Below are 111,795 nucleotides of genomic sequence, written 5' to 3' on the forward strand. Positions count from 1 at the left end.
TGATCGAGATCCGCAAACAGAACCCCGCCTTCGGACTCGGCTCCTACACCGAGCTGCCCTCCTCCAACCCGGCCGTCCTCGCCTTCCTCCGGGAGGCCTCCTCGGAGGACGGGGGGGACGACCTGGTGCTCTGCGTCCACAACTTCTCGCGCTTCGCCCAGCCCACCGAGCTGGACCTGCGCCGCTTCAAGGGCCGCCACCCCGTCGAGCTGTTCGGCGGCGTCCGCTTCCCCGCCGTCGGCGAGCTGCCCTACCTGCTCACCCTCGCCGGCCACGGCTTCTACTGGTTCCGGCTCGCCCGAGCCGCCTCCCGCGTCGGCCGGCGTCGGTGAGCGTGCGTCGAGGAAAGGACGCGTCACCATGCAGAAGACCGCATCTCTGAGCCCGGGCAGTGCCACCGGCGTCCGCTCCACGGGGACGCTCAGCGCTCTGCTGCGCGAGTGGCTGCCGCGGCAGCGCTGGTTCGCGGGCAAGGACCGGCCGCTCCACGACCTGCGTCTGCTGTCCATGACGGAGCTGTATCCGGGATGTCTGCATCTGCTGGTGCAGACCGGCCAGTCGGGTGTGCCCTCGCCCGGCGGCACTCCCCCGCCCGGGGACTGCTACCAACTGCTCCTCGGCATCCAGCGGCACCAGTCCCCGCGGCTGGGGCGGGCCCTGATCGGCAGGGTGGAGGAGGGGGCGCTGGCGGGCCTCACGGTGCACGACGCGTTGCAGGACCCCCGGTCGGCGCAGCTGCTGCTGGAGCGTATGCGGCACCCCGGATCCCTCGGGCCGCTGTGCTTCGAGTCCGACCCGTCGAAGCCGGTGCCGGCGGGGCTCGCGCCGCGGCTGATGGAGGCGGAGCAGTCGAACACGTCCGTGGTGTACGGCGACGCCTTCATCCTGAAGGTGTTCCGGCGCGTCCAGCCCGGGGTGAACCCCGACCTGGAGGTGCCGGTCGCGCTGACCGGGCAGGGGTGCGGCCGGGTCCCGGCGCCGGTGGCGTGGTTCCGGACGACGCATCCTCTGGAGGCGACGCTCGGCGTGCTCCAGCCGTTCCTGCCCGACGCGTCGGACGGCTGGACGCTGGCGCTGGACGCCCTCGCCCACGGCGACGACTTCACCGCCGCGGCGGAGGCGCTGGGCCGCGCCACGGCGGAGGTGCACACCTCCCTCGCGGCGGCGTTCCCGGGCGGTCCGCACGCCGACAACGCGCGGACGGCGGCGGGGATGACCGAGCGCCTGGAGGCCGCGGCGCACCATGTGGCGGCGCTGCGCCCGTACGTCCCCGGTCTGACCACCGCGTTCGAGGCGCTCGCCGTGTGCGATCCGGGCCCGCCCGCCCAGCGCATCCACGGCGACCTGCACCTCGGGCAGGTGCTGCGCGCCGGACGGGACTGGTTCGTCATCGACTTCGAGGGCGAGCCGTCCCGTCCGCTGGCCGAGCGGTGCAGCCCGCACTCCCCGGTGCGGGACATCGCCGGCATGCTGCGGTCCTTCGACTACGCCGCCCGGCAGCGCCGGCCCTGGCGGCCGGAGTGGGCGCGCGGCTGCCGGGAGGCGTTCTGCGCCGGTTACGCGGCGCGGGCCGGCTGGGACCCCCGCAAGAAGCACGCGCTGCTGCGTGCCTACGAGACCGACCGGGCCGTGTACGAGGTGCTGTACGAGGCGCGGCACCGTCCGGACTGGCTACCCGTACCCATGGCGGCGATCGAACGACTCGCCGTCCGAGGAGGCTGACCCATGGCTCTGCGCGACACTTCTCTGCCCGAGTCGGCCGGCCCCCGCCCGGGTGCGGCCCCCGCGCTGGACGCGGCCGACCGCGGCCGTCTGCTGGCGGGGGCGCACCACGACCCGCACTCCCTGCTCGGCGCGCATCCGGTGCCGGGCGGGATCGCCTTCCGGGCGCTGAGGCCGTACGCCCGGTCGGTGGCCGTGGTGGTGGACGGCGTGCGCACGCCGCTGGTGTCGGAGGGGGACGGTCTCTTCTCGGCGCTGCTGCCGCTCGACGCGATCCCCGCGTACACGCTGGCGGTGTCGTACGAGCAGGACGGGGCGGACGAGGCCGAGGTGCACGATCCGTACCGTTTCCTGCCCGCGCTGGGCGAACTCGATCTGCATCTCGTCCGGGAGGGCCGTCACGAGCAGTTGTGGAAGGCGCTGGGCGCGGAGCCGATGGTCCATGAGGGGGTGGCGGGGACCCGGTTCACGGTGTGGGCGCCGAACGCCCAGGGCGTGCGCCTGGCCGCCGACTTCACGTTCTGGGACGGGACGGCGTTCCCGATGCGCTCGCTCGGCGCGTCCGGGGTGTGGGAGCTGTTCCTGCCCGGGGTGGGCGAGGGCGTGAAGTACAAGTTCGAGATCACCTCCCGCCACGGTCACCGTTTCCTGAAGGCCGACCCGATGGCGCGGTGCGCGGAGGTCCCGCCGGACACGGCGTCGATCGTGCACGCCTCGCACTACGAGTGGGGCGACGAGGAGTGGATGGCGCACCGGGGCGACGTCCCCGTGCACGAGGCGCCGTTCTCGGTGTACGAGGTGCACCTGCCTTCATGGCGGCCGGGCTCGGACTACCGCAAGCTGGCCGAGGAGCTCCCGGCGTATGTGAACGAACTCGGCTTCACACATGTGGAGTTCATGCCGGTCGCGCAGCACCCGTTCTCGGGTTCCTGGGGCTACCAGGTCACCGGGTTCTACGCGCCGGCCGCCCGGCTCGGTTCGCCGGACGATCTCAAATACCTGGTGGACAGTCTGCACCGGGCGGGCATCGGCGTGATCATGGACTGGGTGCCGGCCCATTTCCCCAAGGACGACTGGGCGCTGGCGCGCTTCGACGGGGATCCGCTGTACGAGCCCGGGGACTCGCGGCGGGCCGAGCACCCCGACTGGGGCACGTTCGAGTTCGACTTCGGGCGTACCGAGGTGCGCAACTTCCTGGTGGCCAACGCCACTTACTGGTGCGAGGAGTTCCATATCGACGGGCTGCGGGTGGACGCCGTCGCCTCGATGCTGTACCTCGACTACTCGCGGGACTCCGGGCAGTGGACGCCGAACGTGTACGGCGGGCGGGAGGACCTGGACGCGATGGCGTTCCTGCAGGAGATGAACGCCACGGTGTACCGGCGCAACCCGGGGGTGGTGACGATCGCCGAGGAGTCGACGGCCTGGGGCGGGGTGACCCGGCCGACGGACAGCGGCGGTCTGGGCTTCGGGCTGAAGTGGAACATGGGGTGGATGCACGACTCGCTGGAGTACATCGCCAAGGAGCCGGTGCACCGCAAGTACCACCACCACGAGATGACGTTCTCGATGATCTACGCCTACAGCGAGAACTACGTCCTGCCCATCTCGCACGACGAGGTGGTCCACGGCAAGCAGGCGCTGGTGTCGAAGATGCCGGGCGACTGGTGGCAGCGGCGGGCGAACCACCGCGCCTACCTGGGCTTCATGTGGGCCCATCCGGGGAAGCAACTGCTGTTCATGGGACAGGAGTTCGCGCAGGGCGCGGAGTGGTCCGAGGAGCACGGGCCGGAGTGGTGGCTGTTGGACCCCGGGTACGCCTCCGCGGGTGACCACCGGGGCGTGCAGCACCTCGTGCGCGATCTGAACACGCTCTACCGCGCGACGCCGGCCCTGTGGCAGCGCGACACCGAACCGGCGGGCTTCCGCTGGGTGTTGTGCGACGCCGCCGACGACAACGTCTTCGCCTTCCTGCGCCACGCCGCTGACGGCACGCCGCTGCTGTCGGTGAGCAACTTCTCGCCGGTGGTCCGCGACGACTACCGGCTCGGCGTGCCCGACGGGGTGTGGCGGGAGGTGCTCAACACCGACGCGGCGTGCTACGGAGGCGGTGACGTCCGTGTCGCCGGCCCGAAGGGGGACGTGCGGGCGCGGAACGGGGAGATCCGGCTGACGCTGCCGCCGCTCGCCACCGTGTGGCTGGCGCCGACGGGCGTGTGAAGGAGGCCCTGCGGGGCATTCGGGTGCGTACCCCCTGCAGAGAGGCTGTGAAGACGTGCGCACCGTCGGAGTGGAGGAGGAACTCCTCCTGGTCGACCCGGAGACCGGTGAACCGCGAGCCATGTCGGCCGCGGTTCTCGCCCGCGCCGAGCGGGACGAAGCCGAGGAAGGCGTCTTCGAGAAGGAACTGCACGATCAGATGCTGGAGTTCGCCACCCACCCGCAGTCGGGCATGGCGGAACTCAGCGAGGAGATCGTGCGCATCCGTGCGGAGGCGGCCCGGCACGCCGGGGAGATCGGCTGCGCCGTGGCGGCACTGGCGAGCTCGCCGCTGCCGGTGCTGCCCTCGGTCGGCATGAACCGCCGCTACCAGTGGATGACGGAGCACTACGGCATCGCCACGCGTGAGCAACTGGTGTGCGGATGCCACGTCCATGTGTCGGTGGACTCCGACGACGAGGGCGTCGCCGTCGTCGACCGCATCCGGCCGTGGCTGTCGGTGCTGCTGGCGCTGAGCGCCAACTCGCCCTTCTGGCAGGGGAACGAGTCGGGGTACAGCAGTTACCGCAGCCGGGTGTGGGAGCGCTGGCCCTCGGCCGGGCCGACGGAGCTGTTCGGTTCGGCGGAGCGCTACCACCGGCGGGTGGCGGACATGGTCGCCACGGGCACGATCCTCGACGACGGGATGATCTACTTCGACGCCCGGCTGTCGGCGCGCTATCCGACGGTGGAGATCCGGGTGGCGGATGTGTGTCTGCACGCTGGGACCGCGGTTCTGCTCGCCACCCTCGCCCGGGGTCTCGTGGAGACGGCGGCCCGTTCCTGGAAGGCCGGGGAGGAGCCCGTCGACCACAGTGTGAGCCTGCTGCGGCTGGCCGGCTGGCAGGCTTCGCGTTCCGGGCTCACCGGTGAGCTGCTGCATCCGGCGACCATGCGGCGGGCGCCCGCCGAGACGGTGGTGAACGCCCTGCTGGACCACGTCTCGGACGCGTTGGCCGACAGCGGGGACCTGGAGCGGGCCCGCGAGGGCTGTGCGGCGCTGCTGCGCGACGGCAACGGCGCTCGGGTCCAGCGCGAGGTGTGGGAGCGCACGGGTAGCCTGCGCGAGGTCGTCACGGCCTGCGTCCGCCACACCCAGGTCGGCGGGGCACGCTAGGACGTGTTTCGAAAGTCCCTCCCCCACTGCCTTGAGCGGGAGGTACTCCCAGGCTCGCGGCGTCTGGCGCGGCGCCTCGCCGCGTTGCCGGGAGCGGCGTTCAGAGGATCAGGGCCAGGGCGTAGGCCAGGAAGAAGGCCGCGACCAGTACGGTCAGGACGATGATCAGGGTGAGCGGGGCCTTGGCCCAGCCCTTGGTCGGGTTGTGCGTCTCGCGTGGGCCGGCCTCGGGCAGGCTGCTCTCCGCGGGCGGCGTCTCGCCGGGCGGAACGCCGCCTCCCGGTTCGAGACCGGTGCTGCGTTCGGGTTCGGGGTCGGGACTGATGTGGGTCATGTCCCCCGAGTCCCCCGACCTTCGAGATCATCAACGCGGATTACTAATCCGTTCGCGGCCACAAACGGTCCCGCCTGGGCTACATTCGACCACCGTCGATGACTGTCCTCATCGGCTGAGTCACACCCCGTACATGTCAGGAGCAGCGCATGCGCAACGTGGCCCTCGCTCCCCCAGCCGCCCCGCCCCTGACCGGAGGGCTCGCCGACAGCGTCTTCGAGACGGCGGCCCGCACCCCCGCGCTTCCCGTGCTCGCCCGTCGCTCCGCCTCCATGGGAGAAGGGGGGTGGGTGGAGGTGACGGCCCTCGAGCTGCGGGACCAGGTGGTCGACCTCGCCAAGGGGCTGGTCGCCTCCGGGATCTCGCCGGGCCACCGCGTGGCGATCATGGCGCGCACCCGTTACGAGTGGTCGGTGCTGTGCCACGCCCTGTGGGCGCTGGGCGCCGAGGTGGTCCCCATCTATCCGACGTCCTCCCGCGACCAGGTGGAGTACATCCTGCGGGACGCGGGCTGCGTCGGTGTGGTCGTCGAGGACGAGCAGAGCGTGATGACGGTGGGCTCGGTGTGCGCGAGCCTGCCCGCCCTGCGCCATGTCTGGCAGTTGGACACCGGGGCCATGGACGAACTCGCGCACCTGGGCCGGACGGTGTCGATCACCTCGGTGGACTCGCTGCGCCGGATCGTGCTGCCGGACTCCACCGCGGTGGTCGCCTACACCTCCGGCACCTCGGGCCGCCCGCTGGGCTGCGCCCTGAGCCACCGCAGTCTGGCCGCGCCCTGCGACACACTGCTGGCCGGCTGGGGGCGGACGGCGGCGCCGGCCGGGAAGCAGGCTTCCGTGCTCGCCTTCCTTCCCTTCTCCCATGTGTACGGGTTGATGATCCAGGGGCTGTGTCTGCGCGGCGGCATCCTCATGGGTCACGAGCCCGACCTGAGCGCCACCGCGCTCGCCGAGGCGCTGCGCACCTTCCGGCCGACGTATCTGTACGCCGTCCCCTCCGTGTTCGAGAAGATCTACAAGAACTTCCTGCGCACCGCCCAGCAGGCGGGCCGGGGCGCGGTGTTCGAGCGGGCCGCGGAGACGGCCCGGGACTTCGCGGCCGCCGTCGAACGGCAGCGGCTCGGCCGGGGTTCGGGGCCGGGCTTCGACCTGCGGCTCCAGCACGCCGTGTTCGAGCGCACGGTGTACCGCAGACTGCGTGCCGCCCTCGGCGGGCGCGTGCACCGCGCCACGTCGGGCGGCTCGCCGCTCCACCGCGACCTGTCCCTGTTCTACGAGGGCATCGGCATCTACGTGCACGACGGGTACGGGCTGACCGAGACCGCCGGCGGGATCACCATGCAGCCGCTCGGCCGGGAGAAGACGGGCACCGTGGGACAGGCCCTGCCGGGCACCGAGATCCGCGTCGCGGACGACGGGGAGATCCTGGTGCACGGCCCGTCCGTGTTCCAGGGCTACATCAACGACGAGGGCGCGACCCGGGCCGCGCTGCGGGACGGCTGGCTGGCCACCGGCGACCTCGGAACGCTGGACGACGAGGGGTACCTCAGCATCACCGGCCGCAAGAAGGACGTCATCATCACCAGCAGCGGCAAGAGCGTGGCGCCGGCCGCGCTGGAGCAGCGGCTGCGGATGCATCCCCTGGTGCACCAGGCGGTGGTCGTGGGCGACAACCGGCCCTGCGTGGGCGCGTTGATCACGCTGGACCCCGACTTCCTGGCGCACTGGCGCGGCGGGCTGGCGCTGCACAGCGACGCCTTCAGCCGGGAGGACCGGGAGGAGAACGCCCTGCGGGACGAGATCGGCCGGGCGGTGGCCGCGGCCAACAGCGCGGTGTCCCGCTCCGAGTCCATCCGCTGCTTCCGGATCCTCCCCCAGCCGTTCGACCAGTCCAACGGTCTGCTCACCCCGTCGATGAAGCTGCGCCGGGACTCGATCGTGCGGCACTACGCGGCCGAGATCGAGGCGATGTACCAGGCGCGCGCCCGGCCGCCCCGGCAGAGCCCGGTGGAAGAGGTGCTCAGCTGGGACGACGCCGACGACGTGTTCCGCTGACGGACGCACCCGGCGTGGCTGCGCGGTGGCCCGGCGTAACTCACATGCCGCCGTGGGGAGCCGGACGCGTAGCCTGCGCCACCTCGGGAACCCTGTTGAGTGCGACGAGCAAGCTGCGGAAGAAAGGACGACGGCCCCGGCCACAGCGGGCCGCAACTACGACATGGCAACCGAGCCCCGTGGTAACGACTCCCTGACCTCCTGGGCGATCCCGGGCCGCACCGCCCGCTTCACGGGCGAACCGCACGACGTGACGGGCGCGCGACTGGCAGCCGAGGAGTTCCTCCGTGATCTGTCACGGGTGTCCCGACCCTCGGCACCCGAGTACTGGCACGACATCGTGCTGATCGTCACGGAGCTGTCCTCGAACGCGGTCCAGTACGCGCCGGGCCCCTTCGAGCTGCGTCTGCGTCCCACGTTCGACGGCGTGCATGTCACGCTGCACGACACGAACCCCACTCCGCCGGCGCCCCGGCCGTTCCACCCCGACAGCGGGGGCGGCGGCATCGGCTGGCACCTGATCCACACCCTGTGCAGCCAGGTCAGTGTGGTCGCGGACGACAGGGGCAAGGACGTGCACGTCTTCCTGCCGTGGTGATTCCCGCCGTGCCGAAGGACCCGGGTGAGGACTCGGCTGAGGATCGGGTGAGCGGCGCGCGGGCGGCTCCCTGACGACATGCCCGTGACGGCATGCGAGCATCCGGGGCCGCCCACGCGGCCGTTGGCGGTCAGCCCGTGGTCGTCCCGTGCGGGGCCAGCCGGTGGTAGTACTCGGCCACGGCCGCCAGATACGCGGGGTCCATGGTCTCGCTGTCCGTCGTGAACCGGGGGGCCTCCTTGACCTGGTCTCCGGTGCAGGACAGCACGATGGAGCGGGCCTGCGTGTCGACGGACTGCACGACCCCCACCGGGACCACGGCGCTGCGCCCGAAGAGCCAGACACCCGTGTCGACGACCAGGTGCCACATGCCGTGGTGGCCGTCCTCCCGTTCGACGTGGCCTATGGAGCGGTCGGCCGCCACCACGTCATACCCCGTCAGGTCCTCTCCCGCCGCATGCCCGCTGCCTGCCGGGTAGGACCAGATTCCGTCCATGGTCACGCTGCTCCCTTCTCGATTCCACACCCCGGATACCCGCGCCCCGCGCGGGCATTCGGCGGATTCGGCCGACGCCGGCGGCGGGTGCGTCCACAGCGGTGTGGGGTGGGGAAGGAAGGGCACACGGAGTGCGTCCTTGATCAAGTCCGACGGTCCACGGCGGGCATTCACGAACGGAGTGAGCGGCATGAATGCCGTGACGGCACAGGCGAGAGAGACCACGGCGGAGCCGGAGGCCGCGGACGGCCTCCCTGAGGGGGTCCCGGTCGTCGAATCGCCCACCCAGGTCAGCCCGAGAGACGCGCGACAGCTCTCGCGACGGTTCTTCGACCGGCTGGCCGTGCTGGAGGAGGGCACGCGCGAGCACCAGTACGTGCGCAACACGTTGATCGAGATGAACCTGTCGCTGGTGCGGTACGCGGCCTCCCGGTTCCGCGGCCGGGGCGACTCGATGGAGGACATCGTCCAGGTCGGGACGATCGGCCTGATCAAGGCGATCGACCGGTTCGAGCTGTCCCGCGAGGTCGAGTTCACCTCGTTCGCCGTGCCCTACATCGTCGGGGAGATCAAGCGCTTCTTCCGCGACACCAGCTGGGCGGTCCATGTGCCGCGCCGGCTCCAGGAGGCGCGGGTCGAACTGGCCCGGGCGACGGACGAGTTGCAGACCAGGCTGGGCCGGATGCCCACCACGCGCGAGCTGTCGCAGCTGATGTCGCTGTCCGAAGAGGAGGTCATCGAGGCCCGCAAGGCCGCCAACTGCTACACCTCCGCCTCGCTCGACGCCGCCCTCGTCGCCGACAGCGGCACGGACGGCGAGTCGGTGCTGGCCGACTTCATCGGCGTGGAGGAGCCGGCACTGGCGCTGGTGGAGGACTTCCACTCGCTGGCGCCCCTGATCGCCGAACTCGGCCCGCGGGAGCGGCAGATCCTGCATCTGCGCTTCGTCGAGGAGCGCACGCAGGCCGAGATCGGTCAGGAACTGGGCATCTCGCAGATGCACGTCTCACGGCTCATCAGCCGACTGGTGAGCCGGCTGCGCACGGGGCTGCTGGGCTCCGAACTCGCCTGACTCCCGCGACCTCTCCACCGGGACGGGGGCCGGTACGGGCCCGCGAACCGAACCCTTCCCGGTACCCCCTATCGGGCCGTGCATGCCTGATGGGCGCCCGGTGGAAATCCTGTGTGGGCAAATCACGCGACGCTTTGTTCCGCCCCCGGCTCGTGGGTTAGCCTTCGGCGTATTTCTCTCGTCAGCGCACATCCGTGAACTGCGGAAATACACGCACGACGTGCGGTGCCGTCCACCCGGGCGGCCCGCGTTCCGAGCCCCCGCCGGGGGCTCCTGGGGAGCGGAACGAGGGGACGCATGACCAGCAACGCGACCGAGGTCGTCGACACGGTCCCCGGCGAGGAGCTCAGGCGGCTCCTCGCCGGGCTCACCGCCGTACGCGACGGCGACTTCGGCACCCGGCTGCCCGCCGACGGCGACGGGCTGATGGGCGACATCGCCACCGTGTTCAACGGCATGGTCGACCAGCTGTCCGTGTTCACCTCCGAGGTCACCCGGGTGGCGCGGGAGGTCGGCACCGAGGGCACCCTCGGCGGTCAGGCCGAGGTGCCGGGGGTCTCCGGGACGTGGGCGGACCTGACGGACTCCGTCAACGCGATGGCGGGCAACCTGACCACGCAGGTCCGTGACATCGCCCAGGTGGCGACGGCGGTGGCCAAGGGCGACCTGTCGCAGAAGATCGACGTGCCGGCGCGCGGTGAGATCCTCCAGCTGAAGGAGACCGTCAACACGATGGTCGACCAGCTGTCCGCCTTCGCCGACGAGGTCACCCGCGTCGCCCGCGAGGTCGGCACCGAAGGACGCCTCGGCGGTCAGGCCCAGGTGCCGAGCGTCGCCGGCGTCTGGCGGGACCTCACGGATTCGGTCAACTTCATGGCCGGAAACCTCACCAACCAGGTCCGCAACATCGCCCAGGTGACGACGGCTGTCGCCCAGGGCGACCTCTCCCAGAAGATCACCGTCGACGCCCGCGGCGAGATCCTGGAGCTGAAGAACACCATCAACACGATGGTCGACCAGCTGTCCGCCTTCGCCGACGAGGTCACCCGCGTCGCCCGCGAGGTCGGCACCGAAGGACGCCTCGGCGGACAGGCCGACGTCAAGGGTGTCAAAGGCACCTGGCGGGACCTCACCGACTCGGTGAACTTCATGGCGGGCAACCTCACGTCACAGGTCCGCAAGATCGCCCAGGTGGCCACCGCGGTGGCTCAGGGCGATCTCTCCCAGAAGATCGACGTCGACGCCCGCGGCGAGATCCTGGAGCTGAAGAACACTCTCAACACGATGGTCGACCAGCTCTCCGCCTTCGCCGACGAGGTCACCCGCGTCGCCCGCGAGGTCGGCACCGCCGGAAACCTCGGCGGTCAGGCCCAGGTCCGGGGCGTCTCGGGCACCTGGAAGGACCTCACCGACAACGTCAACGTGATGGCGTCGAACCTGACGGGCCAGGTGCGCTCCATCGCCCAGGTGGCCACCGCCGTGGCCAGGGGCGACCTGTCGCAGAAGATCACCGTCGAGGCCAAGGGCGAGGTGGCCGCGCTCGCCGACGTCATCAACACCATGGTGGACACCCTGTCGGCGTTCGCCGACGAGGTCACCCGCGTGGCCCGCGAGGTCGGCACCGAGGGCCGCCTCGGCGGACAGGCGCACGTGCCGAACGTGGCCGGCACCTGGAAGGACCTCACCGACAACGTCAACTCCATGGCCAACAACCTCACCGGCCAGGTCCGCAACATCGCCCTGGTGACGACGGCGGTGGCCAAGGGCGACCTGTCGAAGAAGATCGACGTCGACGCCCGCGGCGAGATCCTGGAGCTGAAGACGACCATCAACACGATGGTCGACCAGCTGTCCGCGTTCGCCGACGAGGTCACCCGCGTCGCCCGCGAGGTCGGCACCGAGGGCCGCCTCGGCGGACAGGCCGAGGTGGAGGGTGTCTCGGGCACCTGGAAGCGGCTCACGGAGAACGTCAACGAGCTGGCCGGGAACCTGACCCGGCAGGTCCGCGCGATCGCCGAGGTGACGAGCGCGGTCGCAGAGGGCGACCTGACCCGCTCGATCACCGTGGAGGCCTCCGGCGAGGTCGCCGAGCTGAAGGACAACATCAACTCGATGGTGGGGTCCCTGCGCGAGACGACGCTCGCCAACCAGGAGCAGGACTGGCTCAAGACGAACCTGGCGCGGATCTCCGGCCTGATGCAGGGCCACCGGGACCTGCCCGTGGTCGCCGAGCTGATCATGGACGAGCTGGTGCCGCTGGTCGCCGCCCAGTACGGCGCGTTCTACCTCGCCGAGGAGGGCAGAAAGGGCCCGGAGCTGCGGCTCGTGGGCGCCTACGGCTACCCCGACGACGACTCCCGTCCGACCCGCATCCCGTTCGGCCGCTCCTTGGTCGGCCAGGCCGCCCGCAGCCGCCGTACGATCACGGTCGACGAGTTGCCCGCCGGGTACGTCGCCATCTCCTCCGGGCTCGGACAGGTCGAGCCCAGCGCGCTGGTGCTGCTTCCGATCCTGTTCGAGGGCCAGGTGCTCGGCGTGATCGAGCTGGCCTCGGTCACCGCGTTCAAGGAGATCCACCGGGACTTCCTGGAGCAGCTCAGGGAGACCATCGGCGTCAACGTCAACACCATCGTGGCGAACGCCCGCACCGACGAGCTGCTCGACGAGTCGCAGCGCCTGACGGCCGAACTCCAGGCCCGCTCGGCCGAGTTGCAGTCGCAGCAGGAGGAACTGCAGCGCTCCAACGCCGAACTGGAGGAGAAGGCCTCGCTGCTGGTGGCGCAGAACCGCGACATCGAGGCGAAGAACCTCCAGATCGAGCAGGCCCGGCAGGAACTGGAGGCGCGGGCGCAGCAGTTGTCGCTGGCGTCGAAGTACAAGTCGGAGTTCCTGGCGAACATGAGCCATGAGCTGCGCACCCCGCTCAACAGCCTGCTGATCCTCGCCCAGTTGCTGGCCCAGAACCCCTCGCGCAACCTCACCCCCAAGCAGGTGGAGTACGCGGGGATCATCCACTCGGCCGGCTCGGACCTGCTCCAGCTGATCAACGACATCCTGGACCTGTCCAAGGTCGAGGCCGGCAAGATGGACGTCTCGCCGGAGCGGGTGCCGCTGCGTCAGCTGCTGGAGTACGTCGAGGCGACGTTCCGTCCGATGACGACGCAGAAGAGCCTGGACTTCACCATCAGCACCGCGGCCGGCGCTCCGGCGGACCTGCTGACGGACGACTCGCGGCTGCGTCAGGTGCTGCGCAACCTGCTGTCCAACGCGGTGAAGTTCACCGAGCAGGGCAGTGTGGAGCTGCGCATCGAGCCGGTGGCGCCGGAGGAGGTGCCCCAGGGGGTGGTCCGGGGCGGCACGGTGGTCGCGTTCCGGGTCAAGGACACCGGCATCGGCATCCCGGAACAGCAGTTGGAGACCATCTTCGGGGCCTTCCAGCAGGCCGACGGCACCACCAGCCGCAAGTACGGCGGCACGGGTCTCGGGCTGTCCATCACCCGGGAGATCGCCCATCTGCTCGGTGGTGCGGTGACCGTGGACAGCACGCCCGGCAAGGGCAGCACGTTCACGCTGTACCTGCCGGTCGCCCGGGTCGACTTCGAGGAACTGCTCGCCGGCGGACGGCCGGTGGAGCGCGGTTCCGAGGAGCGGCCGGTGCCGCTGATGGCGTCCGCCCCGGGGCTGCCGCTGTCGCCGGGCGGGGCCGGCCGTCGTCCGCGCCGGCTGCTCGTGGTGGAGGAGCGGCCGCGAGGGCTGCTGACCCTCGTCGCGGAGAGCGTCGTGGCGGACATGGCGCGCAGCCGGGAGGACGGCACCCCGCCGCCGCCCGTGGACGTGGTGACCGCCGTGGGGGCGCAGGAGGCGGCGGGCGCGCTGGCCTCCGAGCCGTGCCACTGCGTGGTGCTGGAGCTGGGCATGCCGGACGCGGAGGCCTCCCGCTTCCTGGAGGCGCTCCAGGCCGACTCGGCGCTGACGGGCGTGCCGGTGCTCGTGCACAGCGGGCACCGGGCCGACCTGGCGCAGGAGGAGACGCTGCAGTCCCGTTCGGCGGGCCGGCCGCTGGAGTTCCTGTCCAGCCTGGACGAGCTGCGTGAGCGCATCACCCTGCACCTGTCGGCCGAGCAGCCCGGGGACGTGCTGGCGCTGGTCCGCTCGGACGAGCCGCAGCCGGTGGGTCCGCCGCCGGTCGACGACGCCGTCGTGGGCCGTACGGTCCTCGTCGTGGACGACGACGCGCGCAACCTGTTCGCGCTGAGCGGCATCCTGGAGCTGCACGGCATGCGGGTGCTGCACGCGGAGAACGGGCGCGAGGGCATCGAGACGCTGCGCAACAACCCGGACGTCGCGCTCGTGCTGATGGACGTGATGATGCCGGAGATGGACGGATACACCGCCACCGCGGAGATCCGCACCATGCCGCAGTACGCCGAGCTGCCCATCGTCGCGGTGACCGCGAAGGCGATGCCCGGGGACCGGGAGAAGAGCCTCGCCTCGGGCGCCAGCGACTACGTCACCAAGCCCGTCGACACCCATGATCTGATGTCCTGCGTACGCCGCTGGCTGACCGTCTGAGAGCGCCCGCCCGCATCCGCCCCCGGACGTTCCAGCCGAGGAGTCTTCGCACGTGAGCATTCCCGAACAACCGCACGAGAGGAACGACGCTCCGGCCGAGGCCGGCCGCGACGGCGCGGCCCGGCCGTCCGCGGACGGGAGGGCCGGGGTGTCGGCGTCCCCGGGGCGGGCCACCGCCGTCGCATCGCGCGCGGACCGCTCCCCCGAGGTCCGGTCCGGTGACGGCCGGGCCGGCGAGGACGGGGAGACGCCCACCCCGGTGGGCCGGCTCGCCGCTACCGTGGCACGGCTGCGGCGGGAGGTGCGGGCGGCGCAGGCCGAGGCCGAGGGCCGGGCCCTGGTCGAGCTCGCCAAGGGCATCCTGGTGGAGCGGCTCGGGTGCGGCCCGGCCGAGGCGGCCCGCCAGCTCACCGAGCTGGCCCGGCAGGCCGCGGTGACGCCGCTGGAGTTCGCGGTGGAGGTCATCAACCAGGCCGCCCGGGACCGCGTGTCGGAGGTGACCGACGCCTTCATGGCCACCGTCTCCGGTGTCGACGACGGTCTCGGCGAGGGCCTCGGGGAGGACTCCGCGGCCGTGCGGCTGCGGGCCGCCGAGAGCGGGGCGCTCGCCGCGCACGACACGCAGGCCGTCGCCGACTCGCTGCTCCAGCACGCCCTGGGCCCGCTCGGCGCGATGGCGGTGGCGATCTGGGCGGCCGGCCCGGACGGCTCGCTCACGCTGGCCGGCAGCGCCGGCTTCGCCCCCGCGGAGGCGGCGCGCTGGCGTTACGTCCCGCCGGACGTGGCCACGGTGGCCCGGCGGGGCCTGACCGAGCGTTCGGGGCTGTGGGTCCGGTCGCTGGCGCAGACGGGCCTGCCCACCATCGGCCGGCAGCTGCACGCCGACGGCGGCCGGGTCGCCCTGCCCGCGGGGACCGGCGGCCGGGTGCACGGCGTCCTGGAGATCGCCTGGCCCACCCCGCTGGAGCCGCAGTCGCCGCAGGTGGTGCGCCAGGTGGAGGCGCTGGCCGAGCTGTGTGCGCACACCCTGCAGACGTACACGCTCGCGGACGCCTCCGACCGGGAGCCGCGGGTGCTGCCCGACGCCGCGGAGCTGATGGACCTGGCGGACGGGCTGCACGATCCGGCGCTGGTCCTCGTGCCGCACATCGACGCGTCGGGGCAGCTGGTGGACTTCCGCATCCAGCACGTCAACGACCGCTTCCTGGACCCGGCGGGCCGGCCCCGGGCGGTGGTCAACGGCGCCCTGATGCTGGAGGCGTACCCGATGTCCGCCGGCGGGAGCGACCTGTTCCAGCGCATCGAGCGCGTCTACGCCACCGGTGAGCCGTTCCGGGCGCGGCGGATGAGTCTGACCGCGCTCGTGGACGAGGTGTCGCTGTCGGCGGTCGCGGACCTGAGCATCAGCCGCCACGGCACGTGCGTGCTGCTGATCTGGCGCATCGAGGACGAGACGGCGCGGCTGGCGAGCCTGTTGCAGCACGCGCAGCGCCTCGGCCGCATCGGCGGCTTCGAGGAGAACGTGCTGACGGGCGAGACCACCTGGAACGGACAGATGTTCGCCCTGTACGGGCGGGACCCCTCCGCTCCCCCGGTGCCGCTGGAGGAGCTGGGGGCGCACGCCCACCCCGACGACGCGGTGCCCGTCGGGCGGTTCCTGCGCACGCTGATGCACCACCGGCGGCCGTCCTCGGCAGCCTTCCGGCTCCAGCGGCCGGACGGGGTGACCCGGCACATGCGGATCGTGGCCGAGCCCGTCCTGGACACCGACGCACGGCTGGTCGCCGTACGCGGCGCCTACCAGGACATCTCGTCGCAGCACTGGACGGAGGTGGCGCTCGCCGCGACGCGTGACCAGCTGGCGCAGACCGAGCAGCAGGCGAGCGAGCGCAACCGGCTCACGCTTCAGCTCCAGCACGCGATCATGCCGCCGACGCACACCCCGCTGGAGGTTCCCGGGCTGCAGGTGGCGGTGCGCTACCGGCCGGCCGAGGAGGAGCAGCTGGTGGGCGGCGACTGGTACGACACGGTGGTGCTGCCGTCGGGGCTGGTGATGCTGTGCGTGGGCGACGTCGCCGGGCACGGCATCGAGGCGGCGACGTCCATGGTGGTGCTGCGCAACGCGCTGCGCGGACTGGCGGTGACCGGGGCGGGTCCGGGGCAGCTGCTGTCGTGGCTGAACATCGTGGCCCACCATCTGACGGGCGCCGTGACGGCGACGGCGGTGTGCGGGCTGTACGACCCGGCGCGGCGCACGCTGCGGTGGGCGAGGGCCGGCCATCTGCCGCCGGTGCTGGTGCGCGAGGCGAGCGCGGCCCCGCTGCCCCTGCTGAAGGGGATGCTGCTGGGCGCCGTGCCGGAGACGGCGTACGAGGAGGAGGAGGTCCAGCTCGCGGCCGACGACACGCTGCTGATGTACACGGACGGGCTGATCGAGCGGCGGGACCGGTCGGTGGAGGAGTCGCTGACGCATCTGCTGAGCGAGGCCCGCACGGCCGTGGCGACGCTGGACCAGCAGCTGGACCGGCTGCTCACGTACAGCAGGTCGGACACGGACGACGACACCTGCATCGTGGGCATCAGGCTGGGCTGACAAGGCCGCGCGCCGTCATGAGGGGTCCTCGCGCCGTGAGCGTCCGCATCAGGGCGCGGCGCGAGGACCCCTCAGCGGTTCCCGCGGGATCTTCGGTGCATGAGCGACGGGTTAGCGGGTATCCGCTCGTGCGCGGTGCGAGGCCGGGAGCGGAAGGCGAGGGGGGAGACGAGGCAGGGCCCGGTGTCGGCCGGAGGATCCGTCCCGACCGCGCTCGACCCGTACCGCAGTCACCCCCGGGCACGCGCCCGGACCGTCAGTTTTCGGAGGTACTCGTGTCCATCGCCCAGAACCCGTTGTCCGTCGAGGTCACCCTGCCCCGCGAGGACGTGGCCCTGGTCACGGTCGAGGGCCATCTCGACCTCGACACGGCGACCGAGTTCCAGGCCCATCTGGCGAACCAGCTCCATCACGGCAGGCGGCACTTCCTGCTGGATCTGTCCGCGGTGCCCTTCATGGACTCCTCCGGGATGAACATCATCCTGCGCGTGTACCAGGAGGCGCGGAACCTGCCGGGCAGCGTGCACGTGATCGATCCCACGCCGGCGGTGCGCCGGGTCCTGGACCTGACCGGGGTGAGCCTCACGGTGCCCGTGTCGGACAAGGTGGACGACGCGTTGGCGCTGATCGACGGCCCGCAGCCGGCCTGATCGAGGGGGAGGGTGATCGTTTGACAGCCGTGCGGGCAGGCCAAGAGAGTGGGCCGGTCGGGGACCTGGTTAGGGTTGTCGTCCGGCAAGGGTCACCCCGCGTGACCGTCGTCTGCGGCGGTGACGGGGCATTGGGACGCAGATGAGGAGTGAAGAGTGCCGGAGCGCGAAGCGGCCGCGGAACACCGTACGCCGACGGAGGAGGTAGGGGCCTTCCTGGGCCGCCGCCGGGAGCAGATCGCCCAGCGGTGGGCCGACGAGTCCTTCTTCCGCACCGTCTTCACGGTGTCCCGGGACGAGGCGGTGGACGCGGGCCGCTCCGTGGTGGACGCCCTCGCCGACGTCGTCCGCTCCGGCCGGGTGGAGAACTCCGACAGCGCCGGGTTCGCCGCGATCCGCGAGCAGCTGTCACGGATGACCGCCGCCCGCTCCCGGTTCGGCCTGAGCACGGCCCAGGTCTCCGGCGAGGTGGACGCGCTGCGGGCGCCCGTCGTGGACCTGCTGGTCGCCGACCTGGCCGACGCCTCCCCGGATCACGTGAGGGAGTGCAGCTCGACCCTGACCGTGCTGATGGGGACGATGCGGCTGGTGGTCATGGAGACCGCGCTGACCGAGATCCAGGCCCTCAGCGACCGGCAGCAGCTCCAGCTTCTGGAGGTCGCCACGCCCGTCATCCGGCTGTGGGACGGCATCGTCGCCGTGCCGCTGATCGGCACGCTGGACAGCGCCCGCAGCCAGGTCGTCATGGAGACTTTGCTGCAGGCGGTCGTCGACCAGCAGGCCAAGTACGCCATCCTGGACATCACCGGGGTGCCGACGGTGGACTCGCTCGTCGCGCAGCACCTGATGAAGACGGTGGCGGCGGTGCGGCTGATGGGCGCCGAGTGCGTCGTCTCCGGCATCCGGCCCGCGATCGCGCAGACCATGGTGCACCTCGGCCTGGATCTGGGCACCGTGGTGACGCGGGCCGGTCTGGCCGACGCCCTGTCGTACGCCCTGCACGGGCTGGGCGCGGGCATCGTGCACTCGGCGTCCGGCGGTGCGGGTCAGCGGTGAACGGACACTTCTCCCCCGCCGGCGGGGCAACCGTGCCGGTGCTCAGGCTGGGCGACGTCCTGCTGGTCACCCTCCAGGGCGATCTGCACGACAGCACGGCGGAACAGCTCCAGCACGACATCGTGGAGGCGATCGCCCGCAGCCGGGTCACCGGCGTGGTCATCGACATCTCCGGTGTGGAGATCGTCGACTCCTTCCTCGGCCGGGTGCTGGCCGAGATCGGCGCGAACGCCCGGCTGCTGGCCGCGCAGACCGTCGTGGCCGGTATGCGGCCCGCGGTCGCGATCACCCTGGTGGAACTGGGGCTGACGCTGCCGGGACTGCGTACGGCGCTGAGCACCGAGGCGGCGCTGGCGCTCCTCGGCTCGACGGGCTCCCCTGCTCCGCGCGGCCCGCGCGGGGAGCCGCGGTGAGCGGGACGGCCGCGGGCGTCGAGGCCCGCCTGCCGATCCGCTCCGACATGGATCTGGCGTGGGTACGGCAGCATGTGCGGCAGGCCGCCGCCGCGCTCGGCTTCAGTCTGGTCGAGCAGACCAAGCTGGTCACCGCGGCCAGCGAACTCGCCCGCAACACGCTCGTCTACGGCGGGGGCGGCGAGGTGGAGACCATGCGCGTCGCCGAGGGGCGGGTGCAGGGGCTGCGGCTGGTCTTCTCCGACCAGGGGCCCGGCATCGCCGACGTGGAGCGGGCGCTGAGCGACGGCTTCACCTCCGGCGGCGGCCTGGGCATGGGGCTGGGCGGGGCGAAGCGGCTGGTGCACGACTTCGCCATCGACAGCACGCCCGGCTCGGGCACGACGGTCACGGTGACCTCGTGGGCGGCCCGGCCGCCCCGCCAGCGCGAGGAGGTCTGATGCCCCGGGTGTGGGAGGTCCCCGTGCACGACTCGACGCGGGTGCGCGACGCCCGGGTGGCCGCCGAGGAGGCGACCGCCCTCGCGCGGCTCGACGAGTCGCGTGCGGCGGCCGCCGCGCTGGTGGCGACGGAGCTGGCCACCAACCTGCTCAAGCACGGCGGCGGCGGTCAGCTGCTCGTCGACGTGGTGGCGCCGCCCACCGGCCGCGCGGGCGGCGTCGTGCAGATCGCGGCCGTGGACCACGGGCCGGGCATCGCGGACGTCGGCGCCGCGTCCGGCGACGGCTTCTCCACGGCCGGCTCGCTGGGCGCGGGCCTGGGCACCTGCCGGCGGGTGGCCGACGACTTCGAGCTGCACAGCCTCCCGGGCCGCGGCACGGTCGCGCTGGCCCGGGTCGGCGCGAGCCGGCCGAATACGCACACGTGTGAGCCGGTGCCGGCCCGGGCCGGCGGGGTGAACGTCCCGTTCGCAGGGAACGACTTCTCGGGCGACGCCTGGACCTTCGTGCGCGCCGAGGACCGGCTGACGCTGATGCTGGCCGACGGCCTGGGCCACGGCCCGGGGGCCGCCCGCGCGTCGAGCGCGGCGGTCGAGGAGCTGCACCGTTCGGCCCGTCTGCGCCCGGCCGAGATGCTGGGCCGCCTGGACGCCGCGCTGCGCGGCACCCGCGGCGCGGCGGTCGCGCTGGCCCAGCTCGACCTGCGGGCCGGGCGGCTGTGGTTCGCCGGCATCGGCAACGTGGGGGCGCGGCTGCGGGAGGGCGACAACTGGCGGCATCTGCTGTCCCGGCCGGGCATAGCGGGCGTCCACCGCCCCACGTCGCTGCCCGAGACCGAGGCGGCCTGGGGGGCGGACCGGCTCCTCGTGCTGCACAGCGACGGTCTGCCCAGCCGCTGGACGCCGCCGTGCGACCCACGGCTGCCCGCCATGGACCCGGCGGTCGTCGCCGCGGTGATCGTGCGCGACGCCAGCAGCTCCGCCCGCCCGGTGCGTGACGACACCGCCGTGGCCGTCCTGTCCCCGACCCCGCCGGACCGCCCATGATGCGTACCTGGCAGATCACCACCGTCACCGACGCGGCCCGCGCGCGGATCGCCACCGCGCGCCTGGCCGCCGCGTTCGGCGTCGCCCCGCTGGAGCGCACCCGGCTGGCGAGCGAGCTCAGCGGGCGGCTGCGCCAGTGTCTGACGAAGGGCGGCGTGTGGCGGTTCACCCTGGAGACGTCGGCGGACGTGCTGCGCGCCGAGATCGACTCCTCCCCCGCCGCCGGGGAGCCGCCGTGGCACATCACCGTGCCCTGTCCCGAGCCGGCCGACGCCTCGGTCTTCCACGGGGTGGCCGCCGACCCGGCGGTCCTCGCCGAGGCCCTGCTCGGCGCGGACGAGGACACCGCCGTCGTGCTGGACAGACTCGCCGAGCAGGAGGAGCTGGTGCTCTTCCACCGGGAGGAGCTGCACCAGACCAACCAGGGCGTCCTGGCGCTGCACGCCGAGCTGGACGCGGCCGGGCGGGCGCAGCGGGAGGCCTTCGCGGCGGAGCGCGCGGCGCGCCAGGAGGCGGAGAGCGCCCGGCGCCGGCTGACCTTCCTCGCGGACGCCAGCGCGGCGCTGACGGCGTCCCTGAACCACGAGGAGATCGTGCGCCGGCTGCCCGAGCTGCTGGTCCCGGAGTACGCGCGCACGGTCGACGTGTGGCTCTTCGACGCCGAGGACGACCGGCATCCGCCGGCCCCGGGGACTTCGTCGTCCGCCGCGGCGGCGGTGATCGCGGGTCGCACCGGACGGCCCCAGTACGCGGCCGACCACCCCGGCGGGCTGCCCGGCGTGGACGATCTGCCGCCGTCGGCGACGGACCCCGGCACGCCCGTGCTGTGCATCCCGTTGCTCACCCGGCACACCCCGCTGGGCGTGCTGACGCTGACGCCGCCCGGCGAGCGCTGGGACCCGGACGACGCGGTGATGCTGATCGAGCTGACCCGGCGGGCCAGCACCGCGCTGGAGAACGCCCGGCGCTTCGAGCACAACCGGGACATCGCCGAGACCCTCCAGCACGCGCTGCTGACGCAGTTGCCGACCATCGAGGGCCTGAACCTGTCGGCGCACTACCTGCCGGCGACGTACGGGCTGAACATCGGCGGCGACTGGTACGACGCGTTCCGGCAGCCGGACGGCTCCCTGATCACCGTCATCGGCGACGTGACCGGGCACGGGCTGCACGCGGCGGTGATGATGAGCCAGCTGCGCACCGCGCTGCGCGCCTACGCCGTCGACGGCGGCAGCCCCGGCGTGCTGCTGACCCGGCTGCACACCTTCCTGCACCATCTCCAGCCCGACCTGTATGCGACGGCGGTGATCGCCCGTTTCACGCCCGGCGACCCGGTGCTGACCTGGGCAGCCGCCGGACATCCGCCGCCGGTGCTGCGGGAGCCGGACGGCCGGGTGCGCACGCTGGACGCCAAGCCGGGGGCGATGCTGGGCATCCCGCTGCGCCAGGAGATCGCCGACCACACCGAGCCCCTCGCGCCCGGCACGACGCTGGCGCTGTACACGGACGGTCTGGTCGAGCGGCGTGCGCAGGGCATAGACCCGGGCATCGAGCGGCTCGCGGCGGCGCTCGGGTCGTTCCGCACCGAGGAGCTGGACGCGGATCTGCGCGGTTCGGCGGAGCGCATCCTGCACCCGTTGCTGAGCGACTCCGAGCGCGACGACGACGTATGCCTGCTGCTGTCCCACATCGACAGCCGTACGGCGACGGCGACGGTGTCCACGGGGTCCTGACGGACGCGCCCGAGGGCCCGTGAAGGGCGCGGTCGGGATGCGGCGGTGGACCTCGGGAGGAGAATCGGCAAAACGTTCGTCTGCATGCCCCGCTCCACTGGCGCGAGCACTACGGTCGCGGTGGGATCGATCGGCGAGGTGCGAAGCGCCGTCCGGTGGGAACGCGCATGACGTCGAGGAAGACCGCCCGGAGCCGCAGAAAGGGATGGACATCGTGACACGACCCAGGATCCTGGTGGTGGGCGCGGGCTTCGCGGGAGTGGGGTGCGTTCGGCGTCTGGAACGCAAGCTCTCCCCCGGCGAGGCCGAGATCACTTTGGTGACGCCGTTCAGCTACCAGCTCTATCTGCCGCTGCTGCCGCAGGTCGCCTCCGGGGTGCTGACCCCCCAGTCGATCGCCGTGTCGCTGCGCCGCAGCAAGAAGTACCGCACCCGGATCATCCCGGGCGGCGCCATCGGCGTGGACCTGAAGTCGAAGGTCTGCGTCATCCGCACCATCACCGACGAGATCGTCGACGAGCCCTACGACTACATCGTGCTGGCTCCCGGCAGCGTCACCCGCACTTTCGACATCCCGGGGCTGACCGAGCACGCCTTCGGAATGAAGACGCTCGCGGAGGCCGCCTACATCCGCGACCACGTCATCTCCCAGCTGGACCTGGCCGACGCGAGCCACGACCCCGTCGAGCGGGCGTCGCGGCTGCAGTTCGTGGTCGTGGGCGGCGGTTACGCCGGCACCGAGACCGCGGCCTGCCTCCAGCTGCTCACCCACAACGCGGTCAAGCGCTACCCCAACCTCGACCCGAGCCTGATCAAGTGGCATCTGATCGACATCGCCCCGAAGCTGATGCCGGAGCTCGGCGACAAGCTCGGCCGCAGCGCGCAGGAGGTGCTGCGCAAGCGCGGGATCGAGGTCTCGCTCGGCGTGTCCATCGCCAAGGCGGGGCCGGAGGAGGTCACCTTCACCGACGGGCGGGTGGTGCCGACCCGCACGCTGATCTGGACGGCCGGCGTGGTGGCGAGCCCGCTCATCGCGACTCTGGGCGCGGAGACCGTTCGCGGCCGGCTCGCGGTCACCCCCGAGATGTGCCTGCCGGGTCACGACGGGGTGTTCGCGCTCGGCGACGCAGCCGCGGTGCCCGACGAGGCCAAGGGCGAGGAGGGGGCGGTGTGCCCGCCGACCGCGCAGCACGCGATGCGGCAGGGCACGGCCGTCGCCGACAACGTCATGGCGGCGCTGCGGGGCCGGGAGCTGAAGCCGTACGTGCACAAGGATCTCGGGCTGGTCGTGGACCTGGGCGGCACCGACGCCGTGTCCAAGCCGATGGGCGTGGAGCTGCGGGGGCTGCCGGCGCAGGTCGTCGCCCGCGGTTACCACTGGATGGCGCTGCGCACGGGTGTGGCCAAGGCGCGGGTGCTGACGAACTGGACGCTCAACGCGCTCGCGGGCGACGATTTCGTCCGCACGGGCTTCCAGGCCCGGCGCCCGGCCAGGCTGAAGGACTTCGAGTACACGGACAGCTACCTGACGCCGGAGCAGGTGCGGGCGCACGTGGAAGCGACGAGGTCCGAGGCCGGCTGAGGAGCGGCCTGAACGGCTGAACGGCGAGGCGGGACGAGCACGACGAGCGGGGACGGGAGAGAGTACGGCGGCGTGAGGGCAGCGGCGACGACAGCGGTGGCGGCGACGGGGCCCCGGTCCCTCGGGGTGAGATGGCGGGACCGGGTCGTGGCGTCCGACCCGGGACTGCTGCGGCTGGCCGCGGGGCTGCGGACGGTCGGCGCGATCGCCCTCACGCTGGTCGTGCTCTCCCTGTCCGGCGGGGACGTCTCGCATCTGGTCGCCGGGGCGATCTCGGCGATGGTCGCGACCTTCGCGATCCGTGAGAAGCAGCTCGGCCCTCAGGCGGTCACCCTGGCGCTGGGGCTGCCCGTCGCGCTGGCCTCCGTGACGCTGGCGGCGCTGCTGAGCTCCCGTACGGTCGTCGGCGACCTCTTCTTCGTCGCGCTGATCTTCTGCGCGGTCTACGGACGGCGGTTCGGGGACCGGGGCACGGCGCTCGGGCTGATCGGCTTCCAGGTCTACTTCATGTCGCTGTTCGTCGGCGTGACGCCGGACGCTCTGCCCGGGTTCTGGGCGACGATCGGCGTCGCCTTCGCGTGCAGCGCGACCGCCCGCTTCGCGCTGGTGCCGCAGACCCCGACGGGGATCCTCGGCCGGTTGCGCACGGCGTTCCGGGCCCGGCTCGCCCAGCTCATCGACGCCCAGGCCGAGCTGCTGGACGCCGGTCCCGGGGACGTGGAGAAGGCGCTGACGCAGGTGCGCGAGGGCACCGCCCGGCTGCACGAGACGGCCATGATGATCCAGGGCCGGCTGGAGGAGGGCACCCGCGACGAGGCGACGGCACGGCTGGTGCAGCGCCGGGTCGCCGACGCGGAGATCGCCGCCGAGCGGCTGGGGCTGCTGCTGCTGACGGCGCGCAGCGCCGAACGCGCGGACACCCTCACCCTGCACCTGCCGGGGGCGCCGGTCCCCGACAGCGGCCGTCTGCCGGTGCGGGAGGAGGCGACGGACGTGCTGCGCCGTGATCTGCGGGCGCTCAGTCTGCTCGTACGGCATCCCGTGCGGGACGGGACGGGGCTGGCGCAGGTGCGCAACCGGCTGCTCGGGTACCGCGACGAGGAGAACCTGCCGGTCGCGTCACCGCCCGTGCAGGACGTCTTCCGGGGCGTCGGCGAGGCGGCCCGCGCGGTGCTCGGGCTGCGGCTCGCGCTGGACGGACCGCAGGACGAGTCGGACGACAGCCCGGAGACGGCCCGCTCCCGGGAGGAGCTCGACGCGGAGGACGCCGCGATCGGCGGGGCGGAGGAGGCGGGGGACGCCGCCGTCGAGCCCACCGGTCTGCGCCGGCCGACGACGCGGGCGGCCGTGCAGGTCGCGCTGGGGTCGTCGCTGGCCATCCTCGCGGGCGAGGTGCTGTCCACGCAGCACTGGTACTGGGCCGTTCTGACCTGCTGGATCGTCTTCATCAACACGGCGTCGACCGGCGAGATCCTGGTCAAGGGCTACCGGCGGCTGCTGGGCACGGTGCTCGGGGTGGTCGCGGGGATCGGGCTGACCGCGCTGGTCGGACACCACACGTGGACGGCGTTCGCGGTGGTGCTGCTGTGCGTGTTCGCCATGTTCTACACGGCGCCGCTGTCGTACACGCTGATGTCGTTCTTCGTGACCGCGGCGCTGGGCGTGCTGTACATGCTGCTGCACACCTACAGTCTGTCGGTGCTGCTGCTGCGGGTGGAGGAGACGGCGGTGGGGGTGGCCTGCGGGGTGGTCGCGGCGGCGGTGGTGCTGCCGGTGCGCACGGACCGCCGTACGAACGAGCTGCTGACGACGGTGCTCGACCGGCTGACCGAGGTCACCTCGGCGGCCGTGGACCAGCTGAGCGGGGGCGCGCCCGCGGATCTGCTGGACCGGGCGCGGGACCTGGACCAGGCGCTGGCCGACCTCAGGGCGGCCACCCAGCCGCTGACGCACCCGGTCACCCCGCTGCGCACCCGGCGCGACACCGCCCGGTACGTCGTGGCGCTGCTGGAGACCTGCGCGTATCACGCGCGCTCGCTGGCCGCGACGGCCGAGCTGCTGCCCACCCATCCGTCGATCGCGGCGGACCCGCGGCTACGGGGAGCGGGGCAGCGCATCTTGCACAACGTGGGCGCGATCGCCGACCGCGTGGAGGACGACCACAGCAAGGCCGAGGTGCTGACCGGGCCGAGCATCGCCTCCCTCCTGAGGCCCACGACGTCGACACCGCCCGGATACGCCCGGGTCACCGATCGCGTGCTGCGCCACCTGCAACGCCTGGACGAAGCGGTGACCGGCCTGGCCCGTCCCCTGGGCGTGCCCGTCCGGCAGGAACAGTCCTGACGCTACGGACGGGCGGCTGGGCAAAGGGGTCCGGCGTGGGGGTCCGGAGTGAGTCCTGCCCGGGGCGGGCGGCCCGGGACCGGAGGACCACGGCCGCCAGGGCCGGGCGCCCGGGGTGAGGGCGGGCGCCGGACAGCGGGCGGGCCGCGCGGGCTCACGACGGGCGGGCCCGAGATGACGGGGTCGCGCCGGTCGGGCCGGGGCTGCCCCGGGGCGGGTCCGGGTGAGGGTGAAAGGGGCGGGGCCGGTCTAGAAGTCCGTGGGGAGGCCGCTGGCTGCGGCGATGCCGCGGAGTTCCTCGGTGTCGCTCTGCCGGCGGCGGATGCAGCCGGCGATCTCGGCCAGCCGGTCCGGGTCGGCGGCGGTCGCCGCGTCCGTGACCACCCGGACCGGTCCCGTCCCGTCGACCTGGATCTCCACCAGCTGGTTGTCGAGACGGCCGGTGACGGCCGTCGCGATGACCAGGGCGGCCTCGTCGCGGATCTCCTGGGGCAGGTCCTCGGTGTCCTGCGGATCCAGCGCGAAGTCCAGGGTCTCGGGGGATTGCTCGTCCAGTGCGCGCAGCGCGGGCGCGACGACCTTGAGCAGCATCTCGTAGTCCTCGTCGTCCATGCGGACGCGCAGGAGGTCGAGGTACATGTCCACGGGTCGTCCGTCCGGCGGGAACTCGGATTCGTTCATTCCTCCCGGGTTCCCCGGGACCGCCGGGTTCAGACCTTGCGCCAGCGGGCCATGGCGAACGAGAACAGCCCGAAGAGCACCAGCCCCGCGGCGACGCAGGCCAGCAGCCACGGGCCGGCCGGTGTGTCGGCGAAGGAACGCAGGGTGTCGTCGAGGCCCTTGGCCTGGTCGGCCCGGTAGTCGACGGCGGCACGCACGGCGAAGACGCCCGCCGCCGCGAACACCAGGCCGCGCGCCGCGCCGCCGCCCACGCCGGTCACGTCCACCGCGCGGCGCACCGCCCGTGACATCTGCTCCATGCGCATCTTGTCGCGGTACTTGCGCAGCACGGCCCGGCCGCCGATCCACAGGCCCGCCACGACGACCCCGATCCCGCCCGCGCCGACGATCCACTGACCGCCGGGCAGTTCCAGCACCCGGGCGGTGACGTCACGGGACTGCTCGTCGCTGGAACCTCCCCCGCTGCCCGACCCCGCGGCGAAGGCGAGGACGGAGTAGGCGACGAAGGAGTAGAAGGCACACCGGGCCAGTGCCAGCAGCCGCTTCTTCGGCTTGCGGCCCTCGGGGCCGACCGATCCGAAGACGACCTCGGACAGCCGCCACAGGGCCATGCCGACGAGGCCGATGCCCAGCGCCCACAGCAGAACGGACCCGAAGGGCCGCTGGGAGATCTCCGCGAGCGCGCCCTGCCGGTCCGCCTCCTGGCTCTTGTTCTCGCCGAAGGCGATCTGCAGCGCCAGCAGACCGACGAGCAGGTAGATCACACCGCGCGCCGTGAGACCGGCTCTGGCGGCCCCCTTCGTGACCGACCCCCGCGCCGCCCGCTCGGCCTGCGTCCGGCCGCCTCGTGCCATGGCACTCGCGTTCATCACTGAACCTCCCCTGAAAGACTCCGCGTTCGGATGCCCCGCCGACGGCCCGGCACACCCCGTCCGTCACCGCTCCTCCACGTCACGCACACTGAAGCGCCCCCGCCGCAGGGCCAGTGGCTGCGGCGGGGGCGCTCGAAACGACCCTCAGGGGCCGGTCACGCGTACGCGTGGGGCCCGTCCTCCGTGGTCCGGCGGGGCGCGGCGTCCGCCTCGGCCGCCGCGGCGAGCCAGCCGCGGGCCGCCTCCAGGGCGAGGGTGATGTCACGCGTCCCGGTGGAGACGCACAGCGTGTAAGCGAGGTCCTGCGCCCTGGTGTTCCCCTCGACCGGCCCTGCCGCCGTCACCGCCTCGTACTCGTCGACGAGCTTGCGCAGCACTGCGGGGTGGGGCATCAGCATGCGAGCACTCCTTGCGGATCGGTGAAGCGGATCGGTATGTGGATCGGTGCGGGACCGGTGCGGGCCGTCGAGGCGGCGTCAGTCACGGCCGTCACGGCGGCCGAGTGCCTCCTCGCGCACCATCGCGCAACTGCGGCTGATGAGGCGGGAGACGTGCATCTGGGAGATGCCCAGGCGGTCGGCGATGCGGCTCTGGGTCATGTCCTCGAAGAAACGCATGTAGAGGATGGCCCGTTCGCGTTCGGGGAGCCGCCGCAGACTCTCCTTCGCGGACTCGCGGTCCACGACGACGTCGTAGGAGGCGTCGGGGCCGCCGAGGGTGTCGACGAGGCTGTAGCCGTCGTCGCCGGCCTGGAGCTCGGCGTCCAGCGACAGGGTGCTGAAGCTCTCCAGCGCCTCCAGGCCGGCCGCGACCTCTTCCTCGGTGAGTCCGGTGTGGGCGGCGATGTCGGCGGCCGAGGGCTCGGGGGCGCCGGGCGTCTGGGCGAGTTCCCGGCGGGCGAGGCGCACCTTGTTGCGCAGTTCCTGCACCCGGCGGGGCACGCGCAGGGCCCACATCCGGTCCCTGAAGTGCCGCTTGATCTCGCCGGTGATGGTCGGGACGGCGTAGCTCTCGAAGGCCCCTCGTTCGGGGTCGAAGCGGTCGACGGCCTTCACCAGGCCGAGTGCCGCCACCTGCCGCAGGTCCTCGATCGCCTCGCCCCGGTCGCGGAACCGGCCCGCGATCCGGTGGGCCATGGGCAGCCAGGCCTTGACGAGTTCGTCGCGGACGGCGTCCCGCTCGGGCCCTTCCTCCAGGGCGGCCAGCCGGGCGAACCGGCTCGCGGTGTCGGGAGCGTCGTCATGGTTCCGGCGCGAGGGGGTGGTGGTCGCGGCGGGCGTCGGGGCGGGTGTCACGGGACGGCTTGTCGACATGTCGATGAGCATGCGGAATCGCTCCTGAACGAGGATTTCAGGGACTGACCACGGGATGGTCGCTGTCGGCCGGGGCATGCGAAGCGCCCCGAAACGGCTGTACCGCTCCCGCTGGCGCGCCTCCGGTCCGAAGCACGAACCTCCGTCTGCCCTACCCCCGGAGGAACAAACTCCGTGATTCTGAAAGGTGTTCAGAGCACCGGGCGAGCGGTCGCGGCCGTGCGGGTGAGGTGAGCCGACGGCCCGTCAGAAGACAGGTACGACGGCGGTGATGCGCTTGCCGCCGGAGGGCAGGTCGGACACCCGGACGTCCCGGGCCAGTCGGCAGACGATGGGCCAGCCGCGTCCGCCGGACCGGCGGCGGCCCTGTTCGTCGACCGGGTCGACGGCCACCGGGAGCCGGTCGCTGCGGTCGCTCACGGAGACCCGCACGGCCGGCCCGTCGACGTCGACGTCGTACTCCGTGACGCCGCCGCCGTGGAGTATGGCGTTGGTGGTGAGTTCCGAGGCGACGAGCAGCGCGTCGGAGAGGGCTTCCTCGTCGTACGGCCGGCCGGTGTCCGCGCGCCGTCCACTGACCGCGCGCCGCACGGCACTGCGGACGTCGGCCGGCCGGAACCGGCCCGCTCGGTCGTCCCGGCCGGTGCCGGCCGACGTGTCCACGCGGTCGATCGAGTACTTCGCACGCATCCTCTCGCTCCCTGAGTCCGTCCGACTGATGAGTCCTGATGAGTTCTGTTGTCCGCCACCGGCCGGTCCCGGCCACGGCCCGCACCACGGTCGGTGACGGCGGTACCGCGACGACCGGCCACGAGGTGAGCCGCCACGGCGGCCGCTGTACGCGGCGGCCGTGGGCCGGGCCCGTCGCCCGGCCGGGAGGCTCCGCGACTGACACGACTCACACGACTGACACGAGTCATCCCGCGTCGTTCGCGGCCTTCGCCCCGGGCAGTCGCCGCCGGCTTCCACGCCTGGAGGCGGCCGACCGGTCGTGGGTGCGGCCCGCAGGCCCGGGCCGCCCTGGTCGTGCCGACGGCCTCTCCCCGGGGGGCGGCGCTGCCCTCCACAGTTCGGCTGGCCGAAGCGCGGCCGCCCAAACCTGCCGGTTCCGGTGGGATCACGAGATCGATGAGGTCATCGACGCGCCGCGGCTGGGTAGGCGGAGGTCATGACGGATGTCGTGGACTCGGATGAACTGTTGCGCCGCATTCAGCGGGCGAGGGCCTGTGCGCGGGAGGAACTCAAGGGCTTGCGCACCCGGAGCGAGGATCTGGTCCGGACCGATCCGGACGCGGCACGCGATGCGTACGTGCGGGGTCTGGCCTACGAGGCGGTGGTCGACGTACTGGACGAGATCGTCACGCCGGGGCGCCACCCCGACACGCCCTGACCCGGCCCGGCGGCGAGGCATTCCGTGCCGATTGAGGGGTGGGCACGCGGGAACACCCGGTCGGCATGGCAGCCGAACACACCCGAGCACCCGTTCTGGAAGCCCTCGCCGCCTACCACCGCCAGGGGCGGCTGGCGTTCTCACCTCCCGGTCGCGAACAGGCGCGCGGCGGATGGAGGTGCCGGGCGCGGAGGGGCTGCGCATGGCGCGGGGGCTGCTGCCGCGGGACGCGTTCTTCGGCCCGGCCGAGCAGGTGCCGGGTGTCGAAGGCGGGCGGCCGGGTCGCCGCCGAGATGATCACCCCGTATCCGCCCGGCATCCCGCGGTGCTGCCCGGCGAGCGGCTGACCGAGCCGGTGCTGCGACACCTGACCAGCGGTCTTGAGGCGGGCATGAACCTGCCCGACGCGACGGACCCGAAGCTCGAGACGATCCGCGTCGTGACCCGCGAGGCGGAGTGAGACGCGCCGTCCGTGGGTAAGGGGTGTGAGACGCCGCGAAGTGAAACGGGTCACGCGACCGGGTTCGGGCTTGCGCTGACCGCCCCGAGATGGTTTACGGTTCATACATACGTGGTTCGCGAGGTCGGGCACACTCCCCCGCGGACCACCCCTTGATCGGCCCTGGCTGGCTTCCCCCGTCCAGCCAGGGCTTTTCCTTGCCCGCAGCCGGAAAGTCCGGTCCGCCGAGGTGCTCCCCGCACGTGTACGGGCTGAAATGGTCAGTAGGGAAAGCCGGTCACCCCGGTGCACCCGGTACACCCGGAAGGCCCGGAGCGGCCGGGCCCATCGCCGGCGAGGAGTCCCCCGAGATGACCAAAGCGACGAAACTGCTGTCGGCCCTGCCCCCTCCCCAGCGCCAGCGCCTGATGACCCTCGCGCGGGAGGTGTCCTTCCGAGAGGACTCCCGGATCTTCGAGGCGGGGGGCAGGGCCGACCGGTTCTGGATCATCCGCTCCGGCGCGGTCTCGCTCGACCAGCAGGTGACGACCGTGCAGCGGGTCGTCGTCGCCACCCTCGGCGCAGGCGATCTGCTCGGCTGGTCCTGGCTCTTCCCGCCGTACCACTGGGACTTCGGCGCGGAGGCCTTCAGCCGCGTGCGCGCCTACGAGTTCGAGGCGCAGCCGGTGCTCACACTGTGCGAGGAGGACCCGGCGCTCGGCCTGTCCCTGGTGCGCATCGTGGCCGAGATCCTCGCCCACCGACTGGAGACGACCCGGGTCAAGCTGCTGGAGCAGTACGGCATGCATCGGCGCCGGGTCATCTGACCGCGCTGCTCGAGGGTTTCGCCGGCTCAGGCGCCCGCGAGGAGCATGGCGCCGAGGCCGAGCATGGTGACGGCGACGAGTCCGTCCAGGACGCGCCAGGCGGCGGGCCGGGCCAGGAAGCGGCCGAGCAGCCGGGCGCCGAAGCCCAGCGCGGCGAACCAGCACAGGCTGGCCAGCGCGGCGCCGAGACCGAAGGTCCAGCGCAGCGGGCCGCGGTCGGCGGCGACGGTGCCGAGCAGGAAGACGGTGTCGAGGTAGACGTGCGGGTTGAGCCAGGTCATCGCGAGGCAGGTGAGCACGGCCCGCCGGCGTGAGCCGGCCGCGTCCCCCTCCGTATGCAGGGCGTCGCCGCCCGGCTTCAGCACCCTGCGCGCGGCGAGGACCCCGTAGCAGAGCAGGAACGCGCCGCCCGCCCAGCCGACCACCTTCAGTGCGCTCGGCCAGGCCACCACCAGCGCCCCCACCCCGGCCACGCCGAGGGTGATGAGCAGGGCGTCGGACAGGGCGCAGATGCCGACGACGGCCAGGACGGCGTCACGGCGGACGCCTTGGCGGAGGACGAAGGCGTTCTGGGCGCCGATCGCGACGATGAGGGACAGGCCGGTGCCGAAGCCGGCGGCCGCGGCGGTGAGAGCGGGGGTCATGGCGTCCACGCTAGGGATCCCCACATCACAGGTACAGCTAAAGATCCTTACGTATCATTAGCGATCGTGATGATGGATCTGCCGTTGGACCAGGTAAGGACGCTGCTCGCGGTGGTCGACGAGGGAACGTTCGACGCGGCCGCCGCCGCGCTGCACGTGACGCCGTCGGCGGTCAGTCAGCGGGTGAAGGCGCTGGAGCAGCGCACCGGCCGGGTGTTGCTGCTGCGCACCAAGCCGGTGCGGGCGACGGAGTCCGGGGAGATCGTGGTGCGGTTCGCCCGCCAGCTGGCGCGCCTGGAACGCGACACGCGCTCCGAGCTGGGCCTGAGCGGGGACGGGGAGCCGACCCGGGTGTCGATCGCGGTGAACGCGGACTCCCTGGCCACGTGGTTCCTGCCGGCCCTGGCCAAGGTCCCTCAGGAGCCGCCGCTCGCCTTCGAACTGCATCGCGAGGACGAGACGCGTACGGCGGAGCTGCTGCGCAAGGGGCTGGTGATGGCGGCTGTGACCTCCTCCCCCGACGCGGTGGCGGGCTGCTCGGTGCGGGCGCTGGGCAGGATGCGCTACATCGCGGCGGCGCGACCGGAGTTCGCCGCGCGTCACCTGGACGGCGTACCGCTGGCCGAGGGGCTGGCCCGGGCGCCCGTGGTGACCCTCGACCGCAGCGACGAGCTTCAGGACACGTTCGTACGACGGCTGCGGCGCGGCCGGGGCGGCGCGGGGCCCCTCCGGCACGCCGTGCCGACCTCGGAGGGCTTCGTGGACGCGGTGGCGGCGGGACTCGGCTGGGGACTGGTGCCCGAGGCGCAGGCGGGCTCGCTGCTGGAGTCCGGGCGGCTGACGCCGCTCGCGCCGGGGCGCTTCCTGGACGTTCCGCTGTACTGGCAGCAGTGGAAGCTGGATTCCCCCGCGCTGGCGGCGGTGGCGCAGGCGGTGACCGCGACGGCGGCGGACGCGCTGCGGAGCTGAGCGGGGCGCCGCCGGCCGGGGCGTGCGGCGGCCGGAGTTCTCGGCTCACCGGGTTGTGGAGATGTCGACTTCTCGGTAGGAGTGCTTGTCATGCGTGTACTGCTCGTGGGCGCCGGCGGTGTGGGCACGGCGATCACCCGGATCGCGGCCCGCCGTCCGTTCTTCGAGGCGATGGTGGTCGCCGACTACGACCGCGACCGCGCCACCGCCGCGGTCGCCGCGCTCGACGGCGACGCGCGCTTCTCAGCGGAACGCGTCGACGCCGGCGACGAGGACGCGGTGGCCGCGCTGCTCGCCGGTCACCGCTGCGACGTGCTGCTCAACGCCACCGACCCGAGGTTCGTGATGCCCCTGTTCCAGGCGGCGCGCACGGCAGGCGCCGCCTATGTGGACATGGCCATGTCCCTGTCGCACCCGCATCCCGAGCGCCCGTACGGGGAGTGCGGGGTCAAGCTCGGCGACGCCCAGTTCGCACGGGCCGCCGAGTGGGAGCGGGACGGCGCGCTGGCGCTGGTGGGCATGGGCGTGGAGCCCGGCCTGTCGGACGTCTTCGCCCGGTACGCCGCCGACGAACTCTTCGACGACATCGAGGAGATCGGCATCCGCGACGGCGCGAACCTCACCGTCGAGGGGTTCGACTTCGCGCCCTCGTTCAGCATCTGGACGACGATCGAGGAGTGCCTGAACCCCCCGGTGGTCTACGAGGCCGACCGCGGCTGGTTCACCACCGAACCGTTCAGCGAACCCGAGGTGTTCGACTTCCCGGAGGGCATCGGTCCCGTCGAGTGCGTGAACGTGGAGCACGAGGAGGTGCTGCTCGTGCCGCGCTGGGTGGACGCCCGCCGGGTCACCTTCAAGTACGGCTTGGGGCAGGAGTTCATCGACACGCTGAAGACCCTGCACCGGCTGGGGTTGGACCGCACCGCCCCGGTGACCGTGCCGAGCGTGCGCGGGCCGGTGCCGGTCTCCCCGCGTGACGTCGTCGCCGCGTGTCTGCCCGACCCGGCGACGCTGGGCGGGCGCATGCGCGGCAAGACGTGCGCGGGCACCTGGGTGCGGGGGACGAAGGACGGCGCGCCGCGCGAGGTGTACCTGTACCACGTGGTCGACAACCAGTGGTCGATGACGGAGTACGGCAGTCAGGCCGTGGTGTGGCAGACCGCCGTGAACCCCGTCGTCGCCCTCGAACTGCTCGCCTCCGGCGTCTGGTCGGGTGCGGGCGTCCTGGGCCCCGAGGCGTTCCCCGCCCGGCCCTTCCTGGACCTGCTGACGGCGTACGGCTCGCCGTGGGGCATGCGGGAGCAGTGACCCGCGCTTCGCGCGGATGTTGTTTCACGGCCGCCGGGCCGGTCACCCGATCCGGGAGCAACTCTTCCGGAAACGCACACGACTTTGATCGCAGGTGACTTTCCATGGACGACTGGCGACAGCACGCCGAGTGCCGCCGCGAGGACCCCGACCTCTTCTTCCCGATCGGCACCACGGGCCCGGCACTGCTGCAGACGGAACAGGCCAAGGCGGTCTGCCGACGTTGCCCGGTGCGAGAACCGTGCCTGGAATGGGCGATGGAGACCGACCAGACCCTCGGCGTCTGGGGCGGCACGAGCGAGAACGAACGACGCGCTCTCAAGCGTCGTCTCCGCGCCCGGCAACGAAGCTCCTGACCCCGCGACACGCCGGGCCCCGGGCCGACCGCGTCTTATTCGTCGCGGGGTGCCGCCGCCGCGGGCAGGCGCAGGGTGAAGACGCTGCCGTCGCCCGGTGTGCTCGCGGCTTCGGCCGATCCCCCGTGAGCGTCCGTCAGCTGGCGGACGATGGGCAGGCCGAGCCCGCTGCCGCCGGTGCGCCGGCTGCGTGACTTCTCCGCGCGCCAGAACCGCTCGAAGACGTGCGGCAGGTCCTCCGGCGCGATGCCGGCGCCGGTGTCGGCGACTTCGAGGACGACCTGGTCGCCGTCGCGCCGCCCGGTGAGGGTGACCGTGCCGTCGGGCGGAGTGTGGCGTACCGCGTTGGTGACGAGGTTGCCGAGCGCCTGCCGCAGCCGCACCGGGTCGGCGTCCAGCCACCCGGCCCCACCGCTCTCCGCCCCCGTCCGCAGGGTGACGCCCGCCGCCTCGGCGGCGACCCGGTGGGCGGCGGCGACCTGGGCGAGCAGTTCGTCGACGGCGACGGGCTCCCGGTGCAGCCGCAGGGTGCCCGCGTCGGCCGCGGCGAGGTCGCGCAGGTCGTCGATGACGCGCTGGAGGACGAGGGCCTCGTCGTGCAGCGCCCCGAGCAGTTCGGAGTCGGGCTCGACGAGGCCGTCGCGGGTGACCTCCAGCCAGCCGCGGATGTTGGTGAGCGGGCTGCGCAGTTCGTGCGCGACATCGCTGACCAGTGCCTTGCGCTGGGCTTCCAGGCGTTCGCGGCGTTCGGCGAGGTCGTTGAAGGCCTCGGCGAGGATGCCGGTCTCGTCCCGTGTGGTGACGGGGACCCGGACATGCCGGTCGGGCGGCTGCTGGGCTGCCTCGGTGAGGGCGCGCAGGGGCCGCACCAGCCGGGTGGCGACGACGGCGGTCACGGCGACGGTGACCGCGAGGACCAGCCCGGCCGCGCCCACGACCTTCGCCTTGTTCGCCGGGGACATGTTCCAGCGGGGTCCGGCGGCGCTGTCACCGCCGCCCAGGAACAGTTCGGCGACCGGGGCGACGTAGGGGTCGAGTTGGGCGCGGCGGGCCTGCCCCAGACAGCTCTGGGCCGCGCGCACCGCGGCGGCCTCGCCCTTCATGACCAGACCGGGCCCGGGCCCCGGGGTCCGGGGTGTGCCGCCGGTGAGGGCGGGGGCGAGGAACAACTGCCTGCCGAACGCGGGCTCCTCGCGGACAAGACACTGCTCGACCTGGCGCTGGAGCGCCGTCAGCGCCTTCTCCTCCGTGCGGGTCAGTGAGTCGTAGAGCCCTGCAGTGCATCGCTCGGGCACGTACTCGGGCGCGGTGCCGTCGGTCGCGGTGAGGACCGTACGGCCGGACGGGGTGCGCGTGAGGACGGTGTCGATGCCGTGGCCGGTGAAGCAGCCCTGGAGTTCGCCGGCCAGGGCGTCGACTCGCGCGCGTTCCTCGGAGGTGAGCCGGTAGGGGCCGACCACCCGCGGGTCGGTCCCGCTGAGCTGCGCGCCCGGTTCGCTGTAGGTGTCGGTGCGCAGTGGGTCGACGGTGGCGGCGGCGCGCGGCGGCAGGGAGGCGCCGGGCGGGGCGGAGTCGGCGATCGGCGTGCGGTCGGTGGTGGTCAGGGCGATCCGGCGGCCGGTGCGCGCGGAGAGGTCGCGCACGGTGGCCCGTACGCCTGTCCAGTCGGGGTGGGTGGCCGCGTAGCCGCTGAGCCGGGCGAGGATGTCCATGTCGTCGGCGAGTGCCTGGCCCTGTTCCTCGCGCAGCGCGCGGGTGGTGGTGGCCACCGCCAGCCAGGCCGTCGCCGCGACCGAGCACACGGCGATGAGCTGGGACGCGATCAGCAGCCGGACCAGCAGACGCTTGCGCAGAGGTATCCGGGCGCGGCGGGTACGGGAAGGGCCGCCGCCGCCGGCGTCGGCTGCGGCCTCGGCGCCGGACGGGTCGCGCCGCCGCTTCACGCACGGCCGCCGCTGAGTTTGTAGCCGACGCCGAAGACGGTGAGCAGCCGGACGGGTCTGCGCGGGTCGGCCTCTATCTTGCGGCGCAGGTTCATGATGTGCACGTCGACGGCCCGTTCGGTGGAGGAGCGGTCGAAGCCCCGGGTGCACTGGAGCAACTGCCGCCGGGAGAAGACCCGTTCGGGTTCGCCGGCGAGGGCGAGGAGGATCTGGAACTCGGCGGGCGTGCAGTCCACGGGTTCGCCGTCGCAGCGCACCTCGTGCCGCTCCGGGTCGACGGCGATGCCCGCGGCCCGTACGACGGGGGCCTCGCGGCGGCCGTCGGCGGTCCGTCCGCTGCGGCGCAGGACCGTGCGGATGCGGGCCATCAGTTCGCGCGGGCTGTACGGCTTGGTCATGTAGTCGTCGGCGCCGAGTTCCAGGCCGAGCAGGACGTCCTCCTCGGCGGCGCGGGCGGTGAGCATCAGCACCGGGATGTCGTCGCTCCGGCGCAGCACCCGGCAGACGCCGAAGCCGTCGATGACCGGCAGCATCAGATCCAGCACGACGAGGTCGGGGCTCTCGCGCCGCACCGCGTCCAGGGCGGCGGAGCCGTCGTGGACGACGGTGGCGGTGTGGCCCTCGGCGAGCAGGGAGCGGCGGATGAGCTCGGCCTGCATGGCGTCGTCCTCGGCGACCAGTACATGTGCGCACACGCGGCGGTGTCCCTCTCAGGTCGACGGTTCTCGGTTCAGCGGGCCGGCCGAGCCCGCCCTCGAACCGCCGGCCGGGGTGTGCGGTGCGTCGTCCTGGGGTCGAGGGTGGCCGCGAGATATGAGGAACCGGTGAGTTTCTAGCGGGAGTTCGTCCGGATGTTCGGCTTGCCGGGAGCGTACAGCCAGGTGTGCAAGATGCCGCTGAGTTCCTTGCCCGACACCCGCTCCGCGAGGCGTTCGAACTGGGCGGTGGTGCCGTGGCCGTGGCGGTGCCGGTCCGCCCAGGCACGCAGGACGCGGAAGAACGCGCGGTCGCCGACGGCGGTGCGCAGGGCGTGCAGGGCCATGGCGCCGCGCGCGTAGACGGGGGTGTCGAAGATGTTCCGGCCGTCGCCGGGGTCGCCGGGCGGGAACGTCCACAGGTCGTCGTTCGCCGGGGTGGCGTACAGGGCGTCGAAGGAGGCCTGGGCGCTCTTCCCGCCGTGCTGCTCGGCGTAGAGCCATTCCGCGTAACTGGCGAAGCCCTCGTTGAGCCAGATGTCCTTCCATGAGGTGAGGGAGACGGAGTCCCCGAACCACTGGTGGGCGCTCTCGTGGACGAGGGTGGCGATGTCGGGCGCGCGGTCGTACACGGGCCGGGTCTGGGTCTCGAGCGCGTACCCGGCCTGGGGGGCGCGGTCCACGATCGCGCCGGCGGCGCGGAACGGGTAGCGGCCGAACAGTTTGCTCTCCCAGTCCAGGACGGACGGGAGTTGCCGGAGGACCGGTGCGGAGGCGGTGGCCTCGCGGGGGTCGACGGCGTTGTAGACCTTCACGCCGTCGCGGGTGGTGAACTGCTGGACCTGGAACTTCCCGATGGTGGCGGTGGCGAGGTAGGCGGCCATGGGTTCCGTCTGCCGCCAGCGGAACGTCGTCCGGCCGTGCGCGGTGCGCTTGCCGAGGAGGACGCCGTTGGCGACCGCGGTGCGGCCCTCGGGGACGGTGAGCGTGAAGTCGTACGACGCCTTGTCCTTGGGGTGGTTGTCGGCCGGGAACCAGGTCATGGCGCCCTGGGGTTCGCCGGCGACGAACGCGCCGTCGTCGGTGGGGATCCAGCCGTCGAGGGAGCCGTCGGGGTCGGTGACCGGTCCGGGAACGCCGGAGTAGGTGACGGTGACGCGGAACCGTTCGCCGGCGCGCAGGGCGCGGCGCGGGGTGACGACGAGTTCCTGGCCGTCGCGCCGGTGCCGGGCCCTGGTCCGGTCGACGGTCAGGCCGGTGACCTTCAGCCCGCGCAGGTCGAGGTCGAAGCGGGTGAGGCGCTGGGTGGCGCGGGCGGTGAGGACGGCTCTGCCTTCGAGGCGCCGGCTGCCGGGGTCGTAGCTCAGGGTGAGGTCGTAGTGGTCGACGTGGTAGCCGCCGTTGCCGGCGAGCGGGAAGTAGGGGTCGCCGACGCCGGGCGCGCCCACGCCGCCGGCCGCGAGGGCCGGGTCGGCCGCGGCGAGCAGCGCGGTCACTGCGAGGGGTACGGCCGCCAGAAGGGCGGGGCGTCTGCGGGGGTGGATCACGTGCGCTCCTTGGGGGTGGCGTGTGAGCAAACGTGCTCAGACTAGGCACCCGTCGGGTCCGTTTCCCCCTTCAACAGGTCAAGTTCGGCCGCGTCGCCAGCCGTGCGGAGTCGTTCGCGGCAGTACGCTCCCGGCACGGTCCCCGTCGACGAAAGGCCTCGCCCGTGAGCGTCCGCGTGCGTCGCGTCTACGACCCGCCCGAGCCGGACGACGGCGTCCGCGTCCTGGTCGACCGGCTGTGGCCGCGCGGCGTCTCCAAGGACGCGGCGCGGGTGGACGAGTGGCCCAAGGGCATGACCCCGTCGACGGAGCTGCGCCGCTGGTATCACGCGGGCGAGGGCTCCTACGAGGAGTTCGCCCGCCGCTACGAGGCGGAGCTGGCCACCCCGGAGGCGGCCGGGCTCCTCTCTCACGTACGCGAGTTGGCGGGCGCGGGACCGGTGACGCTGCTGACGGCGGCGAAGGAGCCGGACCGCAGCCACGCCGCCGTCCTGGTCCGCCTTCTGGGCTGAGGCCCGCGGCCGTCGCCGCGTGGCCGGCCCGGGAGGCGCGTTCTCTCCCTGGCGTCCTCAGCCCGTCTGGGCCGCCGCCGCCCGGCCCGCCGCGCGGCCGGAGAAGAGGCAGCCTCCGAGGAAGGTGCCCTCCAGGGCGTTGTAGCCGTGCACGCCTCCGCCGCCGAAGCCGGCGACCTCGCCCGCCGCGTAGAGGCCCTCGATCGGCCGGCCGTCGGCGCCCAGGGCGCGCGAGTCCAGGTCGGTCTGGATGCCGCCGAGCGTCTTGCGGGTGAGGACGTGCAGCTTGACCGCGATGAGCGGTCCGGCCTCGGGGTCGAGAACGCGGTGCGGGGTGGCGACCCGGCCGAGGCGGTCGCCGATGTAGCGGCGGGCGTTGCGGATGCCCTGCACCTGGGCGTCCTTGGTGTAGGGATTGGCGATCTGGAGGTCGCGGGCGCGGATCTGGCGGCGCAGGTCGTCGGCGTCGATGAGCGCCTTGTCCGTGAGGGCGTTCATCTTCTCCACGAGCCGGTCCAGGGTGTCGGCGACGACGAAGTCCGCGCCCTGGTCGACGAAGGCCTGCACCGGGCCGGGCGCCCCCTTGCCGAGGACGCGGTCGCGCAGGAACGCCTTGCGGTCCTTGGCGGTGATGTCGGGGTTCTGCTCGGAGCCGGAGAGCGCGAACTCCTTCTCGATGATCTTGCGGGTGAGGACGAACCAGGAGTGGTCGTGGCCCGCGAGGTCGGCGGCGGTGCGCAGGTGCCGGAGCGTGCCGAGGGTGTCGTAGCCGGGCAGGCAGGGGTCCGGCAGCCGACGGCCGAGGGCGTCGAACCACAGGGAGGACGGGCCGGGCAGGATGCGGATGCCGTGGCCCGGCCAGATCGGGTTCCAGTTCTGCAGGCCCTCGGTGTAGTGCCACATGCGGTCGCGGTTGACCAGGCGTACGCCGGCCTCGGCGCTGATGTCGAGCATGCGGCCGTCGACGTAGGCGGGCACGCCGGTGACCATCTCGGCGGGCGGGGCGCCCAGGCGCTCGGGCCAGTGGCGGCGGACCATCTCGTGGTTGGCGCCGATGCCGCCGCTGGTGACGACGACGGCCTGGGCGGTCAGCTCGAACTCGCCGATCGCGTCCCGGTTGGAGGCGACGCCGCGTGGCGAGTCGTCGGGCGCGAGGACCGTGCCGCGCACGCCGCGGGCGGCGCCGTCGGACAGGACCAGTTCGTCGACGCGGTGGCGGTGGTGGAAGGTCAGCAGCCCGTCCCCGGCGGCCTGCCTGGCGTGGTGGACGAACGGCTCGACCACGCCGGTGCCGGTGCCCCAGGCGATGTGGAAGCGGGGCACGGAGTTGCCGTGTCCGTCGGCGCGCAGGTCGCCGCGCTCGGCCCAGCCGACGGTGGGCAGGAAGCTGATGCCGTGTCCGGCCAGCCAGGACCGCTTCTCCCCCGCCGCGAACTCGACGTAGGCGCGCGCCCAGCGCACCGCCCAGGAGTCCTCGTCGTCGGTGCGGTCGAACTGCGCGCTGCCCTGCCAGTCGTTCCAGGCGAGGTCGAGGGAGTCCTTGACGCCGAGACGCCGCTGCTCCGGCGAGTCGACGAGGAACAGGCCGCCGAAGGACCAGAACGCCTGGCCTCCGAGGTTGGCGGCGTTCTCCTGGTCGACCAGGGCGACCCGTCGGCCTCTGCTGGTGAGTTCGTGCGCCGCTACGAGGCCTGCGAGGCCCGCTCCGACGACGATGACGTCCGCGTCCATGGCGACCGTTGCCCTTCTCTGTTGGTGGGGAGCCGTTGGTGGGGAGCCGTTCTTTCCCCGGTCATCGCGGGGTGCCGCTGCCGTCGGTCAGCAGCGCGGTGAGCAGTTGCTTGAGCCAGGCGCGGGCGCCGTCGACGTCCTTGTCCAGCAGCAGTTGGGTGGTGACCCCGTCGTACGCGGCGACCACCGCGTGGGCGGCCGAGTCGGCGTCGCCGAGCACGGCGGGCAGCGCGGCGCGGCCGCGGGCCCGGGCGAGCCGGTCGGCGACGGCTTCGCGCAGCCGGGAGCGGTGTTCCAGCAGGGTCTGCGCCACGGAGGGGTCGCGGGCGGCGTGGACCAGGAAGTCGGTCTTCACCAGGAGCCAGTCGAGGTCGAGGAGGAGCACCTCGGTGACGCGGTCCACGGAGGCGGGCACGTCGAGGTCGGGTCCGTCGCCGGCGAGGGCGTCGGCGACCTGGCGGGCGATCAGGTCCGCGCGCTGCCGGTACAGCGCGAAGAACAGTTCGTCCAGGCTGGCGAAGTTGGAGTAGAAGGCGCCCCGGCTGTAGCCCGCGGCCTCGCAGACCTCCTCGATGGAGACCCGTCCGAAGCCCTTCGCGGCGAACACCCGGAAGGCCGCGTCGAGCAGGTTGGCGCGGGTGCGCACCCGGCGCCTGGTGACACGCCCGGCCGCCGGCTCCGCCGGGTGCTGCGCCGCCTGCTCCGCCGCCATGGTGTCGGACCTCCGTTCGATACGCGAATGTATCGGATACACCGGCGTATCGAAAAGACCTTCGAGCAATACGCCCGGCCGAGGGATCTCGCGATGGAACATATTTTCGATTCAGGAGTACGCTGGACGCCATGAGCAGGCACCTTCAGGGCTCCCTCTTCGACCAGACCGACGAGCTGCGCCTCGGCTCCCTGGACGGGATCCGCCGGACGGCGCTGGACACAGGCGCCTGGATCGACGTGCTGCCGGGCTGGCTCGCCGGCTCGGACGCGCTGTTCGAACAGCTGGCCGCCGACGTGCCCTGGCGGGCCGAGCGCCGGCACATGTACGACCAGGTGGTGGACGTCCCCCGGCTGCTCGCCTTCTACGGGCCGGACGACCCGCTCCCCCACCCCGTGCTGGACGAGGCCCGCGCCGCGCTGAACGCCCACTACGCCGAGGAGCTGGGCGAGCCCTTCGTCACCGCCGGCCTGTGCCACTACCGCGACGGCCGGGACAGCGTCGCCTGGCACGGCGACCGCATCGGCCGGGGGTCGCGCGAGGACACCATGGTCGCGATCCTCTCCGTCGGCTCGCCCCGCGATCTGCTGCTGCGCCCCGTGCGCGGCGGCGAGACCGTACGACGGCCGCTCGGGCACGGAGACCTGATCGTCATGGGCGGCTCCTGCCAGCGGACCTGGGAACACAGCATCCCCAAATCCACCCGCGCCACGGGCCCCCGCATCAGCATCCAGTTCCGCCCGCGCGGCGTCCGCTAGCTCCGCCGGGGTCTGCTTTGCTGTCTCCTGTCGGGTACGGACCTCACCCCACGGGACGAGCATGCGGGCAGACGTACGGCAAGTGGCGGACGGCGCCTACCTGGTGCACGGCGGCGAGACCAACTGGGTGATCCTCACCGAGGGGGACGCGGTCACCCTCATCGACACCGGCTACCCGGCCGACCGGGAGCGGCTGCTCGACTCCCTCGCGCAGGTGGGCGGTTCACCGGAGGCGATCGTGGCCGTGCTCGTCACCCACGCCCACAACGACCACCTGGGCTCCGCCGAGCACCTGCGCACGGCCCACGGCGCCCCCGTCCTCCTGCACCCGGCCGAAGTCCCCCACGCACGGCGGGAGTTCCTCCAGCAGGTGAGCGTGGGCACGGTGCTGGCCAACGGCTGGCGTCCCGGTGTCCTGCCGTGGGCGGTGCACGCGCTGCGCTCCGGCGGCACCGAGCGGCGCCCGGTCGCCGCGCCCGAGCCCTTCCCCGCCGCGTCCGGCCCGCTGGACCTGCCCGGCCGGCCCGTGCCCGTGCACACCCCCGGCCACACCGACGGCCACGCCGTGTTCCACCTCCCCGAGGCGGGCGTGGTGGTCTCGGGCGACGCCCTGGTCAGCGGTCACGCCACCTCCCGGCTGAAGGGCCCGCAACTGCTGCCCGCGATGTTCCACCACGATCGGGACCGCGCCGTCGCCTCCCTGGACGTGATCGGGGAACTCCCGGCCGACGTGCTGCTGCCCGGGCACGGCCCGGTCCACCGGGGCTCCGTGCGGGAGGCGGCCGACCGCGCCCGGGAACGCGCCGTCTAAAGTCGGGCCATGGCTTTGCAGATCAGCGCCACAAACCCGGAGCACCCGGCCCTCCTGCTGGAGTTGCCCTGGCACCTGCCGCTGGAGGAGTGGCCCGAGGACATCCTCGTGCCGCTGCCGCGCGGCATCTCGCGCCACGTGGTGCGCTACGCCCGCGCCGGCGCCGAGGTGATCGCCGTCAAGGAGCTGGCGGAGCGCCCGGCGCTGCGGGAGTACGAGTTGCTGCGCGACCTGGACCGGCTGAGCATTCCGGCCGTCGACGCGCTGGCCGTCGTCACCGGCCGCGCCGACGGCTCCGGCGGCCCGCTGGAGTCGGTGCTCGTGACCCGGCACCTGGGCGGCTCGATGCCGTACCGGTCGATGTTCGAGACGACCATGCGGCCGGCCACCATGCACCGGCTGATGGACGCCCTCGCGGTGCTGCTGGTGCGGCTGCACCTCGCCGGGTTCGCGTGGGGCGACTGCTCGCTGTCCAACACGCTCTTCCGACGCGACGCGGGCGCGTACGCCGCCTACCTGGTCGACGCCGAGACCGGTGACCTGCATCCGCAGCTGAGCAACGGGCAGCGCGACTACGACCTCGATCTCGCCCGGGTCAACATCAGCGGCGAGCTGCTCGACCTGGAGGCGTCGGGCGCGCTGCACCCGTCGGTGGACCCGGTGGAGTTCGGGATGGAGATCTGCGCCCGCTACCACCGGCTGTGGGAGGAGCTGACCCGCACCTCCGTCTACCCGGCGGGCAAGTACCACTACATCGAACGCCGCATCCGCCGCCTCAACGAACTCGGTTTCGACGTGGCCGAGATGCAGATCGAGCACTCCCAGGGCGGCGACTCGGTCACCTTCGTGCCCAAGGTCGTCGACGCCGGCCACCACCAGCGGCAGCTGCTGCGGCTGACGGGCCTGGACGCCGAGGAGAACCAGGCCCGGCGGCTGCTGAGCGACCTGGAGAGCTGGATGGCCACCCAGGACGACTACGCGCCCGGCGACCCCCTCGCCGCCCGCCCCGAGGTGCTCGCGCACCGCTGGGTGCGGGACGTGTTCCGGCCGACGGTGCGGGCCGTGCCGGTCGAGCTGCGCGGCTCCATGGACCCCGCGGAGATCTACCACGAGCTGCTGGAGCACCGCTGGTTCCTCTCGGAGCGGGCGCAGCACGACATAGGGCTCGACACGGCCGTCACCGACTACATCGAGAAGATTCTCCCCAAGGCGCGCGAGACGCTGGAGCCGACCCTCCCGCAGTGATCCCGCCCGCTCAGTCGTGCGGGACGACGGCGACCGGGCAGTCCGCATGGTGCAGGACGCCGTGGGCGACGGAGCCGATGCGGGCGCCGACGGCGGTGCGGTGGGCGCGCCGGCCGACGACCATCAGCTGGGCCCGCCCGGACACCGACAGCAGCACCTGGCCCGCGCTGCCGATCTCCACGTGCTCGACCACCGGCACGTCGGGGAAGCGTTCCCGCCAGGGGGCGAGGGCGTCGGTCAGCGCCTTGCGCTCGTACGGCTCCAGGCCGCCGGCGTCGTCGAGGAGCTTGAGGGAGGCGGGACTGTAGGAGAACAGCGGCGGCAGCGTCCAGGCGCGGACGACGCGCACGGAGGCGCCGCGGGCGGCGGCCGTCTCGAACGCGAACCGCAGGGCGGGCGCGCTGTCCTCGGGGGCGCCCTGCTGGCCGACGACGATCTCGTGCCCGGCGACCTCGTCGCTGGGCTTGTCGCCGGCGCGGACCAGGACGACCGGGCGGGTGGCCTCGGCGATCACCTGCTGGCCCACCGAGCCGAGCAGGAACCCGACGACCGGGCCGTGGCCGCGCGAGCCCAGCACCAGCGTCTCGGCCTGCGCGACGGCCTCGGTGAGCGTGTCGACCGGGTCGCCCTCCAGCACGTCGGTGGTGACATCGAGGCCCCGGTGCCGTGCGGCGACCTCGGCGGCGGCCTGCTGCACCTCGGCCCGCACCCACTGCTCCTGCGCGTCCCGGTCGGCCAACTCGGCGGCCGTGTTCGGCTGGAATCGCCAGGCGTGCACCACCCGCAGCGCCCGGTCCCGCCGGACGGCCTCCCGTGCCGCCCAGGCGAGTGCCGCGAGGCTCTCTTCCGTCCCGTCGACCCCTGCCGTGATCGGGCGCGTCATCCCGCTGCCTCCTGAGTGTCGTCGTCGATCGTGCCCGCCCAGTCTTCACCACCGCCCGGCCGGTCGGACGCCCGGAGAGGGAACGAGCGCCGCGCACCCGGCGAGACCTTGCCCGAGAGTGCCGGGACCTGAACCAGGGGCGCACCCTCTCCCCCGGTCCCGCAGCGGTCCGGGGCGATCGAACATACGATGGCTGGAGCCCGCGCGGGGCTTGCCGTGCGGCGCGTTCTGACCGTTCTCGGGGTGGAGACGTATGGCACAGGCCGCCGAACCAGCGCGGACCGTCATCCTGACCGTGGACGACGACCCGGGGGTCTCCCGCGCCGTCGCCCGTGACCTGCGGCGTCGTTACGGCGCCGGGTACCGGATCGTGCGCGCGGAGTCCGGCGAGTCCGCCCTGGAGGCGCTGCGGGAGCTGAAACTGCGCGGGGACCTGGTCGCCGTGATCCTCGCCGACTACCGGATGCCGCAGATGAACGGCATCGAGTTCCTCGAACAGGCGCTGGACGTGTACCCGGGCGCGCGGCGGGTGCTGCTGACGGCGTACGCCGACACCGACGCGGCGATCGACGCGATCAACGTAGTCGACCTCGACCACTATCTGCTCAAGCCGTGGGACCCGCCCGAGGAGAAGCTCTACCCGGTGGTGGACGACCTGTTGGCGGCGTGGCGGGCGAGCGACCACCGGCCGGTGCCCAGCACCAAGGTGGTGGGCCACCGCTGGTCGGCGCGCTCCTCCGAGGTGAGGGAGTTCCTGGCCCGCAACCAGGTGCCCTACCGCTGGTACTCCTCCGACGAGCCGGAGGGGCGGCGGCTGCTGGCCGCGGCGGGGCAGGACGGGCAGCGGCTGCCGCTGGTGATCACCGCCGAGGGCACGCCGCTGATCGAGCCGGACGCGCCCGAGCTGGCGTCGAGGGTCGGCCTGGCGACGACGCCGACGGCCGACTTCTACGACCTGGTGGTGATCGGCGGCGGCCCGGCCGGGCTCGGCGCGGCGGTGTACGGGGCCTCGGAGGGGCTGCGGACGGTGCTGGTGGAGCGTTCGGCGACGGGTGGGCAGGCCGGGCAGAGCTCGCGGATCGAGAACTACCTCGGCTTCCCCGACGGCGTCTCCGGAGCGCAACTCACCGACCGGGCGCGCCGTCAGGCGACGAAGTTCGGCGCCGAGATCCTCACCGCGCGCGAGGTCACGGGGCTCGACGTCAACGGGGCGGCGCGCGTGGTCCGGTTCTCCGACGGCTCGGCGATCGCCGCACACAGCGTGATCCTGGCGACCGGAGTGTCGTACCGGGAGCTGCGGGCGCCCGGCCTGGACGAGCTGACCGGCTGCGGGGTGTTCTACGGGTCGGCGCTCACCGAGGCGGCCTCCTGCCAGGGACAGGACGTGTACATCGTGGGCGGCGCAAACTCCGCGGGCCAGGCGGCGATGTACCTGTCCCGGGGCGCGAAGTCGGTGACGCTGCTGGTGCGCGGCCCCGACCTGACGGCGTCGATGTCGTACTACCTGATCCAGCAGCTCGGTGAGGCGCCCAACATCTCGGTGCGCTGCGGCACGGTCGTCGACGAGGCGCACGGCGACGGCCATCTGGAGCGGCTGACGCTGCGGGACGTGGAGAGCGGGGCGACCGAACTGGTCGACGCGCAGTGGATGTTCGTGTTCATCGGCGCGGCCCCGCTGACGGACTGGCTGGACGGCACGGTGCTGCGCGACGGGCGCGGGTTCATCCTCGCCGGGCCCGATCTCACGCCGGACGGGCGGCCGCCGGCGGGCTGGGAGCTGGACCGGCCGCCGTACCACCTGGAGACCAGCGTTCCGGGCGTGTTCGTGGCGGGCGACGCGCGTGCGGAGTCCGCGAAGCGGGTCGCCTCCGCCGTCGGAGAGGGAGCCATGGCCGTGATGCTCGTGCACCGGTATCTGGAGCAGTCGTGAGCGGGCGGGCGATGCCCTGCAGCCCGGGCGAGATCGGCGCGCTGTTCCTGTTCGAGAAGCTCTCCCCGGAGCAGTTGGGACGGCTGTGCGCCGAGGGGCGGGTGGAGAAGTTCGACCCGGGGCCGGTGTACGCGGAGGGCGACCCGGCGACCTGCTTCTACGTGATGATCGAGGGCACGGTGGTGCTGTCCCGCCGGGTCGGCGGCGACGACGTCGAGGTGGTGCGCTCCTCGCAGCGCGGGGTGTACTCCGGGGCCATGCAGGCCTACCTCGGGGACCGGGTGCCGCAGGTCTACACCAACTCGATGCGGGTGACGGAGCCGACGCGGTTCTTCGTGCTGCCCGCGCAGTCGTTCGCGGACGTCATGCAGGAGTGGTTCCCGATGGCCGCGCATCTGCTGGAGGGGCTGTTCTTCGGCACGAAGAACACCCAGCGGGCCATCGGGCAGCGTGAACGACTGCTCGCCCTGGGCTCGTTGTCCGCGGGGCTCACGCACGAGCTGAACAACCCGGCCGCGGCGGCGGTCCGGGCCACGGCGACGCTGCGGGAGCGGGTGGCGAAGATGCGGCACAAGCTCGCCGTCATCGCGCAGGGCTCGTACTCGCCGGAGACACTCGCGGAGCTCATCGAGATCCAGGAACGCACCGCCGAACAAGTCGCGAAGGCACCGGTGTTGAGTCCGCTGGAGGCCTCCGACCGGGAGGACGAGCTGACCGACTGGCTCGACGACCACGACATCCCGGACGGCTGGCGGATCGCGCCGACGTTCGTGCAGGCCGGTCTGGACGTGGACTGGCTGGAGCAGGTCGCCGCGGCGGTGGCCGCCGACATCCTGCCGGGCGCGATCGGGTGGCTCAACTACACCGTGGAGACCGAGCTGTTGATGGACGAGATCGACGACTCCACCACCCGCATCTCCCAACTGGTGGACGCCGCCAAGCAGTACTCGCAGCTCGACCGGGCCCCGTACCGCGTCGTCGACGTCCACGAACTCCTCGACAGCACCCTGCTGATGCTCTCGGGCAAGATCGGCCGGCGCATCGAGGTCGTCAAGGACTACGACCGCGGGGCGCCGAAGGTGCCGGCGTACCCGGCGGAGCTCAACCAGGTGTGGACGAACCTCGTCGACAACGCCGTCTTCGCCATCAACAGCGCCGGTGGCGAAGGGACGTTGACCGTGCGGACGGCGCGGGAGGCGGACCGGCTGCTGGTGGAGTTCCGCGACACGGGGCCGGGCATCCCGGCGGACGTCCGGGACCGCATCTTCGACCCGTTCTTCACCACCAAGCCGGTGGGCGAGGGCACCGGGCTGGGCCTGGACATCTCCTGGCGGATCGTCGTCAACAAGCACCACGGCGGCATCCACGTCGAGTCCGTGCCGGGCGACACCCGCTTCCAGGTCCTGCTGCCGCTGACGGCGCCGGATCCGGAAGAGGCCGGGCCCGACGACGAGAACATGATCACAGAGGACCGCGCATCAGCGGAGGAGCCCGTATGACCGACGCCCTCGCCATCGACCCGGACGTCCCGCCGAGCGGCGCCGGCTGCGTCGAGTGCGACGCCGCGGGCGGCTGGTGGTTCCATCTGCGGCGCTGCGCCTCGTGCGGGCACATCGGCTGCTGCGACTCCTCCCCCGGCCGGCACACCACCGCCCACTGGAAGGCGACCGGGCATCCCCTGGTGCGCAGCTTCGAGCCGGGCGAGGAGTGGTTCTGGGACTACGGCGCCGAGGAGCTGTTCGACTCCGGGCTCGAACTGGCCCCGCCGGTCAGCCGTCCGGAGGGCCAGCCGGCGCCGGGCCCGGCGGGCCGGGTGCCGGCGGACTGGGCGCGCTCGCTGCACAGCTGAACCTGCGGCCTCCGCGCCTGAACCGACGGCCTCCGCGCCGAACACCGGGGCGCGCACGCCCAAATGATCGCTTTCTTCCGTCCCCGCGCACATACTGGGCCGACCACGCGAGGTGACCCGTCGGTCACCGACTGCGCATCGGCCGCGGAGATGTGACGGGACAGGAAGCATGTCACTCGGGGTGTTCGGAAAGTTGAGAAGCGCGGCACTGTGTGTGTCGCTGGGGGCCGCGCTGGCCGCCCTGCCGGCGGTACCCGCGCAGGCCGCGCCGCCGAAGCCCGATCTCGCGGGGCTGCGGGGCGTCCTGCGCACGGCGGTGGGCCAGGGCGCCCCGGGGGCGGCGGCGCTGCTCGACGACGGCGGGAGTGTCCACCGGCTCGCCGTGGGCGTCTCGGACCGGAAGACGGGCCGCGCCCTGACCGCCGGCGACCGCTTCCGCATCGGCAGCGTCACCAAGGTGTTCTCGGCGGTCGTGCTGCTGCAACTCGTCGACGAGCACAGGCTCTCCCTCGACGCGCCGGTCAACCGCTATCTGCCGAGGCTCCTTCCCGACGGCCGGATCACGGTCCGGCACGTGCTGAGCCACCGCAGCGGTCTGTACGACTACAGCAACGACATGTTCGCCCGGAGCGTGGCCGGCTTCGAGGCCGTGCGCACCAAGGTGTTCACCTATCGTCAGCTCCTGGACCGCTCGCTGCGCCGGCCGCGCACGACCGCGCCCGGCGGCGCGTACTCGTACTCCAACACCAACTTCGTCGTCGCCGGGATGCTGATCGAGAAGCTCACCGGGCGCCCGGTGGGCGCGGCGTACCAGAGCCGGATCATCGGACCGCTGAAGCTGCGGGACACCTTCTACGTGCATCCGGGCACCGGCATCCCCGGCGTCCACACGCGCGGCTACCTCACCCCGGACGCGCCGGCCACCGCGCTGGTCGACGCGACGCGGCAGACGGTGTCCTGGGCGCAGAGCGCGGGCGCCCTCATCTCCAGCACCCGGGACCTCACCACGTTCCTGGCGGCCCTGCAACGCGGCCGGCTGACCTCGGCGGCGGCGCTGGCGCAGATGCGGCGGTGGACGCCCGCGGGCGCTCATCAGGCGTACGGACTGGGGCTGCGGCGGCGGGACCTGTCGTGCGGGGTGTCCGTGTACGGGCACACGGGCGCGGTGCAGGGCTACTACACGTACGCGTTCACCTCGTCGGACGGCCGCCGCAGCCTGGCCGCGCTGTCCAACGCCTCCAACAACTCCCGCGTCCACAACACGATGCTGCGCACACTGGAGTCGGCGTTCTGCGGTACGGGCAGGCGCACCCGCACAGGCAAGGACGACGCCCACCGGGGCGCCGTACCGCCGTACGAGCGACCCGAGGACATGCCGGGGAGCGCGGAGGCGGAGCCGGGCTCACAGCCGGCCACCGCCACGCCGTAGGGGTGAGGCCGGGCGGGTGATCTGCGCCTCACAGGCAACCCCGCCCGGGAGGCCCGCGTCTTGATCGACGACAGCGGAACACCACGACTCCACCCCTCCCCCCGCAGGGGCACGGGGCTGAAGTCCGCTGCACTATACACGCCATGTATACGCAGAGTGTATACATCATTGCCGAAAGGACGCGATGTACGGCAAGGCTTTCGCCCCGGAGTACCAGGGCGCCCTCACCACCCTGTCCGTGAACTCCTCCCTGGTCGACGTACTGGCCGCCGGCACCGAGCGGTTGGCGGCGGCGAAGCGGGCCGGGGAGCACGCAGAGGCCGCCCGTTCCGGCCTCGCCGTGGCCGAGGCGCACCGCCGGCTGGGGCAGGTGCGGGAGGCGGACCGGGCCTGGAAGGCGAGCTACCGGGCCGCACGGGACGCCGACGACACCGCGGCGATGGCCTGGGCGCTGTGGAGCGGCGGCACCCTGGCCCGCCAGCGGGGCTCGTTCCCGCTGGCCCGGCGACTGCTGGCGCTCGCCGCGGAGCTCGGCGAACACGCCGGGGACGTGGTCGTCCGCGGGTACTCGCTGGCCGGGCTCGCGGAGACCGGCCGGATACAGGGGGACTACGAGGCGGTCGGCAGGCTGCACGAGCAGCTGCTCGCCGAGGCCCGCAGGCGGGGCGAGGCGCGACACACGGTGTGGGCGCTGGAGGGCATCGCACAGATGCACCGCAACGCCGGCGCGTACGACACCGCCCACGCGCTGTTCGAGGAGGCCGCCGAGATAGCGGGGCGCGCGGACGACCGGCGAGGGCACGCGTGGGCGCTGCGCGGGCTGGCCGACATCGCCTCGGCGCGCGACGGCGACGTGGAGCGGGCCCTCGTCCTGCTGTCCGAGGCGGAGACGACGTGCCGGACGATGAACCTGTCCAGCGCGCTTGCCTACAACCACAAGATGCGGGGCAACGTCCTGTACCGGGCGGGCCGTTACGCCGAGGCGCGGGAGCTCTACGAGCTGGCGCTCGACGAGTTCGGCGCGATGAGCGAGCCGCGCGGGGAGGCACTGGCCCGGCTCGGCCTGGCCAAGTCGCTGGCCCGCCTGGGCCGCGACCGCGCCGAGACGGCGGCGGAACTGGCCGAGCTCGCCGGACGGTTGGAGCGGATCGGCCTGCGGCACGCGCGCGAGATGGTGGCGCGGGCGCAGAAGGAACTCGGCCTCGACGCGGAGGCCGCGCGATGACGACCTCCTCCCCGACCGCCGCCGCGCCGACCGTGCCGGCCTCGATCCTCGATCGGTGCCGCACCCTGGTGCGGCCCGCTCTGACCGAGGCCGTGGGGCGGCTGCACCCCTGGGTGGGTGAGATGGCGGCGTACTCCCTGGGCTGGTGCGAGGTCGGCGGGGCGCCCGCCGCCGCCTCCGGCGGGAAGGGGCTGCGGCAGGCCCTGGCGGTGCTGGGGGCGGAGGCGGCCGGCGCGCCCGCGCGAGCCGGGACGGCCGCGGCGGTCGCCGTGGAGCTGGTGCACACCTTCTCCCTGCTCCACGACGACATCATGGACGGTGATCCGACGCGTCGGCGGCGACCCACCGTCTGGAAGGCCTACGGCACGGGTCCGGCGGTACTCGCGGGCGACGCCCTGTTCGCCCTGGCCGTGGAGACGCTGGCCGCGGCTCCGGGCGGCGCGCCCGGCGTACGGCTGCTGTCGGCAGCGCTCACCGAACTCGTCCGCGGGCAGGCCGACGATCTGTTGTTCGCCGCCCGCCCCTTCCGGGGACCGCAGCGGGTGCTGCCGCACGAGTACCGGGCGATGGCCGAGGGCAAGACGGGCGCGCTGCTCGGCTGCGCGGCCGCGCTGGGCGCCTCCCTCGGCGGCGCGCCGGAGACGACGGTGACGGCGCTGGACCGGGCCGGCCGGCATCTGGGCGTCGCCTTCCAGATCGTCGACGACATGCTCGGCATCTGGGGCGACCCGGCCGTCACCGGCAAGCCCGTCCACGGCGACCTGCGCGAAGGCAAGAAGACCTTCCCGATTCTGGCCGCCCTGGCGTCCCCGACCCCCGAGGCGCGTCGACTGGCCCGGCTTCTGGAGTCGCGGACCGACCACGCCGAGGCGGCCGCCCTGGTGGATCTGGCAGGCGGCCGTGCGGCGGCCCTCGCCGAGGCGCGCCGCCGGACGACCGCCGCGGCTGCGGCCCTCAACGGCGTCCCGCTGCAGGCGAGGGCCGCAGCCGACCTGCGGTCGCTGTTGGACTTCCTGGCGCGGCGTGAGGTGTGAACCGCGGTTGACCGGGTCCGCCGCCACGCGAAAGGGTGCGAAGCGGGCACGCGGAGTGCGCGCCCCGGTGAGCGCGTAACAGGAAAGGTGGTCGCCTTGGCCGGCATCCCCCACGTCGACGAGGTCACAGAAGGCTCCGGCATGCTCGAGGTCTCGGCCGTCGAGGCCATGGCTGAGCGGATCGCCGGGCACGTGCTGCGCACTCCGACGCTGCCGAGCCCGGGTCTGTCCGCGCTGCTCGGCGCTCCCGTCACCGTGAAGCTGGAGTTGCTGCAGCGCACCGGCTCCTTCAAGGCGCGCGGGGCGACGGCGAAGCTGCTGTCGCTGAGCGAGGCCGAGCGGGCGGCCGGGGTGGTGGCGGTGAGCGGCGGCAACCACGGGATCGCGGTGGCGGTCATGGCCGCGGCGCTCGATGTGAAGGCCACCGTGGTGATGCCGCGGACAGCGCCGGCGCGTTCGGTGCGGATCGCCGAGGAGGCGGGCGCGTCGGTGCGGCTGACGGACGGCATGGCGGAGGCGTTCTCCCTGGTGGACCGGTTGCGGGAGGAGGGGCTGACGCTTGTCCACCCGTTCGACGATCCGGCGGTCGTCGCCGGTCAGGGCACGGTCGGCCTGGAGCTGGACGAGGACGCGGACGACGGCCTGACCGACGTCCTGGTGAGCGTCGGGGGCGGCGGGCTGATCTCCGGCGTCGCGGCGGCCCTGCGGGCCCGTCGGCCCGGGGTGCGGGTCTGGGGCGTGGAGACCGAGGGCGCGGAGGCGATGTCCCGGGCGCTGGCGGCGGGCGGCCCGGTGCCGGTCGAGCTGTCGTCGGTGGTGTCCACGCTCAGCGCTCCCGCCGTCTCGCGGTTGACGTACGACCATGTGGCCGCGCTGGTGGGCGAGGTGCTGGTGGTGCCGGACCGGGAGGCGGTGCGGGGGGCGGTGGAGTTCGCCGAGCACGGCAAGGTGTGGGCCGAGCCGGCCGCCGGGTGTCTGCTGCCGGCCGCCCGGCAGGTGCTGGAGCGGGTCGGGGGCGACGCCCGGCTCGGATTGGTGGTGTGCGGGGGCAATGCGTCGGCCGGGGACATCTCGTCCTGGGTCGAGCGGTTCGGGCTGGAGTGAGATACGAAAAACCCGCCGGAGGCCTCCGCCACGCCAATCCGCGGCAGCGCGGCGAACGTGTTTCCGAAGGCCGCCCGAGAGCGGTCCGGAGTTGTTTACCGCTGGTTACACCACTGGACGACCCCAGGTAATTTCCTTTCGTCGTACATATGCTCGGCCTTTTTTGAATGAAAGACAGGAATCATGGCGGAGTCGCGGTTCTTTTGAACGCAGCACCTCTCGGCCGCCGTACCACTGGGAAAGGAGAACTCCGGCGGTTCAGCGAAGGATGGCCATGGTCAAGGCGCATGTCTCCAGGAACGAGCTGGTCGCCGGGCGGTACCGGCTGCTCGACGTCGTCCACCGCGAGACGAACCGCGTCAGCTGGTACGGGGAGCACGAGGAGGGCCCGGCCGGCCCCCGGCCGTGTCTGGTCACCGAGATCGGACTGCCCGAGGGCCAGAATCCGGAGGACGCGCTCCGGGCCGCCGACCGTGTGCTGCGCATGTCGCAGACGATGGCAGGGCTGTGCCCCGGCAGGGTCGCCACCGTCCTCGACGCCGTCACGGAGGACGGCGCCCTGTGGACCGTCACCGAGTGGATCGACGGGCTGCCGCTCGGCCAGCTCATAGAACAGAAGGGCGCCTTCCGGACGGCCCGCGCCGCGGCCATCGGGCTGGAAGTGCTCGACGTGCTGGAGGCCGCGCACGGCGAGGGCATCACCCACGGCGAGCTCAGCCCCGGCCAGATCTACGTGCGGGCGCGCGGCCCGGTCGTCGTCACCGGGTTCGGCCTCGCCGGCGCGACCCTCGCCCCGCGCCTGGCCGCCCCGGCGTACGCCTCCCCGGAGCAGGCGCGGGACGAGCGGATCGGCCCGGCGGCCGACCTGTGGGCGCTGGGCGCGATCCTGTACACGATGGTCGAGGGACGGCCGCCGTACCGGGACCGGGACCGGCCCGAGGCCACGCTGAAGGGCGTGGACCGGCTGCCGTTGCGCACCCCGGTGCGGGCGGGAGCGCTGGCGCCGACCGTGCAGGGCCTGCTGCGCAAGGACTCCCGGGAGCGCCTGACCCGGCCGGTGGTGCGCCAGGCCCTCGACCGCGCCCTGGAGGAGGACCCGCACACGCCGGTGGCCGAGACGCGGCTGCCCCGCGCGTACCCCGCTGGACGGTTCGGCGGGAGCCGGTGGAGCGGCCGGACCGTGACCGCGGGGGCCGCGCTGGCCGTCGTCGCGGTGGCGGTGGCCGCGCTCGCGGCGACCGGACGGCTGCCCGGCACCGACGACTCGTCGTCCACCGACGCGCAGAGCCCGCCCAGCGCGACCCCGGGTGCGCCGGGCGGCGGGGGGACGAGCGCCCCGGCCCCGGCTCCGCCCGTGCCCTCGACGCCGGCGACGTCGGCCCCCGCGTCGCCTCCCGCGGCCTCGCGCGGCCCGTCGCCCAGCCCCAAGCCCTCCGCGACCCGCACCACCGACGCCCTGCCGGCCGGGTTCCGCGTCTACCGCGCCCCCGAGGGCTTCTCGGTCGCGCTGCCGGGGAACTTCAAGCGGGTGGACACCACGCGCTCCTCCGACCTCGCCTACCGCGTGACCTTCGGAGCGGCGGGCGACCCGCGCACCCTCGCGGTGACCTACAGCGAGGTGCTCGGCCCCGACCCGGTGGCCGTCTGGCGGGAGACCGTCGAGCCCGGGCTGCGCAAGACGGACGGCTTCCGCCGCATCGGCGACATCGAGGCGACGACGTACCAGGGGTACAAGGCGGCCGACATGGAGTGGGTCATGAACGTCCACGGCAAGCAGGTGCGGGTCTTCGGCCGGGGCTTCCTCATCGGCGACCACCGCGGCTTCTCCCTGCGCTGGACCACGCCCGCCGCGGACTGGGACGAGGCGGAGAACGAACAGGCCCTCGCCGCGTTCCTGAAGACCTTCCGGGGCGCGTCAGCCTGAGACGCCCGGTGCCGGGCGGGCGGGCGCGCGCATCCGGCGCAGCGGTCCGGCGTGCAGGGGCCGCGTCTCCCAGCGGGCGGTGAAGGTGCGGTCGGCGAGCGAGCAGGACACCCGCAGCCGGTGCGGGGTCTCCAGGAAGACGGCGTCCACGGTGAGAACGCCGGCGTCGGTCCAGCCGCCGCTCACCGCGACGGGCAGCGGCTCCTCGGCCACCCGCCAGCCCTCGTGCCCCGGGCGCAGGAGGGTGCGGTGGCCGTCCTCCTCCAGGGTCAGCGCCCAGCCGTCCCCGTCGGCGGTGACGACGACGCCGGTCAGGCCGGGCTGGTCGGCGCAGACACCGCCGTACGGCGTGAACCGCGCGCCCTCCCACTCCCCCGCCCGCTCGGGCGGCGCGGGCTTTCCGGCGGCCGGCGGCAGGGCGAGGTCCGCGAGCCGCTCGGCGAGGGCCGCGTCGGCGCGATCCCGGCCGGTGAGCGGGCCGGGCCGGAACGCCGGCAGGAGGTGTTCCCAGACCAGGTCCAGCAGAGCCTGCATGTCGTCGGTCGCGGCGGTCGTGGCGATCACCGCGTCCTGCTCGGGCAGCACCAGGCAGAACTGCCCGTACGCCCCGTCGCCGCGGTAGCCGTGCCGGGAGCGCCAGAACTGCAGGCCGTAGCCCCGGTCCCAGTCGGACCGGTCGCCGTCGCCCATGGCGCCCGCCGTCGGGATGTGCGCGCGGGTCGCCTCGGCGACCCACTCGGCGGGCAGCAGTCGCTCCCCCTGCCACCGGCCCTCGCGCAGGTACAGCAGGCCGAGCCGGGCGACGGCGTCGGTGGCGCCGTGCAGGCCGCTGAAGCCGAGCTCGCGACCGGAGCGGTCGCTCAGCCAGGCGACCTCGCCGATGCCGAGCGGATCGAGCAGCCGGGGCCGCAGCCAGTCGGTGAGCCGGGCGCCGGTGACGCGCTGGAGGATCGCGGCGAGGGTGAAGGTGGCGGGCTGGTTGTAGGCGAACACCGTGCCCGGCTCACGCTCCGGCGGCAGCAGCAGGAAGCCCCGGACGAGGTCGTCGGGGTCGAGCGCGCGCGCCCGGTCCAGCGTCTCGCTCTCGTGACCGCTCGCCATGGACGCCACGTGCCGCACGCGCAGGGCGCGGCTGCGAGGGTCGGTGACGTCCGCGTCGAGTTCCGGGAAGTACCGCAGCACCGGGTCGTCGAGCCCGATCAGGCCCTCGGCGACGGCGAGGCCCGCGGCCGTCGACGTGAAGCTCTTGCTGAGCGAGTACAGCAGATGGAGACGGTCCGCTGTGTACGGCGCCCACCAGCCGGCGGCCACGACGTGGTCGTGCCGCAGGATCATCAGGCTGTGCGGTTCGACGACCTCGGAGGCGTCGACGGCGTCGAGGAAGGCATGGACGCCGTCGGCTTCGACACCCTGGGCGGACGGCTGGCTCACGGGCAGGGGGCGCGCGCTCATGAACGCATCCTTTCGCACGGGCGGCTGCCTATCGACGTCTTTTTCCGCACCGCCGGCGGCCTGTTTCCACCGTCGCGGGCCGGGGACTCGGGGCGCATGGTGCGAATCGGATACACGATGATGACCGAACAGGCAGGCCCGCGGGAGCTGGTCGACCATGTGGTGCGTGCCGAGGAGGTCGGTTTCGACTTCTCGGTGACGTCGGACCACTACTTCCCGTGGCTGCGGTCCCAGGGCCACGCGCCGTACGCGTGGAGTGTGCTGGGCGCCGCCGCACAGGCCACGTCGCGCATCCCGCTGATGACGTACGTGACCTGTCCGACCTTCCGCTACCACCCGGCGGTCGTGGCGCAGAAGGCGGCGACCCTCCAGTTGCTGTCCGAGGGCCGTTTCCGGCTCGGCCTCGGCTCCGGTGAGAACCTCAACGAGCATGTGGTGGGGGGCGGTTGGCCCGCCGTTGACGTACGGCACGAGATGCTGGAAGAGGCCGTGGAGATCATCCGCGCGCTGTTCGACGGCAAACACGTCACGCGGCACGGCACCCACTTCGACGTGGAGTCGGCGAAGCTGTGGGACCTGCCCGAGCAGCCGCCGGAGATCGGCATCGCGGTCTCCGGTGAGCAGTCGTGCGAGCTGGCGGGACGGCTGGGCGACCTGGTGATCGCGACGGAGCCCAAGGCGGACCTGCTGGAGGCGTTCGACCGGCACGGCGGCAAGGGCAAGCCGCGCGTGGGCCAACTGCCGGTGTGCTACGACCGCGACCGGGAGGCGGCGGTGGAGCGGGCGCACGCGCAGTTCCGCTGGTTCGGCAGCGGCTGGAAGGTGAACGCCGAGCTGCCGCACCCCGACTCCTTCGAGGGGGCGACCCAGTTCGTCAAGCCCGACGACGTGTCCGCCGCGATCCCCTGCGGCGACGACCCCGAGGCCTTCGTCGAGGCCGTACGCCCGTACGCCGAGGCCGGGTTCACCGAAGTGGCCCTGGTGCAGATCGGCGGCGACTCGCAGCCCGCGTACCTGGACTGGTCCGAGAAGACGCTGCTGCCGGCGCTGCGCGACGCGTTCGGGTGACGTGCTCCGGCCCCCTGCCGGGGCGGGCGGGGGGCCGGTCTCGGCGCTGAGCGCTCAGCGCTCAGCGCGAGGAGTAGCGGTGGCGCGTCCACAGCGGCACGCCGAACCACATCAGCAGGTACCACACGACCACGGCGGTGACGAGGTAGGGCACGAAGCCGTCGTGGGTCGCGACCCTGAGGATCAGCAGCAGGGACGAGGTCATGGTGGCGAGCAGCAGCATCAGGCCGACGAAGGTCATCCGGGAGGCCCAGACGACGGCCTGCGGCTTGACCTGGCGGCCGGAGACGAGCCGGTGCAAGGAGACCGGGCCTATGAGGGCGCCGGTGGCGCAGGCGCCGAGGACGACCGTCACGATGTAGATCACCTGGTCGATGTCGGCCAGTTGCGTGTAGCGCGGGGTGAACACGACGGTGAGCAGGAAGCCGAAGAGGATCTGGACGCCCGTCTGGGCAACGCGGACCTCCTGGATCAGCTCCCCCCACTTCCGGTCCGCTCTCTCCTCCTCGGTCTCGTCGCGCCCTCTGCGCCGGTCGACCGCCGCTGACGTGTCCGTCACCTGTTCCTCCCCGGATGTTCCATGACCGTTCGGGTCTCCTGTCCGGCGAGTACCCCCTGATCGGCGTTTTCTTCCGCCCGGCTTCCCGGGCGGCCGGGCGGGGCGGGGTGCGGGGGACGGAACGGTCGCAGCGGGGCGGTGCGGCTACCGACGTCGCGGCTACCAGCGTCCTTCGACGTGCTGCCGGATCCGGCGCTCGTACAGTTCCCGGATCGCGGCGAGCGTCTCGCCGGGGAGGTCGGGCAGCTTGGCGGCGGCCGCGTTGGCGCGGGCCTGCTCGGGGGAGCGGGCGCCGGGGATCACGGTGGTCACGCCGGGCTGCTGGACGATCCAGCGCAGGGCAAGCTGGGCCGGGGTCCAGCCCTCGGGGGCGAGGGCGGCGAACTCGGCGGCGGCGCGCACCCCGGTGTCGTAGTCGACGCCGGAGAAGGTCTCGCCCTGGTCGAAGGCCTCGCCGTGCCGGTTGTAGGTGCGATGGTCGTTCTCCGGGAAGACGGTGGCCTCGGTGTACTTGCCGGACAGCAGCCCGGAGGCGAGCGGGACGCGCGCGATGACGGCGACGCCGGCCTCCCGGGCGGCGGGGAGCACCTCGTAGAGGGGCTTCATCCGGAACGGGTTGAGGATGATCTGGACGCTGGCCACGCCCGGGCGGGCGATCGCCGTGAGGGCCTCCGCGCAGGTCTCCACGCTGACGCCGTACGCGGCGACGCGCTCCTCCTCCACGAGGGTGTCCAGGGCGTCGAAGACCTCGTCGGACGAGTAGACGGGCGTGGGCGGGCAGTGCAGCTGCACCAGGTCGATGCGGTCGACGCCGAGGTTGCGGCGGGAACGGTCGTTCCAGGCGCGGAAGTTGTCCAGGACGTAGTTCTGGGGGATCTGTTCGACGCGGCGGCCCATCTTCGTGGCGACCAGCACATGCAGGTCGGGCCGGCCGCTCAGGAAGGCGGCGATGGTCTGCTCGCTGCGTCCGTCGCCGTAGACGTCGGCGGTGTCGAAGAAGGTCACCCCCGACTCGGCCGCCGCCTCCAGAACGGTGAGGGCCTCCTTGTCGTCGACGTCACCCCAGTCGGCGCCGAGCTGCCAGGTGCCGAGACCGACGACGGATGCGTGCTGATGAGACCTGCCGAATTCGCGCTCGTCCATGGCGCAAGTCTGTCACCCGCGCGCCCCCTGGCGCGGACCGGCCGCGGCAGGGGGCGCGTACGAGGGGTCGCGCGCGGAGAGCGCTTACGCGGTGGGTCATTCGCGTGAGGCGAGTTCCCGGGCGTGCGCGGTGCGGGCGAGCCGGGGGCCGAGCCAGCGCTTGAGGCGGCGCAGCGACTCCAGCTGTCCGGCGGCCCGGTCGAGCCGGTAGTACAACTGGGGCGGGACGTGCGGCAGCAGGGGCGAGTGGCGCTGGCCGAGCAGGGCGAACATCCGCTCCGGGGGGAGGCCGATGTAGCGGTCCAGGTTCTCGTACCACTGGGCGCTGTAGCGGGCCGCGCTCTGCGGGGAGAGCAGCTCGGACCGGCGTACCCGCTCGTACCGGGCGAGGGCCTGCGGAAGGTCGGGGCACTCGCGCAGGGCGGCGGCCAGCGCGAAGGCGTCCTCCAGGGCGAGCGTGGTGCCGGCGCCGATGGAGTAGTGGGTGGTGTGGGCGGCGTCGCCGAGGAGGACGAGGTTGCCGCGGTGCCAGGTGCGGTTGGTGAGCGTGCGGAAGTTCAGCCAGGAGGTGCTGCCGTCGGCGGCCGCCCGCCCGGTGAGGGGGTGGCCGTCGAGGATGTGCGCGAAGAGCTTCTCCAGCCGGGCGAGGGCGTCGCTCTCCGCGGTCCCGCCGGGCTCGCAGGCGCGGTCGAGGCCGAGTCCGGCGAGGGTCTCGGGGCCGCACTCGATGACGCAGGTGCTCCGCTCGTCGCTGAAGGGGTAGCCGTAGCACCAGATCCAGCCGTGGTCGGTCTCGACGAAGGCGAAGGTGAAGGAGTCGAAGACCTTTGTGGTGCCGAGCCAGACGTAGGGGTTGCGGCCGGGTGTGAGTTCGGTGCCGAAGTGCCCGGCGTGGTGGGTGCGCAGGGCGCTGTGGACGCCGTCGGCGGCCACGACGAGGTCGGCGTCGGGGACGTTCGCCGCGGTGATCTCGTGGTCGAACTCCAGGCGCACTCCGAGGGCGCGGGCCCGGTCGGCGAGGATCTCCAGCAGCTTGTGGCGGCCGATGCCGTGCCCGGCGTCGCCGGGCTGACGGGTCGACAGTCCTCTTACGTGGGCGACTCCCTGGGTCCAGCGGACGGAGTTCGCCTCGACGGCTCGGGCCGACTCGGGGTCGTGGGCGTGCAGCCGGTCCAGGAGCGCCCGCCAGTAGGTGACGCCCCAACCGTAGGTGGATCCCTCCGGGTTGCGTTCGTAGACGGTGATGTCGTGGGACGGGTCCTGCCGTTTGAGCAGGATCGAGAGATACAGGCCGGCGGGCCCGCCGCCGACACAGGCGACCTTCACGCACACCCCTAGGTATTACCGGACGCGGTCTGTTGACGACGCAGGGTAGCAACGGGCGAGGGGCGCCTTGGAGGGGCCGACTGCCGGATTCCGTCAGTTTCCCCACGTGAGCCACGCCACGGCCGGTGTCGCGCCGCGCCAAAAGTCCCCCGAAAGAGTGGTGCTGAAGGAAAGGAATTGCCCCTTCCACCCAGCACGGCATCCACTCGGCGACAAGATCATCTTCATTCAAGATTGCACGACATGTGATTACTTGTCCTGATCGCAGCCAACCGATCTTGAGGGATTACCCCGGTTCCGGGACCTGCGGATAGGCATGCGGAGTCTCCACCGCAACGCACCTCAGGAGGTCCCGCATGCCCGAACTCAGCCGTCGCCGCGCGCTCACCGCCGCGGCCGCCCTCGCCGCGACCGTCGGCGCCCAGACCGTGGCCCGCGCCGCCACCCCGGCGGCGGGCAACGCCCACGCCACAGGCGCCGATTCCCTCCCCGGCTCCCCCGCCGCCTTCGACGAGGTCTACAAGGGCCGCCGGATACAGGGCCGTCCGACGGCCGGGGGCGGTCACCACGGCGGCGGTCACCACGGCGGTCATCACGACGCGGGTTACGAGGTGTTCGTCGACGGGGTCCCTCTGCATGTGATGAGCAATGCCGACGGCAGCTGGATCAGCGTCGTCAGCCACTACGACCCGGTGGCCACCCCGCGCGCCGCGGCCCGGGCCGCCGTGGACGAGCTGCGGGGCGCCCCGCTGCTGCCTTTCCCCGCCAACTGACCGTCCGTCCCGCACCTCTGGAGCCTTCGCACATGACCGTCCGCAAGAACCAGGCGACCCTCACCGCCGACGAGAAGCGCCGCTTCGTCGCCGCCGTCCTCGAACTCAAGCGCAGCGGCCGCTACGACGCGTTCGTCACCACGCACAACGCCTTCATCGTCGGCGACACCGACAACGGCGAGCGCACCGGCCACCGTTCACCGTCGTTCCTGCCCTGGCACCGCAGATTCCTGCTGGAGTTCGAGCGGGCGCTCCAGGCGGTCGACGCCTCGGTCGCCCTGCCCTACTGGGACTGGTCCGCGGACCGCACGGCCCGCGCCTCGCTGTGGGCGCCGGACTTCCTCGGCGGCACCGGGCGCAGTGTCGACGGCCGGGTGATGGACGGGCCGTTCGCCGCGTCCACCGGCAACTGGCCGATCTCGGTGCGGGTCGACGGGCGGACGTATCTGCGGCGGGCGCTGGGGGCCGGCGGACGCGCGCTGCCCACGCGCGCCGAGGTGGACTCGGTGCTGGCGATGCCGACGTACGACATGGCCCCGTGGAACAGCGGCTCGGACGGCTTCCGCAACCATCTGGAGGGGTGGCGGGGCGTGAACCTGCACAACCGCGTCCATGTGTGGGTGGGCGGGCAGATGGCGACCGGAGTCTCCCCCAACGACCCGGTGTTCTGGCTGCACCACGCCTACATCGACAAGCTGTGGGCCCAGTGGCAGCGCCGGCATCCGGGGTCGTCGTACGTCCCGGCCGCGGGGACGCCGAACGTCGTCGACCTCCACGAGACCATGAAGCCCTGGAACGACACCTCCCCCGCCGATCTCCTCGACCACACCCGGCACTACACCTTCGACACGGACTGACCTCCGACACCAAGTGATCGCGGACGCGTGGTTTGCCGCACAGCGCACGGGTACCCGGGCGACACGTACCCGCAAGCGAGCGAAGGAGGAGACGACTGTGACGCAGGTCGAGGAATCCATCGAGGTCGGCGTGCCCGTGCACACGGCCTACAACCAGTGGACGCAGTTCGAGACGTTCCCCGAGTTCATGAGCGGGGTGGAGCGCGTCGAGCAGCGCACCGACACGCTCACGCACTGGGTGACGGATGTGAACGGCGTGCACCGCGAGTTCGACGCCGAGATCACCGAACAGATCCCCGACGAACGAGTCGCGTGGACGACGGTCGGCGGCGAGTCCCGGCAGGCCGGCGTGGTGACCTTCCACCGCCTCGACGACGAGCACACCAAGGTGATGCTCCAGCTCGACTTCGAGCCGGAGGGTCTCACCGAGACCCTCGGCGACAAGCTCGGCTTCGTCAAGCGGCAGACGAAGGGCGACCTGACGCGCTTCAAGGAGTACATCGAGGAGCACGGCCGCGAGTCGGGCGGCTGGCGCGGCGTGGTGACCTGACCGGTGCCGCGACGCCCACCCGGCGTACTCAACCCGCCGACGCGGTACGGCACTCCGGGTGGCCCCAGCCCTGATCGTTCTTGGCGATCGGCTCCCCCGCCGCGTACGAACGCCCGCACACGCAGCGGCCGGGGAACTTGGCCTTGATGGTGCGGGCGGACGAACCGCCGGGCCGCCGGGGGGACTTGCCCCCGGCGGCCTTTCGGCGTGCGCCGCCGCCGGTTGTCGGAGTGTCGGGCGAGGGCGGCGGCTCGGGCGAGCCGAGGTCGCTGCCCGCGGCCTGCTGGGCGCTCGCCGCCTGGCTGGCGGCCCGGTCGGCGAAGTCGTTCAGCGGATCGCCGTCGACCTGGTGGGCCGGCACATAGCGGAAATCGACCGAGCGGCCGTCGAGCAGTTCGTCGATCCGGACGACGAGTTCCCGGTTGGCGACGGGCTTGCCGGCGGAGGTCTTCCAGCCGTTGCGCTTCCAGCCGGGCAGCCAGGTGGTGACGGCCTTCATGGCGTACTGCGAGTCCATCCGGACCTCGAGCGGCACACCCGGGTCGGTCGACGCCAACAGGCGCTCCAGGGCCGTGAGTTCGGCGACGTTGTTGGTGGCCCTGCCGAGCGGGCCGGCCTCCCAGCGGACCGGGGTCCCCGAGTCGTCGGACACCACCCACGCCCACGCCGCCGGTCCCGGGTTCCCCTTCGAAGCCCCGTCGCACGCGGCCACCACACGTTCACGCATGCGCACGATCATGCCATGGTCCGGCGCCCGGCCGGCCCCGCGCCCGGCCCGGCCGGGGCACACCGCACGGCCGGGGCTACGACACCTCGGTGGTCCGCGGGGGCTCGCCCTCGGTGGTGGTGACGTCGATCACCGACAGGTTCGCGCCCTGCGGGTCGCTGAGGGCGGCGAACCGGCCGAACGGGGTGGTCATGGGGCCGAACCGCAGGACGCCGCCGAGCTTGGTCGCCCTGGCGACGGCGTCGTCGCAGTCGGGGACGGCGAAGTACACGTTGATGTAGGAGGGGACCTCGGGCGGGAAGTCCTCCCCCATCCGCATCCGGCCGAGCAGCGGGCGCTCGCCGAGGTCGTAGAGGCGGAAGTCCATCTCCTCGCCCTCCATGCGCTGTTGCCGGTAGCCGAAGACGGCGGAGAAGAACGCGTCCGTCTTCTCCGGCTCGCGGGTGAAGACCTCGCTCCAGGCGTACGCGCCGGGCGTGCCCATCGCCTCGAAGCCCTCGTGGGTGCCCGCCTGCCACAACCCGAAGACGGCGCCGCTGGGCTCGCGGGCCAGGCACATGCTGCCGAACTCCCCGACCCGCATCGGCTCCATCAGCAACTCCCCGCCGTTCTGACGGATCTTCGCGGCGGTGACCGTCGCGTCCTCGGCGGCGAGGTAGAGGCACCACTGCGACTGGCCCTCCTGGCCGGGCATGGGCGGGACGACGGCGGCGACCGCCTTGCCGTCGGCGTAGGCCTGCGTGTAGTTGCCGTACTCCGACGACGACTCGCCGAAGGTCCAGCCGAGGACCTCGCCGTAGAAGCTCTTGGCTCCCTCGATGTCGCTGAACATCGCGTCGGCCCAGCAGGGCGCTCCCTCAGGTTGCACGGCCATGGCAGCGCCCCTTCCGCAGAGGTGGATCGTCCGTTCCCTCACGCTATCCAGCCGCCTGCCGCCCCGCGCGCCGAACGGCCCGGCCGGGCCGGAATCCTTCGGAGGGCGGGGGCGAACCGGTGGCGCGTCGGGGGCGAACCGTGCGGCGGCGCGTCGGCTATGCGCCGGCGTAGGCCTTCTCCAGGGCTGCGATGTCGAGCTTGCCCATGGTGAACATGGCCTTCATGGCGCGGGCGGCCTTCTCGCCGGGGCCGTCGATCATCTCCAGGAGACGGCGGGGGACGACCTGCCAGGACAACCCGTATTTGTCCTTGAGCCAGCCGCAGGGGCCGGGCTCGCCGCCGCCCTCCAGCAGCCTGCTCCAGTAGTGGTCGATCTCCGCCTGGTCGGCGCAGTCGATCTGGAAGGAGACCGCCTCGTTGAACTTGAACTCCGGGCCGCCGTTGAGGGCGACGAACTTCTGGCCGTTCGCGGTGAACTCGACGGTGAGCACGCTGCCGGGGACGCCCGGACCGGCCTCGCTGTAGTGGGTGACGTGGCCCACGCCGGAGTTCTCGAAGATCGACACGTAGTGGTGGGCCGCTTCCTCGGCCTGGCCGTCGAACCAGAGGCACGTGGTGAATCCGTCGGTGGTCATGGGGGTCCTCCTGGAAGGGGGCGGGCGCGGAGCGCGGTCATCAGTGTCGACCTGTCCACGCGCCGGAACTCATCGGCCACACCACGCGCCGCCCCCGAACGGGTCAGGCGGCCAGGGCCAGCCCCCGGCACGGCGCGGTGCTCGTCGCCGAGGGGGCCGACCGCCTCGAGGGCGCGGACGCCGGGCGGGCGGGGCGGGAGCGGTGGCTGTCGAGGCGGACGGGTGCCGCGGCGGGCGGCGGCGCCAGTTCGCGCTGCGCGCGGGCCAGGAGGTCGCCGAGGCCGAGGCCCAGGGCGTGGGCGGCGGCCGCGAGGACCTCCGAGGAGGCCTCCTTGCGTCCGCGCTCCACCTCCGACAGATACGGCACGGAGACGCGGGCCGCGTCGGATACGTCCTTCAGCGTGCGGCCCTGGGCCTGGCGCTCACGGCGCAGGACCTCGCCGACGAGGTCACGCCAGAGCGGCTCGGCAGCGGGGCGCAGCGGAATCACACGGGCCGTGTTCGGCGCTTGATTGTTCACCCTCACAGCCTAGAATCGTCTCTCGCCGGGGACAGGTCCCGGCGTTCCGCCCAGAGGGGAAACGGAGCGCGGGCCACCGCCCCGGCCGGTGTTCCGGCCCGTTCCGGAACCGGTTGGGCATGGGTCGGCGAAGTCGGGGTATCCGCCCCGGAAGCAGGCCCTCGGCGTCCCGGCCCTCTCCCGGACCGGGCAAGCACACATCCGAACCGTGACTTCCTGACTTCCGTGGGAGAGGCAATGCACACCGCCGTGATCGGGTCGCAGGCACAGGTCGTCGAGGACACCGCCCAGGCCGGCGCGGGCCGTGCGCCGCTCCCGGAGGTCGAAGACCCCCGCGGTGTGGCCCCCCACGACGCTCGGGAGCTCTCCCGCCAGTTCTTCCGCCGGCTGGCGGATCTGGAGGAGGGCACGCCCGAGCACCAGTACGCGCGCAACACCCTCATCGAGATGAACATGTCGCTGGTGCGCTTCGCCGCCGGGCGCTTCCGGGGCCGGGGCGACGACATGGAGGACGTCGTCCAGACCGGCATGATCGGCCTGATCAAGGCCATCGACCGGTTCGAGCTCTCCCGTGAGGTGGAGTTCACGTCGTTCGCGTTGCCGTACATCGTCGGCGAGATCAAGCGGTTCTTCCGGGACACCACCTGGGCGGTGCACGTGCCGCGGCGGCTTCAGGAGCTGCGCGTGGAGCTGGCCAAGGCGCGCGACGAGCTCGCCGGCCGCCTGGACCGGGAGCCGACGGTCGCCGAGCTGGCCACGCTGATGAACCTCCCGGAGAAGGAGGTCGTCGAGACGCAGATCGCCTCCAACGGCTACAACTCCTCTTCCCTCGACGCGGCGCTCACCGGCGACGGCGCTGAGCACGGCGAGGCGGTCCTCGCCGACTTCATCGGCGTGGAGGAGGACGGGCTGCGGCTCGTGGAGGACTTCCAGTCGCTCGCCCCGCTGATGGCGGAGCTCAGCGAGCGGGACCGGGAGATCCTGCACATGCGGTTCGTGGAGGAGGCCACCCAGGCGGAGATCGGCGAGCGGCTCGGCTGCTCCCAGATGCACGTCTCCCGTCTGATCAAGCGGATCATCGCGCGGCTGCGCCGTGGCATGCTGGGCGAGCTGGGCTGCGCCTGAGCGAGGCGGCGGGTGCGGCTGCGTCCGGGCCGACCGTGGATGAGGCGGGTGCCATGGCGTCCGGGCCGGCCATGGGTCATGCGAGTGCGGCAGCGTCCGTACTGCGCCCGGGTGAGGCGGCCGTGGGAGCGTCGGCGGGGGTCATCCGCCGAGCGTGAGCCGGGCGCGTATCCGCTTGCCGACGGGCACCCGTTCGGCGGTGACCTCCGCCGCGACCGCGTGGACGATCTCCAGGCCGTGCCGGCCGATCCGCTGGGGGTCCTTGGGGTAGCGCAGGGGCAACGCGTCGCTGCTGTCGTAGACGGCCACCGACACGACGGCGTCCGTGCCCTCCAGCTCCAGGATGTACGGGCCGTTGCTGTGGCGTTCGGCGTTGGTGACGAGTTCGCTGACGACCAGCATCAGTTCGCCGTTGAGCCGCTCGTCGACGGCGGCGCACCACTCCGTACGGAGCTGGTCGACGAAGTGGGCGGCGAACTCGCGCGCCTCGGCGATGCAACCGGGCTCGCCGGTGTAGTGCGCCGCTCGCCGGAGGGGTTCCACGGGTACGTCGAAACCAGTCGGTATCACTGCCCCGTCCAGGTGCTCGATCATGCGTTTCTCTCTAGGAGGCCGGACTGGCCGGACGCTGCTGCACCAGTGCTCGTACCCCGTGCCGTGCGACGCAGTCCACCCGTTTGTGCGGCGCCCGCATGGAGTGGCTCACAGCGGTCGGCTCACATGGTGGGCCCGCCGGTGGCGGAGTCCGGGGGCACCCGGGGAGTCACGCCGTGTCCGGCCGAGGAGGGCGCCGAGTCGCTGGGCGCCTCGGTCTGCGGGGGCGGCTCGGACGACGGTTCCTCGGTCTCCGGTGCACTCTCGGGCTCGTGCGTGGCTTCGGACGACGGGGGCGGCTCGGAGGGCGGCGATTCGGGCTTCTCGGGCGATTCCGATCCGGGGCCGGGCGGGGAGGGGGCGGTGGACGGCGAGCCCGGGCCCTCGGACGGGGAACCGCTCGGCGACAGGGCGCTCGGGGACGGTTCCGGCGTGGTCGCCGGGGGCTTCGCCGGGCGGTCCTTGTCGCCGGTGTCGCCGCGGTCCCGGGTGAACCACGCGTGGGCGGCGGCGTCGTAGAGCACGAATGTCTCGACGACCTTCGCCGACGGTGTGATCACGACGACCTTCGAGGCGTCGTATCCCGGCCAGGGTTCGCCGGTGATGCGGGGCGTGGTCCGCTGGGCGACGGGCGGGGTGAGCGGGTTGCCGCAGGCGCAGCGCACCCGGGGCACGCCGCGCGCGTCGACGAGGACGGCAGTGCCGCTCTGCAGCACGGCCTGGTAGGGGGCGGCTCGGCCGTCGCGGTAGCCGTGGTTGGTGACGCGGGTGTCCATGCGCAGCCGTACGGGGGTGAGGGAGCGCAGGTAGGCGGGGACCGCGGCGGGTCCGACGCCGACGACGGAGGCGAACGCGCTGTTCTTGGCGGGCTCCGCCTTGAGCGCGGCGATCTGTTTCTCCACGTCGCAGGCGGCGACCTTACGGGTGCCGCCGTACAGGCCCGGGGTCGCGCCGTCGACGCCCCGCAAGGTGTTGGCGGGCGGGGAGGCCGGGCCCGACGGGGTGGCGGAGGCGGTCGGGGTGGGCGGGGCGGAGTCGTCGGTGGCGGTGGACCCGGTGAAGGGGTCCGGGCCGGTCTCCCCCGCCGGCTGGAGGAACACCTCGCCCTGGCCGGCGGGGGCGCCGCCGCCACCGCCGCCCCGGGTGAGGGTCACGGCGAGGGCGACGACCACCGCGACGACGAGGGCGGCGGCGAGCAGTGCGGTGCGGGACGCGCGCCTCCACCAGGGGCGGCGCAGTCCGGGGCCGCCGGCGGACGAGCCGCCGGGAGGGCCGCCCCCGAAGCCGCCGGGCGGGGCGGGCGGGGAGGGCGGGGGCTGGGACGGGCCGGACAGGGGGCCCGACGGCGGGCCAGTGGGGCGGGACCCTGCCGGGCCGTCCGGGGGTTCGACGCTCACGAGCACTCCCCACCTGCGCGGCTGCCCCGCGCGCTGTCTGCGGCGGCACTGTCGTCCACGACGGCGCTATCGGGCGAAATACGCCGCTTTGATCCACATCATCACCATTGTGTGCTCCGGTCGTGCGCCGCCCGCAAGCGGACGCGTCCCCGGAGGGACGCTGCGGGACGCGGACGGCTCTCCTGGGCGCGCGCGGGCCGGTGTGGGTGCTTAGCGTGGCAGCGTGAGCCGGCCCACCCCCTCCCACCAGGCAGTCGCCCGTCGTCACGGCTGGGTGCAGGCGCTCGGCGTGGCCCTGGCCGCGCTGGTGGTCATGGGCGTCGTGGCCGCGCTCGGGCTGTGGGCGGCGGGGGCGGCGGATCTGCCCGACGGGGCGTTCCCCCGGGTGGTCGCGGCGACCGTCGTGACGGCCGTCGGCGGCACGGTCGAGCTGTCCGGGGACGCGGGCGGCATCGCCGACACGGAGGCGGGGCTGACGGTGATGCCGCTGTCGGTGACGCTCGCCGGGGCGCTGGTGGCGGCCGCGGGGTTTCTGCGTCCGCTGCGTCATCGCGCGGTGGCCGGGGCGGCGGAGCTGGCGGGCTGGGCGGCACGGATCGCCGGGGTGTTCCTGCTCGGTCTGCTGGCGGCGGCCCTCGCCGCCCGCCAGACCTTCGCCGTCTCGCTGGGCGACGACACGCTGACCGACCTGGGCGAGGTGTTCGGTGTGGCCCCGCGCGTCGGCTTCACGGCGAACGTGCCGCTGACGCTCGCGGTGGGGCTGCTGTGGCTGGCCGGGGTGCTGGTGCTGGCCCTGCTGGCATCGCGCGGGGCGCCGCTGCCGGGCCGTCTGCTGCGCTGGCGGGAGTCGGTGCGGCCGGCGGCGTCCGCGATGGTGGCGCTGCTGCTCGCGTGCGTGGCGCTGGGCGTGCTGGCCGCCCTCGTCGCCGCGGTGAGTCGCGGTCATCCGGCGCGGACGGCCGCGGTGGTGCTGCTGGGGCTGCCCAACACGGTGTGGCCGGCGTTCACCGTCGGGCTGGGCGCGAGCTGGCAGGGGCGGGTGCAGGGGCCGTTCGGGCTGCCGATGCCGCCGGTGCTGGACGAGGCGCTGCGCGGTTCGGACACCGCGACGCTGAGTCTGAGCACGCTCGCCGAGCGGGACGGCCGGGTGTGGTGGCTGGTCGTGGTGGACGCGGTGCTGCTGGTGGGTGCGGCGTCCCTGATGGCGGGCCGTTCACCGGGGCGTACACCGCTGTGGCGGCACGCCGTGCGGATGGGCGTCGCGTTGACGGTGACCGTGCTGGCGATCTGCCTGCTGGGGCGGGTCTCTGCGCATTACGGCCTGTCGCTGTTCGGGATCAGCGACCTGGGCGGCGGGGGATTGTCGGGGGACGTGTACCTGCGTCCCCGACTGTGGACGGCGCTGGTGCCGGCGGTGCTGTGGGGGGTGGCCGCGGGATTTCTGGGCGGCCTGCTGGCCCGGGCGGCGCGCCGACGGGACGGGGCGACGCGGGCACGCTGACGTCTGCACGGCGCTGGGGGCGCTCAGTGGCGGGCCCCGATGACCGGGGCGGCCCACGGGGGCGGTTGGGGCGGGGGGTGGGGCTGGGTCCGGCGGTGAGGTGGGGGGTGGGAGGCTCCGGCGGTGCGCAGGGCGGCCACGAAGGTGAGGCAGGTGGGGTGGCGGTCCTCGGCCGTCTTGGCGAGGGCCCGGGCCAACACCTCGTCGACGGGTGGGGGCAGGTCGGGGCGGAGCTCGGTCAGCGGGGTCGGCTCGTCGTACTGGTGGGCCCACAGCAGGGCCATGTCGTCGTCGCGCCGGAAGGGCGGCCGGCCCGCGAGGGTCTCGTAGACGACGCAGGCGAGCCCGTAGACGTCGCAGCGGCCGTCGACCGGGCGGCCGGAGATCTGCTCGGGGGCGACGTAGTCGAGGGTGCCGACGAACTGGCCCACGCTGGTGAAGCCGGTGAGGGACAGCGACTTCTTCGTGAGGCCGAAGTCGGTGAGGTAGACGTGCTCGGGGTGGTCGCTGTCGGTGCCGCGGGCGACGAGGATGTTGCCGGGCTTGACGTCCCGGTGGACGAGCCCGTGTTCGTGCGCCGCGTCGAGCGCGGAGGCGACCTGGGCGGCGATGCGGACGGCGGACGGCAGCGGCAGCGGGCCCCGGCTGTCGATGAGGTGGCGCAGGTCGCTGCCGGGGACGTAGCGCATGGCGATGTAGAGGACGCCGTCGGTCTCGCCGGCCTCGAACACGGGCACGATGTGCGGGTGGTCGATCGCTGCGGCCACCCGGGACTCGTGGGTGAACCGTCCGCGGAAGGTGTCGTTGCGGGCCAGTTCGGGCGCGAGCAGTTTGAGGGCGACCGTGCGGTCCAGGCGCAGGTCGCGGGCGCGGTAGACGACGGCCATGCCGCCGCGCCCGATCTCGGCCTCGATGCGGTAGCTCGCCACCTCCCGTCCGACCAATGCGGACGGCCGGCCGGAGAACAGGCTGGACTGGCGGCTCATCGGGGTTCGCCCTTGGGGGTGACGACCCGGGTGGGGGCGTGCCCGAGGTCCTCGGAGGCGGTGGCGGCGTGTCCGGCGTCCTCGGGCGGGGCGGGCGGTTCGTCGGCGGCGTAGGTGCTCAGCCCGGTGCCGTCGCCGTACGCCCAGCGCTCCTCGGCCGGGTCGTACAGCCACATGGACTCGCCGTCGACGACGACCCCGATGCGCAGTCCGCTGGTGCGGCGGCGGAACGCCTCCCCGTCGAGGCCGCCGCCGGCGAGTTCCTCGACGGCGGCCCGGTAGCGCGCCAGGGCCTGTTCGGCGCGTCCGAGCAGAGGCCGGGGGTCGGCGAGGGCGGTGCGGGGGGCGTCCGTGCCCGGCGGGTCCTGGGGTACGGCGATCAGACGGCGGCCGTCCACCCAGGCCGACCAGCCGTTGGCGCACAGCACGTGCCCCCAGTCGCCGCGCCGCTCGGTGAGCCGTACGGGCAGCAGCGCGTCGAGGGAGACGGTCGGCCGGGCGGGGTCGGGGGCCTCCCAGGCGGGCATCCCGTGCGGGGGGACGACGTGCGTGGGCAGGAAGCCGGGGGTCGCCATCGCATCGCCTACTTCCGCATCACGGCGGGCTCGTGCCGGCGCAGCAGACGGGAGACGACGAACCCGAAGAGCGCCGACAGGACGAGAAGCATGCCGATGTCGAGGAGCCACACGCCCGCCGCGTGCGCGAAGAGCGGATCGCCGGTCAGGTGGCCGGGGACGATGCGGGCGAGGTCCAGGGTGCCGGCCATGGCGGCGAACGCCCAGCGCGAGGGCACCAGCCAAGCGAGCTGTTCCAAGCCCGGCACGCCGTCCAGTTCCAGCAGCGCGCCGCAGAACACCACCTGGACGATGGCGAGCAGCACCAGCAGCGGCATGGTCACCTCCTCCTTGCGCACGAGCGCGGAGACGAGGAGGCCGAGCATCATCGCCGTGAAGGACAGCAGGGCGACGGCGAGGGTGATCTCGATCAGCGGCGGCATCAGCACGCCTTCGCCGCCTGGTGCGCCGAGGTCCACGCCGAGCAGGGCGACGAGCGTCAGGACGACGGCCTGCACGATCGTGACAGCGCCCAGGACGACGATCTTCGACATCAGGTACATGGATCTGGACAGGCCCACCGCGCGTTCACGCCGGTAGATCGTGCGTTCCTTGACGAGTTCGCGCACGGCGTTGGCCGCGCCGGTGAGGACGCCGCCGACGCACAGGATGAGCAGCGCGTTCATGGCGGTGTCCCGGGTGAGCCGGCCGCCGGCGAGGGCGCGGGCCATGGCGCCCATCACGAACGGCAGGGCGATCATGATGATCAGGAAGGTGCGGTCGGCGAGCAGCGCGGCCGTGTAGCGGCGGACCAGTGTGCCGAGCTGGGCGATCCGGCTGCGGGGCCGGGGCGGCGGCAGCATGATCACGGGGCCTTCGCGGTCCAGGTGCGGCTGGGCGCTGGAGTTGGCGACGTAGTGCCGGTGGAACGCCGAGTCACGGTACTCCCCCGCCCAGTCGCGTTCCCGGTCGCGTTCGAAGGCCTCGAACGCCTCGGGCCACTGGGTGAAGCCGAAGAAGGCGAGGGCGTCCTCGGGCGGGCCGTAGTAGGCGACCTTGCCACCGGGCGCCAGGACGAGGAGCCGGTCGCACACGTCGAGGCTGAGGACGCTGTGGGTGACGACAATGACGGTGCGCCCGTCGTCGGCCAGACCGCGGAGCATGTGCATCACCGAGCGGTCCATGCCGGGGTCGAGCCCCGAGGTCGGCTCGTCGAGGAAGAGCAGCGACGGCTTGGTGAGCAGTTCGAGGGCCACGCTGACGCGTTTGCGCTGGCCGCCGGAGAGGCTGTGCACGGGCTGGTCGGCGCGCTGTTCCAGGCCCAGTTCGCGCAGGACCTCCTCGACCCGCTCCCGGCGCTCGGCCTTCGCGGTGTCCTGCGGGAAGCGCAGTTCGGCGGCGTAGACGAGGGCGCTGCGCACGGTGAGCTGGAGGTGCAGGATGTCGTCCTGGGGGACGAGGCCGATGCGCTGGCGCAGTTCGGCGTAGTCGCGGTAGAGGTCGCGGCCGTCGTAGACGACGGTGCCGTGGTCGGCGGGGCGCTGGCCGGTGAGGGCGTTGAGGAGGGTGGACTTGCCGGCGCCGCTGGGGCCGACGACGGCGAGCAGGCACTTCTCCCCGACCGGGAACGACACGTCGTCGAGGAGGACCTTGCGGCCGTGTTCGACGGCGACGGTGAGGTCCTGGACGTCGAGGGAGACCTCGCCGGTGTCGACGTACTCCTGGAGTTCGTCGCCGACCAGGCAGAACGCCCAGTGGCCGATGCCGACGATGTCGCCGGGGCCGATCGGGGCGGCGGTGACGGGCAGGCCGTTGAGGTAGGTGCCGTTGTGGCTCTCGAGGTCGGCTATCTCGTAGCCGCCGTCGGGCAGGGCGCGCAGTTCGGCGTGCCGGCGGGATACGACCAGGTCGTCGATGACGAGGTCGTTGTCGGGGGCGCGGCCGATGCGGACGGTGCGGGCGGGCAGCGGACGGACGCTGGTGGGGTGCCGGAAGGTACCGGTGAGCGCGGGCTCGGAGACCGCGGCCGGGCCGGGCGGCTCGGCGGCGGGGTGGTCGGTGAGCAGGACGCTCGGGCCGTCGTCGGGGCTGCCGAAGCGCAGGACGCTGCCGGGGCCGACGTCCGAGACGCGGACGCGCCGGCCGTCGGCGTAGGTGCCGTTGGTGCTGTCGGCGTCGCGCACCGTCCAGTGGTCGCCCTCGGGGCGCAGGACCGCGTGGTGCCAGGAGACACGGGCGTCGTCGAAGACGATGTCGTTGAGCGGGTCGCGGCCGACGTGGTAGTCGCGGCCGGGAAACATCACTGTGGAACCCGTCTCGGTGTTCAGGACGAGTTCGGGAGCCGTCGAGGCGAACGGGCGCTCCACCATGACCGGATTCTATCGATTCGCCACCAGGTGCGCCCATTCGGAGTACGAGGCGGTCGTCAGCCGACGGGGACGAACAGCGCCGGAACGGTGCGCTGCATGCGCAGGGCGTCGACCGACTCGGCGAGCAGTTCGTACTCGGTGGTCTCGTCGCTCACGGCGATCCGCACCAGCCGGCCGCCCGCCAACTCGTCGGCGACCAGTTCCTGTCGGCCCGGGTCGGCGCACCAGGCGCGCAGCAGCCGGGGCACGTCGGCGACGGTGTCGGCGACCGGGACGAGGGCGCCCGGCGGGAAGGCCTCGTCGTCCGGGCTGGGGTCGAGCCGTTCGGCGATCCAGGAGGCCCGGTCGCGCAGCCACCACAGGGCGAGGGCCAGGGTCGGGGCCCGGTAAGTGCCGAGCGGGACGCCGATGCGCCGGCCGGCGCAGACGCCGTATGCGGTGACATGGCACAGGAATTCGTCGTGCACGACCTTCTCCCCCGTCGCTCGCCTGCCGGTGCGGCCTCGCTTTCCGTGCGGCTCCTGTGGGGTGAACTGCCCCTGACCTTCGAGTATGTTCACATCTAAAACACTGTCACCACGACATTCCGGCCAGTCTCCTGGCATATTCCGTGGCGTTCATGGCCGAAAGCGTTTGCCGACCGGGGGCGGGGGGAGGTCGCCCGTACCGGGGCGCGCTGAGAGAGTTGCCCGCCGGGCTGCGCGGTCGCGGGTGCGGGGGCCGAACGGGGCCGGGGCTCGGGCCGTCGTGGGGCGGAACTTCGTCGACTTCTTACGGACCCGCGGGCTTGCCAGGACCCGCGGGTGCCGTCGGGGACACCGGTGACGTCGGCGCACATTGACGCACGTTGACGCCTTCGGGGGTTCAGCCGTTGATCACCGCGTCGATCCGGGCCAGTTCACCGGCCTCGAAGTCCAGGTTGTCCAGGGCGCCGACGCTGTCCTCGATCTGCCGGGCGCTGCTCGCGCCGACCAGGGCGGAGGTCACGCGCCCGCCTCGCAGCACCCAGGCCAGCGCCATCTGGGCGAGGGACTGGCCGCGGGACTTGGCGATCTCGTCCAGGGCGCGCAGCTTGCCGACCAGTTCGCCGGTGAGCTTGTCGGAGTTCAGGAACGGGCTGTCGCTCGCGGCCCGCGAGTCCTCCGGGATGCCGTCTAGGTAGCGGCCGGTGAGCACGCCCTGCTCCAGCGGGGAGAAGACGATGGAGCCGACCTGGAGTTCGTCCAGGGCGTCCAGCAGGCCGCCGGTCTCGGGCCGGCGGTCCAGCATCGAGTAGCGCGGCTGGTGGATGAGGAGCGGGGTGCCCAGCTCGCCGAGGATGCGGGCGGCCTCCCGGGTCTGCTCCGCCGAGTAGTTGGACACACCGACGTAGAGCGCCTTGCCCTGCTGGACGGCGGAGTGCAGCGCGCCCATCGTCTCCTCCAGCGGAGTGTCCGGGTCGGGGCGGTGCGAGTAGAAGACGTCGACGTAGTCCAGGCCCATCCGCTTCAGGCTCTGGTCCAGCGAGGACAGCACGTACTTGCGCGAACCCCACTCGCCGTACGGACCGGGCCACATCAGGTACCCGGCCTTGGTGGAGATCACCAGTTCGTCGCGGTAGGCCGCGAAGTCGGACTTCAGGAAGCCGCCGAGCGCGGTCTCGGCGGCGCCGGGCGGCGGGCCGTAGTTGTTGGCGAGGTCGAAGTGCGTCACGCCGAGGTCGAAGGCGCGCCGCAGGATCGCCCGCTGGGTCTCCGCGGGCCGGTCCGGGCCGAAGTTGTGCCACAGGCCGAGCGACAGTGCGGGGAGCATCAGGCCGCTGCGTCCGGTGCGCCGGTAGGGCATGTCCGCGTAGCGGTCGGGGTGTGCGGTGTACAACGCGACTCCAGGAGGGGTTGGCTCGGACGCCGGGCCGGCCGACGGGAGCGTCGGCGTGGTGGGGTCCGGGTGGTCGGTGCTTCTCGTGAACGCCCGGTCCACTCTGTCGCGACCTGCGGGTAGTGGTCCAACAGAAGAATCCGATGGTATTCAGCGGATACGCTTCTCAATCATGGAACTGCGCCACCTCCAGCACTTCGTCGCGGTCGCCGAGGACCAGCATTTCACCCGGGCCGCCGAACGCCTCATGGTGTCCCAGTCGGGCCTGTCGGCGTCGATCCGGGCGCTGGAGCGGGAGCTGCGCGCGCCGCTGTTCGTGCGCACGACCCGCCGGGTGACGTTGACGGAGGCGGGGCGCGCTCTGCTGGCGGAGGCGCGGCGGATCCTGGCGCAGGTGCGGGCGGCCCACGAGGCGGTGGCCGCCGTGCAGGGCGTGGTGCGGGGCACGCTCGCGGTGGGCACCGAGCAGTGCATCGCGGGCGTGCACGTGGCGGGGCTGCTGGCGGCGTTCCGGCGGCGGCATCCGGACGTGGAGATCCGGCTGCGGCAGTCCGGCTCGGGCGCGCTCGCCGAGGAGGTCGCCGCCGGGCGGCTGGACCTGGCCTTCGCCTACCGCACCCGGGCCGACAGCGACCAGCTGCGCTCCGTCCCCCTGGCCGGTGAGCCGATGTACGTGCTGTGCCATCCCGACCACCGGCTCGCCGGCGGCCCGGCGGCGCTGAGCCCGGCCGACGTCGCCGGGGAGGTGTTCGTCGACTTCCACCCGGACTGGGGGCCGCGCCGGGCCACCGACGCCGCCTTCGCCGCGGCCGACGTCCGCCGGACGGTCGCCCTGGAGGTCAACGACGTGCACAGTCTGCTGGACCTGGTGGACGAGAACCTCGGCATCGCCGTCGTACCGCGCCACTTCCGGCACAAGCGGACGGCGCTGACCGCGCTGCCGCTGAAGGGCGCGGACGAGGTGGTGTACGAGACGGTCGCCCTGCTGCCGCCCGGGGAGGCGACCAGCCCCGCGGCGCGGGCGCTGATGGCGCTGCTGGAGACGGACGGCGGCGAACGGCACGGCCTCGGGGACGGGTGAGCCGGGGCGGCTGCCGGGGCGGACGGACGGGGCCGGACCGGGGGCAGGCGCGGGCGGGGTGCGCGGCCGGATCGGGGGCGGGCGCGGGCGGGGTGCGCGGCCGGATCGGGGGCGGGCGCGGGCGGGGTGCGCGGCCGGATCGGGGGCGGGCGCGGGCGGGGTGCGCGATGGTGGACGTATGCACGCCAAGGACATCCTCATCGACGCGTACGGCCGGGTCCGGGAAGAAGTCCACGCCGCCGTCGAGGGCCTGGACGCCGACGAGCTCAACGCCCGCCCCACCACCGAGACCAACTCGGTGGCCTGGCTGGTCTGGCATCTCACCCGCGTCCAGGACGACCACGTCGCGGACGCCTTCGGGCTCGACCAGGTGTGGCCGTCCCAGGACTGGGAGAAACGGTTCGGCCTGGACCTGCCGCGCCTCGACACCGGGTACGGCCACAGCGCGGCGCAGGTCGCCCGGGTGCGGGTCGACTCACCCGGGCTGCTGACCGGGTACCACGACGCCGTCCACGCGCAGACGCTCGAGGCGCTGCGCACGATGACCGCGGCGGACCTCGAGCGGATCGTGGACGAACGCTGGGACCCGCCCGTCACGCTGGGCGTACGCCTGGTCAGCGTCCTGTCCGACGACCTCCAGCACGTCGGACAGGCCGCCTATGCGCGCGGGCTGCTTCAGAGCGCGGTGGCGTAAGCCGGCAGCACGACATCCTCGATCAGGGCGTTGCGCTCGTCGAACGGGACGAACGCGCTCTTGAGGGCGTTGACGGTGACCGTGCGCAGGTCCTCGACCGTCCAGCCCGCCTCCTCGACGAGGAGGGACATCTCGCGGGTCATCGTGGTGCCGGAGACCAGGCGGTTGTCGGTGTTGAGGGTGACGCGGAAGCCGAGGTCCTTCAGCGCGGTGATCGGGTGCTCGGCGATGGAGGACGCGGCGCCGGTCTGCAGGTTCGAGGTGGGGCACATCTCCAGCGCGATCCGGCGGTCGCGCACCCAGCCGGCCAGCCGGCCGAGCTTGCCGCCCGCGAGGTCGGGGATGTCGTCGGTGATGCGCACGCCGTGGCCGATGCGCTGGGCTCCGCACACGTGGAGCGCCTGGTGGATGCTGGGCAGGCCGTGGGCCTCGCCGGCGTGGATCGTGAACGGCACGTTCTCGCCGCGCAGGTACTCGAAGGCGTCGAGGTGGTCGGCGGGCGGGAAGCCGTCCTCGGCGCCGGCGATGTCGAAGCCGACGACGCCCGCGTCCCGGAAGGCGACGGCGAGGTCGGCGGTGGCGCGGGTGCGGTCGAACATGCGCATGCCGCAGAGCAGGGTGCCGACGCGGACCGGCGTGCCGGCGGCGGCCGCCCGGGCCATGCCGGCGGCGAGCCCCTCCTGGACGGTCTCGACGACCTCGGCGAGCGTCAGACCGCCCTTGAGCATCAGCTCGGGGGCGTAGCGGACCTCGCCGTAGACGACGCCGTCGGCGGCCAGGTCGAGGACGTACTCCTCGGCGGTGCGCAGGAGCCCCTCGCGGGTCTGCATCACGGCGAGGGTGTGTTCGAAGGTGGCGATGTAGCGGACCAGGTCGCCGGAGTTCGCGGCCTCGACGTACCAGGCGGCCAGCTCCTCCGGGTCGGTGGTGGGCAGGGTGTGGCCGACGGCCTCGGCGAGCTCGACGACGGTGGCGGGACGCAGTCCGCCGTCGAGGTGGTCGTGCAGGACGGCCTTGGGGAGCCGGCTGATCAGGTCGGCGTCTACGCGCGTAGCGGTCATGGTGTGCGGTTCCTCGGGCGTGGCTGGAGGGAGGTGGAGAGGGGCGGGAAGGGCGCGGGGGCTCAGCCGGCGGGCTGGAGCAGGTCCCAGCGGTTGCCGTACAGGTCCTGGAAGACGGCGACGGAGCCGTACGGCTCGTGGCGGGGCTCCTCCAGGAAGGTCACGCCGGCGGCGCGCATCCGGGCGTGGTCGCCGGCGAAGTCGTCGGTGTGCAGGAAGAAGCCGACGCGGCCGCCGGTCTGGTCGCCGACCCTGGCCCGCTGGGCGTCGCCCTTGGCACGGGCGAGCAGCAGCCCGGCGCCGCCCTGACGCTCACCCGGCCGCACGACGACCCACCGCGACCCGTCGGGCCGCGGCTCGTCCTCGACGAGCCGGAAGCCGAGGGCCTCGGTGTAGAAGCGGAGCGCGTCGTCATAGTCGTCGACGACGAGGGTGACCAGGGCGATGTGTGCCATCGGGACCTCTCGGAGGGGCGATTGACGGGAGAGGTTATACGTAAAACTCACCGGACGCCAGTCGTGCCCGGGGCGGGCGGGCGCGCACGGTGCGACGGCCGGTGGGGGCGGGTCCGACCCGCGCACGCGGGTCGGGGTGACGCCTCGACACCGGAGGGCGTGACCGGGGCGCCCGGAGCCGAGCACCGCCCCAAACGGGTCAGACGCGTCCCGCGGCACGGGCACCGCGACTCGGGCCCGCCGGGCAAGCACGGACCACTCGACGACCGTGAGCCCACCTCACCGCCCCACCCCGCAACGACCCGGCACACGAAGCCACTTGGGCGAGGAAAACGCAACTTCGACATGGCTCGCAGAGGCGGCTACCTTCACCTGGTCCTCGGCGATCGCCCACGGCCGCGCAGGAGTTCCTTCAGGCTGACCCGGCCGCGACGGGATGCGTCGGCCACGCATCCTCGCCCCACGCGTAAGCCACCCCACCGGGTCCACGACAGGCCCCCCATCAGGGAGAGACGCATGCCCCGTCTTGCGCTGTACACGTTCGGCGTCCTGAAGTCACCGCTCGCCGATCCCGGACGTCTCACACGGGAGTTCTACGACAGCGGTGACGCCGTCTACCGGCAGATCGGTCAGCACCCCGGGTACCTCGCGCATGCCGAAGCGGCAGACGGTGAGCGGGGCATGCTCTTCGGGGCGGACTGGGGCGCGTGGGGAGAGTTCGCCGTGCCGGCCTGGTACGGCAAGGGCCGTACGGCGCACACCACCGCCCTGGCCACGACCCTCTCACTCTGGACCGGCCTGCGCCCCGCCTTCGAGGCCGTCTACGCCGGCCCGCACCGTGAGGCGCTGAACAGGCGTCACGACTGGTTCGAGAGGACGGAACACCCGACGCACGTGCTCTGGTGGGTCTCCGACGCCGTGACACCCGCCTGGCAGGACGGGGTCGCCGGACTGGAACACCTCCACGGCCACGGCCCCGCGCCGCACGCCTTCACCTTCCGCCACCCGTTCGCCCCGGACGGAACTCCGACGGCCACGAGGTGACGCCGGCTTGCCCTGCACACGAGGACGGCCTTCCGCTGTCGCGGTGCCATGGCTTTGAGCCAGTCCTCGACGGCGACGACCTCCGCCCACTGCGGGAACAGCTTCTCGGTGAGGATCCGGTGCACTTCGGGGTCGGTGTCGAGGAGGAGCGGCAGACGCGGAGCCGGCCGGGGCAGCCACCGCCGCTCTTTGAGCTGATGCTCCGGGGTGGGGTCCATGCGCTGCATGCGCACGGCCGGCTCATCCACGAGACGCCACATCTGGTTGCCCCAGCCGCCCGCCACCTCGCGGACGGCCAGACCCGAGATCAGCTCGGGGACGGACCGGCCCTACCGGCCGGGCCGCGCGACGGGCGGTCAGCTCAGGGGCTTGTCGAGGACCGCCTTGCGGTGGCTGAAGGTCTCCAGTGAGTAGCGGCCGTGGTAGTTGCCCGTGCCGCTCTCGCCCACGCCGCCGAACGGGAGGTCGGAGACGGTGAGGTGGGCGAGGGGGAGGCCGTGGCCGAGGCCGCCGGAGGACGTCTCGGCGGCGACGCGGCGGCGGGTGTCCTCCGACTCGCTGAAGACGTACAGCGCGAGCGGCTTGTCCCGGTCGTTGATGAAGTCGATGGCCTCGTCGAGGCCGGAGACGGTCACGATCGGCAGGACGGGGCCGAAGATCTCCTCCCGCATGACGGGCGACTCGGGGTCGACGTCGGCGAGGACGGTCGGCGCGATGTACTTGGCGGTGCGGTCGCTGTCGCCGCCCACGACCGTGCGGCCCGAGTCCAGGAGGGCGGTGAGCCGGTCGAAGTGGCGCTCGTTGACGATGCGGCCGTACTCCTCGCAGGCCTGCGGGTCCTTGCCGTAGAGCGCCTCGACGGCGGCGGTGAGCGCGGGTTCGAGGGCTGCGGCGGTCTCCGGGTCGGTCAGGACGTAGTCGGGGGCGACGCAGGTCTGGCCGGCGTTGAGGAACTTGCCGCGGGCCAGCCGGTCGGCGACCACCGTCAGGTCGGTGTCGCGGTCGACGAACACCGGTGACTTGCCGCCGAGTTCGAGGGTGACCGGGGTGAGGTGCTCGGCGGCGGCGCGCATCACGACGCGGCCGACGGTGCCGTTGCCGGTGTAGAAGACGTGGTCGAAGCGCTCGGCGAGCAGTGCCGTCGTCTCGGGGACGCCGCCCTCCACTACGGCGACGGCGTCGGTGTCGAGGTAGGCGGGCAGCAGCCGGGCCAGGGCGGCGGAGGTGGCGGGCGCAAGCTCGCTGGGCTTGGCGACGACCGCGTTGCCCGCGGCCAGGGCGCCGACCATCGGGGAGAGCAGGAGCTGGGCCGGGTAGTTCCAGGGGGCGATGACGAGGACGACGCCGAGCGGGTCGTACTGCGTCCAGGCGGTGGCGTCGTCGCCGAGATGGGCGGGGACGGGGGCGGGCTCGGGGCGCAGCCAGTCGTCGAGACGGTCGAGGGTGTGGTCGATCTCGCGGACGGTGAAGTCGATCTCCGTGCGGTAGGCCTCGGTGCGGCTCTTGCCCAGGTCGGCGTGGAGGGCGGCGGCCAGTTCGGGGCCCTGTTCCGTGAGCATCTCGCGCAGCCGGCGCAGCTGCCCCGTGCGCCATTCGACGGGCTTGGTGCGGCCGGTGCGGAAGGTGGCGCGCAGTCGGGCCACGGTCGCCGCGGGCTGCTCGGGAGTGTTGCTCATGGGTGCCTCACTGGGGTGGTTCGGATCCCGGGCCCTGGGGTGGGCTCCGGCTCGTCGTACGGGTGCGCCTTATTGCATGTAATGGCCAACCATCTCCCCGTGCCCCACATTCCCGCTCTCACGCACCGGTTTCCGGGGGCGGTCCGACCTCCGCTCGAACGGCGACCCGCATCGGACGCCCCCGCGGCAGGCGCCGCGCCCCCGACCGGAAGACCCGCGGCAGGCGCCCCCCACCCCCGACCGGAAGAATCGTCCGCATGACCGACGCCCCGCACCCCCTCGTCACCGCCGCCCGGCGGCTCGCCGACGACCTCCTCGCCCCGCACGCCGAACGTGTCGACCAGGAGGGCGTGCCCCTGAGCCATCTCGCACGGATCCGGCGCTCGGGGCTGCTCGGGATCAACGCGCCCGCACGGTACGGCGGTTCGGCCGCGCCCGCGGCTGTCGTGCGGGAGACGGCGGAGATCCTCTCCGGGGCGTGCTGCTCGACGTGGTTCGTGCAGACGCAGCACCACACACCGGTGCTGACCCTGGCGAAGGGCGAAGGCCCGGCGCGCGAGCGCCTGTTGGGCCCGCTGGCCCGCGGGGAACTGCTCTCCGGGGTCGCCTACGCCCATCTGCGGGCGCATCCGACGACGCCCGTGCGGGCGACCCGGGAGCGCGGCGGCTGGCGCTTCGACGGAACCGTGCCCTGGTACACGGGGTGGGGTCTGAACGACGTGATGCTGCTGGCCGGAGTGACCGACGCCGACGAGGCGCTGTTCGTGTTCGTCGAGGCCCGCGAGCAGCCGGGCCTGACCGCCTCCGAGCCGATGCGGCTCGCCGCCCTGACCGCCGCCCGGACCGTCTCCCTGCGCCTGGACGGGCTGCGGGTGCCGGAGGAAGCGGTCGCGCTGCGGACGCCGTACGAGCGGTGGGCGGCGGCGGACCGTCCGAAGACGGTGAGCGCGAACCCGGCCGTCTTCGGTCTGGCGCAGGCCGCCCTCGCCCTGCTCGACGAGGGCACCGCCGCCCCCCTGCGCGCGCGTCTGGCCGACGTCCGCCGCCGGGCCTACGCCCTGGCCGACCGCCCCGACCCGCAGGAGCACGCGGCGGAGCGGCTGGAGCTCAGGACGCGGGCGTACGAGATCCTCCAGGCGGCCACCGTCGCCGCCGTGGTGTCGGGCGGCGGCCGCTCGATGCTGCTGACGAACCGGGCCCAACGGCTGGCGCGCGAAGGCCTGTTCCTCCTGGTCCAGGGGCAGACGCGGGAGTCACGGGCCTCCCACCTGCGGGCGCTGACGAGCTGACCCCGCAGGGAGCTCAGCTCGCGAACGGCACCTGCGCCGAGGGGGCGGTGTCGACGCGGAAGGGGTGGCGCCACACGCCCTGCTCGGCGAGGATCCGGCGACGGCCGGCGGTCGAAGGGCGGTCCGGCTCGGCTTGTTCACTCCTCTTCGCCCGCCGGCACCACGACGAGGAACGCGTCCGACTTCAGGTCCATGACGACGGTCGCGGGCTCCCCCTCGGCCCGCCGCCGCGCCGCGTACTCCTCCGCCGGCCATGATCCGCGCGGAGCTCCCGCAGGAAAACGCTCCAACACCTTCGCGCCCATAGCGGCAGACACCTCCAGTTCCGACCCCGATGGCTCACTGTCTCCTCACTTGCTGTCTCCGCGTGTGCCCGGGATCGGCGCGAGCATGTTCACGCGCCCGCGGCGAGGTCCGGGGCGCCCTCGGCGCCTGAACGAGCGGGTTCGGCGGCGCGGCTGAGCCGTCCGGGCCACCAGGCGCGCCGGCCGATGTCGCGCACCAGGGCGGGCACCAGCAGCGAGCGCACGACGAGCGTGTCGAGCAGGACGCCGAAGGCGACGATGAAGGCGATCTGGGCGAGGAAGGCCAGCGGGATCACGCCGAGCGCGGCGAAGGTCGCGGCGAGCACCACGCCGGCGGAGGTGATGACGCCGCCGGTGGTGACCAGTCCGCGCAGGACGCCTTCGCGCACCCCGTGCCGCAGCGACTCCTCGCGGACCCTCGACATCAGGAAGATGTTGTAGTCGACGCCCAGCGCCACCAGGAAGACGAAGCCGTACAGCGGCACGGAGGGGTCGGTTCCGGTGAAGCCGAGGACGTGCCGGAAGACGAGGCTCGAAACGCCCAGCGTGGCGAGGAAGTTCAGGGCCACGGTGGCGACGAGCAGGGCGGGCAGCAGCAGCGAGCGCAGCAGCGCGGTCAGGATGAGGAAGATGATCGCGAGGACGGCGGGGACGATGAGGGCGCGGTCGCGTTCCGCCGTGCGCAGGGTGTCGTACTGCTGGGCGGTGTAGCCGCCGACCAGGGCGTCCGCGTCGGGCACGGCGTGCAGGGCGGTGCGCAGGCGCGCCACGGTGTCCTTGGCCGCGTCGCTGTCGGCGGCGGCGTCGAGGGTGACGTCGACGCGGACTCGGCCGTCGACGGCCAGAGGCGTCCCGCCGGGCCGTCCGGACGCGGCGACCGGGGCGGCGGAGGCGACGCCGTCGGTGGCCTCGGCGGCGGCGACCACGCGCCCGGCGCGTGCGGCGTCGGCGATGACGATCGTGGGGTTGCCGGCGCCGCCGGGGAAGTGCCGGGCGAGGGTGCTCTGGGCGGCGACGGACGGGGCGTCGTCGACGAAGGTCTCGTCGAGGGGCACGCCCCGGGAGGCGAGGGTCGGGGAGAACGCGGCGCAGGCGAGCAGGCAGGCCAGGGACACCGCCCACACCTTGCGGGGTGACCGGTCGACGAGCGCCGCGATCCGCTGCCACACGCCGGCGCCTGCGCTCGGGCGGGCCGGACGGGGGGTCGCCGGCCAGTAGGCGGCGCGGCCGAGGAGGACCAGCACGGCGGGCAGGAAGGTCAGGGTGCTGACGACGGCTGCGGCGATGCCGATGGCGCCGACCGGTCCGAGGGCCCGGTTGTTGGTGAGGTCGCTGATCAGCAGGGCGAGCAGCCCCAGGGCGACGGTCGCGGCGCTGGCCACGATGGCGCTCCAGGAGCGTCGCAGTGCGGCCCGGGCGGCCGTGAACCGGTCCGTGCGGGCGGACGTCGTCTGCCGGGGCACCAGTTCCTCCCGGTAGCGGGCGGTGAGCAGCAGGGCGTAGTCGGTGGCGGCGCCGATCACGAGGATGGACAGGATGCCCTGGACCTGCCCGTCGACGCGCACCATGCCGTGGTCGGCCAGCGCGTAGACGACCGCGCAGGCGAGGCCGAGGGAGAACACCGCGCTGATGATGATCACCAGGGGGAGCAGCAGGCTGCGGTAGACGAGCAGCAGGATGACCAGGACGGTGACAAGGGCGACCGCGAGGAGCAGTCCGTCGATGCCGGCGAAGGCGTCGGACAGGTCGGCCTGGGTGGCGGCGGGTCCGGCGAGGTGGACGGTGGTGCCGGGGACGCGTTCGGCGGCGGCGCGGACGCGGTCGAGGGCGGGGGCGAGTGCGTCGCCGAGGTCGGGGCGCAGGGGGACGACCCCTTGGAGGGCCTTCCCGTCCTGGGAGAGCAGGGCGGGCGAGGCCCGGCCGGTCACGCCGGGGGCGTCCGCGAGGGAGGCGAGGGCCCGGTCGGCGTCCGCGCGCCGGTCGCGGACCGTGCCGCCCCCGTCCGACGTCCACACGATGATCGCGGGGAGCGCCTCGTCCTGCCGGAAGGCCCGCTGCGCGGCGATCACCTCGGTGGACTCGGCACTGCGGGGCAGGAAGGCCGCCTGGTCGTTGGTGGCGACCTCGCCCAGGCGCCCGGCGTAGGGGCCGAGGACGCCGCCGACGCCGAGCCAGACGGCGACGAGCAGCAGCGGGACGAGCCAGCGGGCGCGTCGGTGTGTGACGGACATCGTTCTCCCACGGAAGGTGTCTCGACGACTGACGATCCCTCGGCGACCGAGGGATCGCGTCGATTACTCGACTAATGACAATCTCAATGATCGAGTTACTTTGGGCAGCGATCGTAACCGGCATCTGTTCTTCCGCCGACGACCGGCCCCCGGATGCGGGAGCTCGAAGCCTTCTAGCGGACGGGCGGCGTGACGTCCGCCAGTTCCTCGCTCATCGCCGTGAGGAAGCGCAGCACCACCGACAGCTCGTCCTCGGTGAAGCGGGCGCGGGCGGCCTCGGTCGCCTGAGCCAGCGGTCTGAAGTAGGTACGGGCGGCCGACCGCGCGTCGGCCGCGTAGTGCAGATGGACCACGCGGCGGTCGGCGCTCTCGCGCACCCTGCGGATGTGTCCCGCGCGCTCCAGCCGGTCGACGCAGGCGGTGACGGCTCCCGAGGTCAGTCCGAGGTGCTCGCGCAGCCGCTTGGGCGTCATCGGCTCCTCGGAGTCGAGGATCGCGGCCAGCGCCTGGACGTCCGTCGCGTGCAGCCCGTGGTCGCCGGCGAACCCGTGGACCAGCCGGTTGATCTCGCCGTTCATCCGCCGCAGCCGTACGGCGAAGGCGTGCAGGTCGGTCGGCGCCGCGGGCGTGTCGTCGTTCGCTGTGGCCACGCGGTCAGCGTAGTCGCTGACCGCGGATCACCCGATCGTGCGCACGGCGCCGGGTGGCCGCATCCGCGGACGGCCCCCGGGTGGAAGCGATACCGAGGGGGCCCGTCGACATGTGAGGACCGACAACCCATGACCGCAGACGGCCGCGGCGCCGAGGCGCCGCTCTGCCTGGTGACCGGCGCCACGGGATACATCGGCGGCCGGCTCGTCCCGGAGCTGCTGGGGGCGGGGTACCGGGTGCGCTGCCTGGCCCGCTCGCCGGAGCGGCTGCGCGACCACGAGTGGGCCGGCCGGGCCGAGGTGGTGCGCGGGGACGTGACAGACGCGGACTCGGTCGGGGAGGCGATGCGCGGCGTGGACGTCGCGTACTACCTGGTGCACGCGCTGGGCACGGGCACGGACTTCGAGGCGACCGACCGGCGGGCCGCGCGGATCTTCGGGGAGCGGGCCCGCGCCGCCGGAGTGCGCCGGATCGTCTACCTGGGCGGGCTCACCCCGGCGGGAGTGCCCGAGCGGGAGCTGTCCCCGCATCTGCGCTCCCGCGCCGAGGTGGGCCGCATCCTGCTGGACTCCGGCGTCCCGACCACCGTGCTGCGGGCGGCGGTCGTCATCGGCTCCGGCTCGGCCTCCTTCGAGATGCTGCGCTACCTCACCGAGCGCCTCCCGGTGATGGTCACCCCGAGCTGGGTGCGCACCCGGATCCAGCCCGTCGCGGTACGGGACGTGCTGCGGGCCCTCGTCGGCAGCGCCGGGATGCCGCCGGACGTCAGCCGGGCCTTCGACATCGGCGGGCCCGACGTCCTCACCTACCGCGAGATGATGGCCCGTTACGCCGCCGTGGCGGGCCTGCCCCGGCGCGTCATCGTGCCGGTGCCGGTGCTCACGCCGCGCCTGTCCAGCCACTGGGTCGGCCTGGTGACGCCGGTGCCCGCGTCGATCGCCCGGCCGCTGACGGAGTCGCTGCGGCACGAGGTGGTCTGCCGCGAACGCGACATCGCGCGGTACGTGCCCGACCCGCCGGGCCATCCGGTCGGCTTCGACGAAGCGGTCCGACTGGCTTTGAAGAAGGTGCGCGACGCCCAGGTCACCACCCGCTGGTCCTCCGCGTCCCTGCCCGGCGCCCCCAGCGACCCGCTGCCCACCGACCCCGACTGGGCCGGCGGCAGTCTCTACACCGACGCGCGCGAACTGTCCGTGGACGCCTCCCGGGCCGCCCTGTGGCGGGTCATCGAGGGCATCGGCGGAGACAACGGCTGGTACTCCTTCCCGCTCGCGTGGGCGGTACGGGGCCGGCTGGACCGGCTGGTCGGCGGGGTGGGCCTGCGCCGGGGGCGGCGGGACGCGGCGCGGCTGCGGGTCGGCGACTCGCTCGACTTCTGGCGGGTCGAGGAGATCGAACCCGGGCGGCTGCTGCGCCTGCGCGCCGAGATGCGGCTGCCGGGCCTGGCCTGGCTGGAGATGCGCGCGGAGTCGGACGACGCCGGCCGCACCCGCTACCGGCAGCGCGCTCTGTTCCACCCGCACGGGCTGCTCGGCCAGGCGTACTGGTGGGGCGTGTCGCCGTTCCACGCGGTGGTGTTCGGCGGCATGGCCCGCAACATCGCCCGGACGGCGGCCGCCACGTCCCCCGAGAGGGCGCCGGCGCCGTGACGGCGGATCCGTACGCGGGCCCGAATCGCCGTCCCCCGTACGGGTGAGGGCATCTCTTCCTGTCCATCCCGCATCCGTGGGCCGCGCCGGGGCGGAAGCACCGAGCGGCCCGCCCGTCTCACCCGGAGTCAGCGTCATGAACGTCTCGGTCGTCCTGTTCACCTCCGATCTGCGTCTGCACGACCATCCGCCGCTGCTCGCGGCGCTCGACGGGGCCCGTCAGGTGGTGCCGCTGTTCGTGCGCGACCGGGCCGTGGACGCCACCGGGTTCGCCGTCCCCAACCGGCTGGCGTTCCTCTCGGACTGTCTGCGGGACCTGGACGCGGGGCTGCGCGAGCGGGGCGGGCGGCTCGTCGTCCGCTCGGGGGAACCGGTGGAGCAGGTGTGCCGGGTGGCCGCCGAGGCGGGCGCCGACGAGGTGCACATGTCGGCCGACGTGAGCGCGTACGCGAAGCACCGGGAGGAGCGGCTGCGGCGCGCCCTGGAGGCGGAGGGCGTGCGGTTGCACGTGCACGACGCGGTGACGACGGCCGTCGCCCCCGGCGTGCTCACCCCGTCCGGCGCCGACCACTTCGCCGTCTTCACGCCGTTCTACCGGCACTGGTCGCAGAAACGGCTGCGGGATCCGCTGGGCGCGCCCCGGAGTGTGCGCGTCCCGGAGGGCGTGGGCTCGCAGGAACTGCCCTCGGACAAGGGAACCTCGCCGGGGCTGGCGCCGGGCGGCGAGAGCGAGGCCCGCCGCCGGCTGACGGCGTGGCTGCGCGACGGGATCGCCGCGTACGCGGACCGGCACGACGACCTCGCCGGCGACGCCACCTCCCGGCTCTCGCCGCACCTGCACTTCGGCGCGCTCTCCCCCGTCGAACTCGTGCACCGGGCGCGCGCGGCGGGCGGCCCGGGCGCCGGGGCGTTCGTACGGCAGGTCGCCTGGCGCGACTTCCACCGCCAGCTGCTGGCGGCCCGCCCGGACGCGTCCACCGCCGACTACCGCACCCGGCACGACCGTTGGCGCACGGAGCGCACCGCGCGCGAGGACATCGAGGCATGGCGGGAGGGCCGTACCGGCTACCCGGTGGTGGACGCGGCGATGCGGCAGCTCCGGCACGAGGGCTGGATGCACAACCGCGGCCGGCTGCTGACCGCGAGCTTCCTCACCAAGACGCTGTACGTGGACTGGCGCATCGGCGCGCGGCACTTCCTGGAGCTGCTGGTCGACGGGGACGTGGCGAACAACCAGCTGAACTGGCAGTGGGTGGCGGGCACCGGCACCGACACCCGGCCCAACCGGGTCCTCAACCCCGTTCTGCAGGCGAAGCGTTACGACCCGGACGGCGCGTACGTACGCCGCTGGGTGCCCGAACTGGCCGGGATCGACGGCGCGTCGGTGCACGAGCCGTGGAAGCTCCCGGCGCGGGAACGGGCCGTGCTCGACTACCCGGACCCGCTGGTCGAACTGCCCGAGGGGCTGGCCCGTTTCCGCAAGGCGCGTGAACGGGGCTGACACCCAGGAGAACTGCAGCTCGACCGGGACATTCGCGGGCGGGGTTGTCACCGGCCGGGCGGGACGGCCGGTGAGCCCGGCCGTGCTCCCGTGAGCAGGTTCAGGGCCTCGTGCAAGCCCGCCGGCCGGGGCATGCCCTGGACCGGGCGTCCTGCCCAACCGGGGCCGCCCAGCACCACGGTGGGGCTGCGCCGGGCGCCGCTGACGCCCCAGCGGGTGTCCGCGAGGTGCCGGGCGAGGGCGGTGCTCGCCGTGGAGCGGGACTGCGCCCACAGCACCACCGCGGACGGGCCGAGCCTGCGGACCGCCGCCGTCAGCGCCTCCGCCGGCACCGCGGCGCCGAACATTCTCGCGGGGACGCCGAGTCGACTGAGCCCGGCGTTGAGCGCCTCCAGCGGCAGCGTGTGCTGCTCACCGGGCACGCAGGCCAGCATCACCGCGCCGGGCGCGGCGACCGGCTCCGTGAGCGGCCGGGCGGCGCGGCGCAGCACGGTGGAGACGTGCCAGGACAGCAGGTGCTCGACCTCGATGTAACGGTCGTCGGAGGACGCCCACTTGCGGCCCACGGCGTGCAGGGTCGGCACCATCACCTCCTGCCAGGCGACGGTCAGTCCGTGCCGCTCGACGGCCTCGCTCAACTGGTCCTCGACGGCGGGTGCGTCAAGGCGTACGGCGGCGCGGGCCAGCCCCCGGCACTCCTGACGCACATCCCGCCCCAGCGGGAGCGCCCCGGCCGCGCGCGAGCGGCCGACGGGCGGCTCGGGCGACCCGGGGCGTTCGGCGTGCTCGGGGTGCCCGGTGTGCTCGTCCGTCCGGGCAATGGGCTCCGTGGTGTCGTCCGCCGGGTATCCGCCCGTCTCGCCCGCCTTCTTCGCCGCCCTCGCCGCCTCCGCGGGCGGCACCCCCGCCGAGGTGAGCCGGCACATCGCCTCCAGGACGGCCACGTCGTCGGGCCGCCAGCGGCGGTGCCGGCCGTCGGCGCGGACGGCGGGGCCGATGCCGTAGCGGCGGTCCCAGGAGCGCAGCGTGGTGGGCGCGACGCCCAGCCGACGGGCCAGCGCGCCGGTCGTCAGGGCCGCGTCCTCGGAGGGGTCCGTGGTGCTCGGAGGCGTGGTGCTCATATCTCGACAATACGACGCAGGAACGACGCATGTTGAGTGATCGACGCACCGCTTCGCACGATGACGTCCACCGGGGCCGCCCCGGTGGACGTCCGCACCGGCCTCGCGGCAGGCCGCCCGATGTGTCAGGAGCCGTCGCCATGAGCCCGCTCGCCATGATCACGCAGCCGAACACCCCCACCGCTCCGCAGCCCCTCGCCGAGGAGTCGCTGCCCGACGAGGAGGTGGCCCGGCGTCTCGTCGCAGGGGAAGAGGCCTTCCTGGCTGTCGCCTACCGACGCTGGTCCGCCCTGGTGCACGCGCTGGCTCTGCGTTCCCTGGGGGACGCGAAGGAGGCCGAGGACGTCACCCAGTTGGTGTTCCTGGGCGTCTGGCGCGGCCGCGGGGGATACCGGCCTGAGCGCGGCACGTTCGGCGCCTGGATCGTCGGCATCACCCGCCGCAAGATCGCCGACGCGCTCTCGGCGCGGACCCGCCGCCGTGATCTGGTCGCCTCGGCGGGCTCCGACCTCGCCCTCGCCGACCCCGCCCTCGACCGCCCCGAGACCTCGCTCGACCGCGTCCTGCTCCACAGCGAGCTCGCCCGGCTGCCGGCGCCGCAGCGGTGCGTGCTGCGGCTGACCTTCTACGAGGACCTCACCCAGACGCAGATCGCGGCGCGCACCGGCTGGCCGCTGGGCACGGTCAAGAGCCACGCCCGGCGGGGAATCCACCAACTGCGCAGGCGTCTGGGTCCGGATGTGCGGGACTGAGTACGCACCCCGTTCCGACCTCTACACATAAAGACCGAATAAGCGCAAAATGAACCTGCGCGGCGCTCACCGCACACCGCACCAGACGCGGTCAGGCCTGCAAGTCAAAGGAGACGAGTCATGGCCAACGTCTCGCCCACAAGAGGCGACATGTCGACTCACCCGGATGTCTCCGAGATGCGGACGAGGTACGACCGCATGCTCGGCGGCCGTGATGTGGCGCTCGTCGACGGACCGGTGTTCCTGCTGGGTCTGTACTGCGCCGTGTCCCCGTGGATCGTCCACTACAGCGCCGGCCAGCCCGCGCTCATGACGCACAACCTGATCGTCGGCATAGCGATCGGCGTGCTGGCGCTCGGGTTCACGGCGGCTCCCGCCCGGATGTACGGGCTGAGCTGGGCCATGTGCGCGCTGGGCATCTGGATGATCATCGCCCCGTGGGTCGTCGGATCCACCCCCGACGCCGGTGTCGTCCTGAACAACGTCATCATCGGCTGCCTGGCTCTGATCCTCGGGCTGATGTGCGCCGGCACGGCGGCGAAGAGCGCCCCCAGGTCGTAAGCGGGCCGCTGGGCTTCAGGCCCTCCCCCGCCCTCAGGTCATCACACCCGCACAGAGGGAAAGGCGACCGGGCCGGTCCGCGCTCGCGCGGGCCGGCCCGGTCGCGTCACCGGCGCGCCGGCGGCCGGTGGACGTACGGCGTCGTCGTGGTCAGGGCGGCGAAGCCGAGGCGTTCCAGGATGGGGCGGCTCTGGTCGGAGGCGTCGACCTGGAGGTAGCGGTAGCCGCGGTCGGCTGCGATCCGGGCGCGGTGGGCGACCAGCGCGCGGTAGACGCCTCGGCCGCGCCAGGCGGGGGCGGTGCCGCCGCCCCACAGGCCGGCGAAACCCGTGCCCGGGATCAGTTCCATGCGCGCCGAGCTGACCGGCTCGTCGCCCGCGAGGGCGACCACGGCGACGGTCTCGTCCGGGGCGATGTCGAGCCGGGCGAGCATCCGGTCGCGCAGCCACGACCCGTCCCTGCCGAACGCCTTCTCGTTCGCCTCGACCATGAGGTCGACGCCGGCCCGGTCGGTGACGGGGACGATGCGCATCCCCTCGGGCGGCACGGCGGCGGTGAGCTGTGTGTCCGTCTCGGCGATCATCAGCGTCTCCTCCGGCTCGGCGGTGAACCCCGCCGCCGCGAGCCGTCGTCCGAGGTCGGCCGGGCGGTCGTGGGCGTAGAGCTTCCACTCGAACTCGTGGCCGAGGCCGGCGAAGCAGTCGATCTGCTCGGCGATCGCGGCGTCGACGTCCGCCGCGGCCATGCCGTCGAGGCCGGACCAGAGGACGCCGTTCCAGCCGGCGGCGGAGGCGATCTGCCGGACCACTCTCCCAGCGCGCTCGACACGGGCGTCGGGGCTGTCGGGGCGGGCGCCTTCGCGCATGTCCCGGTCGTAGAGGGCGAGTGTCGCTGCGTGATCCATGCGGGTACTTCAGCAGGCCGGCGCGGCTGTCTCAACGCAATTGCCGCGCGGGGCGGGACGAGAGGGAGCCGGCGGTCAGTCGGGGATGCGGATCCTGCCGAGCCGGCCCGTCACGGCCGGGTCGCGATGGTCGAAGAACTGGGACACTCCGGTGTCGAGAGCGGCGATGGACGCCATCTGCTCGTCGGTGAGCTCGAAGTCGAACACGTCGATGTTCTCCCGCATGCGTTCCGGGCGGACCGACTTGGGGATGACGACGACCTCCCGCTGCACGAGCCAGCGCAGCACGACCTGCGCCACGGACCTGCGGTGCTCGCCGGCGATCCCGCTCAGCACCGGGTGGGTGAAGAGATCGTTGCGGCCCTCGGCGAAGGGCCCCCAGGACTCGATGCGCACACCGCGCTCCCGCATGAGTTCCTGGTCGGCGGTGCGCTGGAAGAACGGGTGGGTCTCGACCTGGTCCACAGCGGGCGGGATCTCGTTGTTGTCTATCAGGTCGACGAGCCGGTCCGGGTAGAAGTTGGACACCCCGATGGCCCTGGCGCGTCCCTCGCGATGGATCTCCTCCAGGGCGCGCCACTCGCCGTACACGTCGCCGTAGGGCTGGTGGATCAGATACAGGTCGACGTGGTCCAGGCCGAGCTTGTCCAGCGAGACGCTGAAGGCGCGCCGGGCGTTCTCCTCGGCGGGCGCGTCCTGGATCCACAGCTTGGTGGTGACGAAGAGTTCCTCGCGCGGAACGCCGCTCCTCCTGACGGCCCGGCCGACGGCTTCCTCGTTCTGGTAGGCGGCGGCGGTGTCGATCGAGCGGTAACCGGCGGCGAGGGCGTCGGTGACGGCCTGCTCGGTCCGCTCCGGCGGGATCTGGTAGACGCCGAACCCGAGGATCGGCATCTCCACCCCGTCGCCGAGGGTGACGCTCCGCATGACACTGCCCTCCGCCCTGCCCCCGCCGAGGACGCGATCGCCACCGGGTGGAACGCCCCCCGGGTTCCACGGCCCGCATGATTCAGTCAGACCGGCGGCCTTCGTTCCGTGTTCGGGGGGCCCGGGTCATTCCGGGTGGGCCACGGCATCCCTGTGGAGTTGTGCCGCTGCCAGGAGGCTCAGGGTCGGTTCCGCCCTGCGCAGGGCCTTCACCGCTGCTGTCGAGTCGAGGGGGCCCGTGAAGCCGGCGGCTGCCAGGCGGGTGCGGACCCATTGGGCTCGGAGGCGGGGTTCCGAGGCAGCCGCGGTGGATTCGACGAGGGCTGCGGCGCGTTCCAGGCCGGGGCGGTCCTCGGGGGAGGCGTCGGCCAGGGCCTTGCGCAGGGTGTCGGCGATCAGGTCGGAGTCCCGGAGGACCAGGACGACGTCGTGTTTCTTGTTCGGTCCCAGCAGGGGTGTCATGGAGGTCATCGTCGTCGCCATGTCGCTCAAGCGGCAAGGGACTTGAGCGTTTCCAGAGGCCCGTGCGGCCGCCGGGGCTCCGGTACCGCCGCTCAGGGGGCGTACGGCGCGGTTTCGTCGCGGGGCTCGCGGTAACCGGGAAACACATGTCCGAAACGCCACACGGCGGTCACGCCAGGCCGCCGACGCCCGCGGAGCGACGGGCTCGACTCAAGGAGTCGCCGTTGCTGCCGGCGGCCGTGCTCGTGCTGATCCTCACGGCGGCGGCGGCCCTGTTCGCGGGTTCGTACACCTACTCGATGGCGGATCCGACCCCCCACTCCGTGCCCCTCGCGGTGACCGGGTCGTACAAGGAGCCCCTCGGCCGGAAGTTCGTCGTCGGCATGGAGGAGGCGCTGAACGCGGGCGTGAAGGTCCACCTCTACGACACGCCCGCCGCGGCCCGTACCGCCGTGGAACAGCAGCGCGACTTCGCGATCCTCGACGTGCGCGACCAGGGGCGCTCCGTCGTGCTGAACCTGTCCTCGGCCTCCGGCGCCTCGGTGGCGGAGGTGCTGGCCAAGGCCGCTCCGGCGGTGGGTGAGAAGACGGGGGTCGCGGTCACCGTCCGGGACGTCAACCCGCTCCAGGAGGGCGATCCGCGCGGGCTGGCGATCTTCTACATCTCCCTCGCCGCCGTGATCATCGGCTTCGTCGGAGCGATCCAGCTCAGCGTGCACGCCCGGGCGCTCACCCCGATCGAACGCATCGCCTGCACCGTCGTGTACGCGCTGCTCGGCGGGTTCGCCATCGCCGCGACCGTGGACTGGCTGCTCGGCGCGCTGGACCTGCCGTTCGTCGAGTCGTGGCTGATCCTCGCGCTCACGATGTTCGCCAGCGGCATGGTCTTCACCATGTTCAACACGCTCGTGGGCCGCTGGGCGATGCTGCCGACATGGGGCCTCATGGTCCTGCTGGGCAACCCCTCCTCGGGCGGCGCGGTGTCCTGGCCGCTGCTGCCGTCCCCGCTGGGCGTGATCGGCCGGTGGCTGCCGCCGGGCGCCTCGGTGAACGCCCAGCACACGGCGGTGTACTTCGCCGGGCACCAGCACGTCTTCCCGTTCCTGGTGCTCGCCGGGTGGGCGCTGGTGTCGTGCGCGGTGTTCTGGATCTGGCGGCACCGCCACCCCGGCGGCCGGGAGACGGCGCCCGCGCACGCCGCCCCGTGAGCGCCGCCCCGCGTTCCGTGTCCCCGAGACCGAGTGACGTGCGCTCTCATGGGGAACCCGGTCGCCGTCTATCGTGCCGGTCAATGTGTCTGGAGAGGACCATGAGTGTGCTGCGTCTGGTCGGTCGTCCCCTGCTCGCCTCGATGTTCGTCTCGGGCGGCCTGGGCTCCCTGCGGGCGCCCGAGCGGGTCGCCCCGGCCGCCGAGCCCGTCGTACGGCCCGTCACCGACCGGGTGACGGCTCTGCCCGACCGCACCGAGGAGATCGTACGGCTCAGCGGTGCCGTGCAGGTCGCCGGCGGGCTGCTGCTGGCCACCGGGCGTGTCCCGAGGGTGGCCGCGCTCGCGCTCGCCGCGACCCTCGTACCGACGACCCTTGCGGCGCACAGGTTCTGGGAGGTGAAGGACCCCGACGAGCGGGCGCAGCAGCGCATCCACTTCCTGAAGAACGCCTCCATGCTTGGCGGTCTGCTGATCGCGGCCGCGGACACCGCCGGCAATCCCTCCCTGGCGTGGCGGGGCCGGCACGCCGCCCGGGACGTGCGGCGGGAGGCGCGACTGGTACGCCGGTCGGTGCGGGCCGCCGCCCGTCCCGCGGCCAGGGCCGGCGCGGCCCGCGCACGGCTCCCCCACTGAGCGGTCGGCGAACCGAACGGCCTGCGGCCCCTGACCACGTCGGACGTGGTGAGGGGCCGCAGGCCGTCGCGCGCTGTCCGTGTGTCAGACAGCGGTGTGAACGGCGGTGGCGGTGCCGAGGCCGAGGCCCTCCGGCGAGGCGACGGCCAGGACGTCAGCGCACACGCCCACGAGCGGCGTCTCCAGCTGGAGACCGCCGGACCCGACGGCGGCGAGGCCGGCGGCGGCACCGGCGCCGGCGAGGCCGTCCAGGTCGGAGTCGGACAGCTCGACGGTGTCCACCTGAGCGGGGAGGTTCATCACTCGCGGTTCCCTTCACGTTCTTCCACGGCAGGAGTCCGCCGGACATCCCAGGTGGGACGGTCCCCGGCGACTCCAGGACGCGAGGATCCAAGCACGCCGGACGGAGGGGGGACCAGCCGCTCCCCGGCCGCCCGGGCGCGTCGCGCCGCCCCGCTCCACGGGTGTGACCGCCCGGTGAGCGAATGCCGCGCGGCCTTCACGGACCCTCCGCCGAGACCGTCGCCGGGCAGGCAGGCCGGCCGGTGCGCGCAACCCTTGCCGCCGGTCTCGACAGGGTCGTCACAAGCGGTCCAGGTCTCGTCCGCCCGATGCGACCGCGGTGTGGGGGATTCCCGGATTTTCCGCCCCCATCGGGTGCGCACACCCCGGCCGGCGCCGCACGGGGCAGGATGCACCCATGTCCTTCACCTTCCGGATCGATGAGGAATCCCGCCGCCGGACGGCCGCTCGGACCCGGTGGGCGGCCGCCGCGGCCACGGCCGTGACCGTCGGCGCGGGGCTCGGGCTGCGGGCCGTCGCGGCGGGCGAGGTGGCCAAGTACGGCGGGGACGCGCTCTACACGGTCCTGATCCTCACCCTCGTCGTCCTCGCCGCGCCGCGGGCGATGCCCCTCGCGGCGGCGGGCACCGCCCTGGCCGTCAGCTGGGCGGTGGAGTTCCTCCAGCTCAGCGAGGTCCCCTCCGAGCTCTCCCGGCACAGCGTCCTCGCCCGCCTCGTGCTCGGCTCCACCTTCAATCCGCCCGACCTGCTCTGGTACGCGGTCGGCGCGGCAGTGGGGTGGCTCGCCCACACCGCGCTGCTCCGGGCGACGGGAACGGTGGTCAGTGCCGGCTGAACTGGGCTGCCGTGGGCTGCAGGACGTCGGGGCGGACCGGCAGGGCGTCGATCTCGAGTCGTTCGCCGTAGATGTCCGTGACGCGCAGGGACTTGCCGCAGCCGGCGCCCTGTTCGGACAGGAAGTAGTTGAAGTCGGCGCGGGGCAGGGCCCGCCAGCCGCCGTCGGCAGCGACCTCCAGCCGGGCCACGGGGTTGCGGTGGCCGACGACCTGGATGCCGCACCAGTACGCGCTGGACCCCGTCTTGTAGCGGACGGAGATCTTGTCGGAGGTGCTGGGGCTCAGCAGGCTCCAGGTGACGGAGAGCCGGCCGGCGGAGAGGTCGGCGAGCTTGGCGAACGCCTGCTTGCTGAGGTCGACCTGTCCGGGAGCGCAGGGCAGCGGGCACTCGTTGGTGACGCGGACCGTGACGGACGCGCCGGAGGCCGTGCGGACGACGATGTACGCGCCGCACGCCTTCGCCGATTCGTAGTCGGTGTGGTTCATCGCCGCGATCATGAGGTCGCCGGTCGGGCCGTACAGGCACGCCCCGTTGCCGTCACCCGCGTCGTAGTGCGTGGCGAGCCCGGCGTAGGAGACCCCGGGGCGGATCCTCCCGGCCGAGGGCGTGTCGGCGGCCGCCGCCCGGGAGGCGGCCCGGGCCGACGCGCGCGCCGTGGGGGGTGCCGACGGGCTCGCGGAGGCCGTCCTGCTCGGGGTCGCCGTCGGGGAGGGGGACGCGGACGGTGAGGGTGTGGCCGGCGCGGTCGTGGACGGCTGCGTGGGCCGGGAGGCGGCGGTGGCGACGGCGGCCCGGCCGGCGGCGCCCGCCCGGGGTCCGGCCTCGGCGTCCGTGGAGGTGCCGGGGCCGGACCGTACGGTGATCACCAGATAGACGAGCAAGCCCAGGGCGGCCAGCGCCGCGGTCGTCATGGTCCACAGTCCGCGCCTGCCGGGGCGGCGTCGCGCGGCGTGTCTCGTAGCCTTCATGTCCGTCCGTTCGGAAGTGCGGTTGACGTCTCGCCCGTCAGTCGCCGCCCGGGGCGCGGAGGTTGCCGCCGTCCTCGAAACTTTTCGGGCCCGCCCGGCGGCCCTCGCCTCGGGCGGCGCGGTCGTCGACATCGCGTCAGCTCGCGGAGCCACCGGGCCGCGCACCGCCTCGGTCGTACGCACCCCGGTCGGTCAACTCGCGGAGCGCCGGGCCGCGCGCGACGCCGGGAGGTCCGCGACACTGGGAGGACTCAGCGGTCCTCGCGTGGGCGTGGGCGCGTGGAGAGGAGCGCTCATGGTGAGGCGGCCCTCGCTGCCCGAATCCCGCAGGGCCGGCCGGCGGGCGGCGCGGGTCACGGCGGCCGCGGCGGCGGGGTTCTACCCGGCGCTGTACCTGCTGGACCAGCCGGTCATGGCGATCTACGCCCTGTTCGCGCCCATCTCGTTCGGCGTCCTGTCACCGGTGCCGGGCTCCGGCCGCGGGCGAGCCCTGACGCTGCTTCGCGCCTTACCGGCCGCCGCCGCGCTGACCGCGCTCGGCACCGCGCTCGCCGTGGCGACCTGGCCGGCCGTCGCAGGCATGGTGTTCGTCGCCTTCGCGCTGACCTTCCTCGCGGCGTGCGGTCCGCGCCTCGCGGGCACCGTCCCCGGACTCCAGCTCTTCTACATCCTCGCCTGCTTCCCGCCGTACGCGCCGGACACCTTGCCCCAGCGGCTCATCGGGCTCACCGCCGGGACGCTGCTGCTCGCGCTCGGCGAGGTGCTGCTCTTCCCGGAGCCGGCTGAGCCGTCGTACCGCGTCCGACTCGCCGACGCCCTGGACCTGGCGGCCCACGCGGCCGGTTCGTTCGCGGGCGTCGGCCGCAGCAAGGGGACGGACGTCGGCCTCGCCGCCCGGCTCACGGCGACCGGACGGAGTCTGCGCTTCTCCCAGCAGCCGCCCGGCGCGCGCCCGACCGGCGCGGGGCACACCGACCGTGCGCTCGCCCAGGCCGGCTCCGCGACCCGGCGGCTCCTGGACCTGCTGGCCGGGCTCGCCGGGCTCGTCCCCGACCCGGCCGACTCCGCCTCACGGGACCTGCTGCACGGGATCGCGTCGACGTGCGCCGGAACGGCGGACGCCCTGCGCGGGGCCCGGCCCCCCGCCGGGCCCGAACTGATCGAGGAGATGACCGCCCAGTTCCTGGCCGCGCGCGGCGCCGCCCCCGACTCCCGCGCCGCCCCGTCACGCGCGTTGCTGCTGCGGCAGTCGACGGTGCTGACCTCGGCGGTGTCGGCCGTGACCGTGCGCGCGGCCGTCGTCCTCGCGCTCGGCGGGCCCCGGCCGCTGTTCGGGCTGCCCCGGGCGCAGTTCTGGTACGCCGCGACGCCGACGGTCCGCCTGTGGGCGCTGCGGATCCTCGGCAATGTCACGCCCCGCTCGGTCGTCTTCCAGAACGCCGTCCGCACCGCGCTCGGGCTGGGCCTCGCCCGTCTGGTGGCGGGCTCGCTGGAGCTGACGCACGGCTTCTGGGTGCTGCTGGCGGTGCTGACCCTGGGACGCACCACGGCGGGCGCCACCTGGTCCGTTGTCCGCTCGGCCGTCGTCGGCACCCTGGTCGGCGCGCTCGCCGCCGGCGTGCTCCTCGCGGGGGCGGGCGACGCCACCGACGTGTACGCCGCGCTGCTCGCCCCGGTGATGCTGCTGGCGTTCACCGTGGGGCCGCTGGGCGGGCCGGCCTGGGCGCAGGGGCTGTTCACCCTGGTGGTCTCCACCGCGTTCGCCCAGCTCGCGCCGGTGACCTGGCGGCTCGCGGAGGCGCGGATCGTCGACGTGCTGACGGGAAGCGCGGTGGGGCTGCTGTGCGGGGTGCTCGCGTGGCCGTCCGGGGCGCGGGCGGAGATCCGGCGCAGTGTGGCGGCGCTGTTCCGGTCCACCGCGCCGCTGGTGCGGGCAACCGTCGCGGCCGCCGCCGGCGAGGACGGCGTACCCGGCCCGCGGCAAGGCGACACGGCGGAGGCGGTGCGCACGGCGCAGCGCCGGCTGCGCATCGCGGAGGCGGTGTACGCGCAGTACCGCACCGAGTTCTCGCCGCGGCCCGCCGGTGAGGGGCCGGACTGGCTCGCCGCGCTCAACTTCGGGTCGCGGGTGCTGGTGGGGGCGCACTGGCTGCCCCGCACCGACAGCAGGCGGGATCTGCCGCCCGCCGCACTGCGCTGGCTGAGGGCGGCGACGGACGAGGTGGAGGCGGCGGCCCTCCGCGCGGCCGGCTTCCCGGCGGACGGCCTGCACATCAGCCTGCCTCCCCTGCCGCCGGATGTCGCGGCCCGCACCTCGTGGAGCGTACTGCCCCTGCTGTCGGACATGGAGGTCTGGTTCGAGGCGCTGACCACGGACCTCGAGGCCACCACGGACCACCGCCCGACGCCGACGACCGGACACCCCGCGCGCCAGTTGTATTGATCACGAGCGTTGTCAACGGCGGCTGCCGCCGCCACACCCGTCAGCGGACGTAGGTGTCGCAGAGCTGCCGCACGGAGGGCGACACCGGCGCGTGATGCGACCAGCCGCACACGGTGCGCAGGTCGTAGTCGGTGTACGGCGACTGCGCGGTGTGCGGGGGGCCGGACCGCCGGCGGGGCGCGCCCGGGGCGGGCGCCGGGCCGGGGGCGCGGACACCGGCCCGGCGCCGGTTCGGCTCGGGCGCCTCGCGCGCCGCCCGCTTGCGCGGCGGGGTGTCCGGCGCGGCTTGCCGGGGCCGGGGCGACCTGAGGGCGCCGGGCGTGGAACCGGTGCCCACGAGCGCCGACCGGCCGGTGGGCGGGCCGTCGGGCCGGCCACCGGCCGGCGGTCCGGGCGCGGAGGTGCGAACGCCGGCCGAGGCGCTCCCCGTGGCGGGCCGCTGCGGTTCGTCTCGGGGCACGGCCACGCAGCCCCCGGCGAGCAGTCCGGCGGCCAGCACCGCCACGAGGGAGAAGGGCACCGCCACGAGGGAGGAGGGCACCGCCACGAGGGAGGAGGAACGACGCATGCCCCCACCCTGCCGCCGGGGAACCCCGCCCGGGGCCGTGATCGGCCCTGATCACCGGCACGGGTGACACCGGCCTCGCCGTCCGATCGCAGGCCTCCGGGAAACCGTTGATCTGCGCACCCTTTATGACCGACTTATGCTGATCTGGTGAGAGCTCGGGCACTCGAAAGCCGGTGGGGAACCGGCGGGAAGCGGGCTTCCATGGCTGAGCGATTCAAAAGGGCGGGGTTGATCGGCGAATTGTCGGCCGAGTTCGCCGGCACCATGATTCTCATTCTCTTCGGTTGCGGCGTGGTGGCCCAGGTCGTCGCGGGCGGCGCCCTGACGACACCGCCGGGCGGCCTCGGAAACCACGACAGCATCTCCTGGGCCTGGGGCCTCGGCGTCACGCTCGGCGTGTACGTCGCAGCCCGGCTCAGCGGTGCCCACCTCAATCCGGCGGTGACGGTCGCGCTGGCCGCGTTCAAGGGGTTCCCGTGGAGCAGGGTGGCGCCCTATGTCGTGGCCCAGACGGCCGGGGCCTTCGTGGCGGCGCTGATCGTGCGCTGGAACTACACCGAGGCCCTGGCGAAGGCCGACCCCGGTCACACCATCAAGACCCAGGGCGTTTTCTCCACACTCCCGGCGAACGGCAATCCGAACCTGCCGGTCCACGAATGGGGGGCGTTCCGTGACCAGATCATCGGCACCGCAATCCTGCTGCTGCTGATCCTGGCCATCACGGATCTGCTGAACACGCCGCCCGGCGCGAACCTGGCACCGTTCATCATCGGTCTGGTCGTCGTGGCCATCGGCATGGCCTGGGGCACCAACGCGGGCTACGCGATCAATCCGGCGCGTGACTTCGGGCCCAGACTGGCCAGCTTCATCACGGGCTACGGAACGGCATGGCGAGATCAGTACGGGAACTTGTACTTCTGGGTTCCGATCATCGGCCCGCTGATCGGCGGCCTGCTCGGTGCGGGCCTGTACAAGGTCCTGGTCGGCCACTTCCTGCCCACGGCGGAGCCGGAGCCCCCCGGCCGCGTCCCAACGCCCGAGGAGTGACGATCCTCGCGCCGAAGGACCCCATCCCGGCACCCGAGGTGCTGATCCCCGCAACAGAGGCGGTAATCCATGGCTGACTTCGTGGGCGCGGTGGACCAAGGGACCACCAGCACCCGTTTCATGATCTTCGACCACTCCGGGAACGAGGTGGCGAAGCACCAACTGGAGCACGCCCAGATCCTCCCGCAGTCCGGGTGGGTCGAGCACGATCCGGTCGAGATCTGGGAGCGCACCAACTCGGTGATCCAGAACGCCCTGCGGCACGGCAACCTGTCCCCGGAAGATCTCGCGGCGATCGGCATCACCAACCAGCGCGAGACCACCGTCGTGTGGGATCCACGCAACGGGCGCCCCTACTACAACGCCATCGTCTGGCAGGACACCCGCACCGACTCCATCGCCGCCGCGCTGGAGCGTTCGGGCAAGGGCGACGTCATCCGCCGCAAGGCGGGCCTGCCGCCGGCGACGTACTTCTCCGGGGGCAAGATCCAATGGATTCTGGAGAACGTCGACGGGGTGCGCGAGGCCGCGCAGCAGGGTCACGCCCTCTTCGGCAACACCGACGCCTGGGTCCTGTGGAACCTGACGGGCGGTCCCGACGGCGGCATCCACGCCACCGACGTGACCAACGCCAGCCGCACCATGCTGATGGACCTGGAGACCCTCGACTGGGACGACGAGCTGCTGGGCTTCTTCGGTATCCCCCGCGAGATGCTGCCCACCATCAAGCCGTCGTCCGACCGCGAGGCCTACGGCGTCACCCGCACCTCCCGGCCCCTGCGGGCGGCGATCCCCATCGCGGGCATGCTCGGCGACCAGCAGGCGGCCACGGTCGGTCAGGTCTGCTACGCGCCGGGCGAGGCGAAGAACACCTACGGCACCGGTAACTTCCTGGTGCTCAACACCGGCACGGAGCTGGTGCGTTCACAGCACGGGCTGCTGACCACCGTGGCGTACCAGTTCGGCGACAGCCCGGCCGTGTACGCCCTGGAGGGATCGATCGCGGTGACCGGGTCGGCGGTGCAGTGGCTGCGCGACCAGATGAAGATCATCAGCAGCGCGGCGGAGAGCGAGAGCCTCGCGCGCACCGTCGAGGACAACGGCGGCGTGTACTTCGTGCCCGCGTTCTCCGGCCTGTTCGCCCCGTACTGGCGTTCCGACGCGCGCGGCGCGATCGTGGGCCTCGCGCGCTACAACAACAACGGTCACCTGGCCCGGGCGACGCTGGAGGCCATCTGCTACCAGAGCCGTGACGTGGTCGAGGCCATGGAGCAGGACTCCGGGGTGCACCTCGACGTGCTCAAGGTCGACGGCGGCGTCACCGCCAACGACCTGTGCATGCAGATCCAGGCCGATGTGCTCGGCGTACCGGTCAGCAGGCCGGTCGTCGCCGAGACCACCGCGCTCGGCGCCGCGTACGCGGCGGGGCTCGCCACCGGATTCTGGCGCGACACCGACGAGTTGCGGACCCACTGGCAGGAGTCCAAGCGGTGGGAGCCGCAGTGGTCCGAGGACCGGCGGGCGCAGGGCTACGCCGACTGGAAGAAGGCGGTGGAACGCACGCTGGACTGGGCCAAGGTCGAGTGACGCGCACCCGGCCACGACGCGACCGCCGCTCCCCCGGAACGGCGGTCGCGTCGTCCTTCGTTCCCGCGCGCCGTCACACTCCGCTCACCGTCGCCGCCCCGCGCCCGGCGGTGACGCGGGCACGCTGCCCGTGACCGCAGTGGACGACTCGACGGCAGGACCGTCCGGGGAGCCGCTCGGCACTGAACGGCGGCACCGTGGGCACTCGCCGGCGCATGACGTCTTCGCCTCGTTGGCGCGGTCCACACGCTCGACGGGGACGCGCATCGCGCACGCAAGGCGCTGTTCCTGCCCCTGCTGGGCGGGAGGAGCCGTACGCCTTCCGCCCGCAGCGGTTCCTGGGCCGGCCGATCGACCGCGAGGTGCTGATCCCGCAGGGCGGTGGCGAGCCGCGGAGCGGGCACCGCTGCCCGGGCGAACGCGTCGTCGTCGGTGTGCTGGAGGCGCTGGCCGTGCGCCTGGCCCGGCTCGAGCACACGGTGCCGGAGCAGGACTCGATGATCTCGCTGCGGCGGCTCCCGGCGCGACCGCGCAGCGGTGTCGTCCTCGCCGACGTGCGTGTCCCCTCAGGCGATTCATGAGACGCGCCGCCTCGGTTCACGCACATATGACTATAAGACATGTGTTATTCAGTTATGCACACACATACACGGCGCACCGTGCTCGGTGCATCGATCGCGGCCGCCGGTTCGGGAGCCCTGGCCGGCTGCTCCGGAACCGGCCCCGACTCCCGGTCGGCGGCCGGTCCCCGCGCCGGGGCCGGCCGCCCCTCGGCGGCCGTCCCGGCCGCCGGCGGCTTCGTCCCCAAGGGGCCGGCGGGGTACGTGGACCCGTCCGGTCCCGAGGTGCTCGCCGCCGAGGCTGCCCGCGGGTCAGGACCGGTCCGCGAGGTCAGACTGACCGCCGTGGAGACCGCCCTGGACCTCGGCGGTCTGACCGTCAGATCGTGGGCGTACGGCGACACGCTGCCGGGCAGGGAGATCCGGGTCCGCTCGGGCGACATCCTGGCCGTCACGCTCGCCAACCACCTGCCCGAGGCGACGACGCTGCACTCGCACGGTCTGCGGCTGCGCTGCGACATGGACGGCGTGCCCGGCCTGACGCAGTACTCGATCAGGCCCGGCGCGGACTTCCACTACCGCTTCGCGGTGTCGCACCCGGGGACGTACTGGCTGCACTCCCACTCGGGCATGCAGCTCGACCGCGGCCTGTACGCCCCGCTGATCGTCGAGGACCCCAGGGAGCCGCTGTCCTACGACAAGGAGTGGGTCGTCGTCCTGGACGACTGGCTGGACGGCGTGAACGGCTCCACCCCGGACGCCGTGCTCTCCCAGCTCCGGGGCGGCAGGGCGGCACCCATGGACATGGGCGAGGACCTCGCCCACCACCACGGCTCGGGCCACGGCCCCACCGCCGGCGCCCGGTCGTCGTCCGGCGGCTCCACCGGCCCGTCCCGCATCCTGCGGCACTCCCGCAGCCGGATGCTGCACAGCCCGGGCGGCCATGTCGACTACCCGCACTACCTCATCAACGGCCGTCTGCCGCAGGCCCCTTCGGTCTTCCAGGCCCGCCCCGGCGACCGGATCCGGCTGCGCATCATCAACGCCGGCGGCGACACCGCGTTCCGGGTGGCGCTGGGCGGCCACCGGATGACGGTGACCCACACCGACGGCTATCCCGTGGAGCACAAGGAGACGGACGCGTTGCTGCTCGGCATGGCCGAACGCTACGACGTGCTCGTCACCGCCCAGGACGGGGTGTTCCCGCTGGTCGCGCTGGCCGAGGGCAAGGACGCCCGGGCCCTGGCCGTACTGCGCACCGGCAGCGGCGGGACCCCGGGGCCCTTCGTGCACCCCGACGAGCTGGACGGCAAGGTCGTGCCGGCCCGGCGCCTGGTGCCGGCGGAGTCCGTGGCCTTCAGCGACCGAGAGCCGGACCGCGAGATGCGCTTCCGGCTCACCGGCGGCATGGAGAAGTTCGACTGGGCCATCGACCACCAGCCCTACTCCATCGAACAGCGCCACGCCGTCCGCGAGGGGGAACGGGTGCGGGTCACCGTCATCAACGCCACCGACATGTGGCACCCCGTGCACCTGCACGGCCACACCTTCGCCCTGACCGGCATCGACTCGGTCGGGACGCGCAAGGACACGGCGCTCGTGCTGCCGCACCGCAAGCTCGTCTTCGACTTCATGGCCGACAACCCGGGCCTGTGGATGCTGCACTGCCACAACCAGTACCACTCGGAGTCCGGCATGATGACCGTCCTCGGCTACCGCAGGTGACGGGCGCCGCGGCGCCTCGGGCCAGGAGGGCCGGCCCCGGCCGGCCCTCGCTCCGGGCGCCGTCACGGGGCCCGGGGCTCACTTCTCCCCGCGTTCCCTCAGGGCGGACGGCTTGTGCACGGCCGTACGGCCGGACTTGTCGCTGCGCACCTCGTACTGCGGGTCGTCCGGGGAGGCGTCGACCGTGCGGCCGGCGGCCTTCGTCCGCTCGGTGATCTTCTTCTCCACGGTTCCGGTGGTCTCGGAGCCGTGACTGCTCCAGGCGACCTTGTCGCCCTCGGACGGCTCCTTCTTGCGGCTGCTGCCCTTGGCCATGGCTGCGCTCCTCGGGACGGCGGTGCTTTCTCCGGGCCCGCGACGAGGCGCGGCGCCCTCCCCTCCACCGTGCGGGCCGACTCCGCGCCCCGCACCCCCGGGGGGCGGACGCTCAACCGCGCAGCGCGCTGTGCAGGCGGATCGTCGTCCCGTCCTCGAGGGTGGACCGCAGCTCCACGAGGTCGCAGAGCTGGTGGGCCAGCCACAGGCCGCGGCCGCCCACCTGGGAGGCGTGGGGCTGCATCCGGCCGGCGAGGGGGTCCTCGATGTAACCGCCGTCCCAGAACTCGCAGATCATGCGGTCCTCCTCGACCCAGGTCCGCAGCACGCCCCGGCCGCCGCCGTGCTTGATGCTGTTGGCGGCGATCTCCGTGGCGGCGATGCTCAGTTCGCGCAGCCGCACCCCGTCAAGACCGTGGCGCTCGGCGCACTCGGCGATCCGGGCGCGCACCGCGGCGAGGTCTCCCGCCCCGTACGGCAGTTCCTCGAACGGGTCGCAGGGGCCGCCCATGCTTTCGAACGCGTAGGCGGCTTCGGCGTCGTAGCCCTCGCTGGGCCGGCTGCGGCCGTCCTCGCGCAGCTCGGGGTGGCAGCGGGCCATGGCCGTCAGATCGGCGTTCGCGCCGTCGGTGTCGTAGGGGCACAGCAGCCGCCAGGCGGGGCTGTCGGCGAAGGCCTTGTTGAGGAGCCACTCGTGGTAGCGCAGTTCCCGGATCTCGGCCTGGCTGTGCGCGTCCTCCCAGCTGGACTCGCCGATGCCGCGCACCGGACGGCCGTCGGCGGCGTGCTCGTGGATCCATCCCTGCCAGGCGGCGATGAGCCGCCCAGGGTGGTGGGCGACGGAGCCGGTGTCGACGAAACGGACGGTCGACAGTTCGGGGAGTTCGGCGCGCAGCAGCGACACCTTGTGCTGCGGGACGGCCACGACGACGGCCTCGTCGCCGTCGAGCGCCTCGTGGATGAAGCCGAGCGTGCCGTCGAGGAACGCCTCGCGGCCCTGGTACGGATACAGCTCGTGCCGGTAGCCGGAGCGCTGGTCCCGGGTGTCGCCCGGGGTGCGGTCGGTCATGGCGAGATCACCACCGGCACCTCCGGCGCGGCGAACCCCGACAACTGCCAGCACAACCGCACTGTTTCGTTGGCCCCCTCGATGATCACCTGTCGGTCCGGAAGGTACCGGGCCGCGTCGGCCAATGCACTCATCCCCGCCGCGTCGAAGAACTCCAGCTCGTGGCACATCAGGCGCACCACCAGGGCGTGGGCGACGAGGTTGCGCAGCACCGCGCCGAACGCCCCGGCACCCGCGGAGTCGATGACTCCTGTCACCGTCCAGTGTCCCTCTCCGGTCCTGAACACCCGGAACTCGGGTGCTGCGGGTCGGCTGCCCACATGGTGCGGATGCACACACGTCACTTGATCGAGGGTGGGCGGGTCCCAGTCGGCGGGGCGGTAGGTGCACAGGACCATGGCGCCGCTGTCCGCGGCGAACTCCTCCAGGTCCAGTTCGCTCTGCAGCATGCTGTCGGGAGGAGCGCCGGTGCGGTCGGCCGTGACATGGCGCAGGATGCGCAGGGCGCGGAAGCCTTCACGTCCGGCGTTGTCGGCCTCGCGGCGCACCGCGGCGAGCAGCGATCCCTCCAGCCGGGCGGGGTCGATGAGCACGGGGGCCGGGGTGTCGGGGAGGCGGCGGGCGGATCCGCCGTCGGGTCCGACGATGACGACCTTGTCGCCGAAGAGCGCGCCGTCGGCGACGAAGGCGCGGCTGCGCTCGCCCGCGGTCTCGGCCGGTTCCAGAAGCTGGCAGACGTGGTCGCCGCTCTCCACCTCGTCCAGCGTGGCCAGGCCGCGCGCCGCTCTCACCGGTGTTCCTCCGTCACATGGCCCACTGTATAAGCCGTCGGCCCCGGCTGTCGGGGCAGGCCAGACGGCCGCCGTCGGGTCCGGGCCTCGGCTGCCCAGGCGCGGACGACGGGGGCGCAGCGCTCGGCGAACTCCTCGTAGTCGGCGGGGGCGTTGTAGAGGTGGGCGGACAGCCGCAGGTATCCGGCGCCGGCGAAGCTGGTGAAGGCGGTCTCGGCGCCCAGTTCGGCGACGGCCCGGTCGCGCAGGGCGTCGGCCTCGACCCGGGTGGCGCCCAGGCCCTCGGGGAGCGGGACCAGGCGCATCCCGGGCACCGGCATGCCGACGTCGGCGGCGGCGGTGTCGTGGGCGTCCGGGCCGGCGAGGGCGGCGGCGACGACGCGGGCGCCGTGGTCGGCGAGGTCGTCCATGTAGCGGCGGGCCGTGTCCCAGCCCCAGACGCGGTCGACGAAGTCGAGGGCCGTGGGCGCGGCCAGCCAGTTCGTGGCGTCGACGGTGCCCTGCTGGTCGAAGCGCTCGGGGAACGGCTCGCGGGCGTTCCAGGAGTCGATGAGGGGGTGCAGTTCCGCGCGCAGCGCTCCGCGGGCGACGAGGGCCGCGGTGCCGCGCGGGGCGCACGCCCACTTGTGCAGGTTGCCCACCCACGCGTCGCAGCGCAGACCGTCCAGGGGCGCGGCGAGGAGGCCGGGGGCGTGGGCTCCGTCGACGAGCAGGGGGACGCCCCGCCGGGCCGCCTCGGCGCCGACGCGCTCGACGGGCATCCGGCGGGCGGTGGCGGAGGTGATCTGGTCGAGGACGATCAGCGCCACGTCGTCGTCGACCTCGGCCATGACCGCGTCGTACGCCTCTTCGGCGTCGGCCGCGAGCGGCACCCGCGCGGTCCGCACCCGGCCGCCCCTGCGCCGGGCGAGCCGCTCGGCGCCCATGGTGACGGCGCCGTAGCCGTGGTCGGTGACGACGACGTCGCCGCCGGGCCGCGCGGTGAGCGCCGCGTACACGACACTCGCGCCGGCGCTCGCGTTCGGGACGAGCGCCAGGTCGCCCGCGTCGACGCCGAGGTGGCCGGCGACTTCGGCGCGGGCGGCGGCGATGCGGGCGGGGAGTTCCGGGAACCATTTGACCGGCGCGCGTTCCATCTCGGCCCGCAGCGCGTCCTGCCGCTCCTGCGCCACGCGGGGCACCGCGCCGAAGGACCCGTGGTTGAGGTGCAGCATGCCGGGGTCGAGACTCCAGGCGAGCGCGGCGGGCCGCCCGTCGGGCAGCAGCAGGGAGCGGGGCGCGGTACGGGGGCGAATGCGGGTGCCGGTGTCGGTCACGTGGCTCCTGTCGGCGGCCGCGACGGGCCGGGGCTGGGCGGTGGCTCGGGCGGCCTGCGGCCTGGGCGGCGGCTCACGATACCGGTGCGCGCGAGGTGCGACGGGGGCCGGCGGCGGCCGGGTGTGCGGCGCGGGACGGGGGCCGTATGCCGCCGCGTGTTCGGCCGGCTGCCCGGTTGTCCGGCTTCATGCCGCTTCCGCAGGGTAGACGCTGTCCCAGCGGCACCGATCGAGGGAGGGAAACACCGTGGACCGATCAGCGGTGCGTGCAGTGGGCTGGGCCCGTGCTCTGCCGATAAACAGCTCCGTCAAGGAGGCGCGTGACTGGGCCCGTCGGCACCTCGACACGCTGGGCTGGGCCGGAGACGACCCACAGACGGTGGACTCGGTCCTGCTCACCGTCTCCGAACTGGTCACCAACGCCCACCGGCATGCGCGCAGCAGCGCCCAGCTGGTCATGACCTGGGACAGCCGGTGTCTGCACATCGCCGTCCACGACGGGTCGCCCGACCTGCCGAGCCCGAAGCCGCCGAGCACGGACCGCGTCGGCGGGCGGGGGATGATGCTGGTCGACGCGCTCGCCGACAGCTGGGAGACCCGCCCCTGCCCACACGGCAAGACGGTCACGGCCTGCTTCCGCCCGGCGGAGTCCGCACTGTCCTGACCCGACTCACCCGACGGCGTCCAGACGGACGCTCAGCTGGGCCCCCAGCTCCCTGAACCCCAGCGCCCCGGCCACCTTCCGGGACGCCTCCGAGCGGGCCCGCCACTGGGGCAGCAGGCCGGCGTCGAGTGCGTGGCCCACGGCCGAGGAGGCCGTCCGCCGCGCCAGCCCGCGCCCGCGGCGGCCCGGCACGGTCAGGACGCACACATGGGCGGTCGCCTCCGGCCAACTCGCGTAGCCCGCCGCGGCGACGACGTCCGGGCCGTCCCGCAGGACGAACACCGGCGAGTCGACGTCGGCGAGACCGCTCTC

At 73.2% G+C, this 111,795-nt stretch carries 104 protein-coding genes and 3 pseudogenes (1 of these 107 only partly in view); 58 read left to right on the forward strand and 49 right to left on the reverse strand.

Annotated features, from left to right (window positions below; genetic code table 11):
* The 4 genes from ACIOC0_RS29130 to ACIOC0_RS29145 form a co-directional block, all read left to right on the forward strand.
* Positions 1-332: alpha-glucosidase C-terminal domain-containing protein (locus tag ACIOC0_RS29130; protein WP_352251307.1), on the forward strand; the 332-nt coding region annotated here is incomplete at its 5' end.
* A 28-nt stretch (positions 333-360) separates the two neighbouring features.
* On the forward strand, positions 361-1,722 hold the full coding sequence (locus tag ACIOC0_RS29135; RefSeq protein ID WP_402158733.1) for a maltokinase: 1,362 nt from the start codon (positions 361-363) through the stop codon (positions 1,720-1,722).
* 3 nt (positions 1,723-1,725) lie between these two features.
* Positions 1,726-3,942: a 1,4-alpha-glucan branching protein GlgB gene (gene glgB, locus ACIOC0_RS29140; RefSeq protein ID WP_402158734.1), complete on the forward strand. Its 2,217-nt coding sequence runs from the start codon at positions 1,726-1,728 to the stop codon at positions 3,940-3,942.
* A 55-nt stretch (positions 3,943-3,997) separates the two neighbouring features.
* Complete coding sequence (locus ACIOC0_RS29145; protein ID WP_402158735.1) at positions 3,998-5,098, forward strand: glutamate--cysteine ligase; 1,101 nt, start codon at positions 3,998-4,000, stop codon at positions 5,096-5,098.
* 100 nt (positions 5,099-5,198) lie between these two features.
* On the opposite strand, the gene ACIOC0_RS29150 is transcribed toward ACIOC0_RS29145, so the two are convergent.
* On the reverse strand, positions 5,199-5,432 hold the full coding sequence (locus tag ACIOC0_RS29150) for a DUF6480 family protein (protein ID WP_352251315.1): 234 nt from the start codon (positions 5,430-5,432) through the stop codon (positions 5,199-5,201).
* 149 nt (positions 5,433-5,581) lie between these two features.
* Here ACIOC0_RS29150 and ACIOC0_RS29155 point away from each other — a divergent pair, with 149 nt between their 5' ends.
* Together ACIOC0_RS29155 and ACIOC0_RS29160 are read left to right on the forward strand one after the other, a co-directional pair.
* Positions 5,582-7,489: an AMP-dependent synthetase/ligase gene (locus ACIOC0_RS29155; protein ID WP_402158736.1), complete on the forward strand. Its 1,908-nt coding sequence runs from the start codon at positions 5,582-5,584 to the stop codon at positions 7,487-7,489.
* Positions 7,490-7,652: 163 nt separating this feature from the next.
* Positions 7,653-8,087: an ATP-binding protein gene (locus ACIOC0_RS29160; protein ID WP_402158737.1), complete on the forward strand. Its 435-nt coding sequence runs from the start codon at positions 7,653-7,655 to the stop codon at positions 8,085-8,087.
* Between the two features lie 130 nt (positions 8,088-8,217).
* Here the strand turns inward: ACIOC0_RS29160 and ACIOC0_RS29165 are convergent, their stop codons facing one another.
* On the reverse strand, positions 8,218-8,583 hold the full coding sequence (locus ACIOC0_RS29165) for a PRC-barrel domain containing protein (protein WP_402158738.1): 366 nt from the start codon (positions 8,581-8,583) through the stop codon (positions 8,218-8,220).
* 190 nt (positions 8,584-8,773) lie between these two features.
* Here ACIOC0_RS29165 and ACIOC0_RS29170 point away from each other — a divergent pair, with 190 nt between their 5' ends.
* The 11 genes from ACIOC0_RS29170 to ACIOC0_RS29220 all read left to right on the forward strand — a co-directional run bounded on the left by ACIOC0_RS29170 (position 8,774) and on the right by ACIOC0_RS29220 (position 26,083).
* Positions 8,774-9,655: an RNA polymerase sigma factor SigF gene (locus tag ACIOC0_RS29170; RefSeq protein ID WP_402158739.1), complete on the forward strand. Its 882-nt coding sequence runs from the start codon at positions 8,774-8,776 to the stop codon at positions 9,653-9,655.
* 297 nt (positions 9,656-9,952) lie between these two features.
* Positions 9,953-14,227, forward strand: coding sequence for a HAMP domain-containing protein (locus ACIOC0_RS29175; RefSeq protein ID WP_402158740.1), 4,275 nt, complete (start codon positions 9,953-9,955; stop codon positions 14,225-14,227).
* A gap of 52 nt (positions 14,228-14,279) precedes the next feature.
* Positions 14,280-16,820, forward strand: a complete 2,541-nt coding sequence (locus tag ACIOC0_RS29180; RefSeq protein WP_402158741.1) for a SpoIIE family protein phosphatase — start codon at positions 14,280-14,282, stop codon at positions 16,818-16,820.
* Positions 16,821-17,095: 275 nt separating this feature from the next.
* Positions 17,096-17,470: an STAS domain-containing protein gene (locus ACIOC0_RS29185; protein WP_356684290.1), complete on the forward strand. Its 375-nt coding sequence runs from the start codon at positions 17,096-17,098 to the stop codon at positions 17,468-17,470.
* A gap of 156 nt (positions 17,471-17,626) precedes the next feature.
* Positions 17,627-18,526 carry an STAS domain-containing protein gene (locus ACIOC0_RS29190; protein ID WP_402158742.1) on the forward strand — a complete coding sequence of 300 codons (900 nt, stop codon included), beginning with the start codon at positions 17,627-17,629 and terminating at the stop codon, positions 18,524-18,526.
* The gene (locus ACIOC0_RS29195) at positions 18,523-18,939 is read left to right on the forward strand and encodes an STAS domain-containing protein (protein ID WP_402158743.1); all 417 of its coding nucleotides are present in this window, start codon (positions 18,523-18,525) and stop codon (positions 18,937-18,939) included. Before ACIOC0_RS29190 ends, ACIOC0_RS29195 begins: the two co-directional genes overlap by 4 nt.
* Positions 18,940-18,986: 47 nt before the next feature.
* Positions 18,987-19,379: an anti-sigma regulatory factor gene (locus ACIOC0_RS29200; RefSeq protein ID WP_402159060.1), complete on the forward strand. Its 393-nt coding sequence runs from the start codon at positions 18,987-18,989 to the stop codon at positions 19,377-19,379.
* A complete protein-coding gene (locus ACIOC0_RS29205) occupies positions 19,379-20,425 on the forward strand; it encodes a SpoIIE family protein phosphatase (RefSeq protein ID WP_402158744.1) in 1,047 nt (348 codons plus the stop codon). Before ACIOC0_RS29200 ends, ACIOC0_RS29205 begins: the two co-directional genes overlap by 1 nt.
* Positions 20,422-22,158, forward strand: a complete 1,737-nt coding sequence (locus ACIOC0_RS29210) for a PP2C family protein-serine/threonine phosphatase (RefSeq protein ID WP_402158745.1) — start codon at positions 20,422-20,424, stop codon at positions 22,156-22,158. Before ACIOC0_RS29205 ends, ACIOC0_RS29210 begins: the two co-directional genes overlap by 4 nt.
* 205 nt (positions 22,159-22,363) lie before the next feature.
* Positions 22,364-23,740, forward strand: coding sequence for an NAD(P)/FAD-dependent oxidoreductase (locus ACIOC0_RS29215; protein ID WP_402158746.1), 1,377 nt, complete (start codon positions 22,364-22,366; stop codon positions 23,738-23,740).
* Between the two features lie 96 nt (positions 23,741-23,836).
* Positions 23,837-26,083, forward strand: coding sequence for an FUSC family protein (locus ACIOC0_RS29220; protein ID WP_402159061.1), 2,247 nt, complete (start codon positions 23,837-23,839; stop codon positions 26,081-26,083).
* A gap of 249 nt (positions 26,084-26,332) precedes the next feature.
* Here ACIOC0_RS29220 and ACIOC0_RS29225 read toward each other — a convergent pair whose 3' ends face one another.
* From ACIOC0_RS29225 to ACIOC0_RS29245, 5 genes are all read right to left on the reverse strand, one after another.
* Entirely contained in the window at positions 26,333-26,764 is a 432-nt protein-coding gene (locus ACIOC0_RS29225) for a hypothetical protein (RefSeq protein WP_351096467.1), read from the reverse strand.
* A gap of 29 nt (positions 26,765-26,793) precedes the next feature.
* Complete coding sequence (locus ACIOC0_RS29230) at positions 26,794-27,633, reverse strand: DUF1206 domain-containing protein (RefSeq protein ID WP_402158747.1); 840 nt, start codon at positions 27,631-27,633, stop codon at positions 26,794-26,796.
* 158 nt (positions 27,634-27,791) lie between these two features.
* Positions 27,792-28,034: a DUF5133 domain-containing protein gene (locus ACIOC0_RS29235; RefSeq protein ID WP_351336923.1), complete on the reverse strand. Its 243-nt coding sequence runs from the start codon at positions 28,032-28,034 to the stop codon at positions 27,792-27,794.
* 78 nt (positions 28,035-28,112) lie between these two features.
* Positions 28,113-28,961, reverse strand: coding sequence for a SigB/SigF/SigG family RNA polymerase sigma factor (locus tag ACIOC0_RS29240; protein ID WP_402158748.1), 849 nt, complete (start codon positions 28,959-28,961; stop codon positions 28,113-28,115).
* 234 nt (positions 28,962-29,195) lie between these two features.
* A complete protein-coding gene (locus ACIOC0_RS29245; protein WP_402158749.1) occupies positions 29,196-29,639 on the reverse strand; it encodes an ATP-binding protein in 444 nt (147 codons plus the stop codon).
* Between the two features lie 478 nt (positions 29,640-30,117).
* Between ACIOC0_RS29245 and ACIOC0_RS29250 the strand changes: the two genes are divergently transcribed.
* From ACIOC0_RS29250 to ACIOC0_RS29260, 3 genes and pseudogenes are all read left to right on the forward strand, one after another.
* Entirely contained in the window at positions 30,118-30,339 is a 222-nt protein-coding gene (locus ACIOC0_RS29250) for a hypothetical protein (protein WP_402158750.1), read from the forward strand.
* Between the two features lie 163 nt (positions 30,340-30,502).
* Positions 30,503-30,799: pseudogene (locus tag ACIOC0_RS29255) on the forward strand (ornithine decarboxylase); the annotation flags it as partial.
* A gap of 350 nt (positions 30,800-31,149) precedes the next feature.
* Complete coding sequence (locus ACIOC0_RS29260) at positions 31,150-31,605, forward strand: cyclic nucleotide-binding domain-containing protein (protein WP_402158751.1); 456 nt, start codon at positions 31,150-31,152, stop codon at positions 31,603-31,605.
* A gap of 26 nt (positions 31,606-31,631) precedes the next feature.
* Here the strand turns inward: ACIOC0_RS29260 and ACIOC0_RS29265 are convergent, their stop codons facing one another.
* Complete coding sequence (locus tag ACIOC0_RS29265; RefSeq protein WP_402158752.1) at positions 31,632-32,249, reverse strand: LysE/ArgO family amino acid transporter; 618 nt, start codon at positions 32,247-32,249, stop codon at positions 31,632-31,634.
* Between the two features lie 69 nt (positions 32,250-32,318).
* Here ACIOC0_RS29265 and ACIOC0_RS29270 point away from each other — a divergent pair, with 69 nt between their 5' ends.
* The 3 genes from ACIOC0_RS29270 to ACIOC0_RS29280 all read left to right on the forward strand — a co-directional run bounded on the left by ACIOC0_RS29270 (position 32,319) and on the right by ACIOC0_RS29280 (position 34,882).
* A complete protein-coding gene (locus ACIOC0_RS29270; protein ID WP_402159062.1) occupies positions 32,319-33,218 on the forward strand; it encodes a LysR family transcriptional regulator ArgP in 900 nt (299 codons plus the stop codon).
* 90 nt (positions 33,219-33,308) lie between these two features.
* Complete coding sequence (locus tag ACIOC0_RS29275; protein WP_402158753.1) at positions 33,309-34,526, forward strand: saccharopine dehydrogenase family protein; 1,218 nt, start codon at positions 33,309-33,311, stop codon at positions 34,524-34,526.
* 104 nt (positions 34,527-34,630) lie between these two features.
* Complete coding sequence (locus tag ACIOC0_RS29280) at positions 34,631-34,882, forward strand: WhiB family transcriptional regulator (protein ID WP_402158754.1); 252 nt, start codon at positions 34,631-34,633, stop codon at positions 34,880-34,882.
* A gap of 35 nt (positions 34,883-34,917) precedes the next feature.
* Here the strand turns inward: ACIOC0_RS29280 and ACIOC0_RS29285 are convergent, their stop codons facing one another.
* The 3 genes from ACIOC0_RS29285 to ACIOC0_RS29295 form a co-directional block, all read right to left on the reverse strand.
* Positions 34,918-36,720, reverse strand: a complete 1,803-nt coding sequence (locus ACIOC0_RS29285; protein WP_402159063.1) for a sensor histidine kinase — start codon at positions 36,718-36,720, stop codon at positions 34,918-34,920.
* A gap of 101 nt (positions 36,721-36,821) precedes the next feature.
* The gene (locus tag ACIOC0_RS29290) at positions 36,822-37,520 is read right to left on the reverse strand and encodes a response regulator (protein ID WP_402158755.1); all 699 of its coding nucleotides are present in this window, start codon (positions 37,518-37,520) and stop codon (positions 36,822-36,824) included.
* A 137-nt stretch (positions 37,521-37,657) separates the two neighbouring features.
* Positions 37,658-39,067, reverse strand: a complete 1,410-nt coding sequence (locus ACIOC0_RS29295) for a M1 family metallopeptidase (RefSeq protein WP_402158756.1) — start codon at positions 39,065-39,067, stop codon at positions 37,658-37,660.
* A 164-nt stretch (positions 39,068-39,231) separates the two neighbouring features.
* On the opposite strand from ACIOC0_RS29295, the gene ACIOC0_RS29300 reads away from it, so the two are divergent.
* Entirely contained in the window at positions 39,232-39,579 is a 348-nt protein-coding gene (locus ACIOC0_RS29300; protein WP_402158757.1) for a DUF488 domain-containing protein, read from the forward strand.
* A 57-nt stretch (positions 39,580-39,636) separates the two neighbouring features.
* On the opposite strand, the gene ACIOC0_RS29305 is transcribed toward ACIOC0_RS29300, so the two are convergent.
* Complete coding sequence (locus ACIOC0_RS29305) at positions 39,637-41,310, reverse strand: FAD-binding dehydrogenase (RefSeq protein ID WP_402158758.1); 1,674 nt, start codon at positions 41,308-41,310, stop codon at positions 39,637-39,639.
* Between the two features lie 61 nt (positions 41,311-41,371).
* Positions 41,372-42,022, reverse strand: a complete 651-nt coding sequence (locus ACIOC0_RS29310; RefSeq protein WP_402158759.1) for a TetR/AcrR family transcriptional regulator — start codon at positions 42,020-42,022, stop codon at positions 41,372-41,374.
* Between the two features lie 131 nt (positions 42,023-42,153).
* Here ACIOC0_RS29310 and ACIOC0_RS29315 point away from each other — a divergent pair, with 131 nt between their 5' ends.
* From ACIOC0_RS29315 to ACIOC0_RS29325, 3 genes are all read left to right on the forward strand, one after another.
* On the forward strand, positions 42,154-42,780 hold the full coding sequence (locus ACIOC0_RS29315; RefSeq protein ID WP_402158760.1) for an alpha-ketoglutarate-dependent dioxygenase AlkB: 627 nt from the start codon (positions 42,154-42,156) through the stop codon (positions 42,778-42,780).
* A 61-nt stretch (positions 42,781-42,841) separates the two neighbouring features.
* Complete coding sequence (locus tag ACIOC0_RS29320; protein ID WP_402158761.1) at positions 42,842-43,591, forward strand: MBL fold metallo-hydrolase; 750 nt, start codon at positions 42,842-42,844, stop codon at positions 43,589-43,591.
* A gap of 9 nt (positions 43,592-43,600) precedes the next feature.
* Entirely contained in the window at positions 43,601-44,836 is a 1,236-nt protein-coding gene (locus ACIOC0_RS29325) for a DUF4032 domain-containing protein (protein ID WP_402158762.1), read from the forward strand.
* Positions 44,837-44,846: 10 nt separating this feature from the next.
* Here the strand turns inward: ACIOC0_RS29325 and ACIOC0_RS29330 are convergent, their stop codons facing one another.
* On the reverse strand, positions 44,847-45,719 hold the full coding sequence (locus tag ACIOC0_RS29330) for a universal stress protein (RefSeq protein ID WP_402158763.1): 873 nt from the start codon (positions 45,717-45,719) through the stop codon (positions 44,847-44,849).
* Between the two features lie 253 nt (positions 45,720-45,972).
* Here ACIOC0_RS29330 and ACIOC0_RS29335 point away from each other — a divergent pair, with 253 nt between their 5' ends.
* The 8 genes from ACIOC0_RS29335 to ACIOC0_RS29370 all read left to right on the forward strand — a co-directional run bounded on the left by ACIOC0_RS29335 (position 45,973) and on the right by ACIOC0_RS29370 (position 56,214).
* Positions 45,973-47,649, forward strand: a complete 1,677-nt coding sequence (locus tag ACIOC0_RS29335) for an FAD-dependent oxidoreductase (RefSeq protein ID WP_402158764.1) — start codon at positions 45,973-45,975, stop codon at positions 47,647-47,649.
* Positions 47,650-47,660: 11 nt separating this feature from the next.
* Positions 47,661-49,148: an ATP-binding protein gene (locus ACIOC0_RS29340; protein ID WP_402158765.1), complete on the forward strand. Its 1,488-nt coding sequence runs from the start codon at positions 47,661-47,663 to the stop codon at positions 49,146-49,148.
* Positions 49,145-49,498 (forward strand): UBP-type zinc finger domain-containing protein, encoded by a 354-nt coding sequence (locus ACIOC0_RS29345; protein WP_402158766.1) that lies wholly within the window; start codon positions 49,145-49,147, stop codon positions 49,496-49,498. Before ACIOC0_RS29340 ends, ACIOC0_RS29345 begins: the two co-directional genes overlap by 4 nt.
* Positions 49,499-49,667: 169 nt before the next feature.
* A complete protein-coding gene (locus ACIOC0_RS29350) occupies positions 49,668-50,927 on the forward strand; it encodes a serine hydrolase domain-containing protein (RefSeq protein ID WP_402158767.1) in 1,260 nt (419 codons plus the stop codon).
* Positions 50,928-51,111: 184 nt separating this feature from the next.
* On the forward strand, positions 51,112-52,152 hold the full coding sequence (locus ACIOC0_RS29355; protein WP_402158768.1) for a tetratricopeptide repeat protein: 1,041 nt from the start codon (positions 51,112-51,114) through the stop codon (positions 52,150-52,152).
* Positions 52,149-53,186 (forward strand): polyprenyl synthetase family protein, encoded by a 1,038-nt coding sequence (locus ACIOC0_RS29360; protein WP_402158769.1) that lies wholly within the window; start codon positions 52,149-52,151, stop codon positions 53,184-53,186. The genes ACIOC0_RS29355 and ACIOC0_RS29360 overlap by 4 nt, the downstream gene beginning before the upstream one ends.
* Positions 53,187-53,327: 141 nt before the next feature.
* Complete coding sequence (locus ACIOC0_RS29365) at positions 53,328-54,290, forward strand: threonine/serine dehydratase (RefSeq protein ID WP_402159064.1); 963 nt, start codon at positions 53,328-53,330, stop codon at positions 54,288-54,290.
* Between the two features lie 268 nt (positions 54,291-54,558).
* The gene (locus tag ACIOC0_RS29370; RefSeq protein ID WP_402158770.1) at positions 54,559-56,214 is read left to right on the forward strand and encodes a serine/threonine protein kinase; all 1,656 of its coding nucleotides are present in this window, start codon (positions 54,559-54,561) and stop codon (positions 56,212-56,214) included.
* On the opposite strand, the gene ACIOC0_RS29375 is transcribed toward ACIOC0_RS29370, so the two are convergent.
* Positions 56,206-57,666 (reverse strand): serine hydrolase domain-containing protein, encoded by a 1,461-nt coding sequence (locus tag ACIOC0_RS29375; protein WP_402158771.1) that lies wholly within the window; start codon positions 57,664-57,666, stop codon positions 56,206-56,208. The genes ACIOC0_RS29370 and ACIOC0_RS29375 overlap by 9 nt on opposite strands.
* Before the next feature lie 96 nt (positions 57,667-57,762).
* On the opposite strand from ACIOC0_RS29375, the gene ACIOC0_RS29380 reads away from it, so the two are divergent.
* A complete protein-coding gene (locus tag ACIOC0_RS29380; RefSeq protein ID WP_402158772.1) occupies positions 57,763-58,734 on the forward strand; it encodes an LLM class F420-dependent oxidoreductase in 972 nt (323 codons plus the stop codon).
* A 61-nt stretch (positions 58,735-58,795) separates the two neighbouring features.
* On the opposite strand, the gene ACIOC0_RS29385 is transcribed toward ACIOC0_RS29380, so the two are convergent.
* The 3 genes from ACIOC0_RS29385 to ACIOC0_RS29395 form a co-directional block, all read right to left on the reverse strand.
* The gene (locus ACIOC0_RS29385) at positions 58,796-59,293 is read right to left on the reverse strand and encodes a DUF6328 family protein (protein ID WP_402158773.1); all 498 of its coding nucleotides are present in this window, start codon (positions 59,291-59,293) and stop codon (positions 58,796-58,798) included.
* A gap of 159 nt (positions 59,294-59,452) precedes the next feature.
* Positions 59,453-60,436, reverse strand: coding sequence for an aldo/keto reductase (locus ACIOC0_RS29390; RefSeq protein ID WP_402158774.1), 984 nt, complete (start codon positions 60,434-60,436; stop codon positions 59,453-59,455).
* Between the two features lie 96 nt (positions 60,437-60,532).
* A complete protein-coding gene (locus ACIOC0_RS29395) occupies positions 60,533-61,768 on the reverse strand; it encodes an FAD-dependent monooxygenase (protein WP_402158775.1) in 1,236 nt (411 codons plus the stop codon).
* A 350-nt stretch (positions 61,769-62,118) separates the two neighbouring features.
* Here ACIOC0_RS29395 and ACIOC0_RS29400 point away from each other — a divergent pair, with 350 nt between their 5' ends.
* The 3 genes from ACIOC0_RS29400 to ACIOC0_RS29410 all read left to right on the forward strand — a co-directional run bounded on the left by ACIOC0_RS29400 (position 62,119) and on the right by ACIOC0_RS29410 (position 63,942).
* Positions 62,119-62,535, forward strand: a complete 417-nt coding sequence (locus ACIOC0_RS29400) for a tyrosinase cofactor (protein WP_402158776.1) — start codon at positions 62,119-62,121, stop codon at positions 62,533-62,535.
* A gap of 32 nt (positions 62,536-62,567) precedes the next feature.
* On the forward strand, positions 62,568-63,392 hold the full coding sequence (locus ACIOC0_RS29405) for a tyrosinase family protein (RefSeq protein ID WP_402158777.1): 825 nt from the start codon (positions 62,568-62,570) through the stop codon (positions 63,390-63,392).
* Between the two features lie 97 nt (positions 63,393-63,489).
* The gene (locus tag ACIOC0_RS29410; RefSeq protein ID WP_402158778.1) at positions 63,490-63,942 is read left to right on the forward strand and encodes an SRPBCC family protein; all 453 of its coding nucleotides are present in this window, start codon (positions 63,490-63,492) and stop codon (positions 63,940-63,942) included.
* Positions 63,943-63,970: 28 nt separating this feature from the next.
* Here ACIOC0_RS29410 and ACIOC0_RS29415 read toward each other — a convergent pair whose 3' ends face one another.
* The 4 genes from ACIOC0_RS29415 to ACIOC0_RS29430 form a co-directional block, all read right to left on the reverse strand.
* Complete coding sequence (locus tag ACIOC0_RS29415) at positions 63,971-64,681, reverse strand: ribonuclease H (protein ID WP_402158779.1); 711 nt, start codon at positions 64,679-64,681, stop codon at positions 63,971-63,973.
* A 64-nt stretch (positions 64,682-64,745) separates the two neighbouring features.
* Positions 64,746-65,543 carry a VOC family protein gene (locus tag ACIOC0_RS29420; RefSeq protein ID WP_402158780.1) on the reverse strand — a complete coding sequence of 266 codons (798 nt, stop codon included), beginning with the start codon at positions 65,541-65,543 and terminating at the stop codon, positions 64,746-64,748.
* Between the two features lie 157 nt (positions 65,544-65,700).
* Positions 65,701-66,180, reverse strand: coding sequence for a VOC family protein (locus ACIOC0_RS29425; RefSeq protein ID WP_402158781.1), 480 nt, complete (start codon positions 66,178-66,180; stop codon positions 65,701-65,703).
* Between the two features lie 103 nt (positions 66,181-66,283).
* The gene (locus ACIOC0_RS29430; RefSeq protein WP_402158782.1) at positions 66,284-66,700 is read right to left on the reverse strand and encodes a helix-turn-helix domain-containing protein; all 417 of its coding nucleotides are present in this window, start codon (positions 66,698-66,700) and stop codon (positions 66,284-66,286) included.
* A gap of 237 nt (positions 66,701-66,937) precedes the next feature.
* Between ACIOC0_RS29430 and ACIOC0_RS29435 the strand changes: the two genes are divergently transcribed.
* Positions 66,938-67,825 (forward strand): RNA polymerase sigma factor SigF, encoded by an 888-nt coding sequence (locus ACIOC0_RS29435; RefSeq protein WP_402158783.1) that lies wholly within the window; start codon positions 66,938-66,940, stop codon positions 67,823-67,825.
* Between the two features lie 141 nt (positions 67,826-67,966).
* On the opposite strand, the gene ACIOC0_RS29440 is transcribed toward ACIOC0_RS29435, so the two are convergent.
* Together ACIOC0_RS29440 and ACIOC0_RS29445 are read right to left on the reverse strand one after the other, a co-directional pair.
* Positions 67,967-68,419 carry an ATP-binding protein gene (locus ACIOC0_RS29440; RefSeq protein WP_402158784.1) on the reverse strand — a complete coding sequence of 151 codons (453 nt, stop codon included), beginning with the start codon at positions 68,417-68,419 and terminating at the stop codon, positions 67,967-67,969.
* A 122-nt stretch (positions 68,420-68,541) separates the two neighbouring features.
* Positions 68,542-69,816, reverse strand: coding sequence for a DUF6777 domain-containing protein (locus tag ACIOC0_RS29445; protein WP_402158785.1), 1,275 nt, complete (start codon positions 69,814-69,816; stop codon positions 68,542-68,544).
* Between the two features lie 223 nt (positions 69,817-70,039).
* Here ACIOC0_RS29445 and ACIOC0_RS29450 point away from each other — a divergent pair, with 223 nt between their 5' ends.
* A complete protein-coding gene (locus tag ACIOC0_RS29450; protein WP_402158786.1) occupies positions 70,040-71,317 on the forward strand; it encodes a streptophobe family protein in 1,278 nt (425 codons plus the stop codon).
* A 23-nt stretch (positions 71,318-71,340) separates the two neighbouring features.
* Here ACIOC0_RS29450 and ACIOC0_RS29455 read toward each other — a convergent pair whose 3' ends face one another.
* The 5 genes from ACIOC0_RS29455 to mgrA all read right to left on the reverse strand — a co-directional run bounded on the left by ACIOC0_RS29455 (position 71,341) and on the right by mgrA (position 77,083).
* Positions 71,341-72,303 (reverse strand): serine/threonine-protein kinase, encoded by a 963-nt coding sequence (locus tag ACIOC0_RS29455; protein WP_402158787.1) that lies wholly within the window; start codon positions 72,301-72,303, stop codon positions 71,341-71,343.
* Positions 72,300-72,878: a hypothetical protein gene (locus tag ACIOC0_RS29460; protein ID WP_402158788.1), complete on the reverse strand. Its 579-nt coding sequence runs from the start codon at positions 72,876-72,878 to the stop codon at positions 72,300-72,302. Before ACIOC0_RS29460 ends, ACIOC0_RS29455 begins: the two co-directional genes overlap by 4 nt.
* An 8-nt stretch (positions 72,879-72,886) precedes the next feature.
* On the reverse strand, positions 72,887-75,226 hold the full coding sequence (locus ACIOC0_RS29465; RefSeq protein ID WP_402158789.1) for an FHA domain-containing protein: 2,340 nt from the start codon (positions 75,224-75,226) through the stop codon (positions 72,887-72,889).
* 56 nt (positions 75,227-75,282) lie between these two features.
* Positions 75,283-75,693, reverse strand: a complete 411-nt coding sequence (locus tag ACIOC0_RS29470; RefSeq protein ID WP_389028833.1) for a hypothetical protein — start codon at positions 75,691-75,693, stop codon at positions 75,283-75,285.
* A gap of 397 nt (positions 75,694-76,090) precedes the next feature.
* The gene (mgrA, locus tag ACIOC0_RS29475) at positions 76,091-77,083 is read right to left on the reverse strand and encodes an L-glyceraldehyde 3-phosphate reductase (RefSeq protein WP_402158790.1); all 993 of its coding nucleotides are present in this window, start codon (positions 77,081-77,083) and stop codon (positions 76,091-76,093) included.
* A 172-nt stretch (positions 77,084-77,255) separates the two neighbouring features.
* Between mgrA and ACIOC0_RS29480 the strand changes: the two genes are divergently transcribed.
* Positions 77,256-78,164 carry a LysR family transcriptional regulator gene (locus ACIOC0_RS29480; RefSeq protein WP_402158791.1) on the forward strand — a complete coding sequence of 303 codons (909 nt, stop codon included), beginning with the start codon at positions 77,256-77,258 and terminating at the stop codon, positions 78,162-78,164.
* Between the two features lie 178 nt (positions 78,165-78,342).
* A complete protein-coding gene (locus tag ACIOC0_RS29485) occupies positions 78,343-78,858 on the forward strand; it encodes a DinB family protein (protein WP_402158792.1) in 516 nt (171 codons plus the stop codon).
* Here the strand turns inward: ACIOC0_RS29485 and ACIOC0_RS29490 are convergent.
* A complete protein-coding gene (locus ACIOC0_RS29490; protein ID WP_402158793.1) occupies positions 78,840-79,919 on the reverse strand; it encodes an adenosine deaminase in 1,080 nt (359 codons plus the stop codon). The genes ACIOC0_RS29485 and ACIOC0_RS29490 overlap by 19 nt on opposite strands.
* A gap of 62 nt (positions 79,920-79,981) precedes the next feature.
* Positions 79,982-80,374: a VOC family protein gene (locus tag ACIOC0_RS29495; RefSeq protein WP_402158794.1), complete on the reverse strand. Its 393-nt coding sequence runs from the start codon at positions 80,372-80,374 to the stop codon at positions 79,982-79,984.
* Positions 80,375-80,890: 516 nt separating this feature from the next.
* On the opposite strand from ACIOC0_RS29495, the gene ACIOC0_RS29500 reads away from it, so the two are divergent.
* The gene (locus ACIOC0_RS29500) at positions 80,891-81,418 is read left to right on the forward strand and encodes a DUF3291 domain-containing protein (RefSeq protein ID WP_402158795.1); all 528 of its coding nucleotides are present in this window, start codon (positions 80,891-80,893) and stop codon (positions 81,416-81,418) included.
* A gap of 38 nt (positions 81,419-81,456) precedes the next feature.
* Here ACIOC0_RS29500 and ACIOC0_RS29505 read toward each other — a convergent pair.
* The 3 genes and pseudogenes from ACIOC0_RS29505 to ACIOC0_RS29515 form a co-directional block, all read right to left on the reverse strand.
* A pseudogene (locus tag ACIOC0_RS29505) lies at positions 81,457-81,561 on the reverse strand (cysteine hydrolase); the annotation flags it as partial.
* A pseudogene (locus ACIOC0_RS29510) lies at positions 81,553-81,726 on the reverse strand (aminoglycoside phosphotransferase); the annotation flags it as partial. The pseudogenes ACIOC0_RS29505 and ACIOC0_RS29510, both read right to left, overlap by 9 nt.
* Before the next feature lie 48 nt (positions 81,727-81,774).
* A complete protein-coding gene (locus ACIOC0_RS29515) occupies positions 81,775-83,094 on the reverse strand; it encodes an aldehyde dehydrogenase family protein (protein ID WP_402158796.1) in 1,320 nt (439 codons plus the stop codon).
* A gap of 257 nt (positions 83,095-83,351) precedes the next feature.
* Here ACIOC0_RS29515 and ACIOC0_RS29520 point away from each other — a divergent pair, with 257 nt between their 5' ends.
* Complete coding sequence (locus ACIOC0_RS29520; protein ID WP_402158797.1) at positions 83,352-84,383, forward strand: acyl-CoA dehydrogenase family protein; 1,032 nt, start codon at positions 83,352-83,354, stop codon at positions 84,381-84,383.
* Between the two features lie 137 nt (positions 84,384-84,520).
* Here ACIOC0_RS29520 and ACIOC0_RS29525 read toward each other — a convergent pair whose 3' ends face one another.
* From ACIOC0_RS29525 to ACIOC0_RS29535, 3 genes are all read right to left on the reverse strand, one after another.
* Positions 84,521-84,688, reverse strand: coding sequence for a hypothetical protein (locus ACIOC0_RS29525; protein ID WP_351096580.1), 168 nt, complete (start codon positions 84,686-84,688; stop codon positions 84,521-84,523).
* 89 nt (positions 84,689-84,777) lie between these two features.
* Entirely contained in the window at positions 84,778-86,919 is a 2,142-nt protein-coding gene (locus tag ACIOC0_RS29530) for an MMPL family transporter (protein ID WP_402158798.1), read from the reverse strand.
* Between the two features lie 173 nt (positions 86,920-87,092).
* Positions 87,093-87,569, reverse strand: a complete 477-nt coding sequence (locus ACIOC0_RS29535) for a MarR family winged helix-turn-helix transcriptional regulator (RefSeq protein ID WP_402158799.1) — start codon at positions 87,567-87,569, stop codon at positions 87,093-87,095.
* Between the two features lie 129 nt (positions 87,570-87,698).
* On the opposite strand from ACIOC0_RS29535, the gene ACIOC0_RS29540 reads away from it, so the two are divergent.
* Together ACIOC0_RS29540 and ACIOC0_RS29545 are read left to right on the forward strand one after the other, a co-directional pair.
* On the forward strand, positions 87,699-89,219 hold the full coding sequence (locus ACIOC0_RS29540) for an SDR family oxidoreductase (protein ID WP_402158800.1): 1,521 nt from the start codon (positions 87,699-87,701) through the stop codon (positions 89,217-89,219).
* 136 nt (positions 89,220-89,355) lie between these two features.
* Positions 89,356-90,720: a cryptochrome/photolyase family protein gene (locus ACIOC0_RS29545; protein ID WP_402158801.1), complete on the forward strand. Its 1,365-nt coding sequence runs from the start codon at positions 89,356-89,358 to the stop codon at positions 90,718-90,720.
* A gap of 47 nt (positions 90,721-90,767) precedes the next feature.
* Here ACIOC0_RS29545 and ACIOC0_RS29550 read toward each other — a convergent pair whose 3' ends face one another.
* Entirely contained in the window at positions 90,768-91,841 is a 1,074-nt protein-coding gene (locus ACIOC0_RS29550; RefSeq protein ID WP_402158802.1) for a MerR family transcriptional regulator, read from the reverse strand.
* Positions 91,842-91,996: 155 nt separating this feature from the next.
* Between ACIOC0_RS29550 and ACIOC0_RS29555 the strand changes: the two genes are divergently transcribed.
* Positions 91,997-92,593, forward strand: a complete 597-nt coding sequence (locus tag ACIOC0_RS29555) for a sigma-70 family RNA polymerase sigma factor (RefSeq protein WP_402159065.1) — start codon at positions 91,997-91,999, stop codon at positions 92,591-92,593.
* Between the two features lie 120 nt (positions 92,594-92,713).
* Positions 92,714-93,154: an SPW repeat protein gene (locus ACIOC0_RS29560; RefSeq protein WP_402158803.1), complete on the forward strand. Its 441-nt coding sequence runs from the start codon at positions 92,714-92,716 to the stop codon at positions 93,152-93,154.
* 106 nt (positions 93,155-93,260) lie between these two features.
* Here the strand turns inward: ACIOC0_RS29560 and ACIOC0_RS29565 are convergent, their stop codons facing one another.
* The 3 genes from ACIOC0_RS29565 to ACIOC0_RS29575 all read right to left on the reverse strand — a co-directional run bounded on the left by ACIOC0_RS29565 (position 93,261) and on the right by ACIOC0_RS29575 (position 95,447).
* Positions 93,261-94,058, reverse strand: a complete 798-nt coding sequence (locus ACIOC0_RS29565; RefSeq protein WP_402158804.1) for a GNAT family N-acetyltransferase — start codon at positions 94,056-94,058, stop codon at positions 93,261-93,263.
* Positions 94,059-94,133: 75 nt separating this feature from the next.
* Positions 94,134-94,985, reverse strand: a complete 852-nt coding sequence (locus ACIOC0_RS29570; protein WP_402158805.1) for an aldo/keto reductase — start codon at positions 94,983-94,985, stop codon at positions 94,134-94,136.
* 126 nt (positions 94,986-95,111) lie between these two features.
* Positions 95,112-95,447 carry a hypothetical protein gene (locus ACIOC0_RS29575; protein ID WP_402158806.1) on the reverse strand — a complete coding sequence of 112 codons (336 nt, stop codon included), beginning with the start codon at positions 95,445-95,447 and terminating at the stop codon, positions 95,112-95,114.
* Between the two features lie 146 nt (positions 95,448-95,593).
* Here ACIOC0_RS29575 and ACIOC0_RS29580 point away from each other — a divergent pair, with 146 nt between their 5' ends.
* Both ACIOC0_RS29580 and ACIOC0_RS29585 read left to right on the forward strand, forming a co-directional pair.
* On the forward strand, positions 95,594-96,655 hold the full coding sequence (locus ACIOC0_RS29580; RefSeq protein ID WP_402158807.1) for an ABC transporter permease: 1,062 nt from the start codon (positions 95,594-95,596) through the stop codon (positions 96,653-96,655).
* Positions 96,656-96,756: 101 nt separating this feature from the next.
* Positions 96,757-97,290, forward strand: coding sequence for a DoxX family protein (locus ACIOC0_RS29585; protein ID WP_402158808.1), 534 nt, complete (start codon positions 96,757-96,759; stop codon positions 97,288-97,290).
* Positions 97,291-97,374: 84 nt separating this feature from the next.
* Here the strand turns inward: ACIOC0_RS29585 and ACIOC0_RS29590 are convergent, their stop codons facing one another.
* Complete coding sequence (locus ACIOC0_RS29590) at positions 97,375-97,590, reverse strand: hypothetical protein (protein ID WP_402158809.1); 216 nt, start codon at positions 97,588-97,590, stop codon at positions 97,375-97,377.
* Between the two features lie 400 nt (positions 97,591-97,990).
* On the opposite strand from ACIOC0_RS29590, the gene ACIOC0_RS29595 reads away from it, so the two are divergent.
* Positions 97,991-98,428: a DUF2809 domain-containing protein gene (locus tag ACIOC0_RS29595; RefSeq protein ID WP_402158810.1), complete on the forward strand. Its 438-nt coding sequence runs from the start codon at positions 97,991-97,993 to the stop codon at positions 98,426-98,428.
* Here the strand turns inward: ACIOC0_RS29595 and ACIOC0_RS29600 are convergent.
* Entirely contained in the window at positions 98,415-99,398 is a 984-nt protein-coding gene (locus ACIOC0_RS29600) for an expansin EXLX1 family cellulose-binding protein (RefSeq protein WP_402158811.1), read from the reverse strand. The two genes, ACIOC0_RS29595 and ACIOC0_RS29600, sit on opposite strands and share 14 nt — an antisense overlap.
* A gap of 295 nt (positions 99,399-99,693) precedes the next feature.
* Here ACIOC0_RS29600 and ACIOC0_RS29605 point away from each other — a divergent pair, with 295 nt between their 5' ends.
* The gene (locus ACIOC0_RS29605) at positions 99,694-101,841 is read left to right on the forward strand and encodes an FUSC family protein (RefSeq protein ID WP_402158812.1); all 2,148 of its coding nucleotides are present in this window, start codon (positions 99,694-99,696) and stop codon (positions 101,839-101,841) included.
* 40 nt (positions 101,842-101,881) lie between these two features.
* Here ACIOC0_RS29605 and ACIOC0_RS29610 read toward each other — a convergent pair whose 3' ends face one another.
* The gene (locus ACIOC0_RS29610) at positions 101,882-102,409 is read right to left on the reverse strand and encodes a hypothetical protein (protein ID WP_402158813.1); all 528 of its coding nucleotides are present in this window, start codon (positions 102,407-102,409) and stop codon (positions 101,882-101,884) included.
* A gap of 201 nt (positions 102,410-102,610) precedes the next feature.
* Here ACIOC0_RS29610 and ACIOC0_RS29615 point away from each other — a divergent pair, with 201 nt between their 5' ends.
* The 4 genes from ACIOC0_RS29615 to ACIOC0_RS29630 all read left to right on the forward strand — a co-directional run bounded on the left by ACIOC0_RS29615 (position 102,611) and on the right by ACIOC0_RS29630 (position 107,328).
* Positions 102,611-103,456 (forward strand): MIP/aquaporin family protein, encoded by an 846-nt coding sequence (locus ACIOC0_RS29615; RefSeq protein WP_402158814.1) that lies wholly within the window; start codon positions 102,611-102,613, stop codon positions 103,454-103,456.
* A 69-nt stretch (positions 103,457-103,525) separates the two neighbouring features.
* On the forward strand, positions 103,526-105,043 hold the full coding sequence (glpK, locus tag ACIOC0_RS29620; protein WP_402158815.1) for a glycerol kinase GlpK: 1,518 nt from the start codon (positions 103,526-103,528) through the stop codon (positions 105,041-105,043).
* 362 nt (positions 105,044-105,405) lie between these two features.
* Entirely contained in the window at positions 105,406-105,624 is a 219-nt protein-coding gene (locus ACIOC0_RS29625; RefSeq protein ID WP_402158816.1) for a hypothetical protein, read from the forward strand.
* 54 nt (positions 105,625-105,678) lie between these two features.
* Positions 105,679-107,328, forward strand: a complete 1,650-nt coding sequence (locus tag ACIOC0_RS29630) for a multicopper oxidase family protein (protein ID WP_402158817.1) — start codon at positions 105,679-105,681, stop codon at positions 107,326-107,328.
* A gap of 78 nt (positions 107,329-107,406) precedes the next feature.
* Here the strand turns inward: ACIOC0_RS29630 and ACIOC0_RS29635 are convergent, their stop codons facing one another.
* The 4 genes from ACIOC0_RS29635 to ACIOC0_RS29650 form a co-directional block, all read right to left on the reverse strand.
* Complete coding sequence (locus tag ACIOC0_RS29635; RefSeq protein ID WP_402158818.1) at positions 107,407-107,643, reverse strand: DUF2945 domain-containing protein; 237 nt, start codon at positions 107,641-107,643, stop codon at positions 107,407-107,409.
* Between the two features lie 112 nt (positions 107,644-107,755).
* Positions 107,756-108,712, reverse strand: coding sequence for an anti-sigma factor RsbA family regulatory protein (locus ACIOC0_RS29640; protein ID WP_402158819.1), 957 nt, complete (start codon positions 108,710-108,712; stop codon positions 107,756-107,758).
* A complete protein-coding gene (locus tag ACIOC0_RS29645) occupies positions 108,709-109,503 on the reverse strand; it encodes an MEDS domain-containing protein (protein ID WP_402158820.1) in 795 nt (264 codons plus the stop codon). The genes ACIOC0_RS29640 and ACIOC0_RS29645 overlap by 4 nt, the downstream gene beginning before the upstream one ends.
* Positions 109,500-110,819 carry an aminotransferase class V-fold PLP-dependent enzyme gene (locus ACIOC0_RS29650; protein WP_402158821.1) on the reverse strand — a complete coding sequence of 440 codons (1,320 nt, stop codon included), beginning with the start codon at positions 110,817-110,819 and terminating at the stop codon, positions 109,500-109,502. The genes ACIOC0_RS29645 and ACIOC0_RS29650 overlap by 4 nt, the downstream gene beginning before the upstream one ends.
* Before the next feature lie 247 nt (positions 110,820-111,066).
* Between ACIOC0_RS29650 and ACIOC0_RS29655 the strand changes: the two genes are divergently transcribed.
* The gene (locus tag ACIOC0_RS29655) at positions 111,067-111,483 is read left to right on the forward strand and encodes an ATP-binding protein (protein WP_402158822.1); all 417 of its coding nucleotides are present in this window, start codon (positions 111,067-111,069) and stop codon (positions 111,481-111,483) included.
* Between the two features lie 6 nt (positions 111,484-111,489).
* On the opposite strand, the gene ACIOC0_RS29660 is transcribed toward ACIOC0_RS29655, so the two are convergent.
* Positions 111,490-111,795, reverse strand: partial view of a GNAT family N-acetyltransferase gene (locus ACIOC0_RS29660; RefSeq protein ID WP_402158823.1) — the 3' portion only. 417 nt of this gene lie beyond the right edge of the window; the window shows 306 of its 723 coding nt (coding positions 418-723); the start codon falls outside the window, past its right edge — the gene reads right to left on this strand; its stop codon occupies positions 111,490-111,492.

It is taken from the genome of Streptomyces sp. NPDC088254 (assembly GCF_044740925.1).
In the GTDB taxonomy this organism is placed as follows: Bacteria; Actinomycetota; Actinomycetes; order Streptomycetales; family Streptomycetaceae; genus Streptomyces.

Coding starts and splice junctions, on each gene's coding strand:
- ACIOC0_RS29135 (WP_402158733.1), top strand. CDS start 361: ATGCAGAAGACCGCATCTCTGAGCCCGGGCAGTGCCACCGGCGTCCGC.
- glgB (WP_402158734.1), top strand. CDS start 1,726: ATGGCTCTGCGCGACACTTCTCTGCCCGAGTCGGCCGGCCCCCGCCCG.
- ACIOC0_RS29150 (WP_352251315.1), bottom strand. CDS start 5,432: ATGACCCACATCAGTCCCGACCCCGAACCCGAACGCAGCACCGGTCTC.
- ACIOC0_RS29155 (WP_402158736.1), top strand. CDS start 5,582: ATGCGCAACGTGGCCCTCGCTCCCCCAGCCGCCCCGCCCCTGACCGGA.
- ACIOC0_RS29160 (WP_402158737.1), top strand. CDS start 7,653: ATGGCAACCGAGCCCCGTGGTAACGACTCCCTGACCTCCTGGGCGATC.
- ACIOC0_RS29165 (WP_402158738.1), bottom strand. CDS start 8,583: ATGGACGGAATCTGGTCCTACCCGGCAGGCAGCGGGCATGCGGCGGGA.
- ACIOC0_RS29170 (WP_402158739.1), top strand. CDS start 8,774: ATGAATGCCGTGACGGCACAGGCGAGAGAGACCACGGCGGAGCCGGAG.
- ACIOC0_RS29175 (WP_402158740.1), top strand. CDS start 9,953: ATGACCAGCAACGCGACCGAGGTCGTCGACACGGTCCCCGGCGAGGAG.
- ACIOC0_RS29200 (WP_402159060.1), top strand. CDS start 18,987: ATGGATCTGGCGTGGGTACGGCAGCATGTGCGGCAGGCCGCCGCCGCG.
- ACIOC0_RS29205 (WP_402158744.1), top strand. CDS start 19,379: ATGCCCCGGGTGTGGGAGGTCCCCGTGCACGACTCGACGCGGGTGCGC.
- ACIOC0_RS29210 (WP_402158745.1), top strand. CDS start 20,422: ATGATGCGTACCTGGCAGATCACCACCGTCACCGACGCGGCCCGCGCG.
- ACIOC0_RS29215 (WP_402158746.1), top strand. CDS start 22,364: ATGGACATCGTGACACGACCCAGGATCCTGGTGGTGGGCGCGGGCTTC.
- ACIOC0_RS29225 (WP_351096467.1), bottom strand. CDS start 26,764: ATGAACGAATCCGAGTTCCCGCCGGACGGACGACCCGTGGACATGTAC.
- ACIOC0_RS29230 (WP_402158747.1), bottom strand. CDS start 27,633: ATGAACGCGAGTGCCATGGCACGAGGCGGCCGGACGCAGGCCGAGCGG.
- ACIOC0_RS29235 (WP_351336923.1), bottom strand. CDS start 28,034: ATGCTGATGCCCCACCCCGCAGTGCTGCGCAAGCTCGTCGACGAGTAC.
- ACIOC0_RS29240 (WP_402158748.1), bottom strand. CDS start 28,961: ATGCTCATCGACATGTCGACAAGCCGTCCCGTGACACCCGCCCCGACG.
- ACIOC0_RS29245 (WP_402158749.1), bottom strand. CDS start 29,639: ATGCGTGCGAAGTACTCGATCGACCGCGTGGACACGTCGGCCGGCACC.
- ACIOC0_RS29250 (WP_402158750.1), top strand. CDS start 30,118: ATGACGGATGTCGTGGACTCGGATGAACTGTTGCGCCGCATTCAGCGG.
- ACIOC0_RS29260 (WP_402158751.1), top strand. CDS start 31,150: ATGACCAAAGCGACGAAACTGCTGTCGGCCCTGCCCCCTCCCCAGCGC.
- ACIOC0_RS29265 (WP_402158752.1), bottom strand. CDS start 32,249: ATGACCCCCGCTCTCACCGCCGCGGCCGCCGGCTTCGGCACCGGCCTG.
- ACIOC0_RS29270 (WP_402159062.1), top strand. CDS start 32,319: ATGATGGATCTGCCGTTGGACCAGGTAAGGACGCTGCTCGCGGTGGTC.
- ACIOC0_RS29275 (WP_402158753.1), top strand. CDS start 33,309: ATGCGTGTACTGCTCGTGGGCGCCGGCGGTGTGGGCACGGCGATCACC.
- ACIOC0_RS29280 (WP_402158754.1), top strand. CDS start 34,631: ATGGACGACTGGCGACAGCACGCCGAGTGCCGCCGCGAGGACCCCGAC.
- ACIOC0_RS29305 (WP_402158758.1), bottom strand. CDS start 41,310: ATGGACGCGGACGTCATCGTCGTCGGAGCGGGCCTCGCAGGCCTCGTA.
- ACIOC0_RS29310 (WP_402158759.1), bottom strand. CDS start 42,022: ATGGCGGCGGAGCAGGCGGCGCAGCACCCGGCGGAGCCGGCGGCCGGG.
- ACIOC0_RS29315 (WP_402158760.1), top strand. CDS start 42,154: ATGAGCAGGCACCTTCAGGGCTCCCTCTTCGACCAGACCGACGAGCTG.
- ACIOC0_RS29320 (WP_402158761.1), top strand. CDS start 42,842: ATGCGGGCAGACGTACGGCAAGTGGCGGACGGCGCCTACCTGGTGCAC.
- ACIOC0_RS29325 (WP_402158762.1), top strand. CDS start 43,601: ATGGCTTTGCAGATCAGCGCCACAAACCCGGAGCACCCGGCCCTCCTG.
- ACIOC0_RS29330 (WP_402158763.1), bottom strand. CDS start 45,719: ATGACGCGCCCGATCACGGCAGGGGTCGACGGGACGGAAGAGAGCCTC.
- ACIOC0_RS29335 (WP_402158764.1), top strand. CDS start 45,973: ATGGCACAGGCCGCCGAACCAGCGCGGACCGTCATCCTGACCGTGGAC.
- ACIOC0_RS29340 (WP_402158765.1), top strand. CDS start 47,661: ATGCCCTGCAGCCCGGGCGAGATCGGCGCGCTGTTCCTGTTCGAGAAG.
- ACIOC0_RS29345 (WP_402158766.1), top strand. CDS start 49,145: ATGACCGACGCCCTCGCCATCGACCCGGACGTCCCGCCGAGCGGCGCC.
- ACIOC0_RS29350 (WP_402158767.1), top strand. CDS start 49,668: ATGTCACTCGGGGTGTTCGGAAAGTTGAGAAGCGCGGCACTGTGTGTG.
- ACIOC0_RS29355 (WP_402158768.1), top strand. CDS start 51,112: ATGTACGGCAAGGCTTTCGCCCCGGAGTACCAGGGCGCCCTCACCACC.
- ACIOC0_RS29360 (WP_402158769.1), top strand. CDS start 52,149: ATGACGACCTCCTCCCCGACCGCCGCCGCGCCGACCGTGCCGGCCTCG.
- ACIOC0_RS29365 (WP_402159064.1), top strand. CDS start 53,328: ATGCTCGAGGTCTCGGCCGTCGAGGCCATGGCTGAGCGGATCGCCGGG.
- ACIOC0_RS29370 (WP_402158770.1), top strand. CDS start 54,559: ATGGCCATGGTCAAGGCGCATGTCTCCAGGAACGAGCTGGTCGCCGGG.
- ACIOC0_RS29375 (WP_402158771.1), bottom strand. CDS start 57,666: ATGAGCGCGCGCCCCCTGCCCGTGAGCCAGCCGTCCGCCCAGGGTGTC.
- ACIOC0_RS29380 (WP_402158772.1), top strand. CDS start 57,763: ATGGTGCGAATCGGATACACGATGATGACCGAACAGGCAGGCCCGCGG.
- ACIOC0_RS29390 (WP_402158774.1), bottom strand. CDS start 60,436: ATGGACGAGCGCGAATTCGGCAGGTCTCATCAGCACGCATCCGTCGTC.
- ACIOC0_RS29400 (WP_402158776.1), top strand. CDS start 62,119: ATGCCCGAACTCAGCCGTCGCCGCGCGCTCACCGCCGCGGCCGCCCTC.
- ACIOC0_RS29405 (WP_402158777.1), top strand. CDS start 62,568: ATGACCGTCCGCAAGAACCAGGCGACCCTCACCGCCGACGAGAAGCGC.
- ACIOC0_RS29415 (WP_402158779.1), bottom strand. CDS start 64,681: ATGATCGTGCGCATGCGTGAACGTGTGGTGGCCGCGTGCGACGGGGCT.
- ACIOC0_RS29420 (WP_402158780.1), bottom strand. CDS start 65,543: ATGGCCGTGCAACCTGAGGGAGCGCCCTGCTGGGCCGACGCGATGTTC.
- ACIOC0_RS29425 (WP_402158781.1), bottom strand. CDS start 66,180: ATGACCACCGACGGATTCACCACGTGCCTCTGGTTCGACGGCCAGGCC.
- ACIOC0_RS29435 (WP_402158783.1), top strand. CDS start 66,938: ATGCACACCGCCGTGATCGGGTCGCAGGCACAGGTCGTCGAGGACACC.
- ACIOC0_RS29440 (WP_402158784.1), bottom strand. CDS start 68,419: ATGATCGAGCACCTGGACGGGGCAGTGATACCGACTGGTTTCGACGTA.
- ACIOC0_RS29455 (WP_402158787.1), bottom strand. CDS start 72,303: ATGAGCCGCCAGTCCAGCCTGTTCTCCGGCCGGCCGTCCGCATTGGTC.
- ACIOC0_RS29460 (WP_402158788.1), bottom strand. CDS start 72,878: ATGGCGACCCCCGGCTTCCTGCCCACGCACGTCGTCCCCCCGCACGGG.
- ACIOC0_RS29465 (WP_402158789.1), bottom strand. CDS start 75,226: ATGGTGGAGCGCCCGTTCGCCTCGACGGCTCCCGAACTCGTCCTGAAC.
- ACIOC0_RS29480 (WP_402158791.1), top strand. CDS start 77,256: ATGGAACTGCGCCACCTCCAGCACTTCGTCGCGGTCGCCGAGGACCAG.
- ACIOC0_RS29485 (WP_402158792.1), top strand. CDS start 78,343: ATGCACGCCAAGGACATCCTCATCGACGCGTACGGCCGGGTCCGGGAA.
- ACIOC0_RS29490 (WP_402158793.1), bottom strand. CDS start 79,919: ATGACCGCTACGCGCGTAGACGCCGACCTGATCAGCCGGCTCCCCAAG.
- ACIOC0_RS29495 (WP_402158794.1), bottom strand. CDS start 80,374: ATGGCACACATCGCCCTGGTCACCCTCGTCGTCGACGACTATGACGAC.
- ACIOC0_RS29500 (WP_402158795.1), top strand. CDS start 80,891: ATGCCCCGTCTTGCGCTGTACACGTTCGGCGTCCTGAAGTCACCGCTC.
- ACIOC0_RS29515 (WP_402158796.1), bottom strand. CDS start 83,094: ATGAGCAACACTCCCGAGCAGCCCGCGGCGACCGTGGCCCGACTGCGC.
- ACIOC0_RS29520 (WP_402158797.1), top strand. CDS start 83,352: ATGACCGACGCCCCGCACCCCCTCGTCACCGCCGCCCGGCGGCTCGCC.
- ACIOC0_RS29525 (WP_351096580.1), bottom strand. CDS start 84,688: ATGGGCGCGAAGGTGTTGGAGCGTTTTCCTGCGGGAGCTCCGCGCGGA.
- ACIOC0_RS29530 (WP_402158798.1), bottom strand. CDS start 86,919: ATGTCCGTCACACACCGACGCGCCCGCTGGCTCGTCCCGCTGCTGCTC.
- ACIOC0_RS29540 (WP_402158800.1), top strand. CDS start 87,699: ATGACCGCAGACGGCCGCGGCGCCGAGGCGCCGCTCTGCCTGGTGACC.
- ACIOC0_RS29545 (WP_402158801.1), top strand. CDS start 89,356: ATGAACGTCTCGGTCGTCCTGTTCACCTCCGATCTGCGTCTGCACGAC.
- ACIOC0_RS29550 (WP_402158802.1), bottom strand. CDS start 91,841: ATGAGCACCACGCCTCCGAGCACCACGGACCCCTCCGAGGACGCGGCC.
- ACIOC0_RS29555 (WP_402159065.1), top strand. CDS start 91,997: ATGATCACGCAGCCGAACACCCCCACCGCTCCGCAGCCCCTCGCCGAG.
- ACIOC0_RS29560 (WP_402158803.1), top strand. CDS start 92,714: ATGGCCAACGTCTCGCCCACAAGAGGCGACATGTCGACTCACCCGGAT.
- ACIOC0_RS29565 (WP_402158804.1), bottom strand. CDS start 94,058: ATGGATCACGCAGCGACACTCGCCCTCTACGACCGGGACATGCGCGAA.
- ACIOC0_RS29570 (WP_402158805.1), bottom strand. CDS start 94,985: ATGCGGAGCGTCACCCTCGGCGACGGGGTGGAGATGCCGATCCTCGGG.
- ACIOC0_RS29575 (WP_402158806.1), bottom strand. CDS start 95,447: ATGACACCCCTGCTGGGACCGAACAAGAAACACGACGTCGTCCTGGTC.
- ACIOC0_RS29580 (WP_402158807.1), top strand. CDS start 95,594: ATGTCCGAAACGCCACACGGCGGTCACGCCAGGCCGCCGACGCCCGCG.
- ACIOC0_RS29585 (WP_402158808.1), top strand. CDS start 96,757: ATGAGTGTGCTGCGTCTGGTCGGTCGTCCCCTGCTCGCCTCGATGTTC.
- ACIOC0_RS29590 (WP_402158809.1), bottom strand. CDS start 97,590: ATGAACCTCCCCGCTCAGGTGGACACCGTCGAGCTGTCCGACTCCGAC.
- ACIOC0_RS29595 (WP_402158810.1), top strand. CDS start 97,991: ATGTCCTTCACCTTCCGGATCGATGAGGAATCCCGCCGCCGGACGGCC.
- ACIOC0_RS29600 (WP_402158811.1), bottom strand. CDS start 99,398: ATGAAGGCTACGAGACACGCCGCGCGACGCCGCCCCGGCAGGCGCGGA.
- ACIOC0_RS29605 (WP_402158812.1), top strand. CDS start 99,694: ATGGTGAGGCGGCCCTCGCTGCCCGAATCCCGCAGGGCCGGCCGGCGG.
- ACIOC0_RS29610 (WP_402158813.1), bottom strand. CDS start 102,409: ATGCGTCGTTCCTCCTCCCTCGTGGCGGTGCCCTCCTCCCTCGTGGCG.
- ACIOC0_RS29615 (WP_402158814.1), top strand. CDS start 102,611: ATGGCTGAGCGATTCAAAAGGGCGGGGTTGATCGGCGAATTGTCGGCC.
- glpK (WP_402158815.1), top strand. CDS start 103,526: ATGGCTGACTTCGTGGGCGCGGTGGACCAAGGGACCACCAGCACCCGT.
- ACIOC0_RS29630 (WP_402158817.1), top strand. CDS start 105,679: ATGCACACACATACACGGCGCACCGTGCTCGGTGCATCGATCGCGGCC.
- ACIOC0_RS29635 (WP_402158818.1), bottom strand. CDS start 107,643: ATGGCCAAGGGCAGCAGCCGCAAGAAGGAGCCGTCCGAGGGCGACAAG.
- ACIOC0_RS29640 (WP_402158819.1), bottom strand. CDS start 108,712: ATGACCGACCGCACCCCGGGCGACACCCGGGACCAGCGCTCCGGCTAC.